Origin of the sequence: Bacillus sp. 37MA (genome assembly GCF_000372765.1) — a bacterium.
GTDB lineage: Bacteria > Bacillota > Bacilli > Bacillales > Domibacillaceae > Domibacillus > Domibacillus aminovorans.
In genome coordinates this window covers 1,484,463-1,599,805 of the sequence record NZ_KB889752.1, presented here as the reverse complement: position 1 = coordinate 1,599,805, position 115,343 = coordinate 1,484,463, and the positions used below count along the sequence as shown (strand labels likewise).

The window sequence follows — 115,343 nt, the reverse complement described above, 5'->3', positions numbered from 1 at the left end:
TTCCATCTTGAAGACGTTTTAGAACAGGGCTTGGCGTTACAGTGAAATCCCAGATAGAATCATCCACAATCACTTGAGATATTTCAAGCGTTTTGGGACCTGTATTGCTGACAGAAAGTTCAAATCCTGAGTTGGTCATTTTAATCCTTTCGATATTCAGCACTTCAATAGGAGCAGCAGGATCTTTTTCAATTCCTGCACCATTCTTCAACACCCATCCTAATACTCCAACCAATAGCAAGAGAGGAACAAGCGCTGAGATGATCCATTTCATTTTCATGTTGCTTTCCTCCTTTTTTATTCGACCTCAAATAAGCCCATCCAGCCTAACCTGGCAAATTCATTCACATGTGCGTGGAACATGTATCTTCTTTATTAAACACTTCAACCAGAACATATATCTTCCTTATTAAGCACTTCAATAGGAGCAGCAGGATCTTTTTCAATTCCTGCACCATTCTTCAACACCCATCCTAATACTCCAACCAATAGCAAGAGAGAAACAAGCACTGAAATGATCCATTTCATTTTCATGCTGTTTTCCTCCTTTTTATTCGACCTCAAATAAGCCCATCCAGCCTAACTCAGCAAATTCACTTACATGTGCGTGGAACATGTATCTTCCTTTGTATGGGAACCTTATTTCTAAAATGCCGCGTTCTCCCTGACACTGCATAATTGTATCGGTAAATTGAGATGGATTATCCATCCGCCCAGTCGGTAAATACGTAAAGTAATTCGCATGGAGATGAAACGAGTTTAATAAATCAAACTCAGTGAAATTGCTAAGATAAATGCGAACAAGCTGGTCTTTTTTTATTTTAATAGGGTGATTCATAAAGGCAAATGCATACCCGTTTATCGTATAAAATTCATTTTCAGCGTCTAAATCCAGGTCATAGCCATTCATAACCATATTCAGCTCAAGTGCCTTTTCCCTTGGTGTTTTAGGGTCAATAATAAAATTACCATACAGCCCTTTATGAATATGACGGGCTAACGGAAGGACATGGCAATGATACAATTGCAATCCATAAGGTTGCGCTTCGAATTCGTAAGTAAAACTTTGACCCGAAGGAATAGGTTCGAGCCCATCCATTTCAGGTGGGTGAATCCCATGAAAATGGATTGAATGGGGATGGCTTCCTTTGTTAGTGAAATGAAAACGAAGCAAATCCCCCTCCGTGCAGCGAAACGTTGGACCCGGAATAGTTCCGTTGTACGTCCATCCTGGAAATTTAATTCCTTTCGCGATTTCAATTTCTTTATCCATAGCGACAACAGTATATTCTCGTAATGTTTTCCCGTTTGGTAGAAGGCTGACTCTTCCATAATCAAACTCAGTTAACAGACGTTCCGCCATTTTATAACCAGCTGATTTAGTCGTATCGTTCATATTCACATGGTTGCCATGAGAAGTATGAGAGGCAGCATGAGCTACATCCTGCATTCCAGAAAATTTATTCAAATAATAACTGCCTGCCACTCCAAGTGCTCCAGCGGAGCCTATCTTTAGAATATCTCTACGAGATACTTTCCCATCAGACATAACTTTCCCTCCTTTTAAAAAGTTTTCCTAAGGAAACTTTTTAGCGCTTGGCAATACTGTACGGCACGGACGAGTATTTCGTCAATAATTTTTTGACTTTTTTGAAAAATATCTTGCGTCTTGAAAAAGAAAGGTTTTGTCAATCCGCTGTAGTAGTAAAGAGACCTTCTGAATAAAGTCCAGAAAGGCGAACTGTTGGGATAACGCCTGCAAGGAAAGTTTCTTCCGCCATTTTAAAACAGAAAGTTTTTCATTTTATTCTTTCCGCTCTTCAAAAGAAGTGCAGGACTGCGTCAAGCGATACATACGTTTCTATAACAACTAGCATTTTCAAAAAATAAGCAACCTGAGCCCATATGAATACCGGACTCAGGCTGCCTAAAGTATATCTTTTTACTTCCTGTCTACTTATCAGATGTCATACCAATGGCATGGGTATGTTTTTTTTCATTTTTATTGGTAAATAGATTATCTAGGTTAAAATACCTATCAAGACTGAAATGATACATATACGTTCTAAAAATGATTAACGTAAACGCACTTGTATAAAGGACAAGACTCATTAAATTTATATTTCCAGAAAGAATAAAGTTAATGTGCATGAAGAGACAGAGTAAAATAGAGGGTATAGTTATTAATCCCATTATAATTAATAGACCTAGAATAATCTGAACGATAGGAATGATATAGTTTAAAGTCATGACATATTCTAAAGCTACGTTTTCAATGAAAACTTTGTAAAACAATGGGACATTAGGTTTATCTAAAGAACTGATTAAATAGTCATTCAGAAATACTCCAGGTTCTATAAACCATAATTTTTCGTAAATTTTGGTTACTCCAGCTAATAGCCAACCAATTCCAAAGAGAACACGCATTAAGACCACAAGGGGTGGAAACACCCCTCTTTTTTTAATTCCTTTTAATTGAAGTTCCATTCTATTTCCTCCTCTTTTTGTTTTTCCTTATCCAAACTTTTTTGCCTTAGGTGAAAAATATGAACAAAAAAATTTATAACGATGTATATTTGATTATAGATTATGAATTATATGCATTTTAACCAAAAAGTTTACCTAACGCAACTTATTTTTATGAGTGAAACAAATGGAGGACTTTAATGGAAAAATTCTTTTGAGAGTGGGAAAGCTAAAAACCCCACAGAAGGTTATGGGAGAAGAAGAGTATATAGATATAAATACTTGTTCAAAACTAATTTTATATTTTTACGATGAACTGTATCAGAAGTATGAATAGAGTTATTGTCTTAACTCATACTAAATCTTTAAGCAGTGAAACATGTTCCAGGAAAATATTAAATAATTTTCAAAAAAACATATAAAAGAGTCGCATTGAATAATCCACCAGTAGCAATCGCTTTTTATTTGTAGTAACTGGATAGGATGATTAGAAATAATAATTCTGGTATTTCACATTGAATTAGTATGGATTGGGTGCTAATATCCTTATAGGAATATTTATATTTATATTTAATATAAAAGGGTACACGAAAAAATGTTGTAGTGTTTTTCGGTTATTTATTTCTGCTTTAGCTTTTGGATATAAGAAATTCAATCGATGAATGGGATATAGAAGAGTAGCTTCAATTCAGTAAAAACGTTCAATTAGAAATTCTATAACACATAAGGGGGAAAGAGCGGATGGCAAAGAATGACGTTTTATTGCAAGACATAAACAAAGCGTTAACGGATGATTACAATGATGTAGTTAGCTGGCGAAGATATATGCACGAAAATCCAGAATTATCTTTTAAAGAAGTGAAGACAGCTGAGTACATTAAAGAGAAGTTGCTCCGCTTTGGATTAGAAGTAAAAACAAATATTGGTGGTCACGGTTTGATTGGCATTTTAGAAGGTGATCAAGCAGGAAAGACGATCGCCTTAAGAGCAGATTTCGATGCTTTGCCCATTCATGACGAAAAAGAGGTATCTTATAAATCACAAAATCCAGGAGTCATGCATGCATGCGGTCATGATGGACATACAGCTGCTTTGTTAGGAACAGCCAAAGCATTAAGCCAGTTTCGCCATCGAATTAAAGGGAAAGTTATTTTTATTTTTCAACCAGGGGAAGAAACGCCGCCAGGTGGAGCAAAGTTTATGATTGAAGAGGGAGTCCTAGATGGGGTGGATTATGTTTTTGGCGCTCATTTAGATTCCCAAACACCGTTAGGAAAAATATCTGTAGGTGAAGGATATCAAATGGCTGCAGTGGACAAATTTTCGATTCATATTCAGGGAAAAGGCGGTCATGGCGCAAGACCTCAAGATGCCGTTGATTCTATCGTGATCGGCAGTGATATCGTTAGTTCATTACAAAAGATTGTCAGCCGCGGTGTTAATCCATTACAATCAGCCGTTGTAACGATTGGTGTTTTTCAATCAGGAAGCGCATTTAATGTTATTGCTGATAAAGCGACTTTAGAAGGAACAGTTCGTACATTTGACAATGATATTCGCAAACAGGTAGAAAAACAAATTTATAGTATTATAGAAGGGATTACATCCGCATTCGGTGCAACGTATACGATTGATTATTTAAATGGCTATCCCGCTTTGTATAATCATCCGGAAGAAACAGAAACCGTTCGAACATTGCTTATTGAACAATTTTCTGAACAGAATATTGTTGAAATAGAAACCTCTATGGGGGCGGAAGACTTTTCTTATTTTCTACTTGAAAAACCAGGCACCTATTTTAAAGTAGGCTCACAAAATGAAGATGAAGCAACCCACTATCCTCATCATCATCCGAAATTCGATTTTGATGAGCGAGCTTTATTAAATGTTGAAAAATCATTTGTGAAAATTGTATCTCATTATTTATTTTAAAAATTTCTTGAATGAACACTAAAGTCTGTTTTTGACATAAAAACCAACGTAGCGAGGGCACTGATCGAAGCAATAAAGGATTTTCCAAACATATGACAAGAAGCAGCTGATCACGCGATTGATATGAAGCGAGCTGCTTCTTTTTCGTATCGTGTATTCTCTACTCTACTCCTCATTCCACTGAGTAATGGTATACGTAGGGACAAGGGTGTCTATCTTGCTCTCTGTCATGAAACGTATGAGGTGTTCTCTATCCACCAATTTTACACCACTCTTTTTCGCAAGATCGCAGGCGTTTTTTGTAAATATACTGTTTGTTACAACCCATGCTTCATTGGCGCTGTAATACGTTTTGGCGGAAAAAACTTGCTGGACAGAAGCAACTCCGACTGTTTTGCTGTATCGTTTAGCTTGTACAGCAATATAGTTACTGTCTTTTTTTAGCAATAAATCTGCTCCATAATCACCAGAAGCGGGAGTAAGTTCCACTTCATAGCCCATCTCCTCGAATAATACACTTAAATAATTTTCAAAATCTACCCCTGACATCCTATCAATTTCTCTCATACTGGATTGAAGAACTCTTTTGCTCTTTAAATGGTACGCTATCGACCGAAGATAAGCGTATAAGGCAAAAGCAGAAATAATAATCGATACAACAGTGACTGCCGTCCATGGATATTGAAAAGCAAGCAGAAAGAGGATGGAGCCGAGAAGAACTTGATCGAAAAGTACGTTTGTTTTTCTTTTCCCTTTTTTATGAGCCATGTTATATGTCCTTTCTTTAAAGTACATCCTCCGCTACTTTACTCATCTTTATGAGGGATCATGATTCATTTTCTGTTTTATTGTTCAAAATGACACTTATAGCCAACAAAGTAATGGAATGTGTAAATGGAATAGGGGAGTAGGACTGACAAGGAGGGTAAAGGAAGAGGCGATAAAAATTTTATTCTTCTTATATGAAGAAGAGTTGAATAGGTTAAACATAACCACGTGTATTTCTGACAATCGGACGATTAGCGATTTTAGCGAAGCGATACAGAACAATTTAAAAATTAAAATAATTTAAGGATTCAACTGAATACGTTGATGAGGAGGGGATGAAATGAATCCAGATGGAAATGAACAGCAGTTAAAAGAGGTTCATGAGATGATGGAAAGTAGGTTGAGATCACTTGAAGAATCAGCAACATCTGAAAATATGTCTAATGATCAGTTGTTAGATAAGAGAGCGGTGAATCTTACATTTGCTATAAAGGAAACAATCGAAGAAGCGGCGGCGAAAGGAATTGTCGTGAAAAATGTGAAGATAGAACCGACAGAAAAGGGCATTACAGTAAAATTTATTTTATGAACAATAAAAAATGAAGGGGGTCCTATTGCCCGTTAATGCGGGATAAAAAAGAGCGGCTCCCTTGAATGTAGAGGGTGCTGCTCTTTTTCATTTACAAGAATGTTCGCTGCACTTTATGCCAGAACGAATTATTTTTCAGTTTTACGGTTTTAATGATTTTGCCAGACATTTCGACTTCGATGTTTTTCGTATTTTGCACGCTGAGTGCTTCGTTGTCGAGTCCAATGACAGGGTATTCGTTGCCATCTTGAACAATGTGAAGTGTCAGTTTCCGGCTGTCGCTTAAAATAAACGATGAACCGAGCGTGCGGAATTGATTGTTGTTAAGCGACGCCATTTCACTTACTTGTATACACGGAATGAGCGGATCGACAACAGCTCCGTTTAACGATCGGTTGTACGCTGTACTGCCGGTTGGTGTCGAGACAACGATCCCGTCACCGCGGAACGTTTCAAAATGCAAATCGTCAATGATGACATCGATCACAAATGTTTTAATAATCGATGAGCGCACGGACAACTCATTTAAGCAGTGAAAGTGAGTGTGACCATCTAAATGGACATCAATGACCGGATATCGGCGTACTTCTACATTGGCTGTTTGCATCGCTGCGATCATCGATTCCGTATCGTAAATATGAAAATCGCAATATAAGCTTGCTTCTTCTTCATCCGTCACGCCAACATACAAGCAGTCGTCACGGAAACCGGATTTCCGGACCGCCTGCAAAAATGCTCCATCTCCGCCAACAGCGACAATAATATTTGCCGCATCCTGATTCGTCACAATCTCAAATCCTTGTTCTTTCGCAATCGTCATTAACTGTTCAATATCAGGCAATTTCGCTGGATCTTTTTTATAAGAGAAAAAAATATTCCGTCTCGTTTCCATTGGGTGTGACTCCTTTAACATGCATGATACCGTTTATTTTAATGGATAAAGACGACGATAGCAAAGAACAGATTGTTGTAAAGGGACGTCTATCTTTTCATAGATAAAAGGACCAGCCGTAAGGTGCTTGCTGGTCCTTCTGGAATTTGTCGTCGTTCGGAATGAGTTCCATGGACGGAATGAACGTTTCATCTTGAAGATTAGATTTGTTTGAGGAATTAACGGAATGGATGTTACGCTTCCATCGCCTGTTCGTTTTCCTGGTCATTGCGCATCAAATAAAGCGTGAAGAGGTCTTTCGGTACTTCAAATAAATCAAATACAATCTCATTTTTGTTTAATTTGGCATATACGTCTGGGCGTGTTTCATTTGCCGGAACCGCATAAGGCAGTTTTTCTGCCGCTTTACGTGAGCGGATATTCACTTTACGAATCGCCATGTAAATAGATTCAATACCGTTCTCATAAAATAATTCTTTGAAAAATTCTTCCTTCGCCGGTTCATTGTACCCTTTGCCGTGGTAAGGCTTGCCGAGCCACGTGCCAAGATATCCGGCATTGTCTTCGATGTCATATAAGTTGATTGTGCCAATCGGGTTGCCCCATTCATCTAGAATGGTCCGCGTAATTAATTCGCCGCGTTCCTCCGATTCAATATTCTGCTTCGTGACAAACACAAACTCTTCATAAGATTTCACTTTATGACGCACGAAAGGGAAGACCTCCGGGTGCATCATCAAATCAAATAAAGCATGACTTTCATGAACATCGCGCTTCTTCAACATTGTAAATCCCTCCTTTTTCATATTGAGGGCACAGCGGTTCTAGAGTCCGATTCGCCCTCGAAATTTTTTATAGATGGTAAAACGAGACCGTCACAACATCAGCCTGTCCACAAAAAAATTCAAGGATGGGAATCGAACCCATTAGAACCGGTTGAAGAAACCGGTGGCGCACCATTTGCCTTCCCATACACAACATTCAATAAAACATATCTATACCTTCATAATATTAAATTTTTACCCATTTGGAAATAGTTTTTAAACATGAATTGAAAAAGTTTTCGACATTTTTTTCAAAGGAAAAAATTAGAAAAGATTTTCAATGCCGTATAATACAAATGATAATAATAATCATTTTTGAGGGGGAATTATACATGATGAAAAAATGGATGAAGGTGTCAACAATAGTGTTAGCAGCCGTATCACTCGCAGCATGCGGCAATGACGAAGCAGCAGAACCCATTGAAGTAGATACAGCACTTGATTTAACGAGCGTAACAGATGAATACCGTGACTATGCGATCGATGAAGTCGATTTATTCGTCACAGAAACAGAAAAATTTGCAGAAGCAGTCAAAGCAGGCGACATCGAACTGGCGAAAACATTGTAAGCACCGGCGCGCATGCACTATGAACGCGCAGAACCGATTACGGAAGTATTCGGTGATTTAGATCCGAAAATTGATGCGCGCGAAGGCGATGTGCCAGAAACGGAATGGGGCGGCTATCATCGCATCGAAAAAGGACTATGGATTGATGGTACGACAAAAAGCTACGAAGAATACGCTCAGCAGTTAATAGACGACACGAAACTGCTTCGAGCAAAAGTTGAAACGGTTGACGTGACACCAGATTTGCTTATAACCGGAGCAGTTGACTTGCTGAATGAAGTATCGACATCGAAAGTAACGGGAGAGGAAGATCGTTATTCGCACACTGACTTGTATGATTTTGTAGCGAATGTAGAAGGTGCTGAGAAAATTTTTATCTTGCTAGAAGATGAGCTTGAGAAAAAGGACGAAGCATTGTCTGCTGAAATTAACGAGAAATTCCAGAATGTGTATACTCTTTTAAACAAGCATAAAAACGGTGACGATTATAAACTATATATCGAGTTGACAGACGCTGAAATAAAAGAATTAAGCCAGTCTATTGACGCACTTGCAGAGCCGCTGTCACAGCTCGGTATTGTGACGGAGGCGTCATAATGAGGAGAACAACATTTTAAAGAAAGAAGTATCTCGGCGAAATGTGTTAAAAGCAGGCGGTATCGGTATGGCAGGTTTGTTCATTGGTGCGTCCGGCGCTGGAAGCTTGCTTTCAATGACCGCTTCAGCGGACAAAAAAAGCACCGGTACTGTATCATTTTATGGCAAATATCAGGCCGGCATTACGACCGATACACAAAATCATTTATATTTTGCGGCGCTTATGTTGATGACGACAGATGTGGCAGATGTAAAGAAGTTATTGAAAGAATGGACCGAATCTGCTGCATCAATGGCGGAAGGGAAATTGATCGGCAAACCTGCTGAAAATGTGTTGCTGCGGCCCGATGATACAGGCGAGGCAGCTGGTCTTGATGCCTCGAATTTGACGATGACATTTGGTGTTGGACCCGGCTTTTTTGAAAAATTAAATTTGTCTTCAAAAAAACCGAAAGAATTAGCGGCGCTGCTGGCTTTTTCATTTGACGCTCTTGAAGAAGAGTGGTCAGGCGGTGATTTGTGCATTCAGGCGTGTGCCGATGATCCGCAAGTCGCGTTTCATGCGGTGCGTAACTTAGTCCGGATTGCCCATGGAAAAGCTCAGCTCAAATGGACGCAAGCCGCATTCCAACGGACGAAACAGGCGAATACAGAAAGTGAAACACCTCGAAATTTGTTCGGATTTAAAGATGGAACCGGCAACCCGGATCATACGAACAATTCCCTCATGAAAGATCTTGTTTGGGTGAATGATGGATGGATGACGAGCGGCACGTATATGGTTGTGCGCCGCGTACAAATGTTTATTGAAGTATGGGATCGGGCAGCGATTGGCGAACAAGAAGCAACATTTGGCCGCTATCGTGATTCGGGTGCACCAATGGGCGGTAAAAAAGAATTCGATCCGGTTCAGATTGATAAAACCGATGAGAATGGAAATAAATTGATACCAGCCGACTCCCATACAGCACTTGCACATGGAGATGGCAAAATGAAATTGCTTCGCCGCTCCTATTCATATGCGGACGGACTGGATAAAAAAACAGGTAGCTTTGATGCAGGATTGTTATTTATCAGCTTCCAAAAAAGTGCATCTAATCAGTTTATTCCGATTCAAACAAGGCTTGCAAATAAGGATAAATTGAATGAATATACGATTCATCGTGGAAGTGCAGTTTTCGCTTGCCTGCCTGGTGTGAAAAAAGGGGGCTGGCTCGGTGAAACGTTATTTCGTTAATTTTTTTCTGCTGCTTTTTATTATATGCGGATGGATGAATCCTGGTGCACAGGCAGCAACAAATACAGATCTTTTATTTGTGCCGATAGGCGATGCGATTATGAAAGCGAAAGCCGGCGATTTTATAGCTGTTGAAGAAAACATGGCCGCATTTGATTTAGAATGGAAAACGTTACAAGGTGACTCTGCCGCTGTTGAAGAAGCTGTTCAAACTGGCCAGTAGTAGAAGGCGCCATCCAAGTGAAAGAAGCAAGTTTATATAGCGACATTGAAGTGCGTATTCCTGAAGCGGCAGGTATATTATCATCTGCCAATGGCGGTGCCGAAAAAGCCGCGGACATCATTGCGGATCTGTACGACAGGGTCATTCTGCTTACAGGTACATCATCTTATACGTGGTGGGATGCGGCGCTAGTATTGCTTCGAGAAGGACTGGAAGCGGTTGTCATCATTCGTTGCCTTTTTAGCGAAAACAGGCCAGACGGCTGCGGAAAAATGGATCTGGATTGGTGCCGCTGGAGGTGTCGGTGCAAGTATCGTCATGGCGCTTATTCTTAATTACCTCTTCAGTGGATTGAGTGGTGCTTCAGGACGCGAATATATGGAAGAATTTGCAGGTATTGCCGCTGTTGTTATGATGATTGGTGTCGGCATGTGGATGCACGGAAAATCGAATATGAAAAAATGGACGCGGTTCGTCGATCAGTCTATGGGGAAAGCTGCTGCATCTGGCAGCATCGTTTCTTTTGCCGTCATCAGCTTTTTATCTGTTTTTCGTGAAGGCGCTGAGACCATTATTTTTTATGCTGGCATGGCGCCAAATATGAGCGTCAGTGCTCTCGTAACAGGTATTGTGTCTGCGATCATCGTCGTTTCTGCAGCGGGCTTCCTTGTGATGAAATACAGCGTCAAAATTCCGCTTCGCCCCTTTTTCATCGGTGCAGCAATGTTCATTTATGTGCGAGCTTTTAAAATTTTAGGCAAAAGCATTCATTCACTTCAAGTGGCGGGTGCGATCGATACACATCAAGCGTCATACGTCCCGTTTATCGACATGATCGGCCTGTATCCGACAATAGAAACCGTCGTGCCACAAATTGTACTACTCATACTTATTGCAGCGATGGCCATTTGGATAAAAAAACAGGAATCACTTACTTGACAGAAAGATCAAACTAAGTTCATAATAAATACAACATTCGAATAATACCTTTCCGGGGCAGGGTGCAACTCCCGACCGGCGGTGATGGGGCCACATATGCCCCTCAGTCCGTGACCCGCAATCGTGCGGTGGATCTGGTGAAATTCCAGAGCCGACAGTGAAAGTCTGGATGGGAGGAAAGGATAAGACGCGTTTGCTAATTTTTGAAATTAGTATTGAAAACGCTTATTTATTGATGCTAAAATGGGGCCCCACATTGTTTTCAATGTAAGGGCCCCTTTATTTGTGTACTGGCGGATATTTTTAAAGAAGGGAGCGTACCCATGCAAGACAATTATTATATGAATATTGCATTGACTCTAGCTAAAGGTGCTGCGTATCAAACGTCACCGAATCCACCAGTTGGAGCTGTCGTTGTGAAAGACGGCCGGATTATCGGCATGGGTGCTCATTTAAAAGCCGGTGAAGCTCATGCGGAAGTGGCAGCGCTTGCCATGGCTGGCGATCATGCAAAAGGTGCCGACATTTACGTAACGCTTGAACCGTGTGCTCATTTTGGAAAAACACCACCGTGTGCAGATCTTATTATTGAAAAAGGCATTCGCCGCGTGTTTATCGCCGTTGTTGATCCGAATCCGCTCGTTGGAGGGAAAGGCATCGATAAAATCCGCGCAGCCGGTATTGATGTAACGACCGGTATTTGCGAAAAAGAAGCACACGCGTTACTCGCACCATTTTTTCATTTTATCCAAACGAAACGACCATATGTTACGATTAAAACCGCTGTCACCGCCGACGGCAAAACGGCTGCCCATACAGGACATAGCCGCTGGATTACAAACGATGCTGCCAGAGAAGATGTACACCTTCTAAGGTCGCAACACGATGCCATTTTAACCGGTATTGGAACCGTCTTACACGACAATCCACTCCTGACCTCCCGTTTGCCCCGCGGAGGAAAAAATCCCATTCGGGTGTTGCTGGATACGCATTTACGCGTCCCAGTTGATTTCCACATTATTCAAAACAAAGAAGCAAAAACGATTATTTTTTGTGCAAGCAATGCACAAACGAAAAAACAACGCGCGCTGGAAGATGCTGGCGTGACGATTATTCGCATGCCGAATATGTCTGTTGACGCTGTGCTTGATGAGCTCGGCAAAATGGACATTATGACGCTGTTTGTGGAAGCAGGTGCGGAAATAAACGCGTCCTTTTTAGACATCGGTTCATTTAATAAACTGATCATGTACGTCGCGCCAAAGCTGATTGGCGGAAAGTCTGCTCCGTCTTCATTCGGTGGTCTCGGCAGATCGGTCATGACTGAAGCGCTGCCGCTCGAATTTACATCGGTTGAGATGATCGGTCCGGATTTGAAAATTGTCGCTGAAAGAAGGGACCTTTAAATGTTTACGGGTATTATTGAAGAAGTTGGTAAAATTGAGCGCATTGTCCGAGGAGGCAAATCGCTTCAGTTAATGATTGCCGCAAAAAAAATTGTATCGGATGTTCAATTAGGAGATAGTATTTCAGTGAACGGTGTTTGTTTAACGGTTACAACGTTCACGAAAACACATTTTACAGCAGATGTTATGCCTGAAACGTTTACATCGACCTCCTTGTCTATGCTAACACCAGGATCGTCGGTCAACTTAGAACGTGCCATGGCTGCAAATGGCCGGTTTGGCGGTCATTTTGTCTCAGGGCACGTGGATGGTGTCGGGCATATTACGTCAAAAAAACTAGAAGAAAATGCGCTTTATATGACAATTTCGTATCCAATGCATCTCGGCCGGTATTTTTTATACAAAGGGTCGATTGCTCTTGACGGGACATCGCTCACATTATTCGGCGTGACTGATAACGACGTGACAATCTCCCTCATTCCGCATACACGTGATGAAACGGTGCTAGCCACAAAAGGAATTGGTGATCCGGTTAATATTGAATGCGATATGCTCGCGAAGTACGTCAGCAATATGTTGGAGAAAAAAGAAGGACCTCAAAAAGAAGGCGTTACAATGGATTTATTAAAAGAGAACGGCTATTTATAAGGAGGGAACGGGATGTTTGCAGATATTGAATCAGCGGTAGAGGATTTAAAGAATGGGAAAATGATTATCGTCGTTGATGATGAAGACCGTGAAAACGAAGGTGATTTACTCGGACTTGCTGAACTTGCGGACGGAGCAATGATTAATTTTATGGCAAAAGAAGGACGAGGCCTTATTTGCGTACCGATTGAAGAGAATATTGCGAACCGTCTCAATTTGCACGCGATGATTGACCATAATACAGACAGCCACGGAACCGCTTTTACAGTCAGCATCGATCATATATCCACAACGACTGGAATTAGTGCTTTTGAACGCGCCGATACTACTCGGGCGCTTGTTGATGAACAGTCTGTACCCGCTGATTTTAAGCGGCCAGGGCATGTTTTTCCATTGATCGCAAAAGCAGGTGGTGTACTGCGCCGGACCGGTCATACGGAAGCAGCAGTTGATTTTGCGAAACTGGCTGGAGCGAAGCCGGCTGGTGTTATTTGTGAAATTATGAATGAAGACGGTACGATGGCACGTCTGCCGGAGCTTGAAGTAATGGCTGAGAAGCACGGCTTGAAAATTGTGACGATTGAACAGCTTGTCGCTTACCGACGCGGCCATGAATCATTGATCCGCCGTGAAGCAGACATTCAACTGCCAACCGCTTTCGGTAAATTTCGCGCCGTCGGGTATGAGGAAGAATTAACGGGCCAGGATCACGTCGCGCTCGTGAAAGGTGACATTTCAGGTGAAGAACCGGTGCTTGTGCGCGTTCACTCGGAATGCTTAACAGGCGACATTTTCGGTTCACACAGGTGTGATTGCGGGCCGCAGCTTCATGCGGCACTCCATCAAATTGAGGAAGAAGGCCGTGGTGTTCTTCTCTACATGCGCCAGGAAGGTCGTGGTATCGGACTCATCAATAAGCTGAAAGCATATGAACTTCAGGAGCAAGGCTATGATACCGTGGAAGCGAACGTAAAGCTTGGTTTTAAAGATGATTTGCGCGATTACGGCATCGGTGCTCAAATTTTACAGGATCTTGGCATTTCGAAAATGAAATTGCTGACGAACAATCCTCGTAAAATAACTGGTTTAAAAGGGTACGGAATCGAAGTGACTGAACGCGTGCCGATTGAGATGATACCGAACGCGGACAACCGAAATTATTTGCAGACGAAAGTTTCAAAGCTCGGCCATATATTAAATTTAACAGAAGAGGGGATATAATCATGGGTAAAACATTCGAAGGTCATTTAATTGGAACAGATTTAAAAGTAGGAATCGTTGCAGGGCGTTTTAACGAATTTATTACAGGGAAACTTGTGAGCGGCGCAGAAGATGGATTCATTCGTCACGGGGTCGATGCGAATAATATTGATATTGCTTGGGTGCCAGGTGCATTTGAACTGCCAATCGTTGCAAAAAAAATGGCGGAAAGCGGTAACTACGACGCTGTCATTACACTTGGTGCGGTGATTCGAGGGGCGACAGCTCACTTTGATTATGTGTGCAATGAAGCAGCAAAAGGCATTTCACAGGCAGGGCTTCAAACGGGTGTACCGGTTATTTTTGGCTTATTAACGACAGATACGATTGAACAGTCGATTGAACGTGCGGGTACAAAAGCAGGAAATAAAGGCTGGGAAGCTGCTATTTCAGCCATTGAAATGGCGAACTTGCTTCGTTCGTTTGACGCGTAATCTAAATCCGATCCATTTGAATAAGATTGTCCATTAAGCTGTCCGGCTAGTCCGGCAGCTTTTTTGAACGAAGTTAGGAAAGATAGGAGCGAATCATTCTTTTTGACTGTTGCAATCTTTGTTATACTATAGAAAAAAGATGTGTTGAAAGAGGCGATGGACATGGAATTGCAGTTGATTAAAGGCCACGGGTCAGGGAACGATTTTTTACTCATTGATGAGTGGACACATGGATATACATTTACAGAAGCAAACCGGCGTGATTTGGCATTGGCGCTTTGCGACCGTGAAACAGGAATTGGTGCAGATGGTATTTTATTTGTCATGGAAAGCAGTCAGGCAGATGCCAAAATGCGTATTTTCAATTCGGACGGTTCAGAAGCATCTATGTGTGGAAATGGTCTTCGATTGCACGGACGATATGTGTGCGATAAATTAGGACGTAATGAGATTGTTGTCGAGACGAATAAAGCCAATTTGTATGTAAAACGTGATGGTGACATTTATGAAGGTGTGCCGGCGTACCGAGTAGAAATTTCACCGGTATTATTCGAATTGGAATCTTTACCAATGACGATCAGCAAAGACCGGCTTTTTGATGAAAAAGTAGAGGAATTGTCTGATTCGATTCGTTTCTCGGCGCTTGCCGTACCTAACCCGCATTTAATCGCGGTTGGAGATCGTGCATTCATCGCATCAGGTGAACAAAAACGCATTGCTGAAATGTTGAACGGTCCGAATGATATTTGCCCGGATGGTGTGAACGTCAGCTTCGTTTATCCGATCAAAGACAGTGCCATTTATGTCCGTACATTTGAACGCGGCGTCGGCTTTACCAATGCGTGCGGAACAGCCATGTCGGCTTCCACATTAACGACATGCCAGCTTGGTCTAAACCATTACGAAACGCCGGTTGACGTATACAATAATGGTGGGAAAGTACGTTGTGTTGTACACCAACACGAAGCGGGCCGCTATTCAATAGACCTTATTGGAAACGGTACGTATTTATTTGAAGCGGTTGCTCACTTAGAACTTGATAGCCCACGTCATTTTCAGTTGAAAGACCAGAAAGCTTATAAAGAGCAAGCCGCATATGATCAGTTGCGTGAAGAAGTAGAGTCCTATTTACATACAAACGTTTTTTAATCCAGGAATTGTTCCTGGATTTTTTTATCAAATAAAACAAAAAAATGCTCGATTCGTCTTAATTTGATAAAAAGATGAATCATTTGACATGCAAGATAAAACACGATAATTTGATAATGTAAGCGTTTTATATAATCGTTCCATCGTGTATGAACAATTTGATTAACGAAAGGGGAATGGAGATATGATTTACGCAAATCCAGGTCAAGAAGGTTCAAAAGTTACATTTAAAAAGAAATACGGAAACTATATTAACGGTCAGTGGACGGAACCTGTCGGCGGCCAATACTTTGAAAACGTTACGCCGGTGACAGGTGAAGTGTTTTGTGAAGTTGCCCGTTCACAGGCAGAAGACATCGAATTAGCACTTGATGCCGCCCATGCAGCGAAAGACGAGTGGGGGAAAACATCGCCAGCACACCGTGCGAATATATTAAATAAAATAGCGGATCGTATGGAAGAAAATTTAGAAACGCTTGCTGTTGCGGAAACGTGGGATAACGGGAAAGCGGTTCGTGAAACATTAAATGCTGATTTGCCTCTTGCTATTGATCATTTCCGTTATTTTGCGGGTGCGATCCGTGCGCAGGAAGGATCACTTAGTCAAATTGATGACGATACAGTGGCGTACCATTTTCACGAGCCGCTCGGTGTTGTCGGCCAGATCATTCCATGGAACTTCCCGATATTAATGGGCGTATGGAAACTAGCGCCGGCACTGGCCGCTGGAAACTGTGTCGTTTTGAAACCGGCTGAGCAGACACCCGCTTCGATCCTAGTCTTAATGGAACTGATCGGAGACTTGCTGCCACCAGGCGTTATTAACGTCGTAAACGGCTTTGGACTCGAAGCAGGAAAGCCGCTTGCATCAAATAAACGCATTGCAAAAATTGCCTTTACAGGTGAGACGACAACAGGCCGTCTTATTATGCAGTATGCATCACAAAACTTAATTCCGGTGACACTCGAACTAGGCGGGAAATCGCCGAACATTTTCTTCGATGACATTATGGAAGAAGACGATGCATTCCTAAATAAAGCGGTGGAAGGGTTTGTTATGTTCGCCCTAAATCAGGGTGAAGTATGTACATGTCCATCGCGTGCTCTTATTCATGAAAATATTTACGATAAATTTATGGAACGAGCGATTGAACGAGTGAAACAAATTAAAACAGGCCACCCGCTCGATACGGATACGATGATGGGCGCGCAAGCATCAAATGAACAAATGGAAAAAATTCTTTCCTATCTTGATATTGGGAAGCAAGAAGGTGCAGAATGTTTGACAGGCGGCGAAAAAAATATAATTGAGGGACTTGAAGGCGGTTACTACATTAAACCGACTGTTTTTAAAGGCCATAATAAAATGCGTATTTTCCAGGAAGAAATTTTCGGCCCCGTTTTATCCGTCACGACGTTTAAAGATGAAGCAGAAGCGCTTGAAATTGCGAATGATACGTTGTATGGACTCGGTGCCGGCGTCTGGTCACGCCATGCTAATCGCATGTATCGTTTTGGACGGGAGATTCAAGCAGGACGTGTCTGGACGAACTGTTACCATCAATATCCGGCACATGCTGCATTTGGCGGCTACAAAATGTCAGGTATTGGCCGTGAAAATCATTTAATGATGCTCAACCATTACCAACAGACGAAAAACTTGCTCGTTAGCTACTCAGAAGACGCACAAGGTTTCTTTTAAAAAATGAGGTGAAAAATGATGACAGAGCGTGTAACGGCGACTCCTGCTGCCATTGAATTGATTCATATGCTTAAGGAAAAGCACGGCCCGCTCATGTTTCACCAATCAGGCGGTTGTTGTGACGGAAGCGCGCCTATGTGCTATCCGGACGGCGAGTTTTTGATTGGAGACTCGGACAAGCTACTCGGTGAAATTGGTGGTAGTCCGTTTTACATTAGCGAGGCGCAATATGAATATTGGAAACATACACAGCTTATTATTGACGTCGTCGATGGGCACGGTGGCATGTTTTCACTTGAAGGGCCTCACGGGAAACGATTTTTAACACGTTCACGCATCTTTACCGATGAGGAGCGGCAAGAATTGGGTCAATAAACAGAAAAAGGACGTCCATGGTGGACAGTCCTTTTTCTTATGTCTCATAATAAAGAAAAAAAGAAAGTGTGATTGTCATGTGTTTAGTGAATATAGCTTTTCAAATTGTACCTGGTGTACCGCTTGTACTTGCCGCAAATAGAGATGAATTTTATAACCGGCCGACTGCACCGTCACACTGGTGGGAAGATGCACCTCACATTTTAGCGGGAAGGGATTTATCAAAAGGAGGGACGTGGCTTGGCGTGTCGAAATCAGGGCGCATTTGTGCATTAACGAACTACCGTGATCCATCCGAGTTTTCCGTGGAGAAAGAATCCCGTGGTCATATCGTTCGATCTTTTTTAGAAGGAGAAATGCATGCGCGTACGTTTTTAGAGGAACTGGATAGGGAAAAAGAACGCTATCCCGGTTTTAATGTTATCGCTGGAACGAAAGAAGCAATGTATTCATTCAGCAGCAAATCTGATAAACCGCCTTATGAGCTGCCGCCTGGTATTCATAGCGTCAGCAATGCATTTATGAATACACCGTGGCCGAAAACAATCAAAGCAAAGAAGAAACTAGCAGAATGGGCAGATAACTATGAACAGGCTGATTACAGCGGTTTATTTGCTCTTCTTGCAGACGAAACACGCGCGCTAGATGAACAGCTTCCTCAGACAGGTGTATCGCTTGAATGGGAAAGAATGCTGTCACCAGCGTTTATTAAAAGTGAAAACAACGACTATGGCACTCGCAGTTCAACGGTTGTTTTGATTAAGCAGGATAATTCAATCAATTGGATCGAACGAATATTTGAAGCAGGCGTATTTGAACGGGAACAATGTATTTCATTTTAAAAAACTAAATACATTGTATGCAAAATTCAAATCAAAAGGAGAAAAATATGCCATTAACTATTCATCATAACCCAAATGATAATGCCACATTGATTAACGCATATTTTGAAGAAAATGAGTCTTTAGCAAAAATGGTTGCCGAAACAGATCGGTTATTTTTTGAATCGGTTGCTAAGTGGGAACCTTCTCAACAGAAAGAATCGATTTTGACGAAAATCAAGTCAGTATGGTCAAAAACAAAAGAGCCGATGAAGATGCATCATACGATTGTGGGTAAAAATGGTGTGTATCCGGATTGGAAAGAAACACTTGATAAAGAATGGGACGTGTTACAGGAAAAAGCGAAAAAAGAAGTATATGTGGAAGCAGACAGCGATATTGAGACGGCTTTATCGGGCGGTGAACGGACCGTTTATATTCCGGAAGGCATATTTATTATTGATGAACTTCACGTGCCATCTTATACAATTGTAAAAGGAGCGGGGGCGGGGAAAACGGTATTGAAACTGCGTGACACTGCACCGAAAAGAAGCTTTGTGATGACAAATGAAAACCATGTGAAAGGTAACCACCATATTTTGATTGAAGGAATCACATTTGATTGGAACATAGAGCGACTTCAACTTGATGAAAAATCATCGAGCGGCAATAACCGTTCAAGCTGTTTAACATTCGCCAATGTCGAATATGGCTGGATCAAAAACTGTGATGCAAAAAATCCGGGTCTGCACTGTTATGATGTGTCGTCCACTTTGTATGATTATTCAGGAGACGGCCACCGGGCGCGAGGCGGCAGTCGATATGTTTGGGTTGATGGCTGCACAGGGTCGGGATTTGGCGATGATGGCGTGACGACGCACCATAGCGACTATATCCTCGTTTCGAACTGTTTCATGTGCGATCCATCTGGACGAAGCCATCAAAAAGGCTTTTCTAATTCAAATGGATTCGAAGCAGATGATGGTTCGCGGTATGTGTGGCTGATCAACAATGCATCAGCACGTTGCTTTGGAGGTGTGGAAGTGAAAGCCCATGCAACGAGTTCGGCGGCTGCGAACGTTCATATTACTGGTCACCTGTCTGTCAATGATAACCGTTCATACAATTTCCGTCATATCGGCCACCATAGTAAAACGGACCCCGATTCCAAAACAGCCTGCTTTATTACCGCGACGCGCATCGTATCTGTTCATCCAATCTACACAGATTTATATACAAGTTCAAAGCCGCGTGCGCTGACCATTTCTGCGTACAAACATGTTGTCATTAACGGTATGCGGGCGATCGGAAACGCTGATTATAATTATAAAGGCTTGCCTATAGCGGGGATTCAATACAAATCAAAGCATGTTCATGTGCAGAACGTTATCATGGAAGATTTTCAAACAACGGCCCCTGCGTTAAAAGTATTCGGTGGTGCACAAAAAGCAGAGGATGTATCCATTAAAGACGTCGTTTTCAAAAATTGCGGTCAAAAACCGTTCTATGTAGCGAAAGATGTGAACGTGGTACCGTCAAAAAATATAACAATTGCTTGAAAGCAGACAAACATTTCTTTAAGATAAGAAAAGACAGAAAAATTCTATTTTGCGAAAACATTAGGTTGTAAAAAGCAAAAAATACCGATATAATGTCTACTATGTAAAAACAAATGTACATCATACAAATACATAGTCGAGGTGACGTTTAGATGAAAGATAACGTAAAAGTGGGATTACTCGGTCTTGGAACGGTTGGAACGGGCGTCGTGAAGATCATTCAAAACCATCAGGAACAGCTCGTTCATCGCGTCGGCTGCCCGGTAGAAGTAACAAAAGTACTTGTGAAAAACGTGGACAAAAAGCGTGATGTAAATCTGTCGAAAGAGTCATTAACACTTGATCCATACGATGTCATTAACGATCCGGATATCGATGTGATCGTCGAAGTAATGGGCGGTATTAATGAAACGAAGCAATATTTGCTAGATGCATTGAATCAAAAGAAACATGTCGTCACTGCGAACAAAGACTTAGTTGCGCTATATGGCTCTGAGCTATTAAAAGCAGCATCTGAAAACGACTGCGATTTTTATTATGAAGCGAGTGTAGCCGGTGGTATCCCAATTATCCGTGGATTAGCAGATGGCCTAGCCTCTGATAAAATCCAAAAATTGATGGGGATCGTAAACGGAACAACAAACTTTATTTTGACAAAAATGCATAAAGAAGGCATGTCATATGAAGTGGCATTGAAAGAAGCGCAAGATCTTGGTTTTGCGGAAGCCGATCCGACTGCTGATGTGGAAGGTCTGGATGCAGCTCGTAAAATGGCGATTCTAGCTCGTCTTGCGTTCTCCATGAATATCGAGCTTGAAGACGTAGATGTGAGCGGCATTTCAACGGTTTCAGACAGCGATTTGAAACACGGTCAGACACTTGGCTACACGATGAAATTGATCGGCTATGCGGATCAGTCCGATGAACGCGTAGAAGCAAGTGTACAGCCGACATTCCTTGCAAATAATCACCCAATGGCATCAGTGAATAATGAATACAATGCGGTGTATGTATACGGGGAAGCGGTCGGTGAGACGATGTTTTATGGACCTGGTGCCGGTAGTATGCCAACAGCAACATCGATTGTGAGCGATCTTATTGCCGTTGTAACAAATATGCGCCTTGGCGTGAACGGCAAAAGCATTTCAGCGCCTCAATTTGAAAAAAAGCTGAAAAGCGCGGAAGAAAAATTCGCCAAATACTTTATCCGTCTTCATGTGCGTGATGAAGTCGGTGCGTTTTCAGAACTAACGAAACTATTTTCATCTAATTCAATTAGCTTTGAAAAAATTCTCCAGTTGCCGCTTGATAAAGAAGGAACGGCGGAAATTGTCATCGTGACACATAAAGCATCGATGGAAAACTACAGTCAAATGCTTGAACAAATTAAAGATCTAGCGGTTGTGCATTCAGTTGAAAGTTTCTACCGCGTTGAAGGAGAAGGAGCGAAATAATGGCTAAATGGGAAGGTTTACTACATCAATATAAAGAATTTTTACCGGTGAACGAAAACACACCGATGCTTTCATTAATGGAAGGAAATACACCGCTTATTCCACTCGTGAATATTTCGAAAAAATTGGGTGTGAACATTCATGTTAAAGTAGAAGGCGCGAATCCGACCGGTTCATTTAAAGACCGCGGGATGGTAATGGCTGTTGCGAAAGCGAAAGAAGAAGGCAGCAACACGGTTATTTGCGCATCAACAGGAAACACATCAGCTGCAGCTGCGGCATACGCTTCACGTGCTGGCATGAAAACAATTGTTGTTATTCCTGACGGTAAAATCGCAATGGGCAAACTGGCTCAGGCGATGATGTATGGTGCAGAAATCGTCGCAATCGAAGGGAACTTTGATGAAGCATTAGCAATGGTTCGCAACATTAGCGAAAAATCACCGATTACGCTCGTCAACTCGGTAAACCCATACCGTATCGAAGGTCAAAAAACAGCAGCATTTGAAGTGTGCGATCAGCTTGGCCAAGCACCAGATGTACTTGCAATTCCAGTCGGTAATGCTGGGAACATCACAGCTTACTGGAAAGGTTTTAAAGAATATAATGAAAAATTCGGTACAGGTCTTCCGCGCATGCATGGTTTCGAAGCAGAAGGTGCAGCAGCGATCGTACAAGGTGCGCCAATTGAGCAGCCGGAAACAGTCGCAACTGCCATCCGTATCGGAAACCCAGCTAGCTGGGCATTTGCTGAGGCAGCACGAGACGAGTCGAATGGGAAAATTGATTTTGTAACAGACGCTGAAATTTTAGAAGCGTATGAAATGATGACACGAGAAGAAGGTATTTTCGCAGAACCGGCTTCAAACGCGTCGATTGCGGGTATTATTAAACATGTCAAATCAGGTGAAATCGAGCAAGGGGCTAATATCGTCGCTGTCTTGACAGGGAATGGATTGAAAGATCCACAAACAGCAATTGCGCAAATTGAGAAAAAACCAACTGTTCTTCCAAACGATGAAGAAGCGGTATTTAATTTCATTAAAGGAGCTGTGCAGGCATGATGTCATCCGGCCTTTTAAAAGTGCCGGCAAGTACGGCTAATTTAGGGCCTGGATTTGATTCAATCGGCCTAGCATTTAGTCTTTATTTAACCGTAGAAGTAAAAAAAGCTGACCGGTGGGCATTTTCGCACCGCTCGGCTCTTTTAAACGGACTTCCAGAAGACGAGCAGCATTTAATTGCGGTTGTTGCAAAAAAAACAGCCGAACTTCGCAGCGTCGTTATGCCACCCATTGAAGCGATTTTAGAAAGTGATATTCCGCTTGCCCGCGGTCTCGGCAGCAGTGCCGCAGCGATTGCAGCAGGCATTGAAATTGCCGATAAATTTGCGGGTTTACAGCTGACTGATGCGGAAAAGCTCAATATTGGCGACCAGTTTGAAGGACACCCTGATAACATCGGTGCATCTCTTTTTGGGGGGATGGTATGCGGTGTATCACTCGGGGAAACGGCAGAGATGGTAAAGCTTCCGGCACCGGACATTGACTTAATAGCACTTATCCCGCCATATGAGTTGAAAACAGAAGACGCACGCAATGTATTGCCAGCGTCATTTTCCCGTAAAGACGCGGTGCTTGGCAGTGCTGTTTCAAACATGCTCGTCGCTGCATTTATGCAACACGACTACGAAACAGCCGGCCGCATGATGGAGCGTGATGTGTTCCACGAACCGTTCCGGACATCACTCATTAAAGAGTTTGTTCCCGCGCGCGAACTTGCAAGAAGCCATGGAGCTTATGCAACGGTCATCAGCGGAGCAGGATCAACTGTATTAACGGTTGCTCCACATGGAAAAGGACAAGGAATTGCGGGTCAATTTCGCGAGAAGTTCAATGATTGTGATGTGCTAGAGCTCAGTGTGGATTCTATAGGACCAGAATGGATTCAATCCGGCGAATAATTTCGCCGGATTTTTTTGAGAAAATATGTTGAATGAGAGTTGACAATTCATCAAATCTCGCTATAATTGAAATTGAGATTCATTCTCATAACCCCCTCTTTGGGACTGAATTTCACATCCGATATTGGACAGCGATCGTTGCTGTCTTTTTTTCTTGCTAAAATGGCCAATATCCTTTAATTTAAAAGCAGATCATAAAAAAATCAGTTACAAAGGGGAGACGTATTTTGAAAATGCGCGTATCAGCAGTACAGTATCATTTGCACACAATCCAATCATTCGATGAATTTGCGGAACAATGCGAACATTACATAAAAACCGCGATGGAGTTTGAAGCAGAGTTTATTCTATTTCCCGAATTTTTCACGACACAACTTCTCTCGATCGGCGACGAAGAAACAGGTGAAGCGTTAAAAATTACTGATTTGCCGTTGTTTACAGAGCGTTATGAGCAAACATTCTCTAAATTTGCACGTCACTATGATGTTCATATTATCGCTGGCACGCATGTGACAGCAGCAGGGGATGGCATTCAAAATACCGCTTATTTATTTTATCCAGATGGCTCGTATCAGATGCAGCCAAAGCTTCATATCACGCCAGCAGAAGTCGAAGGATGGAACATGCAGCAAGGCGATTCGTTCCGTATCTTTGAAACAGATAAAGGAACAATCGCAATTTTAACGTGTTATGATATTGAGTTTCCAGAAATCGTCCGGATGGCAAAAGCACGCGGGGCGGATGTGATTTTCTGTCCGTCGTGCACAGACGACCGACACGGTTTTCATCGCGTCCGCTATACGAGCCATGCACGTGCCGTTGAAAATCAAGTGTATGTAGTCGGAACAGGCACAGTCGGATCATTGCCAACAGTTGATTTAATGCGGGCAAATACGGGTCAGGCGGTTGTTATTGCACCGAATGACATTCCTTTCCCACCAGCCGGCATCGTGGCAGAAGGTATCATGAACGATGATATGATTATTACCGCGGATCTTGATCTTTCGCTTTTATATGATGTGCGTAAAAAAGGATCGGTTACAACGTGGCGCGACCGCCGGACAGACTTGTATCCGGACTGGGAAGCAGAATAATGTATAATCAGAAATATTTGGCGTTTTAAGACAAGAAGATTGTTAAAGCAATGATCCGCCAATAGATGAAATCTAATGATAGAATGAAAAAATCATTTTAAAAATAGTTGAAATTTTAAAATGATTGTATTATGATAATAATCAGTTAAATACATGAGCAATGAAGAAGAAGAGTAGCAATGAATAATGCTTTAGAGAGCCGGCGGTTGGTGCAAGCTGGTGCAGGACACATTGTGAATGGGCTTCTGAGCTTCCGGACCGAACAAGAAGATAAGTAGGCTCCGGCGTACGTCTTACGTTACAGAAGACAGGCAGAAATTCTGCTGTTAAAGTGGATCGCATACGTGCGGTCAATAAAGGTGGTACCACGGCTCCCCGTCCTTTTGAAGATGAGGGGGCCTTTTTGTATTTATCCATGAATGCAGTTTCACTATATAAACGAATACGATGATCGGAAAAAGTACAGTTGTTTTGCTCGTTACAGAGAGTCAGGGGATGGTGGAAACCCGGCACGCAGCAACAGCTCGAATGGGTCCGTGAGTGGCAGCTTGAACATTGAAAGTAGAGCGCCCGGCAGCCGTCCGTTAACCGGTTTTAAGGGGAAGCAATTTTGCTTCAACGAGAGGTGGCACCGCGGGAAACCGTCCTCCATAGATGATGAGATCATCTATGGAGTTTTTTTATGGAAAGAAAGGGGAACTGACGATGAAATTACAGGAAACGATTCAATACAGACGAAAAGAAATGGAAGGAGATATGGTTACACCAATCTCCATCTATCACATGCTGCGTGGAAAACAAAAGATGTTGTTTGAAAGCTCAGCGAAACATGAAGAAAGCGGACGCTATTCATTTATAGCGGTGGATCCGGTCGCGCAATTTATAGCTGATGGAAGCGGGTATACGCTAACCAAAAAAGAGGGTGAAACGGAATCTGGTTCAGAAAAGTTCATGGACAAATTAAAAGAGATTATGCCCGTGTATGGTGATAACGATTACCCATTTCCATTTTTCGGCGGCGCAGCCGGCTACATTGGTTATGATACGGTTTTCTTTGAAGAAAAAATCGGCGAACCGCTTCCGGATGAACTGGAAATGCCGGACGTACATCTGCTGTTTTACGATACGTTCGTCGTCTATGATCATTTAACACAACTCGTTTCGTTCGTTGCCGTTGATTTATTCGGAGACCGAGCGGAAGCTGAAATGGATGCAGCGATTGAAAGCTTATATCATGACATTCATACCGATCAAAAACCATTTGCAGGCAATGAAACAAATGTCCTTGCATTCACTTCAAAAACGGAACGTAAAACATTTTGTGAAATGGTTGAAAAAGCGAAAGAACACATCATTCGTGGTGATATATTCCAAGTTGTTCTTTCGCAGCGTCTTTCATCTCCATTTGAAGGAGATCCATTTACATTGTATCGCCGTCTTCGTACATCTAATCCGTCACCGTACATGTTTTACATTGATTTCGATGGCTATACGGTGTTAGGCACATCACCAGAAAGCCTTGTAAAAGTAAGCGGCACGACTGTCACAACAAATCCAATTGCCGGCACTCGCCCGCGCGGCACATCACCAGAAGAAGATGTGCGTCTTTCAGAAGAGCTGTTAGCGGATGAAAAAGAAATTGCTGAACACCGGATGCTTGTCGATCTTGGCCGCAACGATGTCGGGAAAATTTCAGAAATTGGCTCGGTTACATTGGATAAGTATATGAAAATTGAAAAATATAAACATGTGATGCATATCGTGTCGGAAGTATCAGGTGAATTAAGAGAAAATTATCATCCACTTGATGCACTGACAGCCTGTCTGCCAGCGGGTACGGTCTCGGGTGCACCGAAAATTCGGGCCATGCAAATTATTAATGAACTTGAACCAGTGAAGCGCGGCGTGTACTCTGGTGCAGTCGGATACTTGTCGGCAACGGGCAGCATGGACTTTGCGCTTGCGATCCGCACGATGGTCATTAAAGACAATATGGCGCACGTACAGGCAGGAGCCGGCATCGTCTATGACTCCGTGCCTGATACAGAATATGAAGAAACAATGCATAAAGCGAAAGCATTACTGGAGGTGCAAAAATGATTTTACTCATTGATAACTACGATTCATTCACATACAATCTATATCAACAAATCGGCCGCATTGGCAAAAACGTCCGCGTTGTCCGCAACGACGAAATTACGATCGATGAAATTGAAGCACTGGCACCGGAAGCGATTGTCATTTCTCCAGGACCAGGCACACCGGAAGAAGCGGGGATTTCGATTGAAGTAGTGCACGCCTTTTATCATCGGATTCCGATTCTTGGTATCTGTCTCGGCCATCAGGCGATTGCAGCGGCGTTTGGAACGGATATCATTCCAGCAAAAACGATTAAACATGGGAAATTGTCCATGGCTCGCCATGAAGGAAAAGGATTGTTTTCTGCGGTGCAAGGTCCAGTGCCTATCATGCGTTATCACTCTCTTGCTGTTGACCGTGAAACACTTAGTCAAAAGCTAGAAGTGATAGCAGAATCAACCGATGACAACGAAATTATGGCACTGCGTCATAAAGAATATCCTGTCTTTGGCCTTCAATTTCATCCAGAATCGATCGGGACAAAAGTGGGCGATAATTTAATTAGCGAATTTTTCCGTTCGTACCGGAAAGAAAAAAATATGAAAAAGTATTTAATGAAATTATCCGATGGAGAATCTCTTACAACAAAGGAAATGGAAGATGCTGTCACGGAGATTTTACAGGAAGATGTGACGGATAGTGAAATCGCTGCTTTTTTAATCGCACTAAAAGCAAAAGGGGAAACGGTAGAGGAAGTCGCTGCATTTGTCAATGTGCTCCATCAAAACGCGGTGGCGTCCCGTACAAACTGGAAGAACGTGATGGATAACTGTGGTACGGGCGGCGATGGTTCACAAAGCTTTAATATTAGCACAACGTCTGCTTTTGTGCTTGCGGGTGCTGGCGTAAAAGTAGCCAAACATGGCAACAGAAGTGTATCAAGTAAAACAGGCAGCGCCGATGTGCTTGAACATCTTGGGGTGTCACTTGACTTCCTGGCTGATGAAACAGACCGGCTTCTTGAAGAAAACAACATTACATTTTTGTTTGCGCCACACGTTCATCCGAAATTAAAACGCATTATGAAAGTGCGCCGTGATTTGAAAATTCCAACGATTTTTAATTTGATCGGGCCGCTGACGAATCCAGTAAAGCTCGAATCGCAGCTTTTAGGCACTTATCGCCGTGATTCGTTAGAGATGATGGCCGATGTGTTAAACCGTCTTGGCCGTAAACGCGCTGTTGTATTAAACGGGGCAGGCTATATGGATGAAGCGTCTCTTGCTGGTGAAAATCATTTGGTTTTGCTCGAAAATGGCAAAATAGAAAAAATGATTGTAACAGCCGAATCCGCTGGGCTGCCGGAATATCCACTTGAAGCGATTAAAGGCGGCGAAGCGATTGAAAACGCCGAAATTTTAAAGAGGATCTTAGAAGGGGAGCGCGGTGCACAGCGCGATACGGTTGTGCTTAATAGTGCGATCGGCTTATTCGCAAATGGCAAGGCAAAGTCTATTCGTGAAGGTGTGAAGATGGCGGAAGAAAGCATCGATTCAGGTGCTGCGCTGCAAAAATTAAATTATTTAGTTGAGTTTTCAAAAAGACGACAGAAGGCAGTGATAACAGGATGACAACAATTTTAGATAAAATTATCGATAAAAAACGCGAAGAAGTAGCGCTTTTAAAACAGTCGGCACTCACATACAAAACAGACCGGACACCTCTTTCCTTTTATGATCGGGTCGTAGCATCGAAAACGATAGCGTTGATTGCGGAAGTCAAGCGGGCCTCCCCATCAAAAGGAGATATAAATCTGGGTGTTGATCCGGTTGAACAAGCAACGATTTATGCAGACAACGGCGCTGATGCCGTGTCTGTTCTAACAGATACGCCTTTTTTCAAAGGTACGATGGACGACTTAAAAGCAGTGAAAGAAAATGTTGAGATCCCTCTCTTAAATAAAGATTTTATCATTGATGAAATTCAAATTGATCGGGCAAAAGCTTCAGGAGGCGATATCATTTTACTGATTGCCGCTGCGCTGAACGATGAAGAGATGCATAGATTGTACCGCCATTCAAAAGAGCATGGACTTGATGTGCTCGTTGAAGTGCATGACGAAGCGGAAATGGAACGGGCACTTGCACTAGAAGCCAATATTATTGGGATTAACAACCGCGATCTTCACTCATTTAAAACAAATCTTGCTGTAACGGAACGGCTTATGTCCCGTTATGGAAAAGAAAAGGCTATTTTTGTGTCGGAGAGCGGTATAAAAACACGGGAAGATGCGATTCGGTTAAAAGAAGCCGGCGCCCGGGCGCTTCTTGTCGGTGAAACATTAATGCTAGCTGGCGATGTGGCGGGAGCAGTCCGTTCGCTGAAAGTAGAATTGTAAAATGAACGTTAAAATTTGTGGAATTACATCGTTTGAAGCAGCGAGTTGGGCACGTGAGGCTGGTGCTGACATGATTGGATTTGTTTTTGCCAACAGTAGCCGGCGCATTTCAGCTGAATTGGCCCGCGAGATCGGCGAAGCTGTCGGCCCAAACGTAAAAAAAGTCGGCGTGTTCGTCAATGAAGAGTCCGGTGTAATTTGTGATATTGTGAAAACAGCCGGTCTTGATTATGTACAGCTTCACGGTGATGAAACAGCTGAATTTGCTGAAAATATGCCGGTTCCAGTTATAAAAGCTTTTTCAGTAAAAGAAAACATTCCGTACAAAGAAATGTTTGCCTACCCGGCCAAGTATATTTTAATCGACAGTCCACCGGCTCGCTTTCGTGGAGGCAGCGGCCAAGTATTTGACTGGTCACTTCTTGAAAATCCGGATGTTGATAAAAACCGTCTCATTTTGGCAGGAGGTCTCTCACCTGATAATATAGAAGAAGCTGTGCAGTCCGTTCAGCCATTTGCGGTGGATATTTCAAGCGGTGTCGAAACGGATGGTCGGAAAGATGAAACGAAAGTGTTTCAATTTGTACAGCGTGCGAAAGGAGCAAATTAAATTGAGTAATGTATATAACCAGCCGGATGCTAAAGGGCATTACGGTGAATACGGCGGCCGTTACGTGCCGGAAACACTTATGCGGGCCGTTAAAGAACTAGAAGAAGCATACGAGTCAGCGATGGTCGATGAATCATTTCTAGCTGAATTAAATCATTATTTAACCGATTATGTCGGTCGTGAAAATCCGCTTTACTTTGCAGAAAACTTAACAAAAGAAGCCGGTGGTGCGAAAATTTATTTAAAGCGCGAAGACTTGAATCATACAGGCGCTCATAAAATTAATAATACGATTGGACAAGCGCTTCTTACCGTTCGTATGGGCAAACGAAAAGTTGTGGCTGAAACAGGTGCTGGACAGCATGGTGTGGCTACAGCTACTGTCTGCGCATTGTTGAATCTGGACTGTGTTATTTTTATGGGGGAAGAAGATATTCGCCGCCAGGAATTAAATGTGTTCCGGATGGAGCTGCTTGGTGCGCGCGTTGAAAGTGTCTCGCAAGGAAGCGGCACACTAAAAGATGCGGTAAATGAAGCACTTCGCTACTGGGTAACAAATGTGGAAGATACTCATTATATTATGGGTTCGGTGCTTGGTCCGCATCCATTCCCGCAAATTGTCCGCGATTTTCAAGCAGTAATTGGCAATGAAACGAAACGGCAGCTGCAGGAAAAAGAAGGTCGTCTTCCTGATGCCGTTGTGGCATGTATTGGTGGAGGCAGCAACGCGATGGGGATGTTTTATCCATTTATTGAAGATGAATCGGTCAAAATGTACGGCGTAGAAGCATCCGGAAGCGGTGTAGATACAGATAAACATGCGGCCTCGATGACGATGGGCAGTGTTGGGGTACTGCACGGCAGTAAAATGTATTTGCTTCAGGACGAAGCAGGACAAATTCAAGAAGCGCATTCCATTTCTGCTGGTCTTGATTATCCAGGCGTTGGTCCAGAACATAGCTTTTTAAAAGACTCAGGTCGTGTCATTTATGAACATATTACGGATGAAGAAGCGCTTGAAGGCTTTAAAATGCTGACTAAAACAGAAGGTATTATACCAGCGCTTGAAAGCTCTCATGCAATCGCGTATGCGCTGAAACTCGCAAAAACGATGAAAGAAGACGAGATTATCGCGATTTGTCTGTCAGGGCGCGGTGATAAAGACGTTGCACAAATTAAAGAACGTTTTGAAAGAGAGGGCCAAAAATAATGACGAAGTATAAAATGGCCGCAACGTTTGCACGTGTAAAGGAAGAAGACAAAAAAGTATTTACGGCTTACATCATGGCTGGTGACGGCGGTCTTCATACGTTGAAAGAAACGATTTTATTGTTAGAAGACGCAGGTGTAACAGTCGTTGAACTCGGTATTCCATTTTCCGATCCCGTCGCTGATGGTCCGGTCATTCAAGAAGCTGGAAAACGGGCACTTGCTGAAAAAATAACATTACAAGGAGTACTTGCTGAACTCGCGTCGTTTAAAGACGACATTTCCATTCCAGTCGTCATTATGACATACGCAAACCCGGTATTTAAACTCGGTGCAGAAACCTTTGCTGATCAATGTGCAGCAGCTGGTGTGTCTGGCGTCATTATTCCCGATGTGCCAATAGAGGAAGAAACAGAGTTTAAAGAATCATTGACAAAACATGACATCGCGCTTATTCGCTTCGTCACACTCACAAGTTCTAATGAACGAATTGATGAAACCGTTGATGGAGCAGAAGGATTTATTTATGCGGTAACAGTAAACGGCATCACTGGCGCACGTGCAGGATTTGCTGGAGATCTGTCCGCTCACCTTGCCCGTATTACAGAAAAGAGCCCTGTACCGGTTCTCGCAGGATTCGGTGTATCCTCTAAAGAACAGGCTGAAACACTTGGTGCTGCATGTGACGGCGTGATTGTTGGCAGTAAAATCGTCTCGCTTCTTCATGAAGGACGGGGCCATGAGATTAAAGAGTTAGTGCCGGGTAAAATCGGCGTGAAATAATAGAAAAGCTGTCCGGAGCCTGTTCCCCGGACAGCTTTTCTATTTAGCAGACTATGATTTTTTCACTACTTGCAGCCAGCTCCGGCCGCCGCGCGACTCTACTTCAACCGGTAAACCAAAAGCATCGCTCAAAATATCATTCGTCAACACATCTTTTTTCGGTCCTGCTGCGATCATGATTCCATCTTTTATGACCGCAACATGTGTAATGGCTGGGATAATTTCTTCAATGTGATGCGTCACGTAAAGCAGTACCGTTTCATTTTTTAGCGCTTGTTCCTGCAGCGATTCAAGTAAATCTTCACGCGCCCGTACGTCGAGACCGGAACAAGGCTCATCCAAAATCATCGCGTCAGGCTGTGCCATAAACGCCCGGGCAATTAAGACACGGCGCTGTTCTCCTTGGGATAAAAATCGGTACGGCTGATCAGCTAGATACGTAATATGAAACTCTTTGAGCAGCTGTTCTGCTTTTTTCCAATCTTCGTCAGTCGTCTGCTCATAAATACCGATTGAATTAAATTTGCCGCTGACAATAATTTCGTGTGCCGTTTCCTGATCCAGTGTAGACAAAAAACGATTCAACGTATTCCCGACAAAACCAAGCCGTTTCTTTATGTATTCCCAGTTATATTTCCCATATTGGTGCCCAAATACATGGATCGTGCCGCTCGTCGGAAATTCATAGCCGCCCATCATATTTAACATTGTTGATTTCCCTGAACCGTTCAATCCAAGCACAGCCCAATGTTCACCCGCATTCACAATCCAGTTCACATCATCTAAAATGACTCGTTCTTCCCGCAAAAAACGTACATGTTCATATGAAATTATTTTAGACAAACTTATCACTCCTTTATTTAATAGTATCAGAAAAAAACGCGAAAAATACAATATAGGATATTCAACGATGTATATATTCCACAAGATATAGTTCCTTATGGTTTAGAAAAGTGTACGTGAGCGGAATAGAGAAAAAGCGAAATTCAAGATAGCCAAAAATTACACGTTTACTTTTGGTGGTGTGAAAAAGATAATATTATAGGGGAAATAGAATAAGAGGAGGGATAATATGTACGGGGAAGTTGAAACATTTTTACGCCCAGTGGAAGTACAAGAAGGAATGAAGACGGTAATTTATTACTGGGAAATTAAGGTTGCTGAGGTGGATAGAAAAATTTATGTATCAGCAACAGAACAAACGTCTAAACAATCTATACCTTGGCAGCTAAGCAGTAAATATTCGATTGAAGAGGCAGTGATTGAGTTAGCTGAAGTTTGTGATCAAAAGATTTAATTACCAGCAGATTACATGTAAGCATCCTTTAAAGGGATGCTTTTTTAAATAAAATCTAAAAATGAAAAAGCTTATCACTTACTGGTTTACATAAGGCTTTACTAATAGAAAAGGTTCATTCTATAACGACAATATGTCTCTTTTTAGGGTCGAAAAACCGCATAACAGCGGGATTTTAAGCAATTTGAAAAAAGATAAAAGTTAATTAAAGAAATTTATAAAAAAGCATTGGTTTTTAGATGGAACAGTAGTAAGATGATACTTGAAAAAGGCAACATCCAGGATGCTGGATGGTCTATTCAAGTAAAAAGGCCTTTTTCTTTCTCAAGACGTTTTTCCATGTTAGACTTATGGTGTAAGCGTTTTAGGATTTATCTGTACATATTTATACGAAGAAAGTATAAAAAATAACGAAAAAGAAAATCAAATGGGCGAAACAGTTGGAGGTTTTTCAGAATGAACATGCAGAATGGCCAGGGAAATCCATGGAAAGATTTTTCCGGACCGAACCTAGGATACGTAATGGAAGTGTATGAACATTACTTAACTGATCCTGACGCAGTGGATCAAGAATTGAGACAGTTGTTTGATCAATGGGGAGCACCTGTATCTCTGGCTGGCAGTGCATCGCCATCCGCAGCAGCAACATCACCGGGTGATCTTGATAAGTTGTATGGAGCCATAAAGCTAGCTGATGGTATTCGTATTCACGGACACCTTGCAGCGGATATTAATCCGCTTGATGACAGCCGTAAAGATACGCACCGGATTGATCTTGAGACATATGGGTTAACAGAAGCGGATCTACGTGCTATTCCGGTTCAATACATTTGCAAAGGTGCACCATCTCATATACAAGACGGATATGAGGCGATTATGCATTTGAAGAAAGTATACACGGATAAAGTGGCCTTTGAATTCGCACAAGTACATGATCTCGAAGAAAAACAATGGCTTCGTCAGCAAATTGAATCAACCGATTATTATCCGACATTTTCAGATGATCATAAAAAAGCGCTTTTGAAACGACTAACGGAAGTAGAAGGATTTGAAAAATTCATTCATAAAACATTTGTTGGTCAAAAACGCTTTTCAATCGAAGGATTAGATGCGATGGTTCTACTTCTCGATGAACTCGTTCATCACTCTGCTGTAAAAGGTGCACAAACGATTAACATCGGTATGGCCCATCGTGGACGTCTGAACGTTCTCGCGCACATTCTCGGCAAACCATATGAAATGATTTTCGCTGAATTCGCACATGCACCGAATAAAAAAATGCTTCCACTTGGTTCAATGAAAATGAATTACTACGGCTGGACAGGGGATGTAAAATATCATCTCGGTGCGGACCGCAGCTATAAAGAAGAAGATACATCAACAGCACGCATTACGCTTGCTAATAACCCGAGTCATCTTGAAGTTGTCAGTCCCATTGTAGCTGGATACACAAGAGCGGCGCAGGAAGACCGGACAAATAAAGGAAAACCGGACCTTGATGTGTCAAAAGCAATGTCGATTATTATCCACGGTGACGCTGCATTCCCAGGTCAGGGAATTGTCGGTGAAACATTTAACATGAGTCAGATTAACGGTTACAAAACAGGTGGATCCATTCACATCATTTCAAATAACATGATTGGGTTTACGACTGAATCGCATGATTCCCGCTCAACACGTTATGCATCAGACGTGGCGAAAGGCTTCGAAGTGCCGATCGTTCATGTGAATGCAGATGATCCAGAAGCATGTGTGGCAGCTGCTTTTATGGCAGTTGATTATCGCTCACGTTTTGCTAAAGATTTTGTGATTGATTTAATCGGCTACCGTCGCTTCGGTCATAATGAAACAGACGAACCGATGACAACGAATCCAAAAATGTACCAGATGATTCGTAATCATAAAACCGTTCGTGAATTGTATGCGAATAAACTTGTCGATCGTGGTGTCATTGATGCAGGTTATGCAGAGAAAGTATATAGTGAAAATGAACAAAAGCTGAAAGATTTGTTTGAAACCGTTCCGAAAACAGACGACAATCCAGATATCGTGATGAATCCGCCGAAAGTCGTTGAACAGGATTTACCTTGCAACAAAACAGGCGTGAGTGAAGACGACCTAAAAATCATTAATCAGGAACTTTTGACGTGGCCGGAAGGATTTCAGCCATTCAAAAAGCTTGAACGTATTTTGAAACGTCGCGAGCATCTATTTGAAGAAGATGGTCATATTGATTGGGGACACGCCGAAACACTCGCGTTTGCATCAATTTTAAAAGAAGGCACCCCAATCAGACTGACTGGTCAGGATTCACAGCGTGGTACATTTGCGCATAGAAACCTCGTGTTGCATGATGAAAACAGCGGGGCAGAATACTTACCGCTTCATGGGTTAAGCAACACGAATGCGTCATTTGATGTCATTAACTCGCCGCTTACAGAAACAGCTGTTGTCGGTTTTGAATATGGCTATAACGTATTTTCTCCTGAAACACTTGTTCTTTGGGAAGCACAGTTCGGTGACTTTGCGAATATGGCACAAGTAATGTTTGACCAGTTCGTCGCATCTGGACGAGCGAAATGGGGTCAAAAGTCAGGTCTTGTTATGCTTCTGCCGCATGGTTATGAAGGCCAAGGACCGGAGCATTCAAGTGCTCGGATGGAGCGATTCTTGCAGTTAGCAGGAGAAAATAACTGGACGGTGGCAAACTTATCATCAACAGCGCAATATTTTCATATTTTGCGCCGTCAAGCTTCAATTCTACAAAAAGAAGAAGTACGTCCGCTCGTCATCATGACGCCGAAAAGCTTGCTTCGTCATCCGCTTGCAGCATCAAAAGCATCGGAATTCTCTGATGGTATATTTAAACTTATTGTAGAAGAACCGAGAACAGGAAGCAATCCTAAGAAAGTTGAACGTCTCGTTCTTTGCAGCGGTAAAGTGTCAATCGACCTTGCCGAGCAAATTGACAAGACAGAGGACAATTTAGACTGGCTTCATGTCTTGCGTGTAGAGGAATTGTATCCATTCCCGAAAAATGAGATTGTTGGTATTTTAGAACAACTCCCAAATGTTAATGAAATCATCTGGCTGCAGGAAGAACCACAAAACATGGGTGCATGGACATATATGGATCCAAGACTGCGTGATGTAGCTCCTGGTGGCACGTCTGTCCGTTACGTGGGCCGCCGCCGCCGTTCAAGCTCTTCTGAAGGGGATGCCATTGTCCACAAAAAAGAACAGGCACGTCTGTTGCGTGCTGCCATGACGAAAGAACAGTAACAACAAAAATCCCGCAGCCGGTTTAAGCCCGGCTGCAGCTAGTACATAATAAGAAAATGATCATGAATGACGACAAGGAGGATTTTTAACGTGGCAGAAATTAGAGTTCCTGAACTGGCAGAATCAATTACAGAAGGTACGATTGCACAGTGGTTAAAGCAACCCGGTGATTATGTGGAAAAAGGCGAATACATCGTTGAACTCGAAACAGATAAAGTAAACGTCGAAGTGATTTCAGAAGAAGCGGGAACGATCAAAGAACTACAGGCGGCAGAAGGCGATACGGTTAAAGTAGGTCAAGTCATTGCTATTGTAGAAGCGGGCGCAGCAAGTACTGCACAGGCTCAAAAGGCTCCAGCAGCGGAAGCAGCGCCGAAAGCAGAAGAGAAAGAAGTACAGCCGGAACCGGCTAAAGAAGATCCGAATAACCGGACGGTTGCTTCACCAGCAGCACGTAAATTAGCACGTGAAAAGGGAATTGACTTATCTGCAGTTAAACCAGTTGATCCGCTAGGACGCGTCCGTGTTCAAGATGTAGAGACACATCAAGATGTACCTTCGTCTCCAGCCGCAGCCCCACAAAAAGCACCTGTAGCAGCGGCACCTGCGAAAAAACAGGATGATGGGAAACCGATTGAGCGCGAGCGTATGAGCCGCCGCCGTCAAACGATTGCTAAACGTCTTGTCGAGGTACAGCAAACAGCTGCGATGCTGACAACGTTTAACGAAATTGACATGACGAACATTATGGATCTTCGCAAACGTAAAAAAGATAAATTCTTTGATGACCATGATGTGCGTCTTGGTTTCATGTCATTCTTCACAAAAGCGGTTGTGGCAGGATTGAAAAAATATCCGTATGTCAACGCTGAAATCGATGGCAATGAAGTCCTGTTGAAAAAGTTCTATGATATCGGTATTGCCGTATCAACAGATGATGGTCTTGTCGTACCGGTTGTCCGTGATTGCGACCGCAAAAACTTCTCTGAAATCGAAGGATCTATTATGGAGATGGCTTTAAAAGCACGTGATAATAAACTGGCGCTTGCTGATTTGCAAGGCGGTACGTTTACGATCACAAACGGCGGTGTTTTCGGATCTCTTCTATCAACACCCATTTTGAACGGTTCACAGGTCGGTATTCTCGGCATGCATACGATTCAAAAGCGTCCGGTTGCGATTGGCGATTCCATTGAAATTCGTCCGATGATGTACGTGGCTCTTTCTTATGACCACCGCATCATTGATGGAAAAGAAGCAGTCAGCTTTTTGAAAATGGTGAAAGAATTAATTGAAAATCCTGAAGATCTTCTTCTAGAAGGATAAGTAACACAAAAATCCCGCAGCTATTAGCAGCCGCGGGATTTTTTATTATTTTTCATTTTTAGGCGATAATCCGCGTTTTCTCACTTCAATTTTTAATGCATTGATCCATTCCTTGTCATCTCGATTGTTCAATGCATCCCGATAAGCAGCCACCAACAGTTCATTGCTCATAATCTTCATTCGTTTATGACCTCCTCTGAGTGGTATTAAAATAAAGATATATATCTTTATTTTCTGATTATTATACTAGCAATCAATCAATCTAAATGCAAACAATAAACAAAAATCTAATAAAAACGATATAATATTCCCAATTTATATTATCTTTTTTAAAAAAATTGTAATAAAATCATGAAAAAGGGGGGCTATTTGTTGTATATTTATAAGAGCAGTGAGATAAAAAAGGCTGACAGATGTGCAGAAGAACAGGGGATGACGGCTTTTACGTTGATGGAGCTTTCAGGAATTGGCCTTTTCAACGCTATAAAACAGGATTTGAATATACATAAACATCATTTTACCATTATAGCAGGCAAAGGAAACAATGGAGGAGATGGCATTGTGCTTGCCCGTTATCTTCAAATAGCTGGTGTGCCATGTAGCCTTTTCTTTCCGTTGGGACTTCCGGTATCCGCAGCATCAAAAGCTCACTTTGACTATTATTCGTCACTTGGTTTTTCAGCATCGACAAATTTACCGGATCAATCAGGTTCGATTCTCGTTGACAGTTTATTCGGTATAGGGATTAAGCTCCCGCTTCGGGAAAATATTCAACGTGTGACGGACTGGATGAATAGACAGACAGCGATGAAGGTGGCGATTGATTTACCAACGGGTGCAGCATCAGATGATGGCGATTGTGACAAACATGCGTTTAAAGCAGATCGGACGTATTCACTGCATGGATATAAGCCATCCCGTTTTTTGTATCCAGCCGCTTCTTTATATGGTGATACGGAAGTGGTCGAGATCGGGTTGCCACATACATCGAACTGGAAAGTGAGAAGCGTACAGGAAGTGGCTAAATCACTCACATATAGCGGCCAGAATGCTCATAAAGGAACGTTTGGACACGGACTATTAATCGCAGGTACGAAAGATATGCCAGGCAGTGCATCGCTTGCTGCATCTGGCGCGGTCGCATGTGGTGCTGGAAAATTGACGGTACAGACAGAAAAAGAAGCTATCCCGATTATTGCTTCCCATGTACCGGAAGCGATGTATCAGTTTAACCCGCACATCGAATTAGACCATTCATTTGATGCCATTGCAGCAGGATGCGGTCGACCATCAGATGACAAGATGGAAATATTGATCGAGGAACTTTTAGCACAAAAAAAGCCTGTGATTCTTGATGCAGGTGCGTTGCATCCACGCTCATATGCAAAGAAAAAATGTCCGGTCATCGTTACACCACATCCAGGAGAGTTTTCCCGGATGACAGGCAAAGAGACCGTTTATGTTCAGCGTACGCGTATAGCGGCCGCTTCTGCATATGCCGTTGAACACAATGTCACGGTCGTATTAAAAGGGGAGTATACCGTGACGGCTTTTGCAGATGGCGGCGGCTATGTGAATGTGACAGGCAACGATGGTTTGTCAAAAGGCGGCAGTGGAGATGTGCTGACAGGTCTTATTCTCGCATTGGTGCTCCGAAACAAAAATATAAAAGAAGCAGTGGCCGACGCGGTCTATCTTCATGGTCATTGTGCGGATAAGTGGAAGGAAGCCTATCCGGCACAGACAATGCGTCCATCTTATATTTCGCAATTAATCGCTGAAACTGCAAATGAAATTATAAAGGAGACATGAAAATGATACATGCAAAATGGCATGAAAAAGAAACGATTAAACAAGTAATATGTGTGCATACAAAAGCAGAAAAGTACATGGTTGAAAATGTATTGACAGAAGGCAATGTGTACGATTTGAAAAATGAAACAGATGAATTTTATTTTATTGTTGATAACAAAGGCCGCGTATCCGGGTTTTATAAAGATTATTTTCAAGATGTAAACTAAGTGAACGATCGATTTGTAGGGGGAGAACAAAGTGTTTGATGAACGAATTGCGTTAAAAATTAGACTAGATCAGTTGGCAGATGCGGAAGTTCGGGTGATGCAGGAGTTTAAAAAAGAGAGGGAAGTTATTTTTTCCCGTTTACAGGAGCTTGACAGTGTGGATGAGTCAGATGCTCGTTCGGTCGCTGCAATTACAACAATCGGGCTTCCGCCAAGAGCCCGCCGGGGCCGCCGCAGTGAAAGTTTAACTGAACTTCGTAAAACAGCAGTCGTCGTCCTGAAGGAGCAAAATACACCCATTCGGGGCATTGAATTGCAGCGTTTTGTGGAAGAGCGGACAGGCAAAAAAATTGCGAATATGACGACATTTATGAATGGCCTTGAACGTGAAAATGAACGTGTCCGAAAGCTTGGTCGAGGACTGTATATGTACGAATACGATATGTGAACTTATTTTTATTTAAATTTTTATAAATAATGTTTACAGCCCTTTTTATTAAGAAAAAGGGCTGTTTTTGTATTTTGACCATGAAACTTTGTTATGCATGGAATTCATGAAATGGAATTTGTGAATTAAAATGGTTAGATAAGGCACAATACCCTTAGAAAGGGGCGATTGTCATCTATAATACAGGAGATTGGGTTTTTAATAAAAATAATCAAACACGAGGTTTTATCGTAGCATCAACGCATTACGCATCCGTTGTTACTTATGTACGAAATGGGCACTTCTTCGTTACCTCGAATTCGAGTACTCACAATCTTGAGAAATTGGACGAACAACTCAAACCGGATGAATTAATGGAATTAATGGATATGGCACTTGAACTGCGGGATCGAGAATGGTTCCGTGAGCTTGCCGTGCAAATTGGAAAAGCGAAGGAGTGTGCGGAATGAAAGTGGAAATAAAGTCAGTCCTATAAGGGTTCATTAAGATTCTATTTTTGATATGAAAATAAAACAGAACCTAAAAAGGGCTGTGATTTCGAAAAATCATGCCCTTTTTTCAGTGCTCTCTTTTTGTTACTTAATGAGGGATGGCAATCAATCCAATTTTTTCATCAGGTACAACAATGGCCGCAGAAAGGCCAAAAAAGACGGCTCCAACAATTAATGGAATACCAAGAATAGTTCCCCATAAAATCCCTTTTCTTCCTTTCTCTACGGTTTTACAAGACAAGGCCATTTGGAAAGCCACTTGTGCCAACATAATGTTAACGAGAAATAGGGCAAACCAAGCGAGAATAGGAAAACATTTCTGGTCTGACTTCGGCAAACTGCCTTAGTCCATCAATTCCAGGATTATTAAAAACAGCAATAAACCCTACAGCCAGCAGGACGTAAAACATATTTGTTGAGTAAAAATGTGCTTAATAACATAACAATCATTGAATAACGAATGTTATGTTATTATTAATCTAAAAATGAAGGTGATTTAAATGAAGGCTATATATCCAGGAAGCTTTGATCCGATTACAAATGGACATATTGATATTGTCAATAGAGCAAGTCACTTCTTTGATGAGATTATAGTAGCTGTATTGGTAAATTCTAAGAAACAATCTTTGTTTTCAATTGGAGAGCGAAGTATATTAATTGAAAATGAATTTACTTGTAATGAAAAAGTTAAAGTTGTTACATTTCAAGGGTTGCTTGTTGACTATATGAAAGAAAACAATATCAAAGCAATTATTAAAGGGCTAAGAACTGTTACTGATTATGGATATGAAGCTCAAATGGCATTGATAAATAAACAATTATACAGGGAGGCTGAAACATTTTTTATACATTCAAGTGAAAAATATTCATTTCTAAGTTCCAGTATAGTGAAGAATATCTATTCTCATGATGGTAGTGTATCTGATTATGTACCAAACCACGTTGAAAAGGCATTGAAAGAAAAATTAAAGCAACAATCTTGAATGAAAATATTGGGCTGTTTTATAGGATTACGTGAGACATCAATGTGAATAATGTAGTTTGTTTTCTCTTGTTCAATTAAAGGACCCTTTAGTTGAACAAGTCACTTCAATTTCCAAAACAGCAGTTTTTTCTTTTGTTCTGGTCGTTCAGATAGAGCTTTAAAGAGCATACTGTTTGTTCTTCGGACCTCGTGTATGATTACATTAATATGATCCGTATTACGCTTAACCTCTTGTTTTAATTCTGCATTTTCTTTTTTCATAGCGGTAAATTCGTCCATGATGGTAGCCAATAGTTCATTCGATGCGACGTTTTTTTGTACCTCGACGTCAGACATTTCACTTGGAAGTGCCGGTGCCAAGGGTGTAGTGCCCATCATTTCAGCTATATCGTTAAGTGGCAATTTTGATGAGGTTCTCAATTCTTTCATACGCATTAGAGTGGCAACGTCTTGCTCAACAAATTGACGGGATCTTTTTGGCTTAGCGATGACGTATCCATGTTTCTCAAGCGCGATACTGTAATTTCGCACAGTACTTTGGGATACACCTAATATCGCAGCCACTTCACTAGTCATATAGGATTTTACAAATTCTTCATCCATAGCAGGAACACCCCGAAAACGTAGATTATTAACTGTCTAATTGCGGTAATTAAACGATCGGATAAATAAAAAGGAAAAAGGACTCAAGCGTGAAAAACACCTGCTCAAGTCCTTTGTATAAACGATCTTGTCCATATAATTTTATCTTATTTATGCGGCTTTTTCAAGCGGATTTAAAAAAGGACATCACTCGAGGCCACCGCAATGAAAGAAGGAAAAGAAACGTAGGCACACTATTTGAATTAGGTCAAAGTAGAAACGGAATTGTAAAGCTTCATCTATTCCGGCCAAGGTTTACGTTATTCTCGCCTCACCTTTTTTAAATAGGACAGGATCACTGTTTTTAAAGAAGCATAGGATCCAACTGCCGCATAACCATAAAACCAACCCATAAAAAGCCCGGCAACGAGGTGTCCTCTGTGGCTTACAAAAACAGATAATAAAAGACCTATGGCGAGCGCTACAGTCGGAACGTATGATTTAGGGACTTTAAAAAAGATTTTTATTAACTGTGTTAGTACCATTATCACAGGAACTGCAATAAAGGCGTCCCAAAAATTTGTATGTATTGTAGGGAAATCCATGCTCATCCCACCTTAGCATTTTTCAATTTGAATGATTTTTACCGTAGTATCGTCTGTTTTTTAAAAGTTATCCATGTATGCTTAAAGAACGCCGAGAAAAGGATGCTGCGCCTTGAAAAAATGGAAACAATTGTACAGGAGAAAGGAGGGCTTTTAAAAGCCGGCTTTTTTGCTTTTATCGCTGAATCAAGTGTATGATGATACTCGTGCAACGACATTGGAAAGGACGAATATTGTGTATATTTCAACATTACCAGAAAAAATTGAACAAATCATAAAAGAACGGAAGCAGCAATTTCAGCAAGATCTTACAGACAATGCGACGAATCAATATGTAGCGCAAGATGCACATTTGTTAACCGACACGGTCATTACATTGGCACTCTGTAAAAATATTTTATTAAAAGGGCCAACAGGTTCTGGTAAGACAAAACTGTCAGAATCACTTGCTGCTTATTTTGGCCAGCCTGTTCACAGTATTAACTGTTCTGTTGATCTCGATGCAGAAGCGATGCTCGGCTTTAAAACGATTATAGAAATTAATGGGAAAAGCCGTATTGATTTTGTGGAAGGGCCGGTTATTCAAGCGATGAAAAAAGGACATTTATTATATATAGATGAAATTAATATGGCAAAACCGGAAACATTGCCGATTTTAAATGGCGTTCTTGATTACCGCCGTCAAATTACGAATCCGTTTACAGGAGAAGTCGTTAAAGCCAAACCGACATTTAGTGTGATTGCAGCTGTCAATGAAGGCTATGCTGGAACGGCGCCTCTTAATGAAGCACTTAAAAACCGATTTGTGACATTTAAGATTCCGTATATTTCTGGTGATGCATTATTCAGCGTATTAAAGCAGGAATCCATTTTGCAGGACGAGCGCTTGATCCAGCAATTTGTGTCACTGTCTGCTGATTTAACAAAGCTTGTTGAGAGCGGCCGTCTGCCGGAAGAAGCGTCATCTATCCGTGCGCTGGTAGATGCATGTGATCTTGCGCTGTATATTCCACCGATGCGTGCCATCGAAAGTGCGATTGCCGGGAAGCTTGATGATGAGCGAGAACAGGCAGCTGTTAGAAACGTAGCGGAAACGTGGTTCGCATAACGTGGAGCGGTTTATTCAATTTAACGATGAAACGGTCAATTCGGCCTTCTGGATGGAACTGTCGGATCTTGCTGCAGCCATAGCAAATGACACAAATATGAAAGTGGAGTTCGGCCCGCTTGCGTATCTACAATATGAGCCGGCCATTTTGTACGTGAGCCATTTTTGGCAGCATCGCGTTAAACAGGAAGAGATAGATGGTATGAAGTCAGACGTCTATTTACGTGCGCTCGGAACGAAGTCGTTTACAAATGCAGAAGACATACAGCCTTTTATAGAAAAAAAACAATCATCTTTTGCCCGCCAGTTGTTCGCACTCGCAGAAGATGTACGGATCGAACCGCTCTGCGTTCAATCAAGGCCTGGAACGAAAAGGGCGTTTGAGACGCGGAAGAGCGTCATGAGGCGCTATCATAATGGGCAACTGACCGTTAATATAGCTAAAGGCTTTTATACAGATGCGGTATATAATGCGCTCTATTTGCTTTGGCAGGCGGATTCTCCCTTTGAATGGCCGCAGATCAGCCCAATCATTGATGGCGCGATTCCGTTTATCGATCGGACAGCTCGCTTATTGTTTGACGCGCAGTCAACTGCCGATGTCATTCGTCTTGTCACCGATATTTCAGACGTAATAAATGATCTAGATGTACGTGATATGGTAAATGAATACAGCCACTTGCCGGAATATCAACAAGAAGAGTCAGATACCGCTGTTGATCCAGGTAGACGGCGTGACCCGCTTGCAAATGATGATAAGCAAGATGAAAAAGAAAATGAGCAGTTTGATGAACCATTTTCAACGTGGCACCGTGAATCGGAAGAGACGCGCGGCACGTTTATGCAGTTTGATCTAGAACAGGGCGCAAAAACGCCGATGATGGGGAATATGGTGCGTGAAGGCGATGAAGGGGACGCAGCGCTTGCATCCGTGCAAGGACAGTCTAAAAAAGCATCACGTGAACAGTACAACCGATTACTAGTGGAACGCCGTGCGGCAGCGGAACAGTCTGACGATACCCGGTACGGAAAAGAGAATAAAGGAGCAAAGGCGCTTTTCGAATCTCCACGCGTCCCATCTTATGAAGAGCGCGAACAGTACCGACTGTTAAAAGAAGAGACAGCACCGGCTGTTCGTAAGTTAAAACGGATGATTGAAAAATCGATTGAAAAGAAAAAAACAAGCCCACGTACAAATTTATTGACAGGGCGTCTTGACCGCCATTTAATTCGCTTTTATACAGACAATAATCCGCGGCTTTTTTATAAAAAACAGGAGCCGTCACGTGAGATTGACGCCGCTTTTTTCTTGTTGATTGACAGTTCTGCTTCTATGTATGACAAAATGGACGAAGTGAAAAAAAGTACGGTACTCTTTCATGAGACATTAAAATCACTTCGCGTTCCACATGAAATCACGGGTTTTTGGGAAGACACAGCAACATTGTCTGCTGCTGTGAAACCGAATTATTTTTTAACGGTGGTTCCATTTGAACGTTCCTATCAATCAGAATCAGGTCCACAAATATGTCAACTTCGATCGGAAGAAGACAACCGGGATGGCTTTGCATTGCGGATCGCGATTGAAAAAATGGAGCGCCGCAGTGAACAGCGGAAGTTTTTAATCGTCTTTTCCGATGGAGAGCCATCCGCTGCCGATTATGATAAAAATGGTGTGCTTGACACACATGAAGCTGTTTTGCTTGCCCGAAAAAAAGGACTGACCGTTTTTAATTTATTTATCGGTGACGAAGCGTTGGACGAAGCTCGTCAGCAAACGATGAAAACAATTTATGGAAACGGCTCGATCATAGTACCTGATGTGTCAGAACTACCCGCTGTCTTAACACCTATTTTGAAAAAATTACTGTTTGAAAGCATTTAGCATGAAAGAAGCCGTTCCAGGAAAAATTCTGGAACGGCTTCTCTATTATTTCAACCGAAGCAGGCGCTGTTTTAAATCGTCTTCCATGACGATCAATTCTTCTTCCGCTGCTTTTCGTTTCGCCCGGCCGTCCTGCTGAATGCGGATCGTTTCTTCGAGCGTTGTAATTAAATTATCCTGCGTTTTTTTCAATGTTTCGATGTCAACGAATCCACGTTCATTTTCTTTCGCGGTTTCAATGGAGTTCACTTTGAGCATTTCTGAGTTTTTCAGAAGCAGTTCATTTGTCGTTTTTGACACTTGTTTTTGCGCTTCAACGGCCTTTTGCTGGCGGACGAGCGTCAATGCAATAGCGATTTGGTTTTTCCAGAGTGGCACGGCAGTCAAGATCGATGACTGAATTTTTTCCGCGAGCGCCTGGTTCGTATTTTGAATGAGACGAATTTGCGGTGCGCTTTGAATCGTAATCTGGCGGCTTAATTTTAAATCATGGAGCCGTTTTTCAAGACGATCAGCAAATTGAATCATATCGTTTACATCTTGAAAATCCATTTGATCACCGGTCCGCTCCGCTTTTTGTCGAAGCTCGGGTATCGTTTTTGTTTCAATTTCTTCGAGCTTTAACTCGCCGGCCGCGATATATATATTAAGTGCTTGAAAATATTCTTTATTTTTATCATATAATTGCTCAAGCATGCGTATATCCTCAACAAGTCCACGTTTTGAATGTTCTAATTTCACACCAATCCGGTCAATTTGTGAGCCAACTTTCTGATAGCGTGTCATCACTTCTTGTACGGAATCAGATACTTTACCGAACATGCGAGAAAAAATATTTTTCTTTTCGTCACGCAGTTCATCCGGATCAACATTTTTTAAGTTTTTCATGAGTTCATTTAAAATATCGCCGATTGGGCCGATATCTTTCCGCTGTACGTGATCGAGCATGTGATGAGAGAAATCAGATAGTTTCGTTTGAGCGGCTGTTCCGAATGAAAAGACGGCTTGCTGGTTGCCGACATCAATTTGAGCCGCAAGCTGCTCTGCTTTTTGCCGGTGTTCAGCAGGAATTACGTCAACAAGCCGTTTTGATTGTGCAGACGGCGTCGCAGTTGTTTCCGGTGCTGCAATCATATCACCGAACGGATCGGCTAGTAAATCATCTAATAAATCATCTTTTTTTGCGTCCATAGCGGGTGCCGGTTGTGGTTGAAATTCGTTGTTCATTTTCAGGTGCTCCTTCCTTATCTTGTTCAAATGGAGTTTCTTGTTTTTTTACTCTTCTTTGAGCAACATCAAGTTCAATGGTCAAATGTTCAATATCACGGGCGAGTACCTGTCTAAGGTCTCCTTCAAGCGTTTTAGATAAATCACCTAATGTTTCTTTCGTTTCAATCAATGATTGTTTTAAGTCCAGTCCTTTTACTTTTTTGCTTGATAAAAGAGCTGATTTTTCTGCTAATTCGACGACTGAATCAAGATGTGAATAAAAGAATGACTCAATTTCATAAAAGCGTTTCGGCTCTTTTTTGACGACTGAATAAATACGCTTGACGAGGCTGTTTAATTCAATCATTTGCCGGAGTGAGCTTAAACTGCGCACTTTTAAAAATAAATGCTGCAGCCTAGAAAGCTTCAATTTCGCATCTTGCAATTGATCCCGTATATAATAATATTCTTTCCGATTTAATCCGTATTTTTTCTGGATCCGCATATTGCTCAGGTTCGTGTACAACACGAATACAATGGCAAACGAAAGGGCAAACGCGCCGTATGCTAAAAATCCGTCAAACGGACTTGCTGCGAGCAGTGCAGCAATAAGAGAAGCAAGCGAACGCCGGAACCAATAAAAAGAATACCGCATCGTACATCCACTCCATATGTTCATTTCGCTCTAGTGTGAGCGTTTCTATCTATTCTATACGGTTATTTGGAACAAATAGTTTCACTTTTTCTATGAAAAAAGTACTTTCATTTACTGTACAAAAAAATAGGTTTTTATACAACAAAAAGACGCCTTGATTACGCAAGGCATCCCAGGTCGTTACTTTGTTGCATTTTCAACGGGTGGGTGTGTTTGGTAATATTTACGTCCGAGCCATGATTGGAAGATTAAAATTAATCCACTAACCGCCCAGTAAATAGGCAATGCGGCGGGAGCGGAAACGGAAAAAATTAAAATCATGACTGGCGATAGCAAACCGATGAATTTCATTTGTTGCTGCTGTTCAGCAGGCATTGTCTGCATGGAAACTCTAAATTGAACATAATATATAATTCCAGCAATAATGGCCATCGCAATATCCGGATTTCCGAGGCGGAACCATAAAAATTCATGAGATCGAATATCTGGTGAAATAGTAATGCCATAATACAGCCCCATCCAGATAGGTGTTTGAAGAAGCATAGGCAAGCACCCCATCGCCATCGGGTTAATATCGTGCTCTTTGTACAGCCCCATCATTTCCATTTGAATTTTACGCTGTTCTTCCGGATTTTTTTCTGCTTTCAAGCGGTCTTGAATGGCTGTCATTTTCGGTTTTACGACTTCCATTTTTTGACGCATCACCGCTTGCTTTTTCATTGAATTTAGCATGAGCGGCATTAAAATCAATCGAACGATAATCGTAATCACAATAATAGCTAAACCGTAACTGCCGAGCATTTCGCCAAGGGCGTGAATGAGTTTGACGAATGGATTGACTAAATAGTCATGAAAAAAATGACCTTCCGTCTGCGCACTTTGACAGCCCGATAACACGATAGCTGATAATAAAGTGAGCGCGAGTAATAATTGTTTTTTCAAATTGATTTTCCTCCTGCGCCTGAAATCAGGCAAGTTGCTTTAGACAAAAAAAGTATACTCTATTTTATCAATGAAAACAATGAACTAGCAAAACGATTATTGTTAACTTAATTTATATTTTGGTTGACAATAAAGATTCTTTTCCTTTAATCTGGCAGTAGAAGAAAAGGAGTGAGGAAGATGTCGAAATGGAGTAGTTTGGCGGAAAAGGTGTTAACTGGGGGTGAATGTTCAAATGAGGAAGCGATGTCAATTTTAAAGTGCCCAGATGAAGAATTATTGCTTCTATTGGATGGTGCATATAAAATTCGCCGTCATTACTATGGGAACAAAGTGAAGCTAAACATGATCATCAATACGAAATCGGGACTTTGCCCAGAAGACTGCGGCTATTGTTCGCAATCGGTCCGTTCAAGTGCGCCAATTGAAAAGTATCGGATGATGGAAAAAGAGCAGATTGTCTCAGCCGCTGAAAAAGCCTATTCACTTGGTGCTGGCACTTATTGCATTGTTGCGAGCGGACGCGGACCATCGAAAAAAGAAATCGAAACGGTTGTTGGTGCAGTGGAAGAAATAAAAGAAAAATACCCGATGCGTATTTGTGCATGTTTAGGGCTGTTAAAGCCAGATCAGGCAAATCAGCTAAAAGCAGCAGGAGTAGACCGGTACAATCATAATATTAATACATCAAAAGATCATCATGCGGCGATCACCACGACTCATACATATGATGATCGGACAGAAACAGTCGAATATGTGAAAGAGAGCGGTATGTCTCCATGTTCCGGTGTCATTATCGGCATGGGAGAAACAAAGGAAGACGTCGTGACGATGGCAAAAAGTTTGCGCGCGCTCGATGCGGATTCGATTCCAGTCAATTTTTTGCATGCGATTCCAGGCACAATTCTTGAAAATGCAGCACCGTTAACACCTGCGTATTGTTTAAAAGTGCTCGCTTTATTCCGTTTTATTAATCCATCTAAAGAAATTCGTATTTCTGGCGGGCGCGAAGTGAATTTACGTTCGTTGCAGCCGCTCGGTTTATATGCAGCCAACTCGATTTTTCTCGGCAATTATTTGACAACAGAAGGACAATCGACAACGGCTGACCATAAAATGATCGAAGAAATGGGCTTTGTTGTTGAAACGGCACAAGAACAGACACCTGTGTGATAGGATAATAGAAGTGATCCCTCTGCTGGGATCACTTCTGCGTTTTTTATGGTACCATTTTAAAAAGAGAATGGAGAATGAAGATGACGAAGGAAAAGACGGAGCTCTATCGCTACACACACAGGATTGAAGAAAAGCAAGTGCAGGCATTTAAAGAAGCGATTCATCTAAACGATTCCAATAGTGAGATTCCACCGACATATGCGACGGTCATCGATTTTCAAGGGGGCATGTCATTTGAAAAGTTGACAGATTTGCTTACATTTGATCCGTCCTGTGTACTGCATGGCAGTCAGCAATACGAATACAAAAAACCGATATACATAGGTGACAGCATTGAAGCGGTCGTTTTTTTAATCGGGAAAACGACGAAAAGAGGTATGACATTTGCGAAGCTTGAAACGGAATACAAGCGGGACGGCGAAACAGTGATCATTTCCCGATCGACGATTATTGAGCAGAAAGGAGCAACACATGTTTAACCCTATATATATGACGATTACACGTGAACAAATAAAAAAATATGCAGTCGCTTCAGGTGACTTTAATCCAATTCATACCGATCCTGAAGCCGCTAAAAAAGCCGGTTTACCAGAGTGTATTGCTCATGGAATGCTTGTTATGGCCCTTGGGAGCCGTGCTTTAAGCGAATGGGGTATATCTTCATTAGCCACATACGACGCCCGTTTTTTATCGATGACTTATCCGGATGAGCCGCTTGTTTTTAAAGGGAGTTGGGTCGATGAGAAATTAAGAAAAGGCGGATTGACTGTTGAAAATGCAGCGGGTGAAGTGAAAATGAAAGGCACTTTTATTGTAGGTTAAAATGAGGAAAAGCCGTCAGTGATGACGGCTTTTTGTTATCCAATTAAAATGCGTTCTTTCGGATAATGGTAGGATTCTTTTATTTCTTTTCCGCGAATAAGGAAAAGAAGTGAAAACAATCCGATACGGCCGATAAACATGAGCACAATTAAAATGATTTTAGCAGGTGTGTCTAAATGGCTGGTAATGCCAAGAGAAGATCCGGTCGTTCCAAAAGCAGATGACACTTCATAAAGAAGCGGCAGCAGTGAAATGTCAGGTTCTAAGTAAGACATAAACATAATGGATAAGCCCCATATAAACGTTCCCATAACCACAACAACGAATGAACGGTGAACATCGATTGGATGAACTTCGCGATTGAAGATTTTAATCGTATTTTTCCCGCGCGCAAATGTAAACACACTAAGTACGGCAATCGCCACTGTCGTCGTTCGAAGCCCGCCGCCGACACTTGAAGGGGAGGCACCGATAAACATTAAAACGGACAATAAAATGAGCGTTGGCGATGAAAATTCATTTAAATCCAACGTAGTCAATCCGCCGCTTCGTGACGCAATCGATTGAAACGAAGCATAAAAGAACGATTCATGCCACATTTTATCGAGGAAAAAATGACGGCGTTCAAAGAAAAAGATGCCTGCCGTCCCAATGATGACTAAAATCGAGTGCATCGTTACCGTTATTTTTAAAAATAAACTAAATTGATATTTACGTGGACTACGGTATGTGATAAAGTCTTTTATTTCAATTAATACAGGGAAGCCGATCGCTCCAAGAACAATTAAAATGGCATTGACAAACTGAACGAAATAATCATTTGCAAATGGAATGAGTGACGCACCCGTAATATCGAACCCGCCATTTGTCGTAGCACTGATTGATCCAAATAGTCCATGTAAAAAGGATTCAGACAATGTCGGATAATATTGTGTGAAATAAATGCCAAGAATGATCGCACCGATCACTTCAATCGTTAAAATGAGCAAAAAGATCTCCCTCATTAATTTCACTAGGCCGTTTAAGTCAATCCGGTTTTGGTCAGCCATAATGAGCTGCCGCTCCCGTATGCCGATTCGTTTTCCAAATAAAATCCATATCATCGAGCTGAATGTCATAATGCCAACGCCGCCGACTTGCAAAATGAGCATGATGAAAAAATAACCAGTCGTACTAAACGTATCGGCCACGCTGACCGGTGATAATCCAGTAACGCTCAGTGCGCTGACGGCAACGAAAACGGCATTGACAAACGTAATGTCGACACCCGGTTTATGTGCGACTGGCAACAGCAGCAAAATACTTGAAAAAATCGCGCCGGTTAAATAGAGAAGAACAATAAGTTGGAATGGGGAAAGCTTGAGTGCCTTTTTTGTTTTCATTTTTATTATCATGATTTTACTCCACAGATCATGTTTGTTTGATCACTTTTTTTAATTGATGGACAGCCTTCTCTAAAACAGATACCGGCTGAACGAGTGCAATGCGGACATATCCAATGCCGCCCGTTCCGAATGTGCTGCCCGGAATCATCACGACACCTGACCGGTCGATTACATCAAAAACGAAGGCTCGGTCATCGGTACCATAGGGGATTTTCGCCCATAAGAACATACCACCATCGGGTTTTGATACGCTCCAGCCGATCTCATGTAATCCATTGACAAGTACGTCACGGCGCGCTGTAAACTCAGCACGGAGCCGGTTTGTTATCTCTTCTGCATGATCGAGTGCCGTTGCGGCCGCTTCCTGAATAGGCGCGAATACACCATAATCAAGATTAGTTTTTAACTGTTTTAATACTGCAATCATGTCCGGATTGCCGACAATATAGGCAATGCGCGCACCGGCAAGACTAAAGCTTTTAGACAAAGAATTAATTTCCATTCCAACGTCCATTGCACCTGGAACGGATAAAAAGCTAAATGGTTTTGTACCGGTAAAATAAAATTCCGAATATGCCGCATCATGCAGCACAGCAATATGATATCGACGGGCGACCGCGATGATCTGTTCAAAAAAAGCTTGATTCGGCATAGCTGGAACAGGATTACCTGGTAAATTTATAATCATAAGCTTTGCCTTTTTAAGAATGTCTTCTGGAACGATCGAAATATCAGGTAAAAATCCGTTTTCTTCTAATAACGGCATATAATAAGGAACTGCACCGGCAAGTGTAATGCCCGACTCATAGGCAACATAGGCGGGGTTTGTAGTTAGAACGATATCGCCTAGATTACAAAACGCCAGCGGCAAATGCACAAGTCCTTCCTGAGACCCCATTGTCTGCACAATATCTGTTTCTGGATTTAGTTTAACGCCGGATCGGCGGTTGTAATAATTAGCGACTGATTCATGAAAGCGTTTCGTCCCACCGAGCGTGTATCCGTACGAAGAAATCGCTGCGCTTTTTTTGGCAAGAACATTTCTGATTTTTTCATCGGGCGGTAAATCTGGGCTGCCTAAGCTGAGATCAATTAAATCAACGCCTTCTCGCTTTTTTATCTCTGTATAATTCTTTAAATCGCTGAAAATCGATGGCTGAAACGATGCCATTTTGATAGAAGGTTCAATAATCAAAAGGAGCACTCCTTATGTGTCAATATGTATGCATAGGCACTATTTTATCATATTTGAAGCAGGAAAACCGCTCATTCTAAATCAGTAAAAAGTGCCGTATACAAAGTTGTCAAGAACTTCTATCGCAAAGCAAGACAAATCGTATTAACAACGTGTAAAGTTATGATAAAATGAACATATATGCTCAATGAAAAAGAGCACGGATGATATGTGATCTTTCAAGTGAAATAAATAAAGGTGGGAAAATGATTTTGGAAAAAAAAGAATACAGAGTGTTGCTCTACTATAATTATGTCACAATTGATAATCCCGAAGAGTTTGCACAAGAGCATTTAAGCTTTTGCAAAGAACTCGGATTAAAGGGGCGTATTTTAGTTGCACAGGAAGGGATCAATGGAACTGTTTCTGGAACAATTGAGCAGACAGATGCCTATATAAAAGCAATGAAGAGCGATTCTCGCTTTGAAGACATGGAGTTTAAAATAGATGAAGCGGATGAGCATGCGTTTAAAAAAATGCACGTCCGTCCCCGCAAAGAATTAGTGACGCTGCGGCTGGAGGATGACATTAACCCGAGACAAACGACAGGGAAGCATCTTGATCCTAAAACCTTTTTTGAACAAATGCAGTCGGAAGATACAGTCGTCATCGATGCCAGAAATGACTATGAGTATGAATTAGGTCATTTCAGAGGTGCAATTAAGCCAGATATTGAAACATTCCGTGATTTACCCGAATGGATCCGTCAAAATAAAGAACAGTTTGCAGATAAAAAAATCTTAACGTATTGCACAGGTGGCATCCGCTGCGAAAAATTTTCAGGATGGTTGTTAAAAGAAGGCTTTGAAGATGTCGCACAGCTTCACGGCGGAATTGTCACATACGGAAAAGATCCGGAAGTAAAGGGCCAGTTGTGGGACGGACAGTGCTACGTATTTGATGAGCGAATCGGTGTGCCGATCAATCAGGTGGAGCATGTGATCGTTGGAAGAGATTACTTTACAAATGAACCGTGTGAACGCTATGTAAATTGTGCGAATCCAGAATGCAACAAGCAAATCCTTTGCTCAGAAGAAAATGAACATCTCTATATGAGAAGCTGTTCGAGCGAATGCCGGACACATCCTCGAAATCGTTATATCGCTGAACATGGACTGACGGATGAAGAGGTAGCGGAAAGATTAAAAGCACCTGTTTCATAAAACAAGTAGACATCAGGTTTTTTTATGAAGCTGCTTTTAAAAAAAGATTGATCAAAACGAGGGAAAGATACTCGTTTTTGATCAATCTTTTTTTCATTCAATCATTCGTTTGTATCGTTAAGAATTTTTATCTTTTCCTTTTTCGGTTCCTCTTCGTCATCTATAATGCCTTTTGTTGATTTTTTAAATTCTGATAATGTTTTTCCAACGGCTCCACCGATTTCTGGCAATTTTTTCGGACCAAAAAGAATTAAGACAATCACAAGAATAACAATTAACCCAGGTACTCCGATTCCAGAAAGCCCCATTTTAGTTCACCTCCTTTTTAAACGAGCGACCCGCCGTTTTTACTGTATTTAATGATACCTTCCGCACAGCGGTAGGCGAGTGCACCAACTGTGCCTGTCGGATTGTAGCCGCCGTTATGGGCAAAGTTTCCTGCTCCGACAGCGAAAAGATTCTCCGCGTCCCAGTGCTGAAGATACGTGTTCACCACACTGTTTTCAGGGTTTGTTCCCATAATTGTTCCACCGGTATTATGTGTCGTCTGGTAAGGAACAATATCATAATCTGTCAATGGACTACCTGGTACGACGATTTTTGCGCCCATCTTTTTCATGATTTCTTCGGATTTTTTTGTAAGATACGTATGCAATGCCCGATCCTGCTCCGTAAAGTTATACGTCAGCTGCAATAAAGGAACACCGTATGCATCTTTATAGGTACTGTCAAGAGACATATAATTTTCTTTATACGGCATCGATGCGCCCTGCCCACCCACACTTAGCATCCGTGTATAGTTGTGAATGGATGCTTTTTTGAAATCTGATCCCCACGTTGGGGTATCTGGCGGAACAGGATTCACTTGAATAGGCCGTGCACCTGTCTGAGTCATCGAAATACTCGCGCCGTGGATGAAATCTACATCGCTATGATCGAAGTTGTCGCCATTCCAGTCGTCGATACTCATACCGAGTGATCCCGCACCCATGAATACATTCATCTGTTCATCGAAAAATCCGGTCGCTCCCGGAAGGATTTGATAACAATAGTTTTTCCCAAGTGTGCCGCGTCCGGTTGCCGGATCATACTGTTCACCGATTTTTGACACCATTAACAGCTTCGCATTGTTCATAACATAACTCGTCAACACAACGACTTCTGCCGGCTGGATAAATTCTTCACCTGACACTCGGTCGACATATTTGACGCCTGTCACTTTATTGCCTTCTTTTAAGATCTCGACAACATTGGCATGAAAGCGAATATCAAAATTGCCTGTTTTTCTTGCCGTCGGTACGACCGTTATTTCCGCAGAAGTCTTTGCACCATATTCACATCCAAACCGCTCACAAAAACCGCAATACTGGCACGCATTAATCTGTTCGCCGTCCGGATTTTTATACGGTTCAGAAAGGTTCGCAGATGGCAGCATAAATGGCGAGTAGCCTAAATCAGTCGTTGCTTTTTCAAATTTTTGAAGGAGGGGCGTTTTTTTCATCGCAGGTGTTGGGTACTTATCTGAACGCTTTCCTTGGAAAGGGTTTTTCCCATCTCCTGAAATACCGGCCGTTTTTTCGAATTTATCGAAATAAGGCTCCAGTTCGTCATACGTAATGCCCCAGTCCTGCAACAAATAATCGGCTGATAATTTATTTTTCCCATACTTTTTATCGGTTATTGACTTAATTTCAAAATCATAAGGCAGGAAACGCCATGTGTGTCCATTCCAGTGTGTACCTGATCCACCTAAATTTTCACCGAGCAAAAAGGAGCCCATCTGCCGCATCGGAAGTGCTTCTTGTTTTCGGTTGTTACGAAATGTAATCGTTTCTTTTGATAAATCTTGCATGAGTTCATAGCGGATGGCGTAGCGGAATTCATCATGAACTTGTGCGAAGTCGGCAGTACTGCGTTCTTTACCTCGTTCAAGCCCGATTACTTTTAACCCTGCTTTTGCACATTCAGCCGCAATAATACCACCTGTCCAACCGACACCTACTGTGACAACATCTACTTTCTCCAATGTTTTGGCCATTCTTCTCCTCCTACTAAAAAACGTAATGATTCATTGGTCATTCATATAAAAAAGGGCTGCTGTTTATTTTTAATGCTGCATATTCTGCATACTGGACAGTGATTTCGGTTCGATTTTTTGGAACGCCTCTTTATCAATCACTTGCGCATATGAACCTTGATGACCAGGGAAGTTTTTCATGCGCCATCCATCCATATTATTGTTTCCACCGTACAACGGATCCGCATATGCTCCTTCGAGAGTGGCCTGTCTAAGAAGCTTAAAGAAAAAGGCAGAGGAAACAGCCGTCATCGGCACTTCATCTTTTTGGAAAGCTGTTAAAATTTCATCCATCTGATTGTTCTCTAAGTCAGAAAAACCTTTTTTAAAACGACTTTGCGATTCTGATTCTATTTTCGCAATTCCCTGCTGAAAAATTTCTGCACGCGTCAGTCGGCTCTGGTATCCTTGGGTAGACTGTCCTGCTTTAAACGGTCCTTGCATATACTCTTTCGAATTGTTACCGTAGTTTCCGGCCAGCTGGTGATCGATAAAATAAGGCACGTCAAGCTCGATGGCGCCTGGACCAAGGTCATCCTTTGGAAAGATCCGTTCCGTCGCTGCTGATAAAATCATAAAGTCCTTGTCGTTCGTAAAGAACATACGCGCTCTGCTGCTTGGGGCTTCGTGCTGCTCACCACTTGTCATTACGTTACTTATTTGCTTATTATCTTTCGTGTTGTAGCCGACAAGCCCGCCGATCAGACCGCCGCCAACAAGTGCACCGGCAGCAATTCCCGTTGTTTTTAGAAAGCCGCGTCTTGACAATCCTTTTTCATTATCCGGCATGATAAACCTCCTAAAATTCACATTTACTAATTTATCTTAGAGTGCCACGTAGTCTTATAGTTCCATCCGTTTGGCTAGACTGACTAACAGTATGGCGTGATCTACCCCTATATAATTCTCCATTAAATCCATTGTTTATACTCTTAAAGAAATATTTAGGTAAAAATAGCTCTATTATTGCAGAGTAATAAGCAGTAAAACACCCAGTTCAGGATTGAGAGAAATCGATGGATGAAGGGTAAATAGGGGATAGCTGGCTCGACTGCCCAGGTATTGCCGCAGAACGTGGTGCTTTTACCTGAGTTCCTTTTAATTCAGTGGAGAGAGCGTGAAGATTAAAAACGCCTATTTATTAAATAAGCAGACATCTGGTTGTTGTATGAAACTGCTATTTAAAAAAAAGATTGATCAAAACGAGTGGAATGATACCCGTTTTTGATCAATCTTTTTTCATTCAATCATTCATTTGTCTCGTTAAGAATGTGTATATGTTCTGATTTGGCACGACGACGTTCAATAAACGTGACAATATAAATACTGATCTCGTACAATAAAATCATAGGGAACATAACAAGAAGTTGACTGATAAAGTCTGGTGGTGTAATGGCGGCCGATAAAACAGCGATGATCAAGTAGGACCATTTCCGAACTTTTCGCATTGTTTCAGCAGTCAGAATCCCGATGGCTGCAAGAAATAGGGCAATAATCGGCATTTCGAAAAGTAACCCGAGCGGCACAGTCGACATCAGCAAAAAACGGATGTATTCTTGTGCCGATACCATGACATTAAAATTCAACGAGCCCATTGAAATCAAAAATTGATAACTGAGCGGATTCACGACAAAATAGCCAAATGCAACACCAGCTATGAAAAGTAAAAGCATCGCGGGGGAATAGAAGCCGATAAAACGGCTCTCTTTTTCGTTTAGCCCCGGTTTTACGAACTGCCATAAAAAATGGCTAACAAATGGCAGCGACAGTCCCAATGATAATGCAAGGGAAATAGACATATAAAACTTAATGACTTCAAGTGGTCCGAGAATAATAAGTTCATGGCCTCTCGTCACATATGGGAACCAAAAGTTGATTGAAGAGAAGACAATGATAAAAAAGAACAGGAAGACAACCGTGCTTTTGATTAATTGCTTCCGCAAATCGGTTAGATGCTCCACTAAAGACGCGCCTAGTTCTGAGAGCTCATTTGGACGATCAGTAACGGCTGACTCTTGAACCTGGCTTACTGCTACTTCTTCCATTGACACTTTATCCAGCGGACTTAAAACTTTTCTATTATGATCTCCATATGGATCCAATTCATCACCTGCTTACAATCCATCTATTTTTTTCTCTACATTTTTAGAATCTTCTTCCTCATCCATAATGCCTTTTGTTGATTTTTTAAATTCTGATAATGTTTTTCCGACGGCTCCCCCAACTTCCGGTAACTTTTTCGGACCAAAAAGGATTAGGACGATCACAAGGATAATGATTAAACCGGGTACGCCAATTTGAGCAAGTCCCATTCTATTTTCCTCCTTTAACAATTCAACAACATTGACACGAAAGCGGGTATCGTAAATGCCTATTTTTCTTGCTGTTTAAAACCTTTACGACTCTGGTTCTAATTTAGCTATATTCTGCTGATAAAATCTTAACCTCTTTGTCGTTCGTAAAAAACATTGGAGCTTTATTACTTGCAGCTTCATGCTGTTCACTGATCTATATAAATGAACAGCATGCGCAATCTACTCTTCAATTTTTGCCATTAAGCTCATTATTTATACGAATAATAAGGATGACCTTTTGTTAACTAAAATAAAAATGGGTTGACAACAAAAACAAATCTCGATTACACTGAAAAAAACAATGTAATGGAGGAACTACAAAATGCAAACAATTCATTGGGTTCAAGCTGCCATGTTTGCGGCGATCATGGCGGTACTGGGCTTTTTACCACCCATTCCACTTTCATTTACACCAGTACCGATTTCGATTCAAACGCTCGGTGTGATGATTGCAGGCGGTGTGCTTGGCGCGAGGCTCGGTGCTGTCAGCCAAATCATTTTCTTGTTAACCGTTGCAGCAGGTGCACCGCTTCTTGCGGGGGGACGTGGGGGTCTAGCCGTATTTGTTGGGCCAAGTGCAGGGTTTTTAATCTCCTGGATCGCCGGTGCATTTGTCATTGGATTATTCACACAACGTGCCGCTAAGTTAACGGTACGCCGCACATTCGCTGCGAACGTGATCGGCGGCATCATTGTATTATACGCAATTGGCATTCCAGTGCAATCGTTTGTTACAGGTGTTGGACTGCGTGAGGTAACCGTTGCAAGCATGGCATTCATTCCAGGTGATTTGATTAAATCAGTTGCGGCAGCCGTCCTCGTACCCAAACTGAGAAACGCATTGCAGGCGGTACCATCGTTTCGACGCGCTGCGTAAATTTTGATAAGATGGGGTGGGGGGAGTGAATGATGAATATAACGTCCACATATCCGCTCCGGGCACAAACGTGTCCGGAGCCGTTTTTTGTTAAGACAAAAGAGCAGACATTTACATATAAAGAGTGGGAAGACATGACGAAAAGAGCAGCGGGATGGCTTTTATCCGTAGGTCATCCGGGTGAAACGATTGCTCTGACCGCTTTGAACAGGTGGGAAGTCTTAGTGATTTTTTGCGGAGCGGCCCGCGCCGGCTGGACATTTATGCCGCTCGATCCACGTATGACAAAGGCGGAAAGAGAAGAGCGGCTTCGTCTGGCGGCTCCAAAGCTATTTATCGGAAAAGATTCACTTGCCAAGATAGGTCAACTGATTATGAACACGGAACCGACGGACTTTTGCAGCGATGACGAAGAAGCGATTTTTTATTCAGGCTTTACGTCTGGGTCAAGCGGCGTACCGAAACAGTTTGGCCGCAGTCATCGTTCCTGGATCAAAAGTTTTGAAGCAGGTCTAACCGATTTTCTATTAACTGGGGAAGAAACAGCGATTATTGCAGGCCCGATCCATCATTCACTTTTCTTATACGGTGCTGCCTTTGCACTGTATACAGGGCAAAGACTCATTCTTCATGAAAAATTTTGGCCGCATCACATCACTCAAACATTGAAAGAAACGCCATCATTCGTTATGTATGCTGTGCCAACGATGCTTGAATCATTAATGAAGACAAATGATATAGAGGGAAAAGGGTTCGTTTTTCTATCAGGAGCAGGGTGGACTGCAGAACGAAAGCAGCAATGGGTAACACAATATCCAAACGCGGCGCTATATGAGTTTTATGGTGCATCTGAGTTAAGCTTTGTATCGTATATGACGCCAAAGGACTACAATCACAAGCCGTCATCCTCGGGCAAGCTGAGCACAGGTGTTGAGATTGAGATTCGTCATGGCAGTCAAGTGCTTCCAGCAGGTGAAACAGGCACGGTCTATGTGAAGAGTTCGATGCTGTTTAGCGGGTATGCAAAGGATGATTCGTATGAAATGAATATCGAAGAAGATGGGTTTTATACGGTCGGTGATGCTGGATATATGGATGAAGACGGCTATTTACATATCATCGGGCGGGAACAGTTTATGATGATTAGCGGCGGTGTGAATGTCTATCCGGAAGAAGTGGAACGTGTCATATTGAAATATGCGGGTGTGAAAGAAGCAGCTGTGACATCCATTCACGATATACATCTAGGAGAACGCATTGTTTGCCTGTACACTGGAAGGATTGATCCAATCAGGCTAAAAGCCTATACGAAAGCTTACCTGTCCATTGAAAAAATGCCGCGTAAATGGGCCCGTGTTGATTCACTGCCGCACACAACGAACGGGAAAATCGCCCGCAATGAGCTGAAAAAAATGGCATTGGAAGTGTTTATGTGAGTGTATACATAACAGAAGCGTATAGAACACCTGTTGGTATTAAAGATGGCATCATGAAAAATGTAAGCGCAGCAGAACTAGCATCACCGGTTATTAAAAAACTTTTTAACGGCCTTTCATCAACGCCAGACGAAGTGATTTTGGGCAATGTCACAGGGCCCGGAGGAAATATTGCGAGACTTTCTTCCTTAATGGCTGGTCTGCCTGTTACTGTTCCCGGATTAACAATAGATCGACAGTGTTCTTCTGGCTTAGAAGCGATCCGTCTCGGTGCAGCGCTCATTCAATCAGGCGAAGCAGACACTGTCATTGCAGGGGGATGTGAAAGTTCAAGTACATCACCACGTCCTCAGAAAGCTATTTTTTCTCCAGATCATATTGGAGATCCGGAGATGGGGATGGCAGCAGAATGGCTTGCAGAACGAGAGCATATTTCACGTGCAGAACAGGATGAATACGCAATTCGCAGTTACCGCCACTATTATGAATCCGTTGAACATGGGTTATTTCATCGAGAAATCGTGCCGATACGTGACATCCATGAAGATGAAGCGAGTATGAAAAAGCGCTCTATTGAAAAGCTGGCATCGCGCGCTAAAACGTCTTTCAAGTCAGGCGGAACAGTGACCGCCATCAATTCTTCCTCTTTTAATGATGCCGCGTGTGCCGTCACGCTTACTTCCAGCGCAGCAAACGGATTAAAATTGGTGGGCAGCGCGGTTGCTGGAGCGGATCCGAATTTTCCGGCGGCGACACCGGTACCAGCGATACAGAGGCTGTTAAAGCGACATGGTTTAACGGTAGGGGACATTGATTTATGGGAAATCAATGAAGCGTTTGCGGTCAAAATTTTATACACTGCACGTGAATTAAACATTCCGATTAATAAAATAAACATCTACGGCGGCGGACTCGCCCTTGGTCATCCCTACGGCGCGTCCGGTGCTATGCTGGCTCTCCGCCTTTTTTATGGAATGCCTGAGCAAAAAGCGAAATATGGCGTTGCGGCAGTCGGCAGTGCCGGTGGAATTGGCGTCGCTGTGCTGTTTGAACACGTTTAAAGCAATCACACCTGGTTTAGTTCTCTTCTGCACGAGGGTATGGTAAAAGAAACATAGTCAAAAGGGGAAACAAGGTATGAAAAGAAGACTAGGGAAAATGGGGAAATGGCGACTATTCGCCATTATTTTTTTGTCCATTTACGTTGTTGTGATGCTGTACAACGTATACAAACCGTTGCCTGACAATATTTCGTATGAAAGCAGTGAATATTTTATAAGGGGAGAAGACGTCGATTTCTTTTATAACCTTACTGGTGAAAAAGAGGGCAAGAAATTTTTCAAAGAAGAAATATTCACCCGAACATTGGAGATTATTGAAGAGGCAGAAGACTTTATCGTAATCGATTATTTTTTGTTCAATTCGTACCATGAAAAAGAGAAGGAATATCCCGAAAACGTAAAAAAAATCACAAATGCACTCGTAGCAAAAAAAAGAGAAGATCCGGCTATGCCAATTATTTTTATTTCTGATGAAGTGAACTCCTCCTATAATTCTCATGATGTACCTGAATTTGAGCAAATGAAAGAAGCCGGCATTGATGTCGTCATGACAAATATGGACCCGCTTAGGGACTCTACACCTGCTTATAGCGGATTTTACCGGATGCTTTTTACATGGTTTGGCGACAGCCATAACGGTTGGTTGCCTAATGCGTTTGAGGAGACGGCACCAGATATGACTATTCGCTCGTATTTAACACTCTTTAATGTGAAAGCGAACCACAGGAAAACAGTGACAACTGAAAAAACAACGTTAATCAGTTCTGCCAATCCGCATGATGCGAGTGCTTATTTTGCCAATGTCGCATTCGAAGTAAGAGGCGCCCTAGTCAATGATATGTTAACAAGCGAAAAAGCGGCAGCGGATACACGTCGTGCAACGGATTTTCCAGAAGCAATGCCAGTGCATAAAGATGCAGGCGATATTCATGTGCAACTCGTAACAGAGGAAAGGATACAGGATGCTATTCAAAATGAAATTGCAGCAGCGAAGAGAGGTGATGAAATCTGGCTCGCCATGTTTTATTTAGGAGATCGGACGATTATCGAAGGGTTGACTGATGCAGCGAACCGTAATGTCGATGTCAAACTCGTTCTTGATACGAACAAAAACTCATTTGGCCGTAAAAAAACGGGGCTGCCGAATATTCCAATGGCTGCAGAATTGATTGAAGATACGGAAGGAAAAGTCGGTGTCCGCTGGTTTGCGCAAGCACCGGAACAATTTCATCCGAAAATGATGTATGTAAAACATGAAAATGAAGCAGTAGTCATTAGTGGATCAGCCAATCATACTTCACGTAATTTAAATAACTTTAATCTGGAGACCGATGTGAAAATTTCAGCGGCGAATGACAGTGAAATTATGAAAGAAGTGGACAGTTATTTTCATATGTTATGGGAAAATGACGGAGCGGTTTACAGCGCTGATTATGATAAACACGATGACGAAATGGCATTTTTTAAACGAATGATGTATACGATTCAAAAATTTTTTCACTTTACAACGTTTTAACGAAAAGCGGCTTCGGCCGTTTTTTTGTGCATAAAAATGGTCGTTTGTTCCATTCTAATGAATAAAAAGGATGATTGGATCATGACATGGACATTCAAAACAAAACCGGTCATTATCGCAGCTTCTTCTGTCGGTGGTCCGTTTGAAGCAAAAGGACCACTCGCGTCTACATTTGATCAATTTTTTGAAAAACTGGACGGCGGCGAGAAAAGTTTTGAAAAAGCACAGAGGCGCTTAATGGAAGATGCGTCGATTCATGCGCTAAAAAAAGCCGAACTGACCAATGAGAAAGTCGACGTTTTTTTAGCAGGGGATTTAATTAATCAAATGACACCGACGAACTTTGCAGCACGGACGTTATCGATTCCGTTTATTGGTTTGTATAATGCGTGTGCGACGTCAATGGCGGGTTTTATGACAGGTGCCGTACTGATTGATGGCGGATATGCAACAAATGTGCTAACGGCTGCGGCAAGTCATAATGCAGCGGTGGAAAAACAATTCCGCTACCCGACAGAATACGGTGGCCAAAAACCGCCTATTTCTCAGTGGACAGCGACAGCGTGTGGTGCAGCGGTTCTATCAAGCAGCGGCACAGGTCCATATATTCATTCTGCTACGCCAGGACGGGTTTTAGACTATGGAGTAACGGATCCATTTAATATGGGGACTGCTATGGCACCGGCTGCTGCGGATACGATTATTCGACATGTGAAAAATCCTGAAGAGTATGACTGTATCATTACGGGGGATCTTGGAAAAACAGGGAAACAAATTTTTGTGAAATTATTGAAAGACAGCGGCATGAACTTGTCACAGACGTCTATGCTGGACTGCGGTGAACTGCTATATGGATCAGAGCCGCAAGTCTTTTCGGGCGGCTCTGGTGCCGGTTGTTCAGCTGCTGTGACGTGCGGATATATATATGAAAAAATGATCACAAAAGAATGGACACGTGTATTAATCGCTGCAACAGGTGCATTATTGTCACCATTATCAGTCCTGCAAAAAGATTCCATCCCATGCATCGCTCATGCTGTCGAACTGCGAATGGGCGAAGCTTAATGGATATATATCATGTCATGTGGCGCTCGATCGTCCTTGTCCTGTTGTTGTTTGCTGTGACGAAATTAACCGGTAAACGGCAAATCGCTCAGTTGTCATTCTTTGAATACGTGACGGGTATTACAATTGGCGGTATCGCCGCTGAAATGTCGACGGGGCTCGAAAAAAGCTTCTGGCATGGAGCAACGGCGATCTTTATATGGGGCATAATCCCACTTTTAGCTGGTATAGCTACTTTAAAAAGTCGGAAAATACGTGAGTGGATTGAAGGGAAACCGACTGTCGTTATTCAAAACGGCCATATTATCGAGCAAAACTTGGCGAAAGAAAAATACTCAACTGATGAACTGCTCGAGTTGCTTCGAATGAAGGGGATTTTTCAGTTGAGCGATGTCGAATATGCATTAATTGAAACAAATGGGGCATTAAATGCGTTGTTAAAAAAAGGGAAACGTCCAATTAGATACGATGGCGACGAAACCGAAAAAGAACCACATGTTGTCATTTTAGAAGGGAACATTCAGTTTGAAGCGCTTGCAAAAGCGAAACAAACTCCTTCTTGGCTTCAAACGGAACTGCAAAAACGAAAAGTGAAAATCGAACAAGTTTTTATTGCACAAGCGGATTCAGAAAAAAATTTAACGATCGAATTATATAAAAAATGATAATACATTATGTGCAAAATTCAAATTTATCAATTTAAACACACGTCTATAATAAAATATGGTAAAATAGAAAAAATAGTATAGACGAGGATGTGATCATAATGCCTAGAGGAGAAGGTAAATTTTTAATTAAGCAACGGGCTTTTTTAAAGTTATATATGATTCGATTTGTCGAAGAACATAAAATGTATGGCATGCAGGCAATGGATGAACTAAAAACGTCATTTAAACCGTTAGGATACGAGCCGAATCATTCTGAAATTTACCGGTCACTGCATGATTTGATTGACGATGGCATTTTAATGCGGACGAAAAAAGTTCAAGAAGGGGCTAAATATAAAGAGATTGTCGTTTATCAATTTGCGGATTATGAAAAAGCAAAACTATATAAAAAGCAAGTAAAAACAGACCTTGATCGTAGCATGTCTCTTCTTAGAAAAGCGTTGGAAGATGTGTATTAAATAACCGTATAAAAATGGATATGTGCAATGTTCTTTCGCTTACTGCTATATTGACACGATTCTATGCCATTGATGTATAATATATAGGCTAATGATTTGTATAGATTCTAAGTTGAGAAAGAGAGTGTTCATTATGGGCCGTAAGTGGAACAATATTAAAGAAAAAAAAGCGTCAAAAGATGCAAATACGAGTCGTATATATGCAAAGTTCGGACGTGAAATTTATGTAGCGGCTAAGCAAGGGGAACCAGACCCAGAATCAAATCAGGCGTTAAGATTCGTACTCGAGCGTGCAAAAACGTACAGTGTACCGAAAACAATTATTGACCGTGCAATTGAAAAAGCAAAGGGTGGTTCAGAAGAAAACTTTGATGAACTTCGTTACGAAGGATTCGGACCAAATGGATCTATGATCATCGTAGATGCCCTAACAAATAACGTGAACCGTACGGCATCAGATGTACGTGCTGCATTTGGTAAAAACGGTGGTAATATGGGCGTAAGTGGATCTGTCGCCTATATGTTTGATAAGACGGCTGTCATTGGTCTCGAAGGGAAAACAGCAGATGAAGTACTGGAAATATTAATGGAAGCAGATGTAGACGTGCGTGACATTTTAGAAGAAGAGGAAGCGGTTATCGTTTATGCCGAACCTGACCAGTTTCATGCTGTGCAAGAAGCATTTAAAAATGTCGGCATAACTGAATTTACCGTTGCAGAACTAACAATGCTTGCACAAAATGATCTAACACTTCCAGCAGACGCACAAGAACAATTTGAAAAATTAATTGATGCATTAGAAGATTTAGAAGATGTCGGGCAAGTGTACCATAATGTGGATTATGGTGAATAATATATGAAAGCAGACCTTTGTGATATAACGAAAGGTCTGCTCATTTAGATTGGATCGTTTTTTCTAATCAAGATTTGCAAAATCATATCCGAAGCCGAGAATAATCATGAACGAAGTCATGAATGTTCTCGGTTATTCTATTTTAATTCGAAAAAAATCCATTTTGGATTCAAAGTTGGATTTTTTTATGTGTCTGGCAGTAAACCGAGGACAGCAAAAAAGTGAAAAATGCTGCCGGCAAGAACAAACAAATGCCAGATCATATGATGATATTTAAATCCGCGCCACACATAAAAAATGGCACCGACAGTATATAAAAGACCCCCTATTATAAGAAATGCAAATTCTGCCGGTGACAGTGCAGCAACGAGAGGGCCCCAAGCAAAGACAATCAACCAGCCCATCACAACGTAAAGCACCGTAGAGAAGAGGATAAATCTTTTCACAAAGAAGCATTTAAATATGGTACCAATTAGAGCGATCCCCCAGACAATGCTGAACAACCACCAACCGAGTGCACCCTTCACTGCAATAAGTAAAAATGGTGTATACGTACCGGCAATAAAAAAGTAAATAGACGCATGATCAAAAATTTCAAATAAGTCTTTTACTTTTCCTTGTGGGAAGCTATGAACAAGTGTAGAAGACGTATACAGCATAAACATTGTGACACCAAACACTGTAAACCCCGCTAAATGCCAGCCGTCCCCGTACAGTGCAGAGAAGACTATAAGTAAGACAAGCGCTGCGATGCTGAGTAATGCACCGATGCCATGCGTAATTGAATTGGCGATTTCTTCTCCTTTTGAAAAAACATGTGTTGTCGAAGAATCATTCATCACGACAACTCCTTTCCAAGCGATCAAATAATGACTTTATTGTATCATATTCATCCCGTATTATTCCTGTACGGAATATGTAAATGGGTTTAAACACTTGTGCGTAAATGGGTATACTAATATAGAAGGCTATTTGAAAGGGGTTTTATAAAAATGGAAACGATTCAACATAAAGAGGGTATGTTTTATATAGAAAAAGAAGGTAAGCGTGTAGCGGAAATTACCTATGTTCCTGCAGGTGAGGGGAAAATTAATGCCAATCATACGTATGTATCAGAAGAATTGCGTGGCGGCGGTGTAGCAGGACAGCTTCTTGATGCACTCGTTACCTATGCGCGTGAAAATAACTTGAAAATTATTCCAACCTGTTCATACGTAATGGCTAAATTTTCTCATGGCAGCCAATATAATGACATGTTGGTACTAAAATAATGCGCTACGTTATTATTGGAGGGGACGCAGCTGGCATGAGCGCTGCCATGCAAATCGTTCGCAATGATCAACAAGCCGAGATTACTGTTCTTGAAAAAGGACCTATTTATTCATATGGTCAGTGCGGGCTGCCATATGTCATCGGCGGTCTCATTGAATCAACTGAAAAGCTCATTGCGAGAAGTGTTGATACATTCCGCTCAAAATACGGCATAGATGCTCGTATTTTACATGAAGCATCCTCTATCAATCTTAAACAAAAAAACGTATCCGGTACAAACCATGAAAATGGGCAGTCGTTTACGATTCCATACGATCGATTACTGATTGCGACCGGTGCAAGCCCAACTGTTCCAAAATGGGAAGGAGCAACGGCGGATAACGTGCATGTCGTAAAGACGATACCTGATACGGAGCGGCTTATCCAAAGTCTTGATGATAGTGTTCAAGACGTGGCTATTATTGGGGCAGGGTATATTGGTCTTGAACTGGCTGAAAATATTCACCGGCTACATAAACGGATTCGGATTATACAACGAAGCAGCCACATTGCGAAAATGTTTGATGCGGATATGTCTAAACATCTTCATTTAGAAGCAGAACGTCATGAGGTTGTGCTCACATTAAATGAACAAATACAAGCTATTGAAGACGGACAGATCAAAACAGATCTTAATACGCACAAAGCCGATCTTATTATTGCATCTGTCGGCATTCGCCCGAATACAGACTTTTTAAAAGATACTGGTATGAATATGCTTGATAATGGAGCTATTATTGTCAACGATAAAATGGAGACATCCATTCCTGGCATTTATGCTGCTGGCGACTGTGCGACTCATTTTCATATCGTCAAACAAACACCGGACTATATTCCACTCGGCACGACGGCAAACAAGCAGGGACGGATTGCAGGATTGAATATGTCAGGAAAAACACGATTATTTCCCGGCATTACCGGCACGTCCGTCATGAAATTTTTTGATTTAATCGCCGCGTCTACTGGTATAACTGAAAATGACGCAAAAAAACTCGAGATTCCGTATAAAACATCGAGCATTCAAACACGAGATATAGCGGGCTATTATCCTGGAGCATTGCCGCTTCACATCAAGCTTTTATATCATCCGGATACAGGCCTGCTTCTCGGTGGTCAAGCAATCGGTATTAATGGAGCTGATAAGAGAATTGACGTGCTTGCAACAGCTCTTTTTAACAAAATGACCATTGAAGAATTGGAAGATCTCGACCTAAGCTATTCTCCTCCTGTCAACGGTGTATGGGACCCAATTCAGCAGGTAGCACGCCGAGCGAAATAAAGGTGGGAAGAAATTTTATGTATAAACATATTCTCTTAGCCGCAGATGGATCTGATCATTCATACCGGGCGGCAAAACAAGCAGGGAACCTTGCAAAAATGTCGTCTGACTGTATAATTACGATGCTCTATATTATTAATTATGATGATTCAAAAAAAGCCGTGCTTCATCAAGATAGTCTTGTCGCTGCGCAAAGAGAACGGCGCGACAAGCTGAAGCGCCATGAATTATTGTTTAAACAGAAAGGGATCCGCTATTCCGTCATGTTGAAGCACGGTGAACCAGGCCCAACGATTGTAAAATATGCGAATGAAGAAAAAGTGGACCTTGTTATTCTCGGCAGCCGCGGTCTTAATAACTTGCAGCAGTTTGTTCTAGGTAGTGTCAGCCATAAAGTCGTCAAGCGAGTGAATTGTCCAGTCATGATTGTAAAATAAAACAGTTAAAACCGCCAACATGGAGGGAGAATTTATGGAAAAAGCTTATTCAGTAGAACGTTCAAAAACCGTTCAGACAAAATTGGTCCTTCCGCCAGACACTAATCATTTACAAACAATCTTTGGTGGAAAGGTTCTATCTTATATTGATGAAATTGCTGCTTTGTCAGCTATGAAGCACTGCAACAATGTAGTTGTGACAGCTTCTATTGATTCTGTGGACTTTTTATCGTCTGCCACTGTTGGAAATGCTCTTAGTTTAGAAGCTTTTGTTACGTCAACGGGACGTACTTCTATGGAAGTCTATGTAAAAGTTCACTCTACTGATTTATTATCAGATAAGAAAACTTTAACGACGGAGTCCTTCCTTACAATGGTAGCCGTTGATCAAAATGGTAAACCTATACCTGTTCCAAAAGTAATACCTCATACACAAGAAGAAAAAAGACTGTTCGAAACGGCTCCTGCTCGTAAGGAGCATAGAAAAAATAGATCCATGATTCGGTAATGTAAGTGTACTTAAATTTATATTATTTTTGTATGTGAACGATGAGAAAATAACCCAGGTAATTCTTCAGTTCAATAATATGCATCCCTCAAGAGTTATATCAGGTCGTCAGCAAAGATTTGAGGCGGGTTTGTCTTTTTACAAATTTTCCGCTCATAGTCTTTAGACAATGGAGTAGAAGTAAGGTCGAACGAAGCGTGTCTCTTAGCACGTCAATCGTTCGCCTTTTTTGTTTTTAACTTAAAAAAATCAAGCGAAAGGACAATGCTTTCAGCGGCCTTACTTTGGTACTCGCGAATGTGACGTTCACGGAACAAGCAGACGAAGCAATTGACCTGACTGAAGATCTAGGGCCGATGTTATTTGATTTGAAGTTTCCGAAAGACAATGTAAAACTTTAACCAATATACCGCATAAAGCATCTTTTTTTGAATCTGTTATTGGTTTGAAACTGACCTAAAGGTCTTACTTCATAGCAAGTTGATGGAACAACTGTTTGTTCTGTACATAAGCATTTTTATAAAGCTCGTATATTTCGTTGTAAAATCCGGCAACTGTTGGATCTGGACGAACAGGTTCAGGGTTAATTCTAATAATAGTTTCACAAGCACTTTGAATGGAATCATATTTTCCAATACCAACCCCCGCTGTAATAGCAGCACCAGTACAGGCTTGTTCTAACTGGTTTACTTTGTAAATTTCTTTATTTAAAACATTAGCTTGAATTTTCAGCCATACATCGCTTCTTGCTCCTCCACCTGAAGCAATAAATGTGTCCATTTTTATATTTAAAGAATGAAAAATTTCTATGGAATCCTTTAAAGCAAAAACGACACCTTCCATAACAGAACGAATAAGGTGTGCTCTGCTATGCTGTAAAGTCAAGCCTAAAAAAGTTCCTCTTGCTAAATCATCCATGTGAGGAGTTCTTTCTCCAGATAAGTAAGGGAGAAACAGTAACCCTTCACTACCGGGTGTAACTTGCTTGGCCAATTCATTTATTTCTGAGTAAGAAAGGTTATTTAATATTTTTTTATTAAGCCAGCTGAGCGACAAACCGGCAGCTAAATTCGCTCCCATGATACTCCATGTCTGGGGCACTGCATTGCAAAATGTGTGAGTTCTCATTTCAGTCTCATAAATAGGTTCTGGAATAATAGAAAATGTTTGACCACCAGTTCCAATCGTCAAAGATACTTGGCCGGGTTTCACAATGCCGTTGCCGATGGATTGCATGGACTGATCACCGCCACCATAAACAACAGGCGTCCCAGCCGCCAACCCTGTTTCTTCAGCGGCTTTTACTGTAACTTGGCCGGCAATATCAATCGATTCATGTACCTCAGGAAAAAAATCGGGATTCAACCCTACTTTTTTGATTAATTCAAAAGCCCATTTTCTATTTTGAATATCAAATGCTAGTGTAGCTGAAGCATCTGTAAAATCGGTACCACATTCTCCTGTCAGCTTTAAACGGATATAATCTTTCGGCAATAGCACTTTATTTATTTTTTCATAAACAAATGGCTCATTCTTTTTAATCCATAACAACGATGGCGTTTGAAAGCCCGTGAATATAGAATTCATTAATAGTTTTTTGACTGTTTCTCTTCCAACTATCGAATAGATTTCCGCTACTTCTTTTCTAGAACGCTGATCCGACCAAATAATTGCTGGACGTATAGGAAGGAGATTTCGGTCTATCATTACCAACCCATGCATTTGACCTGAAAAACCGATTCCTTTAATTTTTTTAGAATGTATACCCGTTTTATTCAAGACATGTTTAATCGTCAATACAACCGCTTTCCACCAGACGTTAGGATCTTGTTCAGCATAACCGCTCTTTTCAATAATAATTTCATAGCTTTGTTGAGCTGTCCCTTTTATGGAGCCGTTCTCGTCCATAATAACAGTTTTCACACTTGATGTACCTAAATCAATGCCCATTAAATAACTCATTTCCCATCCCTCCAACCAATTAAAAAAGGGGCTCAGACACCGCCCTGTTACCTCTTTAAAACCTATTCATATCATTATATTATTGCCGGACAAAGACTTTAAATACTTCAAGCTTTCTTGCAAATCCTCATTCGGATATTAATCGAGGTCGCTGAAACAACTTTTGATTGCTTAAACGATAATTATCCTTTATAGCTAATTTTTCCTGTCTCAACTAATTCCCTAAGTCCCATAAACATTAAATTCCAACCATGTTCAGATCCATCGTGATACTCTCCAAGAGCTTTTTCGATATCAGGTTTTGTCCAATTTTCTTCATGAGGAACAGTTATGAAGCTTATAAGAATTTATTAACTATAACAGAAAAAGAAGTAGACTGGGCATATGAAGTTTGGGATCAATTATTACAAGACCTAAACAATCGTGATAATCATAAAAGATCACGTGCAGCACAATTTCTTTCTAATTTAGCAATAAGTGATCCAGAGAAAAGAATGCTTAATGATTTTCCAGCATTATGGGAAGTAACGAGAGATCCTAAGTTTGTCACTGCAAGACATAGTTTGCAATCCATCTGGAGAGTAGGTTTAGCTGGAGATGAACAACAAGAATTGTTAATTAATCACTTTACTTATCGTTTTACACACTGCGTAGAGGAAAAAAATTATACTTTGATTCGATATGATATTATTCAAGGTCTTAGAAACTTATATGATGAAGTAAAGAGAGGAGAAATAAAACAAAAAGCCCTTGATTTAATAGCAACAGAAGAAGATAGTAAATATCAAAAGAAATATGCAACTGTATGGCGAAGTACATAATAATGTTATTATTTATAATATAACAATTTAACCAAAAATGTGGAAGTACCAATGGACTCTCCATATTATAAAGCATCCGTATTCTTAACGCTGGTACAGGGGTCATCTTTATTATTTTAACGATCGTGTTATTCATTCACATTATGTTAGTCGTGTTAGGTAAAGAAAAACGCCGATTCTACTTCGATGAAGCATCTGATTTATATACAACTTGAAAAAAATAATGTAAAAAACCGTCATCTATCCAATAGAAGTCGGTTTTTTTATAGATTTAAGCTTGCTGTAAGGTTGGCATAAAAATGCTGTAAGGATGAGCATTTATAGTATATGTATCAGCAAAACTAACGAGGTGAAACAAATGGAACCATTATTAAAAGTAGAAAATATTAAAAAAACATATGGTAAATCAAGCGCTGCTTACACAGCGTTAGAAAAAGTATCTTTTGACATTCATGAAGGAGAATTTGTAGGTATTATGGGGCCTTCTGGAGCGGGGAAATCGACTTTGCTTAATATGTTAGCAACAATTGATTCACCAACTGAAGGGAAAATTTATATGAATGATACGAGTATTCACGATATGAAGGAAGCTGCTTTAGCAGATTTCAGACGTGACAATCTCGGTTTCATCTTCCAAGATTACAATTTGCTCGACTCATTGACTGTGAAGGAAAATATATTATTGCCGCTGGCGATTGCAAAAATTCCAGCGAAAGAAATCACTATCTTAGTGACTCGTATTGCTAAAGTATTTGGTATTGAAGATTTACTAGCAAAATATCCATACCAAATTTCAGGTGGCCAAAAGCAAAGAACAGCTGCAGCAAGAGCGCTTGTGACAGAACCCGCACTGATTCTAGCTGATGAACCAACAGGTGCACTTGACTCAAAATCAGCGACAGATCTACTTGAAAGCTTGAGTAATTTAAATGAAAATAATAATTCTACCATCATGATGGTGACACATGATGCATATGCCGCAAGCTTCTGCCGTCGTATTATTTTCATCAAGGATGGTACACTTTCAACAGAAATTTATCGCCGTGACCAAACGCGTAAAGCTTTCTTCCAAGAGATTTTAGATATCCTTGCAACAATTGGGGGTGAGATAGATGACGTTATTTAGTCTAGCGAGAAAAAATATTGCGCGAAACTTCTCCCAATATTTTTTATACATCGCATCTATGGTTTTTAGTATTGTCATCTACTTCACATTTGTGACATTAAAATATAGCGATACGATTGCAGAAAAAACGGCTTCATCACAAAAATTAGATTCACTAATGAGTGGTGCGGCAGTCATTCTAATATTCTTCGTTGCCATATTTATTGCATATTCGAATTCATTCTTTATGAAAAAACGTAAAAAAGAAGTGGCATTGTATGCATTACTAGGCGTGCGTAATCGTCAAATTGGCTTTATGCTCTTTTTTGAAAACTTATTATTAGGTTTGGTTTCATTAGTAGTGGGGATTGTACTAGGATTCCTTTGTTCAAAAGGATTTATGACGATTTTGATTCATTTAATGGGCTATGATGTCATAGCACCATTTACATTTTCGGGATCGGCAGCTTTGAACACAGCTATCGTATTTCTTATTATTTTCTTAGTGACATCATTCCAAGGCTATCGTTTAATTTATCAATTTAAACTAATTGATTTATTCCATGCATCGAAAAAAGGGGAAGCAGCTCCGAAGTCATCTATGATTGTAGCCATTCTTGGAGTATTTCTAATTGTCATCGGTTATTGGTTGGCGATGCAAGATCTTTTTACTTCTAAAGTGTGGGAAAAAGTCGGCTTTTTAATGACAGCACTGATTATTTTAACAATAGTTATTGTCGGTACGTTTTTATTGTTCCACAGTGTGACAGGCTTTGTGTTAGCAGTGATTAAGAAAAGTGAAAAATGGCTATGGAAAGGTCTTCATTTAATGACGATTTCACAACTGCTATATCGTGTTCGAGGTAATGCACGTACATTGACCGTGATTGCGGTATTAAGTGCTACGACAGTAACAGCAGGTGGTGCGGTGTACAGTCTTTATTACAACACAAATGACTTGGTGAAGACCACTAATCCGAATACCTTTATGTATCAGCAAACAGATGCAAAAAGCGATAAACAAGTTAGCACTGTACTGTCAGATACAAAATACGATGAAAATATCGAAGCACTATCTGTCACATTTAATACCAAAGAATTAAACTCAGCATCGGCATACGATAGCTCAGATAAAAGAATTTATACTGTTATCAATGAAAAAACATATAACAAATTAGCAGCAGTACAACACAAGGAAAAACTACATGTTAATAATGACAATGCTGTTATTTTAGATATAGGATATGACAAAAGATTCTCACCTAAATACAAAGGCAAAATCATCACAACAGAAAACAACAATGCAATCACATTCCAAAGTTTTAAAACACAAACAGTTTTAAATGCAGGCACCGCAGGCATTACAGTGGTAGTATCAAATGATCAATTTAAAGCATTACGTAAAGATGGAGAAGCACTAAAATATCGTGTCATTGGTATGGATCAAGCTTCTACAGATCTATCTAAAAAAATTGCAAAACAATTACCTGAAGAAGCGCTATTTTCTAGTGCTCCTCAAGACTTTCAAACAAGCATTGAAGGCGTAGGCTCACTGCTCTTTATCGGAAGTTTCCTTGGTCTAGTATTTTTAGCTGCAACAGGTAGTATCATTTACTTTAAAGTTTTAACTGAAGCAGAGGAAGATAAACCACAATATAATATGCTTCATAAAATGGGTGTTAGCGCAAAAGAAATGCGAAAATCCATTGCATCACAAGTATTCGTCATCTTCTTCGTACCACTAGTAGTAGGGTTATTACACAGTGCTGTTGCTTTAAAAGCCTTCTCTAGCTTACTGATGCTGGATCTAGCAAAACCTGTGTTGACCTGGATGATTGCTTATACAGTTATTTACGGTCTGTATTATATCTTAACGGTAGCTTCTTACAATCGTATTATTTCACAAAATAATAAAACAGAAGGATGATCGAGATGAAGAAATTTCTAATTGTAGTTGGTATTTTGTTTGTACTAGGAGTAGTAGGAGTCTTCGCGCTTACTAATATTGACTTCAATCGCATGAATGCCAACAATTATTATTTACAAATTACAGAGGATGGGGTACCACATGAAGATAAACTAGATGATGGTTCAGTTATGACCTACTATTCTTATAAACTAGACGCCACAAATGCTGATGGTGAAACAATTCCGCTTGAATTCACAGCACAAAAAAATCTCCGTAAAGATGCCTACCTGAAAATGTACGTGAAAAATGGTAATGAAGTATCGTCATATGATGAAGTAAAATTTGAGAATATTCCGAAAAAGGCACAAAAAATTAAAATATTAAAGAAGGGCTGTCTCCAATAAGTAAGTGGGGAACAGCCCTTTTCTCTGCCTATTAAGAAGAATATGATTAGTGTTATAAAAGTATAGTAATGGTGGTCCCCTTATTTTCAACGCTAGTCAAATCGAGTTTCCCGTTATGAGCTAAAATAATATCTCTTGCAATTGCCATTCCTAAACCAGTACCATGTGTACTGGTAGTATTTGTACCGCGATAGTAGCGTTCAAAAACCTGTTCTAAATCTTTAGAGGGAATACCGCGACCATTATCGGCAATAGTAATTTGGGTATGAAATTCTGGAGCAGTAGATATGTTGCTTGATTTTTGCTCTTGTTCACATTGCGGGTAAATGTTATCAATTCGAATATTCACGACAACATTTTCATTGTTATGCACAAGTGCGTTGTAAATAAAGTTAAAAATCGCTCGTTTTAGTAATTTTTTATCCACTTTATGCACTGCTTTGTCCATATTTGTCTCAAATTCAACCTGTCGATCACCAAATGGTGAATCATTTAAAAGCTCAATCGTCATTTCACGTATAAACCCAACGATATTCACATCTTCAAATTGCAATGGGAGCTGTTGATTGCGCAAACGCATAGTTAAATTGAGGTCATCTAACAAATCTTTCATATACATCGAATTTCTATTAATAATCGATGTATAATCATGCAATTCCTGTAGTGTTAAATCTGTGGCACTATCTTTCATCAATTCTGCATAACCATGGATAGAGGCGAGTGGTGTTTTCATGTCATGCGAAACATTGCTAATCCATTCTTCACGCATTTGGTCGAGATGATTACGTTCTTTCTCATGCTGATCTAATTTCACCGATAGTTCATTCATATTGCGAAATACATCTTCATAAACGCCTTTTGGTACGGACATCTTTTTAAATCGTCTTTCCCGAAGCTGCTGAATTCCTTCTATTAATGTGTTGAGTGGTGTAGTTAATCTTTTACCAAATAAAAATCCAATAACTATTGCAATAAAAATATCAACGATTAAAAATACTAAAAGTAAGATATTAATGTATTTAAAAACTTTAGCATAATCATAGGTCATTACATAGCGATCTATTCTCTGATCTTTAACCCCTAAAAAATAGCTAAAATTTTGGGCTTCGCCGACAAAAACAGTCGTATCCGCATCTACTTCTTTATATTTATACGTTTGTACAATTTCAACAGGGGAATACTCTGTTTGCAAATTTTTAGGTGTATAAAATGCTGCCACTTGCTCACCCTTATTATTCAAAAATTGTATCCAGGCATTCATGTCTTGTAGTTTTTCTAAGCCTTCTTCATTTACCATGGGTTTTTCATTTTGTAGTTCTACATATTGTGAAAAAATTCGGCTAAAGTTTTCCGCAGACCCTTCTTCTGTGCCGAATATATTATACATTGATTGTAAAATGAGTAAGCAGAAGAGTAAAATTGTATTTACAATCCCTACAATCACAACAATTGTCACAACGGATCCTAAAAAGCGCCGTGTCAATTTCCACTTCATCTTGCCTCACCCCTTGGTATGTAATTTATAACCAAGCCCTTTAACAGTTATTAAAAACGAAGGTTTTGAAGGATCTACCTCAATTTTTTCGCGTAAACGGCGAATATGTACCATCACCGTATTATCGGAGCCAAAGAATTCATCGCCCCACACATGTTCAAACAAAGTTTCCTTGCTCAAAATCTGATTCGAATGATGCATAAAACAGCCCATCAGCCCAATTTCTTTAGCTGTGAGCTCAATCGTTTTGCCATCCTTTTTCAATTCTGTTTCATTGGCACTAAGCTCAAAAGGACCAACATGCAAACTTTTCGAAGTCGATTTTTCCTCTGAAAAGCCAGCACGTCTCAGCTGTGCCTTCACCCGATAAGCAACTTCTTTCGGACTAAAAGGTTTGGTAATATAATCATCTCCACCTATAGCCAGCCCTAAGAGCTTATCAATTTCCTCATCCTTCGCCGACATAAATAAAATTGGCACATTTGACAATTCACGAATTTGCTTGCATAAATCATAGCCTTCGCCATCAGGCAGCATAATATCAAGCAATACAAGTGCAGGATTAAACTCCTGAAACTTAGCCCAACCATCCGCAACCGTCCCCGCTGTTACAACATTTTTAAAACCTTCTTTATGTAAAACTGTCTCCATCAGACGTGCCAAATCTTCCTCATCGTCAATAATTAAAATCCACTGATCACTAGCCATTCTTCTACCTCCCAAACAACAATCTTTACCTACAGTATAGAATAACCCGTAATTCTTTCGCAAAAAATATAGAAGAAACATGACAAAATTAAGCTGTTTTTTATGCTAATTCGCACCATCCTTTTCAACCTTTTTATAAAAGAATGCCCTTGTAAAATACAATAAGAGCATGTTTTGATTAATCCTTTTTCAAAACACGCTCTTTTCTTTTGTTCACTTATTAATGATTGTTGTATCTTTAAAACAAAGTTTAACCATATGTAATAAAGTTGCACCGTTTATAAAAAAGATGAACTGTTTATATGTAGCTTTTGGATAAAGAATGATCAATTATAAAAGTTTGATCGAATATCCTATTGTGGTAATGTAGGATTTTTTCTTATTCAACAATCGGGCCAGATTGTTGAAGATTATTCCTTAAAAATATGAGCAGGATAGCTAAAGCAAGAGAAAAGGATATTCTAACTAAATTTGCCTCTTAATTAAAATTAAAGTAGAAAAACCAATGTGTTATTCTACTAATAATCACCTGTGAAGCCTAAATCAGAGAGCAACTGAAAGGAAGGAGAAAGAAACAAGGATTTGATTTCCCCCTCTTTTAAACCGGTAAGTTTTGTTCGATATTGCTCAAGTAATCGCCAGTCGCCTAACTTTCCTCGTTCTGCCAAAACCAGAATACGAGCAGCACTTAACGCTTCCATATCCCGATGAATCGTTCGCTCGGTCACTTCCAATTCTTGCACCAATGCTTTTGTTGTTAACTTTTCGTTGTTCTGCAGCAACAATAATATGCTGATGAGTCGGTCTGCTCGCATGGATTTCTTCTAAAAAAAAGAATTTTTATTATGACATAAGATGTCAACTTTAAAGATTATACTAAAGATAGTACAAAATAAGGGGAAGATGCAAATGCGGTCTTTAAAAGGAAAAGTAGCTTTGGTAGCAGGAGGCACAAGAGGAGCGGGACGTGGAATTGCAATGGAATTAGGAGCCGCCGGAGCTACTGTTTATATTACGGGACGTACAACAAGAACCGAGGTTTCTGAATACGGGCGTCCAGAAACGATTGAAGAAACAGCAGAACTCGTCAACAATCTTGGTGGAGTGGGAATTCCTGTACAAGTAGACCATCTTGTACCTGAACAAGTGAAATCTTTATTAGAAAGAATTGAAAACGAACAGGGAAGATTAGATATCCTTGTTAATGACATTTGGGGAGGGGAGTATTTGATCGAATGGAATACACCTGTCTGGAGGCACTCTCTTGAAAAAGGATTACGGATGCTGCGTTTGGCGATTGATACACATCTCATAACAAGTCATTACGCACTGCCTTTATTAATCAAAAATGAGAGTGGATTAGTAGTTGAAGTAACGGACGGTACAGAAGAGTACAACAACAAAAATTACCGACTCTCTATGTTTTATGATCTAGCGAAAAGCTCAGTAAATCGTATGGCTAAGGCGTTGGGGCATGAACTTTCTCCATATGGATGCACAGCAGTTTCTATGACACCTGGCTGGATGCGATCGGAAATTATGCTTGAGACATTTGGGGTGACTGAGGAAAATTGGAGAGAGGCAACAAAGAAAGAACCTCATTTCGTAATCTCGGAAACACCGCGTTATATAGGACGGGCCGTTGCTGCAATAGCAAAGGATTCTGATCACCATCGTTTAAACGGGCAATCCCTCTCAAGTGGTGAACTCGCGAAGATGTATGACTTCTATGATGTTGATGGATCTCAGCCGGATTGCTGGAGATACTTAGTGGAAGTTCAGGAGGCTGGAAAACCTGCTAATGCAGAAGGGTATAGATAAGTGAATTGCTTTTTAAATAGCAACGATAAGTCCATTACTTAAAAGTTATAGGTAACGGGGCTGCATTAGTTTAAGATTATTGAGTGATTTTGGGACTGTGTCCATATTTTAGTTCTTCCACTAAAGGGCGCTTTAATGGAAGAAGAATCTCAGAAATGATCAAACTTTTTTATAAAAGAAGGATTCAATTGAATATATTAAAAGAGTGTTTTGATCAATCTTTTTTCAAAACATGCTCTTACTATTTGCTCTTGTCTCAAGGGTTTATAGAGTTAATTTAATCAAACTTTAGTTCAAAGCTACATTATTCTTCTATGAAGAGGGAGAAGCTCATCTCTATGAGCAACTGAATCTTGTATATGAGCATTACAATGCTGTACCGGCATTTTATGGAATAGCCATTCATCATTATGACAGTTGGATAGCTCTTCCCTGAGCCATTTAAAGTAACCCCCGGCATGAAAGCCGGGGGTTACTTTTATTTTAATGGGCGGATCTAGCTATTATTGACGCATGTGTCAATATGTCTATATAATTACACTGGAAGCGGGGGCTATGAATATGAACATGACGACTAAAATGAAGATTTCACTTGGATTTGTGGTATTATTTGTCGTAATATCTATAATAATAGGCTATCAAATTTTCTTTTCGAATAGCGATGCAAATGATAACACCCATCAACCTCAAGATGTGGGCGTCCGCTATATAAGTAAGACTGATCAAGATTCTCTCTATGTTTACGATGGGGATAAATGGAATGAAATGTTTATTCAAGGTGTAAATATTGGAGCGGGCAAGCCTGGTGCTTTTCCCGGAGAACTTGCGATTACATATGATGAGTATTACAGATGGTTCACTTATATATCCGAGATGCATGCTAATACAATCAGGGTCTACACGACGCTGCGTCCACAATTTTACAATGCGTTATTTGATTTTAACCAAGCTGCAGAACAAGCGGGCAAAGATCCGATTTATGTCATTCATGGAGTTTGGGTCAATGAGAACGATATTATGACCATTGAGGATGCATTTGGGGAAGACAGCAAAATTATGAAGGATGTCATCAAAAGTGGGCAAGATATTGTTGACATCATACATGGAGATAGCTATCTACCTGTTAATAAAGGTAATGCGGATGGTACATATACAACAGATATATCACAGTATGTGATTGGATGGATATTAGGTATAGAGTGGGATCCGGCCTTTGTCGTAGGGACGGATGATAATAATGCCGAACGCAATAAATACGATGGGAAGTTTCTATATACGGTAGATGCGTCCCCCTTTGAAGCTTTCCTAGCGGAAGTCGGAGACAAGATCATCGATTATGAAATGACTAACTATAATATGCAAAGGCCGGTTGCCTTTTCGAATTGGGTAACGACAGATCCGCTAGAGCACCCTAACGAACCGTATGTAAACGAAGATCTTGTGGAAGTGAATGTAGAGCATGTGAAATGGTATGACGATTATAAACCGGGTATGTTTGTCTCATACCACGTCTATCCATACTATCCTGATTCCTTTAGCTTCCAAACCAACTATATCTCATACAAAGGTCCAGACGGAGAACCAGATCCTTATTTAGCTTATCTAGAAGACTTAAAGACGGTACATTCGATGCCCATCGTCATATCAGAGTTCGGAATCCCGGCTTCAAGAGGGAAGGCGCATGAGAACAGAGTAACAGGATTTAATCAAGGCTTTATCGATGAAGAGACACAAGGTGAGATGTTGGTGGACATGCTTAATGACATTCATAGTGCAAATCTCGCTGGAGGCATTTCCTTTTCATGGCAGGATGAATGGTTTAAGAGGACGTGGAATAACAGTGACCTTGATGTGATAGATTCTAGGCCGTATTGGTCGAATACACAGACGAACGAGCAGCATTTTGGTCTATTAGCCTTTGATCCTGGCAGCCCTGAAAGCATTACTTATGTTGATGGTCAGATAAAAGATTGGGCGAACGACTCTCCATTCTATGAAGATGAGGACAAGAAGTTGTATGTGAAGAGCGACGAGGCGTACCTCTATTTAAGAGTAGATTCTGCCAATTATAATTTCAACAAGGATACCTTACTAATACCGATTGATACCATAGATGAACAGGGGAATCAAAAATTCCCTGAGTATGATACAACGTTTAGCAAGAGTGCCGATTTCGTGCTTAAAATCCATGGACAAGCTGACTCCCACTTGCTAGTTGATGCCTATTATGATAATTATTATTTCCGCTATGCGGTTTTGTCCGATCTCATTGAGAAGAATGACGCATTTCATTCGAAAAACTCAGGTATATTCAATCCTATTAGACTAGCACTTAATAAGAAAGTGATCGTTCCTCCAGAAAACAAAGTTATTCCGTTTACTGGATATGAGACAGGATTGCTTCTATATGGGATATCCAATCCCGATCGTACGGAGTACAATTCATTAAGCGATTTTTATTACGAAGATGGGCATCTAGAAATCAGAATTCCATGGCAATTATTAAATGTGATGGACCCATCGAAGAAGGTTGTCATTGATGATATGCACGCTCGCGGCAAAATATCGCCACTACAAGTAAACAGCTTTGATATTGGAATTGAATTGATCAAAGATGGTTCTGCCAAGGGCGCTCAGGAACTAACTATGAAGGAATACAATTGGAATAAATGGGATCAACCTACATATCACGAGAGACTGAAGAAATCCTACTATATTGTACAACAAGGGTTTAAGGAACTATTAGATGCAAATAAGGAATGAACAGAGGATTAGACAAATGATAAAAAAAAGAATTAAATTTCGTTATTTGGTTTTGTTATTTCTATTCATTGTTCTAGTGATACCCTTTGGTTGGTGGTTCATTACACCAAGCAAGGATCTCGATATCGTTGTGCTTAATAAAACATTTCCTGCCGAGAGGAATGCATCTGGAGAAGTGAGTAAGCTAGATTACAGCAAGCAGCGTGGCTTGTACTGGCTAATGGGTTACCTTGGGATCAGAAATCCGGAGACAAACAAATCGTATGATGTTAGTAGAGATTATTACGGCAACTTTCTTGTTGGGGGGAAATTTGTTAGCAAGCCGTTTCAAAAGCTAACCCATGTGCCTGATGTAATCTTCTTGTCAGATATGTATGGAACCGGTAAGTCGAAGATCAATGGTGAAGAACTCGATGGTGTTTCTGGCTTAACGAAAGACGAAGTTGGTCTTATTTCAACGTATTATGCTAAAGGAACGACTGTCTTTGGCGAATATAACATTGCGGGGGATCCGACAAATTCAAGCGTATCAAAGGAACTAGAAGAGATTTTCGGTGTGAATTTTACGGGGTTAGCAGGCAAGTTCTTCTCGGACTTGTCTTCTAGTGTTGATGTGCCAAATTGGATTAGAGACATCTACGAACAACAGTACGGTAAAAAATGGAATCTTACAGGTGGCGGAATTGTGGTTGCAGGAAATAACAGAATTGTTGTGCTGCAGCGCGATATTGGTTTTACAGGAAATTCAATTCAGATAGCCATGACTAAGGATAACGTCAACCATTATGGTACGGAAACAGTTGATTATTACAATTGGTTTGAAATTGTTAAGCCATCCGAAGAAGCAACGGTTATTGCCTGGTATAACTTGAATCTTACAGATGAGGGGAAAAATCAGTTAAAGCCATTTGGTCTTGATGATCAATTTCCTGCCATTATTGCGAATCAACATTCTTACTACATGGCTGGAGATTTCACGGATTATAGAGGGCCTGATAAAATCAAACAATTTTTGGGAGCTACAACATTATATAAGTATTTTAGCGTGAATAGTGAGGGTGATTTATCCTATTTCTACTGGCATTTCTACGTACCTTTTATGTCCAAGGTATTAAAGGAGATGGAGCCACTGAACCAGGAGGTCTTCAAGGCTGTGAATGAAGTAGCCGATGATGGTTCTCGGCTTGTGTCTAAGATTGTCGATAAACAGTTTGCTGTATACCAGAACGGCGTTTGGAAGCCCATGTATATTAATGGCGTCAATATAGGATCAACAGTACCCGGAAATGCTGAAGGCACTTTACCTAATGATCCAGCCTTTTATACGGACTGGTTTGAACAAATTGCTAACATGAATGCAAATACGATCAGAGTCTATACACGGATGCCTTCCGTTTTTTATCGTGCGTTGGATACTTACAATTATAGTCATCCTGATCAATTGCTTTATTTATTACAGAATATATCGGTGGATCATGAGCCTGCGTCGGGGAATTATCTGGATGAAGCGTATCAATTAGCCTTTGAACAAGAATTAGAAAATACGGTTAATGCCATTCATGGAAACGCGAATATTAAAAAAGCGGATGGAGAGGATTCCGATCTTTACGTTAATGACGTATCGGGTTACTTACTTGGATATTTGGTTGCTCCAGACTTAAGTACAAACAATGTGTCTCTAACTGATGCAGGCAATTCAACGTATCAATTCAATGGTGAATATGCATCTGCTTCAGCTGATGCAACACCAACTGAAGCATGGCTAACATCGATTATTAATAAAACTTATCTATATGAACAAACAAACTACAACATGCAACATCCAACATCGATTGTCAGCATTCCCGAACTGGATACCGTATATCAGGAGAAGTACAATCCTATTGAACAACTGAACAACATATCGCTTGATATTATGAATCACATAGTTATCACCAACAAGGTTACGAGTGGATTCTTCGGAGCGTATGACATCTTTCCCGATCAACCGGGCTTAATGAATAGTGATACGATGGAAGATCAGCCGTCCTTCACAGGATATAAGGAATACCTGAACAATTTGATGACGTCCCAGAGCAAATATCCAGTTCTAATCAGCGAGTTTGGTCTTTCGACAAGTGGGAGTACGACGGAAGATCAGCAAGGCGAAGGGCTTGTATCTTTAATAAAGATAATTAAAGATAGCGGAGCGATGGGAGGGCTTATATATGAGTGGGCTGATGAATGGGGACAAAGCAGTGAGTTCACATCCCCTTTAATGATCCCCTATAAGCACGGGATCTTGTGGCACAATACCGTTGACCCCGTACAAAATTATGGCATTGTGGCTCTGGAGCCACCTATCCCTGCAGACTATTCAATGAATCTTCGAGGTTCAGACTTATTGGATACGTTATCTCTTACTACAGATGAATCGTACTTTTATATCACAGCTGTAATGAATGACTTACCAGATTTTAATAAGCAAAAAATCATGATCTATCTGGATACGATAGACAGAAAAAGTGGGGAATACATGTTAGCCCCAGATGTGAATGAAAACTGGTCTGGCGTTGAGTTCAATATTGACATTGAAAGTCAAGACAAGGCTGATTTATTGGTTATACCTAACTACAATGCAAGTCGAGGAACGTATTATACATCCGTTTCCACCGCGGGGGTGTTCGAAAGAATGATGAGGCAGTTGACGCCTGAATATGTAACGAAGTCTGGTGTAAAGATTGCTGCCACATTTGAGGATGGATCGACATTAATCCCAGGCCGTTTCGAGAATAGCGACAGTCATTTTTATTTCGATGGTAACACGTTGAATGTAAGAATTCCTTGGGCAAGACTGAACTTTACCGATCCATCACGCTTGCTTGTATTGAATGATGAGAAGAATAAGGGTTTACTCATGAATACGAAAGATACTCTTTCAGTTAGAATGACCGATGGCATCGTTACATCCTTGGTTATCATGAATAAAGTGACTAATCAGATTGATTATCAGTTCCCTGAGAGTGTCACTTCATCGGGTTACAGAACGTTTGCGTGGAACACCTGGGATGTGCCCCAAGTCGTATCACGCAACAAGACGAGCTATGACAGGATTAAAGAAGCTTTTGAGTATGACAATATGGATAATAACGAGGGAGTACAATGACCAGTCAAGCGTATACCTTACTTTGGATTTCGGGCAGTCTAATTTCGAGCTTCTTTATAGCCATTGTAGTTACTTGGTCATATGGCTATATCAGCATGTTAATTTACCAGAAAATAAATAAGACGTTGGAAGGCATGCTCTCCTCCTTCTTTCATACAGAAATGGAGGAGCAGCAACAAGTCATTCAAAAGCTAAATCAATATGTGAGGCATAGCAGTTTAAGAAGGGAGCTTTTGATTAACTGCATCATTCAAAAGGGCGAAGCTTTTATTGAAGATCATCATAAGCAATTAATGAATTTATACGAAGCGACGGGAATTAAGACGTTCTTAATCAAGCGGCTTTCGTCAAAAAGAGATTACACCAAAGCTTTAGCTTGTCGACAGCTGGGAGATTTAAGGGTACATTCTACGGAACCCTATATTTGCAATCTGATCAGCAGCAAAAACAATAATGTTACCTATAATGTTTTACTTGCTCTAGCGAAACTGGGGGATTTAAATAATCTAGCTCAGATTCTAATTTCTAACTCTAACAACATTCATTTTTCCTTTAGAGCAGTTATTGAAGTTATAGCGGAGTTTAAGGGGCCCAAAGAGTCTAAGGAAGCTTTATTTAAAGAAACCATTGAATCCAGTGATGATTATATGAAAGGGATTTTAATTAAAGCAGCAACTGACGGTCAATATGAAGGTTTGGACGATTACTATGTAAAATATTTGAGCAGTAATAATATGAACCTAAAAATCGCATGCCTTCGGGCGTTAAGTGAACTGAATAATTCCGACTATGAACAATTTGTGATTGGCATGCTTGAATCTGAAGCGTGGGAAGTCAGAGCGGCCGCAGCTAAAGGTCTTGGGAAATTTGGAACGAGTCATAGCTTTGAACCACTTGTAAAGATGACAAGTGACAAGGAATGGTGGGTAAGACATAATGCTGCCAATGCCCTTATCTCCATTCCGGGAGGCAAGGAGTATGCGCAACATATTATTAATGGCGAGGATCGATATGCTCGTGAAGCCGTTATTGCTGGAATGGAAATGTCAGATTAATAGGAACCTCCAGGAAAGTTGGTAGGCATCATGTATTATTTTATGAATTTCATACTTTACTTTAGCGAGTTTTGCATGATTTACACGATTGCGATCAATCTGTTTTACAATGGTCAGATGCTGATTGCCGTCTTTGATCTATTCGGATACTTTAAGAGGATGAAATCATCTGATTACCAGAGATATGTAGACTCTAAGAACATGATTCCGATCTCCATCATTGTTCCCGCCTATAACGAAGAAAAAACCATCGTGGACAATATTAAGTCTTTGCTTGCGCTAAATTACTATGAATATGAAATTATTATTGTAAACGATGGCTCTAAAGATTCAACGAGAGATAAAATTATTGAAGAGTTCGAATTAATCAAAGTAAATCAGCCAATCAAGGTCAGCATACAGACGAATGAAGTTTTAGGTGTTTATCGTAATCCTAAATATGAACGATTAATATTTATCGATAAATTAAATGGGGGCAAAGCTGATGCGCTTAATGCCGGCATTAACCTATCAACGTATCCTATATTTGCAAGTATAGATGCTGACTCCGTACTAGAGAATGATGCACTGATTAAGTTAACGATGATGTTTGTTGAAAATCCTGAAACAATTGCAGTTGGTGGGATTGTAAGAGTATCGAATGATTCGGTGATTCAAGATGGCAAATTAGTCGACATGAATATTCCCAAAAGTAAGGTTGCTCTTTTTCAAATTGTAGAATACTTGCGAGCGTTTCTAACTGGACGTACGAGCTTAAGTAAACTGAACTCTATTCTTATTATTTCAGGTGCTTTTGGGGCTTTTAATAAAAGTGTAGTGATTGAGTGCGGCGGATATAAGGTAAATACGATCGGTGAAGATATGGACATTATTATGAAGCTTCACAAAAAAATGAGGGATGAGAAGAGAAAGTATAAGATTAAGTTCCTAGCAGATCCCATTTGCTGGACCCAGGTTCCGGAATCCCTCAAGGATCTGAGAGTACAACGCAGAAGATGGCAGATCGGATTGTTTGACAGCCTGTTAAATTATAAATCTATGATTTTTAACCCGAAATATGGTAGCGTTGGAATGATGGTTTTGCCCTATTACTGGTTGTTTGAGTTGATCGGTCCGGTCGTTGAGTTTTTTGGTTATGTGTTCATACCACTAGCCTATTTGTTCGGATTACTAGAATTTAATAGCTTTCTTATTTATTTTTTAATTGCATTTTTGCTGGGTACCACATTATCGATGGGCAGTATTTTACTAGAGCAAATCTCTTTCCGTAAATACACAACATTTCGGAGCACGATGCAATTAGTATTATTTGCTTTTATTGAGAATTTAGGCTATCGACAGCTTACCGTTCTTTTCCGAGTTGAAGGTATTTTCAAGATCAGAAGTGGGCGGCATTCCTGGGGAACGATTAAAAGAAAAGAATTTGCAGCAAGTGAAGATCATACTGACTAACGTCAACCAGCGGATCTGTAAATTACAAATGTGATATGATCTATAAAGAGGGTCTTTTTGTTGTCCGGCTAAAACGAGTGATTATTAGACAGAGTTGATGGGCATGATGTCCAGATATTATGGCAAGGAGAACCCTTTGAAATGTGTATAAATGAGGTTCGGCTAATAGGGGTAGCGTCACATGCCCATCAAGCTAATATTTTAAATTGCTAAACATGAAATGATACTTGCCTAACAACTAGCGAATGTACGAAAAATAGGTATGCCAAATAAGCCTCTTAAAAAGGCATTTTTCTGCTAGGTTGCTCGGCTTTGATACACCGTCGTTTCACACACGACACCGAGAATATCAAAGACCGTCATCTTTTTATACCTATGGCATTTACGTCTATTTTTCTTAAGCAAAAGAAGCAACACCATTAAACGGAATGAAAAGTATGGAGAATGGAAGAGAATTTTGCTTTATTCGATTTTGAGCTGACGGCAGAAGAAATGATAGAAATCACTCAATTAGACCGCAACCGGCGCAACGGGTCTCATCCAAATGAATTGAACAAAAGGTAATAAATACTAGGTAGAAGAACCTTGAATGGCTTCAGGGTTCTTTTTTATTTGTCTGCTTGTTTTTCTTTTAGTGGCCTAAAATCATCTTTTTATTGTAAAACATATGAAAAATTTATATTTCTAATCCGGCAATTCCGAAGGCGCCGGGGCCACAGTGGGTAGAAATGACGGCGCCAGCTTCAATCCATGTTACGTGTTTGAAACCGGCTTCTTCAGCGATTTCATCCACCTGCTTCTTAATGCTTTCATCCAGTCCGATTGAATAAAGGAAATACAGCTGTCCTTTATCAATATTGTACTCATTTAAATAATCGCGTATCATTTTCTCTATGACGCGGCTCATTTTTCCGCGATATTTTTTTGTCGATACAAGCCTGCCATTAACTAATTCAATGAGCGGCTTAATTTTCAGCAAAGATCCGCCGAGATAAGCGGCATTTGAGACACGGCCGCCTGCTCTTAAAAAATCGAGGCTGCCGGGAACGAACGCGAGTCGAGACTGAGGAACCTGTGATTCGATTTTTTCGATTAAACGGGCAGGGTCAATAGAAGGCTCCGCTTTCAGCAGGGAAACAGCATACATAACAATCGCCATCAGTCCGCCTGACACGTTCAAGGCGTCAATAAGAAAAATATCGTCAAATTCTTTCGCTGCAATGGTCGCGTTCTGAAAAGAAGAAGAGGCACGCGACGTGTAGCCGATGTGAATAATGATGCAACCGGGAAAGTCCGCTTTGATCTTCGTGAAAAAATCATGATATTCATTGGAATTGGTAGATGTGGTAGAAGGTATTTTTTTCGTGCGTTCATAGTAGTCATAAATATCGGCAACGGGTATGAAGCCGTCCAAATAATCCTGTCCGTCCATGATGACATGCATCGGGACGACCTGGACACCATATTTTTGAGCTAAATCGCCTCGTAAATCTGCTCCGCTCTCGGTCGAAAAAATAATTTCCCGCATCGTATCTCCTCCTTGTTTGTTTTGCCTTACCCGGTTTCTTCATAAAGACTTGAATGTTCCTTCATTAGAACCCGAGGAAACATGTTCTAATAAGGTGCAGCATTTTTTTATATGATATTCGATATATTGCCGACAGAATGATAGCAGGATCCTGGACTGACTGAAAGAACGAGTTCCTATCCATAAGTATACAGGAAAGGGAGTAATTTTAAAATTTGTCTATTGAAGCAATTATCAAAGCAGCAATGCCAAGTGACACAAGCGTTAAGCAGTAAAAATAAAGGAGGGTTATTTGGATATTTGATTTTAAAAGAAGTATGAGTAAAACAAGACTGATTTGATTTACACTATTGAGATTGTGAAGGATTATATTTAACTAATGTAAGCAGAATCGTTGAAAGATGGTATAATTTATTCCAACAACAAAAGAATTTCCAAAAAACACCTAAAAGAAATGAGGGAAAGAAAATGATTAATCAAGTTGGTCAAATTATGTTATATGTAAATAACCAAGATGAGTCATTGAAATTTTGGTCAGAAAAAGTAGGATTTAGCATAGTTTCTGAGGAAGATAACGGGCAAGGATTGAGATGGATTGAAATTGCTCCAACAAAGGCAACAGAAACAAGTATTATACTCCACAATAAGAAACTAATTGCAAAAATGCAGCCTGAATTAAACCTTAATACACCTTCGTTAATGTTTTTCTCGGAAAATCTTGATAATTTGTATAAAGACTTTTCGGAAAAAAATATCACAGTCGGAAAAATTGTAAGTGTGCCTTCCGGAAGAGTATTTAACTTTGCTGATAATGAGGGAAATTACTTTTCTATAATGGAAAAAAAGTGAGTCTAAATAAAAGAGATAAATATCAAAAAGACTAGCAATTATTTTAGTCGCTAACAAGACAAATTAAAAAACCGATTCCATTATAGGAATCGGTTTTTTATAGGTAAGAATATTCTATCTTATTGTTCGTTTCATTCAATTATTGTGTTTTTTTCATTAACAATGAAAGGATAACATTGATGATGGCTAAAATTAAACTTATGTTAAACACAAGTGATGAACCAGATGCAGCAGCTACAGGTAGCGTAGTTCCATCTGCTAAAGAACTTGCTTGTTGTGCAGAGAAAATCGATACCATTACGGCAATCCCAATTGCTCCTGCAACTTGTTGAGATGTTTGAGAAATGGCAATGCCATCTGGATAGTACTGTTTTGGTAATGCATTTAATGTGTTCGTCTGAACAGATGCAAGGACCATACCGATACCAAGCATCATGACAATATGCGTAATTACCATAATCCATAAGGCTGTTTCGGTTCCATATTGTGCATATAAGGCATAACCAATCACAACTAAAATTGTTCCCGGTGTAATGACGGCACGAGGACCAAATTTATCAAATAATCGGCCAATCGTCGGGGCAAGTATACAGTTTAATACACTACCTGGCAACAGAATAAGCCCTGTTGTAAATGCAGAAACTAATAACGCCATTTGCATATACATTGGTAAGACAACGAGCATGGAAAGCATATTTAAAAATGTAATCATATTCATCGCAAGCCCAAGTACGAATTGAGGGTGCTTAAATGCCTTTAAATTTAACATTGGCGTATCCATCTTTGTTTGACGAATCGCAAATAAAATAAGCGCGATGAATCCAACAATGACTGTGCTTAGGACAGTCGTGCTTGTCCATCCAAATTCTCCACCGACACTCACGCCATAAACAACGCCACCAAATCCAATCGTCGATAAAATGACTGATAAAATATCAATGGATACTTTTCTTATTTCATTGACATTCGGAATATAAATGTAACCGAAAATGAGTGAGAATACTAAGAATGGAATCGTAAACCAGAAAATCCAATGCCACGATAATGTATCTAAAATAAGACCAGCTAATGTTGGACCAAATGCTGGACCAGCTAAAATGACTAATCCCATGATCCCCATTGCGCCACCACGTTTATTCGGTGGGAAGATGGTGAAAATAACATTTTGCGTTAACGGCAAAATAATCGCAAGCCCTGCTGCTTGAATGACACGTGCTGTTAATAGCACGCTAAATACGGGTGCCAGTGCAGCCACGATTGTTCCAATAATGGATAATGCTACCGATGTAATAAACATTTGGCGTGTCGTAAATTTTTGCATTAAAATCCCCGTTACGGGCACTAAAATCCCTAGCGTTAAAAAATAACCCGTTGCCAGCCACTGGATCGTGGTCGCATCTACACTAAAAATGTTGCTTAGTTCGCCTAAGGCAATATTTAAGGCTGTTTCACTGAACAGCCCGACAAAACCTGCTACTAACAGGGCAGTCATAATAGGCCCTGTTTTAATTTCTTTATTCATGTGTTAAAACTCCTTCAATAAATTGGGTAATATTTTCGATAAGGTTCTTAAAGGATCTGTTGATTTTTGCGTTAAACAAAGCATCATCGCACCTTCGATAGAAGCTGTCATGAATAATGAAACAGAGGAAGCTGATTCAATTGAAAAGCCATCTATTAATAGTTTATTACGGTAGATGTCCTGAATTTTTTCATAAAGTGCTCCACAAGCATTTCTTACAGGTTCACTTAATGATGCCATTTCGCTCACAATACTACTAAACGTATAGCCTGTAATCGTACCGTCTGTTTCCAAGTTTGTAATTAACTTTTCAATCATTGCATGTGTTGCTTCTTGTGTTGACAGATGTTGTTGGAAAATCGATTCAATATCCGTCGTAATCGCTTCATTTAAAGATTGTAGACAAGCAATTAATAATTCTTCTTTTCCATTCGGAAAATGATGATAGAGAGCACCTTTTGTAATATTACAAGCTTTCAATAGTTCATTTAGCCCAACACCTTTATATCCTTTTTGCTGAAAGAGCTTTGTCGCTATGTCGACCATTAGCGATTTTGTATCCATTTTTAATTATTCCCCCTAACATACCGACCGGTCTGTTTATTACTATAACAAAGTTATTTCCTATGATGTAAGTGTTTTTTATTCCCTTGTACAAGATGAGTTCACAATTTAGACATAAAAAGGGCGCGTTTGTTATATATTCGGCTTCCGAAATATCTCTTGAAATCAAGTATCATTAAAAGTGCACTGCCCATTTTTACTGATGTTTTTTTATTTGTTCAATTTTAGATTGTACATTTGCCTTCTCTGTTCCAAAACTCATAGAAGCTGCACGAACGAGCTTAGTAATAAGACGTAAATAATGATGAAACCCAGCTAATCTTCTTTTAGGAAGTTGGCTGGGTTTTATGTTTAAGTGTGCAAAATAGCACTTAAAATTTATTTGGAAAAACCGGAGTTTGTTTAATAGGAAAATGAAAGAAGTTGTATTAAGTTAATTTTTGAAGATTACTTGTATCATTAAAATGAAAGGCTATGTTCTTAAAGATTGTTGCTATAAATATTAAAAAGAGAGGACTTCACGAGGAAGTCCTCTTTCTGCGTTTGTTCTTCTGTTAAAGCCCCCGTTAATGAAATATCATTCAGAAGGAATGGAGATTGCCTACTAGTGCTGAAAAACGAAAAAACGATAATAAAAAAAGGATAATTAGCCTTTGAGAATAAAAGTTAAATACCCTAATCTTTAAATACTATTTGTTTTTATTTTTTTATTTCGCGCAATCCAAAAGTCATTAAGAAAGTAATCAGCAAAAGAAGGATTTTCGGTACTACTGTTTCCTAAGTAGGATATAACCCAATCCCTTCGATGAAAGAAAACTTGATCACCTTAGTTTCGGTTTCGCAAGATGAACTAGGATTAGAAGGGAAAGGTAAAGGGGATTAGATAAAAGAAGGACTAGTAATTTCATCCATAATTTTAATTTTGTCACAACCAAACTTAGGAATCAAGATGAAGAACCAACCGTTATTACACAATGAGGTATATTTTCACAGTGAAATAATAGTTCTTGTTCAATATAATATTAATAGGCATATTTTAATTAAAATAACATATCAGTATTGGTTAATCAACCTTAATAGGAGTACATAAATGAATAAAAAAGCCGATGATTGTTTTATTGATACACTGCTGATTTCCCTCCAAGACGAAAGAATCATTGAAAAGATAAATGAAATAATAGAAGCCGACACATTTAATCAACCGAGGGAAACCAAGAAGTTATTGAAAGAAAAAGAAGAAGAAATTGCAAGGTTCCAACAAGAGCTTGACTCAAAAGAGAGGGAAATCATTGACTATAAAATCAAGATCAACGAGCTAAATCAAAAGATCGATTCTTATCTTTATGAATTGCAAAAAAGAAGGGCAGACTATCAAGAAGCAGAAGAACTTTACAATTCTATTCAGCACTTATCGGAAGAAACAAGAAACTCATTAAAAAGAATTTTTAAAGGTACAACGGTGCAAGATTTTATTTTTTGTGGTGTGCAATACGAAAATATCTCATCTTTATGGGATTTCATTAAAAATGAGGCAATGGAAGGTCGGGGACACGAAAGAGAAACCTTGATTGCTATTTTTCGGTATTTCTTTCAAGCTTACAGTAAAACGTTTGATACCCCTTTATATAAAACGCAGGAAGTGCAAATTAATGATGTCTTTAGAGAAGATCTACATATAAGGGCCAGCGATAGCAAAATATCTGGAAACATCACGGAAATACTACTACCAGGGTACATAAGCATTAATGGTAAAATCATAAAAAAATCAATTGTAAAGATATAACGGATAATAAATAGAAGAACAAAGAAGGAGAAATTGGGATGACGTCGATTATAATTCCTGAACTTGAGAAAGGTATTGAAGAAGTTTTACTTGTGCAATGGTACAAACAGCCTGGCGACTATATTGCAATGGGCGACTATTTAGCAGAAATTAGCAACGAGGAGATCCGTCTTGATCTCTTTTCAGAAAGAGAAGGCATCCTTAAAGAATTATATGTAGCTGAAGGAGCTTTAGTTAGGATTGGTGATGTAGTAGGTAATATGGAATCCGATGCTTCTACATTAGTAGAATCCTTAATGAAAGTGGAAGAAAAAAAAGCAATAACTGTTGAAAAACCCCTTGATAGAGTAACAGGTTTGGATGAAAAAAATCCGGGAGGGAGTTCTATTCATTTAATGGATAACAATGAGATGCAGATTCAATATTCACCTGACATACAAACAATTCCAGTTTCATCCATTTCAATGACCTATAAAGAAATGAGATCCTTAATTAGCCATTTATATCGGAGAGCGGAAGAAACTTTTTGTACAGACGAATCGGGCTTTTTTCAAGATATCAAAAAGATTCTTAGCTCTAGATGGGTTTATATGAGCAATGTAAACGTTGTCTATGACCATAGCATTGCAGCCTTATTTCCATATAGAGCTCAATATAAGTTAATGGACGAGGATTTTGACTACAAAAAGTACCTGGACTTTTCAGGCTTTGAAGGCGACGCTATGACATATGAAGAAGTCACGAAAAGTTTTGATACAAGAGATCATCCTATATTTAAGGATATATTAGCCTTACACGATTCCTACATGAGTAAAAACCCTTCCGTTTCAAGGCTCTTTACAAATGCAACAACGAATTCAGATAAATCAATTGCATTCAAATTTAACGAGTACGACATTAAAAGTTTTGATGTAGTGAATCAAAAAACCGAATCATTGGGGAAAGGGTTTTTTATTCCTATTTTCCGCCTAAACGGAAAAAACAGCTCTGAGATCAGTGACAAAATGGCTCTGCATCTATGGTTGGAAAACGGATTAGTACCGAGTGAATTAAGTGGAGAACATCAAGAGGCTTATGATTATTTGCTAGCATTATATCGATTAAAGGACTTAGATCATGATGACTTTCATGAAGAACTTTCATCAACCCGTATCGATTCCAAGTCATATCTTGAGAAACTTTTAAACTCTGAAAAGGTAAGGGCTGACATCGATCGGTATGATGAAAAGATGTTAACAGATCCAAACCGAGGACATTGGGATTTGTGGCCATACCTTACTGAAGAGAAACCCTTAACTATAAAACTGAACGATGAAATAATGGCAAGAAACCCTAAGATGGACATTAAAGATGGCGGCCTCATAGGAATTGATTTTGGTACAAAAAGTACAGTTGTAGTTCATCAAGAAGAAAATGATTTCACCATTCCTATGCGTGTTGGTGTTGGTTACTTTAACGATGAAGTAAAAGATTGGCATTATGAAAACCCTACAGTGATTGAATTTATTGATTTAGTAAGTTTTTTTGAGCTTTATCAAGAAAAAGCAGGAAGACCAGACACGGTGTGGCAGGATGTCACCGTTTCCCATACCGCTTTTAATAGCTTAATGAATGGCAAAAGTGACCATTATTATTCAATACTGAATGATTTAAAGCAATGGGCCGGAGACAAGAAGAAACATCTTAGATTAAAAGACAAGGTGGGATATGATATCATACTGCCATCTTTTTTGAACTTAACAGATCAGGAAATCAACCCCATTGAGTTATATGCCTACTATCTCGGTTTATATATCAACAATCAGCATAATGGGATTTACCTGGACTACACATTATCTTTCCCTGTCACGTATGAAAGAGAGGTAAGAGAAAAAATTCTTCAAAGTTTTGAGCGTGGGTTAAAAAAGACGCTTCCTATTCCGATCCAGCAAGACGAAGAAATTATGAAAAAATTTCGTGTAACGGGCGGTGCAAGTGAACCCGCCGCATACGCCATTTGTGCTTTACAAGAATATGGATTTGAACCAGAAGAGGATGAAAAAACTTTTTACGGCGTGTTTGATTTTGGTGGGGGGACAACGGATTTTGATTTTGGTATTTGGCGTGAAGCTGGCCTTAAGGAAAGAAGATATGACTATGTAATTGAACATTTCGCAGCGGATGGAGACCGTTACTTAGGCGGAGAAAATATATTAGAACTTTTAGCATTCGAAGTGTTTAAAAAGAACCAAAATACGATGCGCGAGCTTAACATATCCTTTATCCTCCCGTTAGAATGCACGAAATTTCCTGGAAGTGAAATATTGATTAACGAGTCACAAGAATCAAAATTAAATACAAAACAACTGGTAGAAGAATTAAGGCCTCTCTGGGAAAGGCATGAAGGGTATGAAGAACATTTTGAAAAAGGAATGATTCGAGTAGACCTATTTGACAAAGCCGGCCAATCGAAACCGAATGTAGAACTTCTGGTCGATAAAGAGGAAATGGAACAAGTTATCATGAAAAGAATTGAAAAGGGGATCAAAAATTTCTTTGACTCCTTACGCCGCGCTTTTGATCGATCGGAGACCAGCAAAATCAATAAAGTAAATATTCTGCTTGCGGGCAATTCAAGTAAATCTCCTGTCGTCATTGATTTGTTTAACAGATTCATAGAAGAAGAAGCACAGAACATCCATAAGTTGAATGAGTTGTCTGATAATCTTTTTGAAATCTTTCCACCACTAGGGACAGATGCCGCTTATCTCAAACAAGAGGAAAAAGGCATATCTGTTGACAGACATGTCCTAGCGAGCCCGACTGGAAAGACGGGGGTTGCCTTTGGGCTGGTACAGAGCAGAAAAGGTGGAAGGATAAAAGTTATTGATCACAACACTGTGAATGATGAAGCGAAATTCAAGTATTTTCTCGGTATGGGTAAAAAGGGAAAATTTAAAACGATTATTGACCGAGAAGAAAGTTATAACAAATGGCATTTATTCATTGATGCGTCGGAAGAGGATTTTGAAATTTACTATACGAGCCTGCCGGAAGCCAGCACAAATCAGCTTGGTATTAAGCAAACCCAGCGGAAAAAGCTCCGAATTGAGTATGTAGATGATTCGGCTTTTGTTTACATTCGAAGAGTAAGTCCAACTGTTCTTGAATATGTCGTCGCGTATGAAGACTCGATTTTAAACGAGGCCTATTTAAGTGAAATAACCAAAGTGGAGTTGAACTGATGGTTCGGTCAAGGATCCATGCAACTTTTCATTTTTAAAAATTTCCAGAAGCTACAACAGCTGGTAAACGGGTTGCTGGCGGACCAACAATCAAAAGCAGACTTTTAGGTTCTGGTGCAAAAACTTCAAGACAGTTGCACCAGAACCGAGAAACTTATGTCAGGTGTTCGTTTTACTTTTTATTGTCAGGCTACGGGAATTACAAGAATGACTGAATATGATTCAGTTCAAGAGGTGGAAACCTCGATAAGTTTATCAGCCGTGCGATCCATGCGTATGAAGAAAAGGAAAAGCTGAAACATCCGCAGAATTTGAACCTGTTCATTAGAGAGCATGAAGTCATTGTAACGGGTGTGCCATATGTTCAAAATGAATCAGACAATGAATTGCAGGAAAATCTCTTGTTGTCCTCTATCCTTGAAGAAGTGATTGAGGAAGAACTTTCAGAGAAGCCAGGCAAAGCGGAGATTGAGTTTCAAACGCTTTTAAAATGATAAAAAAGGAGATCCCCATGGGATTTCCTTTTTTTATACAAGTATAACATTTTGCAAAATTCAAAAATGCTTTATAAAAAAATCACTCGTTAGGATGTATCATGAAAAAGAATGGAGGAATTGAAACGGATAATTTTGGACATACAATTGTTGTATAAAAAAGTTGGTTGATTATAATTGAGAAATAAGATATATTAAAAAAATTATTATGAAAATGAAGTGCCTATTATTTTTAAACAACGAGGCAATCTGAGTGAGATGCCTTTTTTATTTTTGATAAATTTATATAGAGTTTTAGAGAGGGTGAGTCGATTGACTAAAAACATAAGGCAATTGAAAAACGTTTCAGTGTTCCAGACGCTTCTAAGTTAGAAAAAAATTTAGAAGCGAGGAATCTTTATATGAACAATCAAAAAATTTTTAATAAATCATTTCTTTTTGTATTTATCAGCAACTTTTTAGTTTTTATTGGGTTTGAAATGTTGCTTCCTATTTTGCCAGCCTATTTGTTAAGTCTTAATGCTTCTTCCATTCAAGTGGGTTTAGTGACAACGTTATTTACTATAGGCGCAGTATTAATCAGACCTTTGGTAGGATACTATTTAATTGATAACCAACGGAAAAGTCTAGCCATTGGTGCAAGTGCAATTTTAATGATGATTACACTTATTTATCCTTTTCTCAATATCGTATGGCTGTTTCTATTGTTACGATTTTTTCATGGCATTGCGTGGGGCGTATCAACAACAGCCAATAGTACAATAGCAGTCGATTTAATTCCTAAGACACGATTAGGAGAAGGAATGGGGTATTTCTCTATTTCAACAACAGTAGGGGCTATCATAGCACCGAGTTTAGGTATCTTTATATATGACTCTTTTTCCTTTGACATTTTAATTTGGTCATCCGTAATACTCAGTCTATCTGCAGTCATTGTACTTCAATTCGTACATTCGCCTGCTCCTGTAAAGAGAGAGAAACAACTATTTCGATTTTTTGATATGATTTTTGAAAAAGACGCATGGTTTCCAGCATTACTAGCGGTCATTACAACACTTGGTTTTGGAGCGATTATTACTTTCTTAGTTCTTTTTGGAAAACAAAAGGGCTTAGAACATATTTTTCTATTCTTCCTTATCAATGCGACGGTCGCAACTTTATTACGTCCGTTTACCGGAAAATGGTATGATAAAAAAGGGCCTTGGTCTATTATCATCGTGTCAGCTATGTTAGGATTTTTGTCACTTGTTATGCTGTCTTATGCAACAAACGATTTTCATCTTATTATTGCGGCGATTTTATTTGGAGCAGGTTATGGAACTGTTATGCCATGTTTACAAACATGGGCGGTTCAAAAGGTAAGTGAAGAAAAAAGTGGCGCAGCTAATGCAACCTTTTATTCCAGTTTTGACGTTGGTGTCGGAATTAGCGCATTTGTATTAGGTATTATAGCTGAATGGATCAGTTTAGAGATGATCTTTCGGGTTATTAGTCTAAGTTTTATTGTTGTTGCTGTTTTAGTCTATAAGGATTATTTAAATGAAAAGAAAAGATATAAAAATATATAAATCGATCTAAAAACAAATCCACTTCTATGTTAATAGAGGTGGATTTGTTTGCAAAAAAAGTCGATTATGAAACTACAGGTGCTTGGCTTTAAGAAGAGCTTGCTGCTGAATGTGAGCAAGTTTATTACAGTGAAGGTGGTCAAAAATTAAGAGTTACGGAACAGATTCTTATTCAACTCCCATGTAAGAACTCATTTCACTTACGATTTACCTTTTTATCTTGTTGGCTTAACATTACCGTAATTGCTGAAGATACTACGATACCAGTAATTAAACATTTGTACATGTCTTTATAGATTAAACCAAACGCTACACCAATAATCACACCTAACCCTATGATTGAAACTCGTTCTCTTTGACTCATACTTAATCCTCCATCTTTTTTAACAATACATTGACTTTATGAAGAGCAAAGTTTAAATCTAGTTGCTCTTCATCACTTAATTTAGTTACATTTTGGCTAAGCTTTTGATAAATCTTAGTCCACTTTTTTTCTTGAATGTCCCTGCCTGCAGGTGTTAATGATACCAAGACGGCACGTTTATCCTTTGTATCAGGCCCTTTAACCAAATAGCCACCAGCTTCTAAATCACTAATGATATTCGTTAGTTGTTGCTTTGCTATATCCAAACCAGAGCTGATTTCTTTAAGATTCAAAGCCCTTTGTTGCATATACATGAACTCAATTACATGATTCTGCATATGTGATAATTCTACTGAACCCTTGTTCAGTTCATTAAAACTACCAAACAGATTGGGTATCAAAGCAATGTATTCTTTAGCAATATTTTCAATCATTCATAATCATCCTTCACTTTAGTAAATATTTTATTACTAATATAAAATTAAATCAATCTTTATTCTTGTTTATAGTAAATTTTTATTTACTAAATAAAAATGGCTCCTTGATATTTTTCAATTCAAGGGGCCTTTTATTTTTTATCATCAATTGATGGATCATAGCGCTCAGGAAGTCATTTTTTTCTTAACTCATTGTGTCTACGGATATATTTTTGATTTCTTTCTTCCATTGATTCATGTTCTGAATCGAACGAGAGAGACGGGACAAAGCAATCAAGGCTATTGGTATCGATTTGATCATACTTTATTTCAAAGCTACATCAACAGGCAATCCTACAATTACCCTAGTTCCTTCATCCGGTTTACTATGAACCTCAATCGTTCCTTTGTGAGCCTCTATGATCCATTTACATAAAGACAATCCCAATCCAGTCCCCCCTTGACTTCTTGTACGTGAATCGTCCACACGATAGAATCGATGAAAAATAAAAGGTAAATGTTCTTCAGGAATCCCGATCCCGTGATCAATGACTTCAATATGAACGAACGTTCCTTTACTGTATGCCTTGATTTCCACTGTTCCGCCTTCAGGCGTATACTTAATAGCATTTTCGATTAGATTGATAAATAATCTTCGCAAGAGATCTTCATCCCCATATAGGATAAATGGATCCGGTATGTGAAAATATAATTCAATCTGTTTTTTCTTAATTAAAGATAATAAATGCTTCCTAACATATTGCAATAAGAGAGTTCCGTCTATTATTTTTCGCTCTATCTGACCTGGATTAGAGGTATTTTTCGATAAATATAAGAATTTTTCCGCCATATCAGACAAATAAATAACCTCTTCCAAAACAGTATGAAGCACACGTCTATATTCCTCTTCTGATCTGTTTCTATGTAATGCGACATCCAATTCTCCCCGAATAATCGTTAAGGATGTTCGAAGTTCATGAGAAACATCGGAAGTAAACTGCTGAATTTCGGTGAAAGAGCTTTCTAATCGGTTAATCATGTCATTAAGAGTTTTAGCTAAGATCTGCAATTCGTCTTCTGGTCCTTCAATTGGCAACCTGTCATGCAAATTCGTGGCCGTAATTTTATTCGTAGCGGTAATGATTTTCTGAATCGGCTGAAGTGTTTTTCTTGAAATAAGCCGTCCCATCACGATTGAAATTCCAACAGATCCGAAATTGCAGATGATAATAATGTTCCACAACTGATCGATGGCAAAATGCCGTATCCTGTCATATGTAGCAACCGTAATTGTGTATGTCAATTTATTTTGTGATATCTGTGGTAGGGACATCGCACGAAGCGGTATTCCATTCAGCTCGGGATCCCAGCTGAAGATATTTTCGTCAATCTTCTTCAAAGTTCCTGATACGTTGATACGTTGACCCTGCAGATTTTGTGAGGCTGCGATGACTTTGCCCTGGTCGTTTTCGATTTGCCAGTATAGCTCTTCTTTTTTAACACCTACTGAAACAGGCAACCCATTCATATAATTTTCGATTTCGGAAGACGGATATCCCTGCTCAATAGAATAGGCAATCATGCCTCCCTCTCTGGCCAGCATCGAATCAATTTTGTTGGTTAACATATCAGTAAATGTAATAAATAAGAATACGCTAAATAGGAATAAAATGAACATAAACATAAACGAATGCCAAATCGTAATTCTCCATCCGATACTATTTAAAAACTTCATGATGGTTTATTCTTCTCCTTTAATCATATAACCTATAGTATAAACCGTTTGTATTATTATTAACTCGAAATTTTTGTCGATTTTATTCCTTAAATGATTAATATAAACATTTATAATAAAGACTAATAATTTGTAATAAAGTTTGATCAAAATCCTGTAGTGAAAATGCAGGATTTTTCTTTTCACTAACAGTGATGATTTATGAAAGCTACACATTAAAACGATGCTTGAATATGCTAGGTAATAATGTAAATTAATACACGAACTTGAAAAGAGGTATATTATGATTCAACTATCGGGGATGCCCTTTCAACAAAGTGACATGTGGCCGTCTGGTAGCATTGAAAGTATAATCATTCAATAGATGAATGAAGATACAGCCGTTTACTCGTATCAGTCTATAGATGAATTATCGTTTGAGCTTAAGTTGCGAAAAAATATCATATTAAGTGCAAGAGCCATGAATCAAAGCAATGTGCGGTTTGCAGTATTTGCAAAATCCCGTTGTAATCCTCAATATTGGCATTTGACGCGTACTGGCGGATTCCTCCTGCTGGATGGTGTAACACCATCAGACGCGATTCAAGATATCTACAGGAACAGTTCACAATATGCGTTTGAATGTGCAACGGCAATGGTCATTATCTATTACCATGCGGTCCTAAACCTTATAGGCGAATCCTTATTTAATCAATTATTTCAAAACATCTATTTATACAGCTGGCATGCTGATCCTGATCTCGGATTAACATCAAATTATACAGGCCATTTTTTGCCTGGAGATGTTGTCTATTTTAAAAATCCGGACTTCGATCCACAAACCCCTCAGTGGAGAGGAGAAAATGCCGTTATTCTAGGAGATGGTACGTATTTTGGACATGGGGTAGGAATAAAGACAGCTGAACAAATAATCCAAGCGCTGAATCGAAGGAGAAAGCCGGGGAAAAAGCAATCAGCCTATCTGACAAATGTAGTTACAAGACCATCTTTTAAACATTTGGCGAAACTTTCGATGTCACAAGGAGTCTATTCGAATCATAAATATCAACATATCGTCGTCCAACATAGTGAAAGTTCGATTTCATTTGATCAATATGTGTTCTACTTGTAATCGCCAACCCAAAAGTGTTGGTTTAAAATAAAATTCGATTAAGGTGCTGCTGAAAACGTTGATTTATCGATAAATAAAAGAACCTGTTTTTGAAAAAAGATTGATCATTTTCTGTGAAAGTTATTCAATGAAAGTACTTGTTTTAGGTAGATTTAGAAAGTCTACATATTCTTACTGAAATATTGGATACCGGGGTCATTTGGATTCTGGTGCAAAAACTTCAAGACAGTTGAAATTACTCTTTAAATTTTAATAAACCGATGAACTTGTTCCACTATGTTATTGAGAAAGTTCACTTGCCTTATTTGGATGCCTAATGACCTCTTTTTTCTTTTCTCAATTCTTCAACTGCTATAGGGTAAGTCCGATTCTTATCGACTGTCACGACACGAGGCTCAGAATGATGAAAAGAATGTATATATTGATTTATACGTTGTACTACCTTAAAATAGAGTAAAGATTCCCTTTTTAGGGTGTAGAATCCTTCCAACTTTAGCGAGGAGTGAAAGGATTCAATGAAAGGCATTGTCAAAGCAGCTTCCTTTATGGGACTGCTAATGGCAATGCCTTTTTCTTTAGATAAAATCCTAAATAGGCATAGGACGTATATACAGAACCTTGATCGCTGTGTAAGAGAACTTTAGTTGTTTCGCGCTTTTGAACAGTCTCATTTAGCGTATTTAATACAAGTGAAGTCAGCCAGTAGAAGAAGTAATTGTTGAGAAAGAGTCAGTCACCTAACAACCTGCTAAATCAAAACAAAAGAAAAAACATTTCGAATAAAATGAATTAATGCTTCAGATATTTCTTTGAATAGTTTGAAACAAGGTAATTACGATGAACTAGGAGGAACGATAAGATGGAGTTTGATACAAGTGTAAGTCCATTAGTTAACATTAAAGTAATCGGTGTTGGTGGCGGAGGAAACAACGCCGTTAATCGTATGATCGAGCACGGAGTTCAAGGCGTAGAGTTTATTGCTGTTAATACAGATGCACAAGCTCTTAATTTATCAAAAGCAGAGATCAAGATACAAATCGGTGCAACATTGACAAGAGGTTTAGGAGCAGGTGCAAATCCAGAAGTAGGTAAATACGCAGTTAAAGAAAGCAAAGAGAGGCTCCAAAAAGCATTAAAAGGCGCAGACATGGTAATCGTTACAGCCGGAATGGGCGGCGGTACGGGAACGGGGGCAGCCTCTGCTATTGCTCAAATTGCCCGTGAGCTTGGTGCATTAACCATTGGTGTTGTAACACGTCCGTTCACGTTTGAAGGCCGTAAGCGTGCAACACAAGCGGCGGGCGGAATTGCCTCAATGAAGAAAGCGGTGGACACATTAATTGTTATTCCAAATGATCGCTTATTGGAGATTATCGATAAACATGTACCCATGCTTGAAGCATTCCGTGAAGCAGATCATATCCTTCGCCAAGGCATACAAGGTATTTCGGATTTAATTACCGTACCAGGTTTAATCAACATTGATTTTGCTGACGTGAAAACGATTATGTCCAATAAAGGAACTGCTTTAATAGGTATTGGTAGGGCAACAGGTAAAGACCGCGCTGTTGAAGCTGCAAAAAGAGCCATTTCCAGTCCGTTGCTTAACACATCCATCGATGGAGCTCAAGGTGTACTAATGAAACTCACAGGCGGCACCAATTTAAGTCTATATGAAGTACAAGAGGCAGCAAATGTTATTGCTTCTGCTTCAGACTACGAGTTAAACATGATTTTCGGTTCTGTCGTTAACGAAAACTTAAACGATGAAATTATAGTAACCGTTATTGCTACTGGCTTCAATGATCAAGAGATGCCATCATTAAAACCGTCGTCTTCCCGTCCTTCAACGTCAGGAATGTCAAAGCCACAGCCACAAGCCTAAATAGACGGTTTTATATGAATAAAATGTTTGTGGGAGAAAGTGATTCCTCTATGCAATGGAGTAGGTCTCGACCCATTTTATTACATAGAGGCCACCAAGTGATAGTGTGCTAGAAGTGTAAGCAACTGAAAAAAGAATCATCAATTAGAATCCAGGCGCTTAAAAAACAAGAAATCATTTCATCTTTTAGCCGCAAAGGCTGTCCGTACGATGTGTTCAAGTTATGGGCTCAAGTCCAATGAGTTATTGAATCTTTCCAATTCAGTTTGGTGATAGAATTCGAACGTTAGCTTTACTATAATTCTCTGCTACATTTAAAGGTATTGAGCGATCTGTCACGATAAGATCAATATTTTTTAATGCACAGATTTGGCCCAATTGGAAGCAAGAATAAAAATAAGAAATAGGTGATAAATAATGAATCATTCGTATAAAAGCCACGAAGGCACTGAATTATGGAGTAAAGTAAATCAAATTATAGAAGATTTAATTGGAAATCAAGATATTGAAGAGACAGCCACTAGAGAACATATAGTTGGATATATTTGCGAAAATCTTGTGAATGAATTTAAAAAAGCATGATCTCTACTATAAAGAAACATGCATATGAAACTTATTTTGAGCTTAATAAACCAAAAATGAAACATAGACAATAAATGAGGAAGTTCTGTGGAAAGAAATTTCTACAGAACTTTTTGGTTCTGGTGCAAAAACTTAGGGACAGTTGCAAATCATCTTTAAATCTTGGACATACTGATTATAAAAAAGTTGCACCGTTTCATCCTCTTTAGATATGATGATCCAAAGGGAGTGAAACGGTGCAAAGGAAAGGAACACCTAACAGGAAAAAATGGATTATTAGTGGAGAATTAATAATTATAGTAGAGTGCTAATAATAATTTCATTAGAAAGGGTTGAAATAATATCGAATTACGACATTTAGAATATTTTTTAATGGTTAGTAAAGAACTTCATTTTACAAAAGCTGCTGAAAAATTAGGTATCTCCCAACCAACCTTAAGCCATCAAATTAAAATGCTTGAACAAAAGGTAGGATATGCACTTTTTAACCGTATAGGTAAGAAGATTGAACTTACGAAGGTGGGAGAAATTGTACAACAAGAAGCATTAAATATTCAAAGTTCCCTACAAAGTATATCCTCTCAAATTGAGGCATTTATGAAAGTGGAAATTGGAGAATTGAAAATTGCTGTGTTACCAGGAGAAATAACTGATTTGGTATCTACTTTGTGTATTCAGTTTAATCAATTATATCCTAACATTAAAGTATTCGTTCAAAGTACCGATCAAGTGGAAAAGACTGTCTTAGAGAATCAAGCTGATTTCGGTATTGGTTTTCAATTCAATCGATATGATATATTACAGGTGACGAAATTGTATGATGAAGAATTTTATCTGATTAGTAATCAAAGTAATGGAGAGCAGAGGATCTCATTTTCTTCTGTTTTAGATGGCCCTCTTATTTTATTTCCCGGTATGCATCAATGTAGAAAAATACTTGATAAAACGAGCCATGAGATTGGCAGGCAATTAGAGCCCATTGTAGAAACGTCTAGTATTGAATCTATCTTGAAACTAGTTCGAAGCGGGATTGGCCGTAGTATTGTTTCGCGTACATTGTATGAATTTTATGATACAGAGGATTTATTTTTTCAATATATTGAAAATCCAGTTTTGACTAAAGAAGTTTATCTTGTGTTGAAAAAGAATTGCTTTATCAATTATGCGGCACGTAAGTATATTGAGTTATTAGTACGTGAAATCGAAAAGCTTCGTTTTCACACAGAGGAAGATGCCATAGCTTCTTTACAAAATTCCATATTATAGTTTTTTTCTATCATTACTATAGAAATAATTGAATAGGAAAATAATAAAACCATCTTTACAATGAAGACAAGCTCATGAAGATGAGTACTATCAAATTGTAAAGGGGATGTTCAAATATGATTCAAGAAATAGCAGGTATTAAAATTCCGGATTCTCAATTGGCGAAAGATGCAGCAGATATTTTGAGAGAGCATGGGGACGATTTGTTGTGGAATCATTCAAATCGTGTATTTTTATTTGGTGCAACCAACGGAAAAAAAGCGAAGCTGAATTATGATTTAGAGTTGCTATATGTCAGTGCATTATTCCATGATTTAGGCTTGACCAAAAAGTACAGTAGTCCAGATTTACGGTTTGAAGTAGACGGTGCAAATGCAGCGAGAAGTTTTTTACAGCAGTATCAAGTTCCAGCTGAGTCGATTCGTCTTGTATGGGATACTATCGCATTACATACCACAATTGGTATCGCAGAACATAAAGAGTCTGAAGTGGCACTACTCTATTCAGGCGTTGGTTTAGATGTCATGGGGGACGGTTTTGAACAATTTCCAGTCGCCTTGCGTGAAGAAATTGTAAAAGCTTTCCCACGTAACAATTTCAAACAAGAAATTATTCCAGCATTTTATGAGGGTTTTAAGCATAAGCCGGAAACTACTTTTGGCAATATTAAATCAGACGTATGTGAGTTCTTTATACCAAACTACAAACGAAAGAATTTCTGTGATTGTATCTTACATTCACCATGGTCAGAATAAGAAACAGAAATGACAACGTAACGAGGTAGAAGGTTTGACCATTTATAAAAAGTCTGATAACCCTATATTCATTTATACAGGGTTATTTTTTGGATTCTTAAACGTTGTAAATCCGTATTTTACTGACGCTACCCCAACATTAAAGTTGTTTTAACCTTGCTGTATCAACGTTTTTAACAATGAGCCAAATTGTCCTTATGCAAATTCTATACGTTAGCGGTTCTATTGTTTTTTTGGGCCTGTTTTATCTTCAACCGGTACAGTTTTTTGCATAAACGCAGGCTTTTTTTGTGAATGGAATATGCAAAAAAAAAACCAATGAAGTCGGATGGCGGAACATCTATGTTTTACACTACTTACACCGTGGTAGTAACGAAATTATATTATTATACAAGGAGTAGCTATGAATAATTGATGCACATCACAGATAAAGACTTAATAGAGGCATATAATAGAGCCTTTGAGCTCAATGTAAATAAAGAGTTTATTTCTCTCCTAAAAACAGAAATTCAAAAGAGAAATCTTTCTATTTCTAAAAAACTATAGCAAAAGGACTTCCTTTTTTTCAATGTTTCGCGTACATAAGTCGACTTCCTTTTATCACTTTGTTAATCAAAAAAGAAGTCTCATCATGCTTGCTCCTTTTTTAATCGCTGGTATTGTTCGGAAATAATGAATTCATCCTCTAGTAAACCATAAGGGTGAGTCTCCAACAAAAGTGTTTGGAGATAGTCTGGCATTTTCTCTCCATCGTACGCACAAATTAATGGAAATGACAGTAGCATTACAGCTTCGTCTATTATTTTTTCAAGTTCTTTTATTAGATGTAGCGGCTCAGTCATAGTAGCCCACTCCACGTGTGACCATGCCTGGAAAGAGAGTTTATTTTCTAGGTATGGTTGTACCGTTTTATTAAAGCAATCAACGATCGTGGAAGGATGATAACTGCGGGTTGAATAATAGAGTAAAGACGTTCATTTTCAACAAAAATAACGTAATCTCCCGCGATCACCCCATCTTTGATATAACTCACAGCCTGTTCAATGTATGTATCCATCCCTTTATAGGTATACACTACATGAACACTCTTTTGATCCTCAAACAACTGGTTTATTTTGCTTTTCAAATGATCACCCCAACTTATACCAAATCATTTCTATGAATATTTTTCATCAGTTGTGCGAAGATTATATATCTGTACCTAAGCATAGATATTCTTGAAAGGGTGATGTCATCGATGTTGAAAATCGTTATCCTTGTAGTAATTTTCGCTGGAATCGTTTATTTTGAAGTTCCAAAGCTGGTACGAGCTAACGCGCGGGCAGAACTTTGGGCATTTTCGATCATATTGCTCATTGGATTCGGACTTTCCGTGACATTGGCTTTAGGATTCGTTTTCCCTATACCTCCATTGCCTCAACTATGAAGAACCTAAGATTCATCTAGCTTCCTTATTACTGATACTACCCAGACAAAAGGTATCAATAAGCTCAAGGGTAGTATCACATATGGATTCTTTAGAGTATCCACTTTAAGGACCTCGATCACATTGGATGGTACGGTCGCCAATGCGATGATGACAATGGTCATTGGAATAATCAATGGCTTGTAATCCTTCAGATTTAACCATTGGGCCAATCCAACAACGGGGGGATAAAAGAAAACCTGCAGTGCCAAATAGGCGGTCGATAACCATAAGGTCATAAATATAGCTTCGAATCCTGCAAATGTGTTTGCGATTTGAATATAGCTAGATATATAAAATACAGGATATAGCTGTTTAGGCGTCAAGTCAATTCCGGCAAAGGCAATATTCACAGCCACTAGAGCAGTAAGAAGTATCCCAGAAATCAACATACCAATAAGCAAGGCCTTTGTCGCTTTTTTTCCGTCATTTAAACAAGGGAGCCAGATTGCCATAAATAGGATGGTCTCAGCCGCATAGGGAACTTGTGTCCGCAATCCTTTAATAACAGGCATCACGCCGTTTTCCATGACAGGAGCCAAGTTTGTCCATTCTAGATCCGGCAAAATGAAAAGTATGAGGATTACGATGAGAACAATCATCGTGATTGAAAAGAATTCAGCGGTCCTGGAAAAAACCTCAAAGCCCTTTTTCATTACATACACCATTAAAATGGACATAAGTATGCTAATATAAATGGAGGGCGTTTCTGGCAAAAAAAACTTCATCAACTCAAGCGCTACTCGCAAGATATGCGCGGTCATCACCCAAAAAGCGATAATATAGAACAATCCTGCGATTTTTCCAGGGATTTTCCCTATGACGATCGGAAGGTACTGAACAAACGTTTTATCGGGAAATCTCTTCCCCAACTGAATCAATGTAAGGCCGATGAGAGCCGCAATACCATACGCCAATAGGACCGAAATCCAACCATCTCTTCCGGCATCTTTAATAGCAGGTACAGCTATAACGACAAAAATGTTTCCCACACCACCTGCCAAAACTAACATCAGAGCTTGATTAGCGGATATTTTCTCCTTATACAAGGCGATCCCCTTCTTTCAAAGTGCTTAGATAGGTTCAATAAGCATGCCAGTGTTTCTGATTTTTATTTTCACGTTAACCTCTACATCCATCTCAGGAAAATAATCATCCCAATGCCCCTCAATTTTTTCCCATTCTTTTGGGTATTTACTGTGGATGGCTTCCCCGAAACCGAAGATGTCAGTTTTTAATGTTTTTTGCGCTTGTTTAAGACAGTTTTCAATTTCATTTTTGACTTCAGTGGATATATTTTTTTCTAAATTACCAATAACTTTCTGAGAATTTACTGCTACGTTTCCTTTCAGTTCTTCGATATTTCCTTCCCCTTTCACTTCGAGAGTCATGATCATTTTTCCATCCTTTAATTTAGGTTTCAATTCGGTATGTGACTTGATCATTTTTAAAATAATGTTTTTATTGTTCATTTCGGGGTATCCGGTCTCAATGATCCCAGTACCAAATTCATTATTGATCCATTGCATCCCTTTGCTTTCCTCCAAGTTCAACCAACCTACTAATTTATCCTTTTTAAAAGCTGCTGTCTCAGTAACTTTAACTTCTTCTTTTCCGCTCTCCTCATTTTTTCGAATTTCAATACCTGAAGTATAAGGTGAGGTTGTTTTACCCGAAATCTTAAGCATAAATTCATGAATATTCTCCGTCGAGGTCACTGAAAAGATATCCTTTCCATGTACTAAGCTCTCGATGTAATCAGCTGGAATCTTTTTCACATCACTTTGCCAACGAAGAATTTCGCTTGCATTTCCTTTGGAAACTAAAATAACAGATCGTTCCGGACCTTCCCTCGTTCGCATAAAAAAGTTCAAATAAGGAGTAACTCCTTCTTTAGCCGCTTGTTCGCCAATAACGAGTATGCGATTATGCTGGAAATAAGGTTTCTTCATTAATTCAAATTTTATGTATTGGAGTGTTTCATAAACGGTACTCCCTTTGGCAGAAACAATCTGTACGGCTGCATTTTCCCCGCCTCCTTTATTTGTAGCTGTGTCAATTTTTTCAGGTACGATGACTTGTAACGTAGTCACCATTTTCCCACTTTCTTGATCCTTATCAATCCCAGTGGCAATAATGAACGCACGATCGTTTAATTCAACTCGATCCCAGCATCCTGTCACGACGAGGAATGACATTATGAGTAACAAAATAAAAGCCATCCTCCTGATCATCATTTATTGTCACCTACAGTCTTTTTTGAGGGTGGTTCAGGCTTTAGATCTTCTTCCTCCCTTAGGGAATTTCTCCAGCTGATTGCTTGGGGTCTTGTCTTCATTAGCCACCAGGGGACTCTTATAAAGGCATCCTTGAGATCCTTTAAAGTCAACGGCATGAGCGGCGACATGTATGGCGAACCAAAAGAACGAAGTGAAACAAGGTGAATGACAATAAAGATGTAACTCCATATGATACCGAATAACCCGAATGTAGAAGCTAAAATGAGAATTGGAAATTTTAACAACGTAACCGGATCGGTAAGCGGCAGTATAAGAAAACCCATAATCGCAGTTAACGCAACAACGATAATCATAAAAGGGCTAACTACCCCGGCGTTAACCGCTACATCACCTAATATCAAGGCTCCAACGATACTAACAGCTTGCCCTACGGCTAATGGCATACGAATTCCGGCTTCTCTGATTACTTCAAACATAATCATCAGCATAAATGCTTCTACGAAAGCAGGAAAGGGGATATTCTCACGAGTTGTTAATATTGTGAGCAATAGCGGTTTAGGAATAATATTGGGATGAAAGGTGGTCAATGCAACGTAAATCCCAGGTAAAAATACGCTGACATGTAATGCCAAAAATCGAAGCAATCGGGATTGCGATGAAAGAAAAGAACCGGAATAATAGTCCTCTGCGGTTTGAAAACATTCAACAAACAGGAAAGGTACTGTTAAAGCTGTTGGGGTACCATCGACCAAGATGCCGACTCTACCCTCTAATATTTTAGCAGAGAATTTATCGGGTACCTCTGTGTTCCCGATTGTCGGAAAGATAGAAAGTGGCGCATCCTCAATAAACTCTTCAATGTAGCCTGATTCCAGGATCGCATCGGTGTCGATTGATTTTAAGCGTCGCTTTACTTCTTCCACTATTTTATCGTTCGCAAGATTATGGATATAAATAATCCCTATAGTGGTTCGGGTACGCCGACCGATCTTCATCTGCTCTATCTTCAAATTTGGGTCTTTAATTCTTCTTCTAATAAGTGACGTATTGACACGTATGGATTCTGTAAAGGCTTCGTGAGAGCCTCTTACGACTCTCTCAGAAGCCGATTGTTCAACATTTCTGTGTTCCCATGCACTTGTTCCAATTTGGAGGGCCATGTTTTCCTCATCCAAAAAAAGGACAGTATCGCCGTTTAATATACTTTCAATGGCCTCTTCCATATAACTTATTTTTGATACATCATTCATGTTTAAAGCGCCGTCTTTAATACTGTCTATACTGAGTTCTTTGTCATCAAACGACTTCCCTACATCCCTTATTAATGCACCCAATATGTTTTCATTAATAGCGCTCGCTGCACTCATTCCATCAATGTTGATAATAAACGCTTCGGTTTTATTTTTACCAAAGGTAAACTTACAAATAATAAGATCAGCATTAGAGCTTAAAATATTTTGAATGTGATGGAGATTATCCTGCAAATTTTTCGAAATCGAGATGGACTGAGGACCTTTTTCATCTTTAGGCTCCGAACTCTTTTTATCCTTCATCATTTTTTGAAATTTGATTTTTTTTATCAATTTTTGCAATATCATAGTCCAGCACCTTATGTATGTTTATTTTTCCTATTTTTTGCTGAACTGCGATATTTTATTCAATAAATGTTGTATCACATCAACAAGATGTTCATTTACCTCTTTTTATCATGTGTTTGCGATTTATGATAGTGACGCTGGTATTAGCCCCATCTGGACTCCACGATGTTTGAACACTTCCTAACCTTTCCAAATTTGATCATGGTTAAACCTTATATCCAGACTGAATGCAAAAAAGTGTTCAAAAAAGTGTTCAAAAAAAGTGTTCAATTGTTCAGCGAAAATGTGTTCAATTGAACAATTTTGATAAAGAATTTAATAAATTTATAATACAAATAAAATGTTGATTTACGATTTTCTAATAAATAAAATAAATTTTTTTATGGTGTGAGATAGAAAAAAACTTCTCTAAGTCACTAATTAAATAATAGTACTCTTCATAATCCTAAAAAAGATTAAATAGTTTGTCGGTTTGGCACGATAATTGCATATTAAAAGACAAGGGCGATAATTCATTATAGGAGGTTGACCTATCCCTTGTGATTTAAAAGATGTCGTCCGACAGATGATTGATTATGTTGTGAGAAAAACAAGAAGTAATTGTCGCGAGGCTTACGGGCTTTCAAACGTTGCTCCACTTCATAGTCCAAAAAGATTGAATAGTTTGTCGGTTTGGCACGATAATTGCATAATAAAAGACAAGGGCGATAATTCATTATAGGAGGTTGGCCTATCCCTTGTGGTTTAAAAGATGTCGTCCGACAGATGATTGATTAGGTTGTGAGAAAAACAAGAAGTAATTGTCGCGAGGCTTACGAGCTTTTAAACGCTGCTTCACCAGGATAAGATTGATAGCGCATACAATCCAATGGGATAAAATTGATAGCGCATACAATCCAACAAGAGCTGGAGTAGAGTAACGGGATACTTACAGCAGACGTCCCGATGGAAGATGACAAGAAGTAATTGGCGCGAGGCTTACGAGCTTTTAACGCTGCTTCACCAGGATAAGATTGATAGCGCATACAATCCAATGGGATAAAATTGATAGCGCATACAATCCAACAAGAGCTGGAGTAGAGTAACGGGATACTTACAGCAGACGTCCCGATGGAAGATGACAAGAAGTAATTGACCATCTAAGATTCATCTTCATCGGGTGGCAGCGAAAGGAGATAGAACATGCAGGAGGGTATGTTGGAACTCGCTATTAAGGTTGACCAGAATGAAAAAAGTTACGTTTCCCGGATGAATTACA

Annotated in this window: 109 protein-coding genes, 4 pseudogenes, 1 riboswitch and 2 other annotated features (1 of these 116 only partly in view); of the genes and pseudogenes, 73 read left to right on the top strand and 40 right to left on the bottom strand. The window is 40.0% G+C overall.

The annotated features are described in order from the left end of the window. The 3 genes from A3M5_RS0109025 to A3M5_RS0109015 form a co-directional block, all read right to left on the bottom strand. Positions 1–280, bottom strand: the 5' portion of a protein-coding gene (locus A3M5_RS0109025) for a ZIP family metal transporter (RefSeq protein ID WP_018393437.1). It extends 887 nt beyond the left edge of the window; the window shows 280 of its 1,167 coding nt (coding positions 1–280); it begins with the start codon at positions 278–280; the stop codon falls past the left edge of the window. A 104-nt stretch (positions 281–384) separates the two neighbouring features. Next, entirely contained in the window at positions 385–534 is a 150-nt protein-coding gene (locus A3M5_RS25355) for a hypothetical protein (RefSeq protein ID WP_018393436.1), read from the bottom strand. A gap of 16 nt (positions 535–550) precedes the next feature. Continuing rightward, complete coding sequence (locus A3M5_RS0109015; RefSeq protein WP_018393435.1) at positions 551–1,549, bottom strand: multicopper oxidase domain-containing protein; 999 nt, start codon at positions 1,547–1,549, stop codon at positions 551–553. A 172-nt stretch (positions 1,550–1,721) separates the two neighbouring features. On the opposite strand from A3M5_RS0109015, the gene A3M5_RS26630 reads away from it, so the two are divergent. Beyond that, positions 1,722–1,874: an integrase core domain-containing protein gene (locus tag A3M5_RS26630; RefSeq protein ID WP_081898134.1), complete on the top strand. Its 153-nt coding sequence runs from the start codon at positions 1,722–1,724 to the stop codon at positions 1,872–1,874. Between the two features lie 79 nt (positions 1,875–1,953). Here the strand turns inward: A3M5_RS26630 and A3M5_RS0109010 are convergent, their stop codons facing one another. Then, a complete protein-coding gene (locus A3M5_RS0109010; RefSeq protein WP_018393434.1) occupies positions 1,954–2,487 on the bottom strand; it encodes a hypothetical protein in 534 nt (177 codons plus the stop codon). Positions 2,488–3,207: 720 nt separating this feature from the next. Between A3M5_RS0109010 and A3M5_RS0109000 the strand changes: the two genes are divergently transcribed. After that, positions 3,208–4,398 carry a M20 family metallopeptidase gene (locus tag A3M5_RS0109000; protein ID WP_018393432.1) on the top strand — a complete coding sequence of 397 codons (1,191 nt, stop codon included), beginning with the start codon at positions 3,208–3,210 and terminating at the stop codon, positions 4,396–4,398. Positions 4,399–4,563: 165 nt separating this feature from the next. On the opposite strand, the gene A3M5_RS22710 is transcribed toward A3M5_RS0109000, so the two are convergent. After that, positions 4,564–5,166, bottom strand: a complete 603-nt coding sequence (locus tag A3M5_RS22710; protein ID WP_063975663.1) for a restriction endonuclease — start codon at positions 5,164–5,166, stop codon at positions 4,564–4,566. A gap of 340 nt (positions 5,167–5,506) precedes the next feature. Between A3M5_RS22710 and A3M5_RS0108990 the strand changes: the two genes are divergently transcribed. Then, entirely contained in the window at positions 5,507–5,755 is a 249-nt protein-coding gene (locus tag A3M5_RS0108990) for a nuclear hormone receptor family protein (protein WP_018393430.1), read from the top strand. Positions 5,756–5,846: 91 nt separating this feature from the next. Here A3M5_RS0108990 and A3M5_RS0108985 read toward each other — a convergent pair whose 3' ends face one another. Further along, positions 5,847–6,647, bottom strand: a complete 801-nt coding sequence (locus A3M5_RS0108985) for an NAD kinase (protein ID WP_018393429.1) — start codon at positions 6,645–6,647, stop codon at positions 5,847–5,849. A gap of 233 nt (positions 6,648–6,880) precedes the next feature. After that, positions 6,881–7,432, bottom strand: a complete 552-nt coding sequence (locus A3M5_RS0108980) for a GNAT family N-acetyltransferase (RefSeq protein ID WP_018393428.1) — start codon at positions 7,430–7,432, stop codon at positions 6,881–6,883. A gap of 374 nt (positions 7,433–7,806) precedes the next feature. Between A3M5_RS0108980 and efeO the strand changes: the two are divergent. The 24 genes and pseudogenes from efeO (at position 7,807) to trpA (ending at position 31,980) form a co-directional block, all read left to right on the top strand. Continuing rightward, positions 7,807–8,637 (top strand): annotated as a pseudogene (gene efeO / locus A3M5_RS22705) (iron uptake system protein EfeO). 67 nt (positions 8,638–8,704) lie between these two features. Continuing rightward, positions 8,705–9,874 carry an iron uptake transporter deferrochelatase/peroxidase subunit gene (gene efeB, locus A3M5_RS0108965; protein WP_018393424.1) on the top strand — a complete coding sequence of 390 codons (1,170 nt, stop codon included), beginning with the start codon at positions 8,705–8,707 and terminating at the stop codon, positions 9,872–9,874. Next, positions 9,855–10,097: a hypothetical protein gene (locus A3M5_RS0108960; RefSeq protein ID WP_018393423.1), complete on the top strand. Its 243-nt coding sequence runs from the start codon at positions 9,855–9,857 to the stop codon at positions 10,095–10,097. Before efeB ends, A3M5_RS0108960 begins: the two co-directional genes overlap by 20 nt. Before the next feature lie 17 nt (positions 10,098–10,114). Further along, the gene (locus A3M5_RS25785; RefSeq protein WP_196803557.1) at positions 10,115–10,432 is read left to right on the top strand and encodes a hypothetical protein; all 318 of its coding nucleotides are present in this window, start codon (positions 10,115–10,117) and stop codon (positions 10,430–10,432) included. Further along, positions 10,317–11,036 (top strand): FTR1 family iron permease, encoded by a 720-nt coding sequence (locus A3M5_RS22700; RefSeq protein WP_018393422.1) that lies wholly within the window; start codon positions 10,317–10,319, stop codon positions 11,034–11,036. The genes A3M5_RS25785 and A3M5_RS22700 overlap by 116 nt, the downstream gene beginning before the upstream one ends. Before the next feature lie 44 nt (positions 11,037–11,080). Next, positions 11,081–11,221: riboswitch (FMN riboswitch) on the top strand. Between the two features lie 138 nt (positions 11,222–11,359). Beyond that, positions 11,360–12,442: a bifunctional diaminohydroxyphosphoribosylaminopyrimidine deaminase/5-amino-6-(5-phosphoribosylamino)uracil reductase RibD gene (gene ribD, locus A3M5_RS25350; RefSeq protein ID WP_018393421.1), complete on the top strand. Its 1,083-nt coding sequence runs from the start codon at positions 11,360–11,362 to the stop codon at positions 12,440–12,442. Continuing rightward, entirely contained in the window at positions 12,443–13,090 is a 648-nt protein-coding gene (gene ribE, locus A3M5_RS25345; RefSeq protein WP_018393420.1) for a riboflavin synthase, read from the top strand. 12 nt (positions 13,091–13,102) lie between these two features. Beyond that, entirely contained in the window at positions 13,103–14,311 is a 1,209-nt protein-coding gene (locus tag A3M5_RS0108940) for a bifunctional 3,4-dihydroxy-2-butanone-4-phosphate synthase/GTP cyclohydrolase II (protein WP_018393419.1), read from the top strand. 2 nt (positions 14,312–14,313) lie between these two features. Continuing rightward, positions 14,314–14,784 (top strand): 6,7-dimethyl-8-ribityllumazine synthase, encoded by a 471-nt coding sequence (ribH, locus tag A3M5_RS0108935; RefSeq protein WP_018393418.1) that lies wholly within the window; start codon positions 14,314–14,316, stop codon positions 14,782–14,784. A 162-nt stretch (positions 14,785–14,946) separates the two neighbouring features. Continuing rightward, positions 14,947–15,933, top strand: coding sequence for a diaminopimelate epimerase (gene dapF, locus A3M5_RS0108930; protein WP_018393417.1), 987 nt, complete (start codon positions 14,947–14,949; stop codon positions 15,931–15,933). Positions 15,934–16,117: 184 nt separating this feature from the next. After that, a complete protein-coding gene (gene adh / locus A3M5_RS0108925) occupies positions 16,118–17,635 on the top strand; it encodes an aldehyde dehydrogenase (RefSeq protein ID WP_018393416.1) in 1,518 nt (505 codons plus the stop codon). Between the two features lie 18 nt (positions 17,636–17,653). Then, positions 17,654–18,010 (top strand): DUF779 domain-containing protein, encoded by a 357-nt coding sequence (locus A3M5_RS0108920; protein WP_018393415.1) that lies wholly within the window; start codon positions 17,654–17,656, stop codon positions 18,008–18,010. Between the two features lie 77 nt (positions 18,011–18,087). Then, positions 18,088–18,852 (top strand): NRDE family protein, encoded by a 765-nt coding sequence (locus A3M5_RS0108915; protein ID WP_018393414.1) that lies wholly within the window; start codon positions 18,088–18,090, stop codon positions 18,850–18,852. A 47-nt stretch (positions 18,853–18,899) separates the two neighbouring features. Further along, positions 18,900–20,390: a glycosyl hydrolase family 28-related protein gene (locus tag A3M5_RS0108910; RefSeq protein WP_018393413.1), complete on the top strand. Its 1,491-nt coding sequence runs from the start codon at positions 18,900–18,902 to the stop codon at positions 20,388–20,390. Between the two features lie 152 nt (positions 20,391–20,542). After that, positions 20,543–21,844 carry a homoserine dehydrogenase gene (locus tag A3M5_RS0108905; protein ID WP_018393412.1) on the top strand — a complete coding sequence of 434 codons (1,302 nt, stop codon included), beginning with the start codon at positions 20,543–20,545 and terminating at the stop codon, positions 21,842–21,844. Continuing rightward, positions 21,844–22,908 carry a threonine synthase gene (thrC, locus tag A3M5_RS0108900; RefSeq protein ID WP_018393411.1) on the top strand — a complete coding sequence of 355 codons (1,065 nt, stop codon included), beginning with the start codon at positions 21,844–21,846 and terminating at the stop codon, positions 22,906–22,908. The genes A3M5_RS0108905 and thrC overlap by 1 nt, the downstream gene beginning before the upstream one ends. Then, entirely contained in the window at positions 22,905–23,807 is a 903-nt protein-coding gene (gene thrB / locus A3M5_RS0108895; RefSeq protein WP_018393410.1) for a homoserine kinase, read from the top strand. The genes thrC and thrB overlap by 4 nt, the downstream gene beginning before the upstream one ends. A gap of 227 nt (positions 23,808–24,034) precedes the next feature. Then, positions 24,035–24,901 (top strand): carbon-nitrogen hydrolase family protein, encoded by an 867-nt coding sequence (locus A3M5_RS0108890; protein ID WP_018393409.1) that lies wholly within the window; start codon positions 24,035–24,037, stop codon positions 24,899–24,901. Between the two features lie 151 nt (positions 24,902–25,052). Then, positions 25,053–25,287: a binding site (T-box leader), on the top strand. 52 nt (positions 25,288–25,339) lie between these two features. Next, positions 25,340–25,553 (top strand) — a binding site (T-box leader). A gap of 53 nt (positions 25,554–25,606) precedes the next feature. Further along, on the top strand, positions 25,607–27,001 hold the full coding sequence (trpE, locus tag A3M5_RS0108880; protein WP_196803556.1) for an anthranilate synthase component I: 1,395 nt from the start codon (positions 25,607–25,609) through the stop codon (positions 26,999–27,001). After that, positions 26,998–28,611, top strand: coding sequence for a bifunctional anthranilate synthase component II/anthranilate phosphoribosyltransferase (locus tag A3M5_RS24660; protein ID WP_018393406.1), 1,614 nt, complete (start codon positions 26,998–27,000; stop codon positions 28,609–28,611). The genes trpE and A3M5_RS24660 overlap by 4 nt, the downstream gene beginning before the upstream one ends. Beyond that, positions 28,608–29,378, top strand: coding sequence for an indole-3-glycerol phosphate synthase TrpC (trpC, locus tag A3M5_RS0108870; RefSeq protein WP_018393405.1), 771 nt, complete (start codon positions 28,608–28,610; stop codon positions 29,376–29,378). Before A3M5_RS24660 ends, trpC begins: the two co-directional genes overlap by 4 nt. Before the next feature lies 1 nt (position 29,379). Beyond that, positions 29,380–29,988 carry a phosphoribosylanthranilate isomerase gene (locus A3M5_RS0108865; RefSeq protein ID WP_018393404.1) on the top strand — a complete coding sequence of 203 codons (609 nt, stop codon included), beginning with the start codon at positions 29,380–29,382 and terminating at the stop codon, positions 29,986–29,988. 1 nt (position 29,989) lies between these two features. Next, positions 29,990–31,198 carry a tryptophan synthase subunit beta gene (gene trpB / locus A3M5_RS0108860; protein ID WP_018393403.1) on the top strand — a complete coding sequence of 403 codons (1,209 nt, stop codon included), beginning with the start codon at positions 29,990–29,992 and terminating at the stop codon, positions 31,196–31,198. After that, on the top strand, positions 31,198–31,980 hold the full coding sequence (gene trpA, locus A3M5_RS0108855; protein ID WP_018393402.1) for a tryptophan synthase subunit alpha: 783 nt from the start codon (positions 31,198–31,200) through the stop codon (positions 31,978–31,980). Before trpB ends, trpA begins: the two co-directional genes overlap by 1 nt. Before the next feature lie 51 nt (positions 31,981–32,031). Here trpA and A3M5_RS0108850 read toward each other — a convergent pair whose 3' ends face one another. Continuing rightward, the gene (locus A3M5_RS0108850; RefSeq protein ID WP_502685417.1) at positions 32,032–32,832 is read right to left on the bottom strand and encodes an ABC transporter ATP-binding protein; all 801 of its coding nucleotides are present in this window, start codon (positions 32,830–32,832) and stop codon (positions 32,032–32,034) included. A gap of 220 nt (positions 32,833–33,052) precedes the next feature. On the opposite strand from A3M5_RS0108850, the gene A3M5_RS0108845 reads away from it, so the two are divergent. The 3 genes from A3M5_RS0108845 to odhB all read left to right on the top strand — a co-directional run bounded on the left by A3M5_RS0108845 (position 33,053) and on the right by odhB (position 37,885). Continuing rightward, a complete protein-coding gene (locus tag A3M5_RS0108845; RefSeq protein ID WP_018393400.1) occupies positions 33,053–33,277 on the top strand; it encodes a hypothetical protein in 225 nt (74 codons plus the stop codon). A 456-nt stretch (positions 33,278–33,733) separates the two neighbouring features. Beyond that, complete coding sequence (locus A3M5_RS0108840) at positions 33,734–36,559, top strand: 2-oxoglutarate dehydrogenase E1 component (RefSeq protein WP_018393399.1); 2,826 nt, start codon at positions 33,734–33,736, stop codon at positions 36,557–36,559. A gap of 90 nt (positions 36,560–36,649) precedes the next feature. Then, the gene (gene odhB / locus A3M5_RS0108835) at positions 36,650–37,885 is read left to right on the top strand and encodes a 2-oxoglutarate dehydrogenase complex dihydrolipoyllysine-residue succinyltransferase (protein WP_018393398.1); all 1,236 of its coding nucleotides are present in this window, start codon (positions 36,650–36,652) and stop codon (positions 37,883–37,885) included. Positions 37,886–37,930: 45 nt separating this feature from the next. On the opposite strand, the gene sda is transcribed toward odhB, so the two are convergent. Next, the gene (gene sda, locus A3M5_RS0108830; RefSeq protein ID WP_018393397.1) at positions 37,931–38,065 is read right to left on the bottom strand and encodes a sporulation histidine kinase inhibitor Sda; all 135 of its coding nucleotides are present in this window, start codon (positions 38,063–38,065) and stop codon (positions 37,931–37,933) included. A gap of 192 nt (positions 38,066–38,257) precedes the next feature. Between sda and A3M5_RS0108825 the strand changes: the two genes are divergently transcribed. The 4 genes from A3M5_RS0108825 to A3M5_RS25340 all read left to right on the top strand — a co-directional run bounded on the left by A3M5_RS0108825 (position 38,258) and on the right by A3M5_RS25340 (position 40,803). Further along, complete coding sequence (locus A3M5_RS0108825; protein WP_018393396.1) at positions 38,258–39,697, top strand: bifunctional ADP-dependent NAD(P)H-hydrate dehydratase/NAD(P)H-hydrate epimerase; 1,440 nt, start codon at positions 38,258–38,260, stop codon at positions 39,695–39,697. 2 nt (positions 39,698–39,699) lie between these two features. Then, entirely contained in the window at positions 39,700–39,906 is a 207-nt protein-coding gene (locus A3M5_RS0108820; RefSeq protein ID WP_018393395.1) for a DUF6501 family protein, read from the top strand. A 31-nt stretch (positions 39,907–39,937) separates the two neighbouring features. Next, complete coding sequence (locus tag A3M5_RS22690; protein ID WP_018393394.1) at positions 39,938–40,354, top strand: Rok-like winged helix domain-containing protein; 417 nt, start codon at positions 39,938–39,940, stop codon at positions 40,352–40,354. Between the two features lie 323 nt (positions 40,355–40,677). Next, the gene (locus A3M5_RS25340; protein ID WP_152333498.1) at positions 40,678–40,803 is read left to right on the top strand and encodes an IDEAL domain-containing protein; all 126 of its coding nucleotides are present in this window, start codon (positions 40,678–40,680) and stop codon (positions 40,801–40,803) included. Between the two features lie 130 nt (positions 40,804–40,933). On the opposite strand, the gene A3M5_RS25335 is transcribed toward A3M5_RS25340, so the two are convergent. Further along, positions 40,934–41,092 (bottom strand): hypothetical protein, encoded by a 159-nt coding sequence (locus A3M5_RS25335; protein WP_018393392.1) that lies wholly within the window; start codon positions 41,090–41,092, stop codon positions 40,934–40,936. A gap of 253 nt (positions 41,093–41,345) precedes the next feature. Here A3M5_RS25335 and coaD point away from each other — a divergent pair, with 253 nt between their 5' ends. Further along, positions 41,346–41,828, top strand: a complete 483-nt coding sequence (gene coaD / locus A3M5_RS0108800; protein ID WP_018393391.1) for a pantetheine-phosphate adenylyltransferase — start codon at positions 41,346–41,348, stop codon at positions 41,826–41,828. 101 nt (positions 41,829–41,929) lie between these two features. Here the strand turns inward: coaD and A3M5_RS0108795 are convergent, their stop codons facing one another. Together A3M5_RS0108795 and A3M5_RS0108790 are read right to left on the bottom strand one after the other, a co-directional pair. Further along, entirely contained in the window at positions 41,930–42,433 is a 504-nt protein-coding gene (locus tag A3M5_RS0108795) for a MerR family transcriptional regulator (RefSeq protein WP_018393390.1), read from the bottom strand. A gap of 299 nt (positions 42,434–42,732) precedes the next feature. Next, entirely contained in the window at positions 42,733–43,017 is a 285-nt protein-coding gene (locus tag A3M5_RS0108790) for a hypothetical protein (RefSeq protein ID WP_018393389.1), read from the bottom strand. Between the two features lie 241 nt (positions 43,018–43,258). On the opposite strand from A3M5_RS0108790, the gene A3M5_RS0108780 reads away from it, so the two are divergent. Beyond that, the gene (locus tag A3M5_RS0108780; RefSeq protein ID WP_082193961.1) at positions 43,259–44,125 is read left to right on the top strand and encodes an ATP-binding protein; all 867 of its coding nucleotides are present in this window, start codon (positions 43,259–43,261) and stop codon (positions 44,123–44,125) included. 1 nt (position 44,126) lies between these two features. Further along, positions 44,127–46,010 carry a vWA domain-containing protein gene (locus A3M5_RS0108775; RefSeq protein WP_018393387.1) on the top strand — a complete coding sequence of 628 codons (1,884 nt, stop codon included), beginning with the start codon at positions 44,127–44,129 and terminating at the stop codon, positions 46,008–46,010. Between the two features lie 45 nt (positions 46,011–46,055). On the opposite strand, the gene A3M5_RS0108770 is transcribed toward A3M5_RS0108775, so the two are convergent. The 3 genes from A3M5_RS0108770 to yidC form a co-directional block, all read right to left on the bottom strand. Beyond that, positions 46,056–47,237, bottom strand: a complete 1,182-nt coding sequence (locus A3M5_RS0108770) for a toxic anion resistance protein (RefSeq protein WP_018393386.1) — start codon at positions 47,235–47,237, stop codon at positions 46,056–46,058. Further along, complete coding sequence (locus A3M5_RS22685; protein ID WP_018393385.1) at positions 47,182–47,874, bottom strand: 5-bromo-4-chloroindolyl phosphate hydrolysis family protein; 693 nt, start codon at positions 47,872–47,874, stop codon at positions 47,182–47,184. Before A3M5_RS22685 ends, A3M5_RS0108770 begins: the two co-directional genes overlap by 56 nt. A gap of 180 nt (positions 47,875–48,054) precedes the next feature. Continuing rightward, positions 48,055–48,816: a membrane protein insertase YidC gene (gene yidC, locus A3M5_RS0108760; RefSeq protein WP_018393384.1), complete on the bottom strand. Its 762-nt coding sequence runs from the start codon at positions 48,814–48,816 to the stop codon at positions 48,055–48,057. A 180-nt stretch (positions 48,817–48,996) separates the two neighbouring features. Here yidC and bioB point away from each other — a divergent pair, with 180 nt between their 5' ends. The 3 genes from bioB (at position 48,997) to A3M5_RS0108745 (ending at position 50,814) form a co-directional block, all read left to right on the top strand. Then, positions 48,997–49,989 (top strand): biotin synthase BioB, encoded by a 993-nt coding sequence (gene bioB / locus A3M5_RS0108755; RefSeq protein ID WP_018393383.1) that lies wholly within the window; start codon positions 48,997–48,999, stop codon positions 49,987–49,989. Positions 49,990–50,066: 77 nt separating this feature from the next. Continuing rightward, complete coding sequence (locus A3M5_RS22680; protein ID WP_063975635.1) at positions 50,067–50,471, top strand: MaoC family dehydratase; 405 nt, start codon at positions 50,067–50,069, stop codon at positions 50,469–50,471. After that, a complete protein-coding gene (locus A3M5_RS0108745) occupies positions 50,464–50,814 on the top strand; it encodes a MaoC family dehydratase (protein ID WP_018393381.1) in 351 nt (116 codons plus the stop codon). The genes A3M5_RS22680 and A3M5_RS0108745 overlap by 8 nt, the downstream gene beginning before the upstream one ends. A 35-nt stretch (positions 50,815–50,849) precedes the next feature. Here A3M5_RS0108745 and A3M5_RS0108740 read toward each other — a convergent pair whose 3' ends face one another. Together A3M5_RS0108740 and A3M5_RS0108735 are read right to left on the bottom strand one after the other, a co-directional pair. Beyond that, positions 50,850–52,208, bottom strand: coding sequence for a TrkH family potassium uptake protein (locus A3M5_RS0108740; RefSeq protein ID WP_018393380.1), 1,359 nt, complete (start codon positions 52,206–52,208; stop codon positions 50,850–50,852). Positions 52,209–52,224: 16 nt separating this feature from the next. Continuing rightward, a complete protein-coding gene (locus A3M5_RS0108735; RefSeq protein WP_018393379.1) occupies positions 52,225–53,394 on the bottom strand; it encodes an aminotransferase class I/II-fold pyridoxal phosphate-dependent enzyme in 1,170 nt (389 codons plus the stop codon). A 245-nt stretch (positions 53,395–53,639) separates the two neighbouring features. Here A3M5_RS0108735 and trhO point away from each other — a divergent pair, with 245 nt between their 5' ends. Next, a complete protein-coding gene (gene trhO, locus A3M5_RS0108730) occupies positions 53,640–54,596 on the top strand; it encodes an oxygen-dependent tRNA uridine(34) hydroxylase TrhO (RefSeq protein ID WP_018393378.1) in 957 nt (318 codons plus the stop codon). A gap of 101 nt (positions 54,597–54,697) precedes the next feature. On the opposite strand, the gene tatA (A3M5_RS0108725) is transcribed toward trhO, so the two are convergent. The 5 genes from tatA (A3M5_RS0108725) to tatA (A3M5_RS0108705) form a co-directional block, all read right to left on the bottom strand. After that, positions 54,698–54,904 (bottom strand): twin-arginine translocase TatA/TatE family subunit, encoded by a 207-nt coding sequence (gene tatA / locus A3M5_RS0108725; RefSeq protein WP_018393377.1) that lies wholly within the window; start codon positions 54,902–54,904, stop codon positions 54,698–54,700. 17 nt (positions 54,905–54,921) lie between these two features. Next, positions 54,922–56,634, bottom strand: a complete 1,713-nt coding sequence (locus A3M5_RS0108720; protein ID WP_018393376.1) for a GMC family oxidoreductase — start codon at positions 56,632–56,634, stop codon at positions 54,922–54,924. Between the two features lie 69 nt (positions 56,635–56,703). After that, positions 56,704–57,462, bottom strand: a complete 759-nt coding sequence (locus A3M5_RS0108715; protein ID WP_018393375.1) for a gluconate 2-dehydrogenase subunit 3 family protein — start codon at positions 57,460–57,462, stop codon at positions 56,704–56,706. A gap of 458 nt (positions 57,463–57,920) precedes the next feature. Further along, on the bottom strand, positions 57,921–58,775 hold the full coding sequence (tatC, locus tag A3M5_RS22675; RefSeq protein ID WP_018393374.1) for a twin-arginine translocase subunit TatC: 855 nt from the start codon (positions 58,773–58,775) through the stop codon (positions 57,921–57,923). A 12-nt stretch (positions 58,776–58,787) separates the two neighbouring features. Next, the gene (tatA, locus tag A3M5_RS0108705; protein WP_018393373.1) at positions 58,788–58,985 is read right to left on the bottom strand and encodes a twin-arginine translocase TatA/TatE family subunit; all 198 of its coding nucleotides are present in this window, start codon (positions 58,983–58,985) and stop codon (positions 58,788–58,790) included. A gap of 364 nt (positions 58,986–59,349) precedes the next feature. Here tatA (A3M5_RS0108705) and A3M5_RS0108700 point away from each other — a divergent pair, with 364 nt between their 5' ends. The 8 genes from A3M5_RS0108700 to A3M5_RS0108665 all read left to right on the top strand — a co-directional run bounded on the left by A3M5_RS0108700 (position 59,350) and on the right by A3M5_RS0108665 (position 66,961). Beyond that, on the top strand, positions 59,350–59,904 hold the full coding sequence (locus A3M5_RS0108700) for a biotin transporter BioY (RefSeq protein ID WP_018393372.1): 555 nt from the start codon (positions 59,350–59,352) through the stop codon (positions 59,902–59,904). A gap of 29 nt (positions 59,905–59,933) precedes the next feature. Continuing rightward, positions 59,934–61,340 (top strand): AMP-binding protein, encoded by a 1,407-nt coding sequence (locus A3M5_RS0108695; protein ID WP_018393371.1) that lies wholly within the window; start codon positions 59,934–59,936, stop codon positions 61,338–61,340. Continuing rightward, positions 61,337–62,401: an acetyl-CoA C-acyltransferase gene (locus tag A3M5_RS0108690; protein ID WP_018393370.1), complete on the top strand. Its 1,065-nt coding sequence runs from the start codon at positions 61,337–61,339 to the stop codon at positions 62,399–62,401. Before A3M5_RS0108695 ends, A3M5_RS0108690 begins: the two co-directional genes overlap by 4 nt. Before the next feature lie 76 nt (positions 62,402–62,477). Further along, positions 62,478–63,917 carry a phospholipase D family protein gene (locus A3M5_RS0108685; RefSeq protein ID WP_018393369.1) on the top strand — a complete coding sequence of 480 codons (1,440 nt, stop codon included), beginning with the start codon at positions 62,478–62,480 and terminating at the stop codon, positions 63,915–63,917. Positions 63,918–63,998: 81 nt separating this feature from the next. Then, a complete protein-coding gene (gene spoVAD, locus A3M5_RS0108680; protein ID WP_018393368.1) occupies positions 63,999–64,982 on the top strand; it encodes a stage V sporulation protein AD in 984 nt (327 codons plus the stop codon). Then, complete coding sequence (locus tag A3M5_RS22670) at positions 64,982–65,647, top strand: DUF421 domain-containing protein (RefSeq protein WP_018393367.1); 666 nt, start codon at positions 64,982–64,984, stop codon at positions 65,645–65,647. Before spoVAD ends, A3M5_RS22670 begins: the two co-directional genes overlap by 1 nt. Positions 65,648–65,748: 101 nt before the next feature. After that, positions 65,749–66,108 carry a replication termination protein gene (locus A3M5_RS0108670; RefSeq protein ID WP_018393366.1) on the top strand — a complete coding sequence of 120 codons (360 nt, stop codon included), beginning with the start codon at positions 65,749–65,751 and terminating at the stop codon, positions 66,106–66,108. Between the two features lie 133 nt (positions 66,109–66,241). After that, on the top strand, positions 66,242–66,961 hold the full coding sequence (locus A3M5_RS0108665; RefSeq protein WP_018393365.1) for a YebC/PmpR family DNA-binding transcriptional regulator: 720 nt from the start codon (positions 66,242–66,244) through the stop codon (positions 66,959–66,961). A gap of 185 nt (positions 66,962–67,146) precedes the next feature. Here the strand turns inward: A3M5_RS0108665 and trhA are convergent, their stop codons facing one another. Next, positions 67,147–67,800 (bottom strand): PAQR family membrane homeostasis protein TrhA, encoded by a 654-nt coding sequence (gene trhA, locus A3M5_RS0108660; protein WP_018393364.1) that lies wholly within the window; start codon positions 67,798–67,800, stop codon positions 67,147–67,149. 153 nt (positions 67,801–67,953) lie between these two features. On the opposite strand from trhA, the gene A3M5_RS0108655 reads away from it, so the two are divergent. The 4 genes from A3M5_RS0108655 to A3M5_RS0108640 are packed head-to-tail and all read left to right on the top strand — an operon-like array spanning position 67,954 to position 70,496. After that, positions 67,954–68,232 carry a GNAT family N-acetyltransferase gene (locus tag A3M5_RS0108655; protein WP_018393363.1) on the top strand — a complete coding sequence of 93 codons (279 nt, stop codon included), beginning with the start codon at positions 67,954–67,956 and terminating at the stop codon, positions 68,230–68,232. Further along, on the top strand, positions 68,232–69,551 hold the full coding sequence (locus A3M5_RS0108650) for an FAD-dependent oxidoreductase (RefSeq protein ID WP_018393362.1): 1,320 nt from the start codon (positions 68,232–68,234) through the stop codon (positions 69,549–69,551). Before A3M5_RS0108655 ends, A3M5_RS0108650 begins: the two co-directional genes overlap by 1 nt. Before the next feature lie 17 nt (positions 69,552–69,568). Continuing rightward, entirely contained in the window at positions 69,569–69,988 is a 420-nt protein-coding gene (locus A3M5_RS0108645; protein WP_018393361.1) for a universal stress protein, read from the top strand. Between the two features lie 34 nt (positions 69,989–70,022). Continuing rightward, the gene (locus A3M5_RS0108640) at positions 70,023–70,496 is read left to right on the top strand and encodes an acyl-CoA thioesterase (protein ID WP_018393360.1); all 474 of its coding nucleotides are present in this window, start codon (positions 70,023–70,025) and stop codon (positions 70,494–70,496) included. A gap of 465 nt (positions 70,497–70,961) precedes the next feature. Here the strand turns inward: A3M5_RS0108640 and xylB are convergent, their stop codons facing one another. Together xylB and A3M5_RS26625 are read right to left on the bottom strand one after the other, a co-directional pair. Next, entirely contained in the window at positions 70,962–72,458 is a 1,497-nt protein-coding gene (gene xylB / locus A3M5_RS0108630) for a xylulokinase (RefSeq protein ID WP_018393358.1), read from the bottom strand. Positions 72,459–72,640: 182 nt separating this feature from the next. Further along, positions 72,641–72,790, bottom strand: a pseudogene (locus A3M5_RS26625) (SRPBCC family protein); the annotation flags it as partial. Here A3M5_RS26625 and A3M5_RS0108625 point away from each other — a divergent pair. From A3M5_RS0108625 to A3M5_RS0108610, 4 genes are all read left to right on the top strand, one after another. Continuing rightward, positions 72,776–73,279 (top strand): hypothetical protein, encoded by a 504-nt coding sequence (locus A3M5_RS0108625; protein ID WP_018393357.1) that lies wholly within the window; start codon positions 72,776–72,778, stop codon positions 73,277–73,279. The pseudogene A3M5_RS26625 and the gene A3M5_RS0108625 overlap by 15 nt on opposite strands. A 358-nt stretch (positions 73,280–73,637) precedes the next feature. Then, the gene (locus tag A3M5_RS0108620; RefSeq protein ID WP_018393356.1) at positions 73,638–74,405 is read left to right on the top strand and encodes an ABC transporter ATP-binding protein; all 768 of its coding nucleotides are present in this window, start codon (positions 73,638–73,640) and stop codon (positions 74,403–74,405) included. After that, positions 74,392–76,311 (top strand): ABC transporter permease, encoded by a 1,920-nt coding sequence (locus A3M5_RS0108615; protein ID WP_018393355.1) that lies wholly within the window; start codon positions 74,392–74,394, stop codon positions 76,309–76,311. The genes A3M5_RS0108620 and A3M5_RS0108615 overlap by 14 nt, the downstream gene beginning before the upstream one ends. A gap of 5 nt (positions 76,312–76,316) precedes the next feature. Continuing rightward, complete coding sequence (locus tag A3M5_RS0108610) at positions 76,317–76,697, top strand: YxeA family protein (RefSeq protein ID WP_018393354.1); 381 nt, start codon at positions 76,317–76,319, stop codon at positions 76,695–76,697. 52 nt (positions 76,698–76,749) lie between these two features. Here A3M5_RS0108610 and A3M5_RS0108605 read toward each other — a convergent pair whose 3' ends face one another. The 3 genes from A3M5_RS0108605 to A3M5_RS0108595 all read right to left on the bottom strand — a co-directional run bounded on the left by A3M5_RS0108605 (position 76,750) and on the right by A3M5_RS0108595 (position 79,715). Next, positions 76,750–78,192 (bottom strand): sensor histidine kinase, encoded by a 1,443-nt coding sequence (locus A3M5_RS0108605; protein WP_018393353.1) that lies wholly within the window; start codon positions 78,190–78,192, stop codon positions 76,750–76,752. A gap of 6 nt (positions 78,193–78,198) precedes the next feature. Further along, positions 78,199–78,900 (bottom strand): response regulator transcription factor, encoded by a 702-nt coding sequence (locus A3M5_RS0108600; RefSeq protein ID WP_018393352.1) that lies wholly within the window; start codon positions 78,898–78,900, stop codon positions 78,199–78,201. A 518-nt stretch (positions 78,901–79,418) separates the two neighbouring features. After that, complete coding sequence (locus tag A3M5_RS0108595) at positions 79,419–79,715, bottom strand: helix-turn-helix transcriptional regulator (RefSeq protein ID WP_018393351.1); 297 nt, start codon at positions 79,713–79,715, stop codon at positions 79,419–79,421. 94 nt (positions 79,716–79,809) lie between these two features. Between A3M5_RS0108595 and A3M5_RS0108590 the strand changes: the two genes are divergently transcribed. The 5 genes from A3M5_RS0108590 (at position 79,810) to A3M5_RS0108570 (ending at position 89,136) form a co-directional block, all read left to right on the top strand. Next, positions 79,810–80,721, top strand: a complete 912-nt coding sequence (locus A3M5_RS0108590; protein ID WP_018393350.1) for an SDR family oxidoreductase — start codon at positions 79,810–79,812, stop codon at positions 80,719–80,721. Positions 80,722–81,282: 561 nt separating this feature from the next. Further along, positions 81,283–83,484, top strand: coding sequence for a hypothetical protein (locus A3M5_RS0108585; protein ID WP_018393349.1), 2,202 nt, complete (start codon positions 81,283–81,285; stop codon positions 83,482–83,484). 16 nt (positions 83,485–83,500) lie between these two features. Continuing rightward, on the top strand, positions 83,501–86,629 hold the full coding sequence (locus A3M5_RS0108580) for a hypothetical protein (protein WP_155894689.1): 3,129 nt from the start codon (positions 83,501–83,503) through the stop codon (positions 86,627–86,629). Next, positions 86,626–87,684, top strand: a complete 1,059-nt coding sequence (locus A3M5_RS0108575) for a HEAT repeat domain-containing protein (RefSeq protein ID WP_018393347.1) — start codon at positions 86,626–86,628, stop codon at positions 87,682–87,684. Before A3M5_RS0108580 ends, A3M5_RS0108575 begins: the two co-directional genes overlap by 4 nt. Before the next feature lie 75 nt (positions 87,685–87,759). After that, positions 87,760–89,136: a glycosyltransferase family 2 protein gene (locus tag A3M5_RS0108570; RefSeq protein ID WP_196803555.1), complete on the top strand. Its 1,377-nt coding sequence runs from the start codon at positions 87,760–87,762 to the stop codon at positions 89,134–89,136. A 676-nt stretch (positions 89,137–89,812) separates the two neighbouring features. Here the strand turns inward: A3M5_RS0108570 and A3M5_RS0108560 are convergent. Continuing rightward, positions 89,813–90,664, bottom strand: a complete 852-nt coding sequence (locus A3M5_RS0108560) for a DegV family protein (RefSeq protein WP_018393344.1) — start codon at positions 90,662–90,664, stop codon at positions 89,813–89,815. Between the two features lie 468 nt (positions 90,665–91,132). On the opposite strand from A3M5_RS0108560, the gene A3M5_RS0108555 reads away from it, so the two are divergent. Further along, positions 91,133–91,513, top strand: coding sequence for a VOC family protein (locus A3M5_RS0108555; RefSeq protein WP_018393343.1), 381 nt, complete (start codon positions 91,133–91,135; stop codon positions 91,511–91,513). A gap of 139 nt (positions 91,514–91,652) precedes the next feature. On the opposite strand, the gene A3M5_RS0108550 is transcribed toward A3M5_RS0108555, so the two are convergent. After that, positions 91,653–93,035, bottom strand: coding sequence for a DHA2 family efflux MFS transporter permease subunit (locus A3M5_RS0108550; RefSeq protein WP_018393342.1), 1,383 nt, complete (start codon positions 93,033–93,035; stop codon positions 91,653–91,655). 3 nt (positions 93,036–93,038) lie between these two features. Then, positions 93,039–93,599, bottom strand: coding sequence for a TetR/AcrR family transcriptional regulator (locus tag A3M5_RS0108545; protein WP_018393341.1), 561 nt, complete (start codon positions 93,597–93,599; stop codon positions 93,039–93,041). 1,090 nt (positions 93,600–94,689) lie between these two features. Between A3M5_RS0108545 and A3M5_RS0108540 the strand changes: the two genes are divergently transcribed. The 4 genes from A3M5_RS0108540 (at position 94,690) to A3M5_RS0108525 (ending at position 100,668) form a co-directional block, all read left to right on the top strand. Next, entirely contained in the window at positions 94,690–95,382 is a 693-nt protein-coding gene (locus A3M5_RS0108540; protein WP_018393340.1) for a hypothetical protein, read from the top strand. A 38-nt stretch (positions 95,383–95,420) separates the two neighbouring features. Further along, a complete protein-coding gene (locus A3M5_RS22665) occupies positions 95,421–98,606 on the top strand; it encodes a biotin/lipoyl-containing protein (RefSeq protein ID WP_018393339.1) in 3,186 nt (1,061 codons plus the stop codon). 311 nt (positions 98,607–98,917) lie between these two features. After that, positions 98,918–99,100 carry a hypothetical protein gene (locus A3M5_RS0108530; protein ID WP_018393338.1) on the top strand — a complete coding sequence of 61 codons (183 nt, stop codon included), beginning with the start codon at positions 98,918–98,920 and terminating at the stop codon, positions 99,098–99,100. A gap of 401 nt (positions 99,101–99,501) precedes the next feature. After that, on the top strand, positions 99,502–100,668 hold the full coding sequence (locus tag A3M5_RS0108525; protein WP_018393337.1) for an MFS transporter: 1,167 nt from the start codon (positions 99,502–99,504) through the stop codon (positions 100,666–100,668). Between the two features lie 196 nt (positions 100,669–100,864). Here A3M5_RS0108525 and A3M5_RS25780 read toward each other — a convergent pair whose 3' ends face one another. The 3 genes from A3M5_RS25780 to A3M5_RS23720 form a co-directional block, all read right to left on the bottom strand. Continuing rightward, positions 100,865–101,032 (bottom strand): hypothetical protein, encoded by a 168-nt coding sequence (locus A3M5_RS25780; protein WP_018393335.1) that lies wholly within the window; start codon positions 101,030–101,032, stop codon positions 100,865–100,867. Between the two features lie 2 nt (positions 101,033–101,034). Continuing rightward, on the bottom strand, positions 101,035–101,466 hold the full coding sequence (locus A3M5_RS0108510) for a MarR family winged helix-turn-helix transcriptional regulator (protein WP_018393334.1): 432 nt from the start codon (positions 101,464–101,466) through the stop codon (positions 101,035–101,037). Positions 101,467–101,773: 307 nt separating this feature from the next. Then, positions 101,774–103,183 (bottom strand): sensor histidine kinase, encoded by a 1,410-nt coding sequence (locus A3M5_RS23720; RefSeq protein WP_018393333.1) that lies wholly within the window; start codon positions 103,181–103,183, stop codon positions 101,774–101,776. Between the two features lie 283 nt (positions 103,184–103,466). Between A3M5_RS23720 and A3M5_RS22655 the strand changes: the two are divergent. Next, positions 103,467–104,294, top strand: a pseudogene (locus A3M5_RS22655) (protein-glutamine gamma-glutamyltransferase). Positions 104,295–104,542: 248 nt separating this feature from the next. On the opposite strand, the pseudogene A3M5_RS26115 reads toward A3M5_RS22655, so the two are convergent. Then, positions 104,543–104,712, bottom strand: a pseudogene (locus A3M5_RS26115) (IS6 family transposase); the annotation flags it as partial. 441 nt (positions 104,713–105,153) lie between these two features. Between A3M5_RS26115 and ftsZ the strand changes: the two are divergent. The 5 genes from ftsZ (at position 105,154) to A3M5_RS24645 (ending at position 109,328) form a co-directional block, all read left to right on the top strand. Then, positions 105,154–106,179 (top strand): cell division protein FtsZ, encoded by a 1,026-nt coding sequence (ftsZ, locus tag A3M5_RS22650; RefSeq protein ID WP_018393329.1) that lies wholly within the window; start codon positions 105,154–105,156, stop codon positions 106,177–106,179. A gap of 417 nt (positions 106,180–106,596) precedes the next feature. After that, positions 106,597–106,761 (top strand): hypothetical protein, encoded by a 165-nt coding sequence (locus A3M5_RS25775; RefSeq protein WP_018393328.1) that lies wholly within the window; start codon positions 106,597–106,599, stop codon positions 106,759–106,761. Positions 106,762–107,103: 342 nt separating this feature from the next. After that, entirely contained in the window at positions 107,104–108,027 is a 924-nt protein-coding gene (locus tag A3M5_RS0108475) for a LysR family transcriptional regulator (protein WP_034298530.1), read from the top strand. 116 nt (positions 108,028–108,143) lie between these two features. Beyond that, complete coding sequence (locus tag A3M5_RS0108470) at positions 108,144–108,782, top strand: HD domain-containing protein (protein ID WP_018393326.1); 639 nt, start codon at positions 108,144–108,146, stop codon at positions 108,780–108,782. Positions 108,783–109,196: 414 nt separating this feature from the next. Beyond that, the gene (locus A3M5_RS24645) at positions 109,197–109,328 is read left to right on the top strand and encodes a sporulation histidine kinase inhibitor Sda (RefSeq protein ID WP_231373276.1); all 132 of its coding nucleotides are present in this window, start codon (positions 109,197–109,199) and stop codon (positions 109,326–109,328) included. Between the two features lie 83 nt (positions 109,329–109,411). Here the strand turns inward: A3M5_RS24645 and A3M5_RS26110 are convergent, their stop codons facing one another. The 5 genes from A3M5_RS26110 to A3M5_RS0108440 all read right to left on the bottom strand — a co-directional run bounded on the left by A3M5_RS26110 (position 109,412) and on the right by A3M5_RS0108440 (position 114,085). Beyond that, complete coding sequence (locus A3M5_RS26110; RefSeq protein ID WP_227431880.1) at positions 109,412–109,624, bottom strand: hypothetical protein; 213 nt, start codon at positions 109,622–109,624, stop codon at positions 109,412–109,414. Between the two features lie 47 nt (positions 109,625–109,671). Next, positions 109,672–109,908, bottom strand: a complete 237-nt coding sequence (locus A3M5_RS26105) for a DEAD/DEAH box helicase family protein (protein ID WP_231373230.1) — start codon at positions 109,906–109,908, stop codon at positions 109,672–109,674. Between the two features lie 305 nt (positions 109,909–110,213). Continuing rightward, the gene (locus A3M5_RS0108450) at positions 110,214–111,296 is read right to left on the bottom strand and encodes a GerAB/ArcD/ProY family transporter (protein ID WP_018393323.1); all 1,083 of its coding nucleotides are present in this window, start codon (positions 111,294–111,296) and stop codon (positions 110,214–110,216) included. A 24-nt stretch (positions 111,297–111,320) separates the two neighbouring features. Next, on the bottom strand, positions 111,321–112,469 hold the full coding sequence (locus A3M5_RS0108445; protein ID WP_018393322.1) for a Ger(x)C family spore germination protein: 1,149 nt from the start codon (positions 112,467–112,469) through the stop codon (positions 111,321–111,323). 11 nt (positions 112,470–112,480) lie between these two features. Beyond that, the gene (locus A3M5_RS0108440) at positions 112,481–114,085 is read right to left on the bottom strand and encodes a spore germination protein (RefSeq protein WP_018393321.1); all 1,605 of its coding nucleotides are present in this window, start codon (positions 114,083–114,085) and stop codon (positions 112,481–112,483) included. Positions 114,086–115,343: the final 1,258 nt, after the last annotated feature.

What these genes read in the sequence shown, in the direction of transcription:
- trpE (WP_196803556.1), top strand. Translation starts at nt 25,607, where the DNA reads ATGAAATTACAGGAAACGATTCAATACAGACGAAAAGAAATGGAAGGA.
- A3M5_RS0108655 (WP_018393363.1), top strand. Translation starts at nt 67,954, where the DNA reads ATGGAAACGATTCAACATAAAGAGGGTATGTTTTATATAGAAAAAGAA.
- A3M5_RS0108670 (WP_018393366.1), top strand. Translation starts at nt 65,749, where the DNA reads ATGCCTAGAGGAGAAGGTAAATTTTTAATTAAGCAACGGGCTTTTTTA.
- A3M5_RS0108770 (WP_018393386.1), bottom strand. Translation starts at nt 47,237, where the DNA reads ATGAACAACGAATTTCAACCACAACCGGCACCCGCTATGGACGCAAAA.
- A3M5_RS0108545 (WP_018393341.1), bottom strand. Translation starts at nt 93,599, where the DNA reads ATGGATACAAAATCGCTAATGGTCGACATAGCGACAAAGCTCTTTCAG.
- A3M5_RS0108560 (WP_018393344.1), bottom strand. Translation starts at nt 90,664, where the DNA reads ATGCGGGAAATTATTTTTTCGACCGAGAGCGGAGCAGATTTACGAGGC.
- A3M5_RS0108525 (WP_018393337.1), top strand. Translation starts at nt 99,502, where the DNA reads ATGAACAATCAAAAAATTTTTAATAAATCATTTCTTTTTGTATTTATC.
- A3M5_RS0108570 (WP_196803555.1), top strand. Translation starts at nt 87,760, where the DNA reads ATGATTTACACGATTGCGATCAATCTGTTTTACAATGGTCAGATGCTG.
- A3M5_RS0108595 (WP_018393351.1), bottom strand. Translation starts at nt 79,715, where the DNA reads ATGCGAGCAGACCGACTCATCAGCATATTATTGTTGCTGCAGAACAAC.
- coaD (WP_018393391.1), top strand. Translation starts at nt 41,346, where the DNA reads ATGAAGGCTATATATCCAGGAAGCTTTGATCCGATTACAAATGGACAT.
- A3M5_RS0108575 (WP_018393347.1), top strand. Translation starts at nt 86,626, where the DNA reads ATGACCAGTCAAGCGTATACCTTACTTTGGATTTCGGGCAGTCTAATT.
- adh (WP_018393416.1), top strand. Translation starts at nt 16,118, where the DNA reads ATGATTTACGCAAATCCAGGTCAAGAAGGTTCAAAAGTTACATTTAAA.
- A3M5_RS0108650 (WP_018393362.1), top strand. Translation starts at nt 68,232, where the DNA reads ATGCGCTACGTTATTATTGGAGGGGACGCAGCTGGCATGAGCGCTGCC.
- A3M5_RS0108910 (WP_018393413.1), top strand. Translation starts at nt 18,900, where the DNA reads ATGCCATTAACTATTCATCATAACCCAAATGATAATGCCACATTGATT.
- A3M5_RS0108625 (WP_018393357.1), top strand. Translation starts at nt 72,776, where the DNA reads ATGAGGAACAGTTATGAAGCTTATAAGAATTTATTAACTATAACAGAA.
- A3M5_RS0108795 (WP_018393390.1), bottom strand. Translation starts at nt 42,433, where the DNA reads ATGGATGAAGAATTTGTAAAATCCTATATGACTAGTGAAGTGGCTGCG.
- trhO (WP_018393378.1), top strand. Translation starts at nt 53,640, where the DNA reads ATGATTTTGGAAAAAAAAGAATACAGAGTGTTGCTCTACTATAATTAT.
- A3M5_RS0108445 (WP_018393322.1), bottom strand. Translation starts at nt 112,469, where the DNA reads ATGGCTTTTATTTTGTTACTCATAATGTCATTCCTCGTCGTGACAGGA.
- A3M5_RS0108665 (WP_018393365.1), top strand. Translation starts at nt 66,242, where the DNA reads ATGGGCCGTAAGTGGAACAATATTAAAGAAAAAAAAGCGTCAAAAGAT.
- efeB (WP_018393424.1), top strand. Translation starts at nt 8,705, where the DNA reads ATGGCAGGTTTGTTCATTGGTGCGTCCGGCGCTGGAAGCTTGCTTTCA.
- A3M5_RS0108840 (WP_018393399.1), top strand. Translation starts at nt 33,734, where the DNA reads ATGAACATGCAGAATGGCCAGGGAAATCCATGGAAAGATTTTTCCGGA.
- A3M5_RS0108555 (WP_018393343.1), top strand. Translation starts at nt 91,133, where the DNA reads ATGATTAATCAAGTTGGTCAAATTATGTTATATGTAAATAACCAAGAT.
- dapF (WP_018393417.1), top strand. Translation starts at nt 14,947, where the DNA reads ATGGAATTGCAGTTGATTAAAGGCCACGGGTCAGGGAACGATTTTTTA.
- A3M5_RS23720 (WP_018393333.1), bottom strand. Translation starts at nt 103,183, where the DNA reads ATGAAGTTTTTAAATAGTATCGGATGGAGAATTACGATTTGGCATTCG.
- A3M5_RS0109015 (WP_018393435.1), bottom strand. Translation starts at nt 1,549, where the DNA reads ATGTCTGATGGGAAAGTATCTCGTAGAGATATTCTAAAGATAGGCTCC.
- sda (WP_018393397.1), bottom strand. Translation starts at nt 38,065, where the DNA reads ATGAAGATTATGAGCAATGAACTGTTGGTGGCTGCTTATCGGGATGCA.
- A3M5_RS0108915 (WP_018393414.1), top strand. Translation starts at nt 18,088, where the DNA reads ATGTGTTTAGTGAATATAGCTTTTCAAATTGTACCTGGTGTACCGCTT.
- A3M5_RS0108820 (WP_018393395.1), top strand. Translation starts at nt 39,700, where the DNA reads ATGATACATGCAAAATGGCATGAAAAAGAAACGATTAAACAAGTAATA.
- A3M5_RS0108605 (WP_018393353.1), bottom strand. Translation starts at nt 78,192, where the DNA reads ATGAAGTGGAAATTGACACGGCGCTTTTTAGGATCCGTTGTGACAATT.
- tatA (WP_018393373.1), bottom strand. Translation starts at nt 58,985, where the DNA reads ATGGGACTTGCTCAAATTGGCGTACCCGGTTTAATCATTATCCTTGTG.
- A3M5_RS0108905 (WP_018393412.1), top strand. Translation starts at nt 20,543, where the DNA reads ATGAAAGATAACGTAAAAGTGGGATTACTCGGTCTTGGAACGGTTGGA.
- A3M5_RS0108985 (WP_018393429.1), bottom strand. Translation starts at nt 6,647, where the DNA reads ATGGAAACGAGACGGAATATTTTTTTCTCTTATAAAAAAGATCCAGCG.
- ribH (WP_018393418.1), top strand. Translation starts at nt 14,314, where the DNA reads ATGGGTAAAACATTCGAAGGTCATTTAATTGGAACAGATTTAAAAGTA.
- A3M5_RS0108790 (WP_018393389.1), bottom strand. Translation starts at nt 43,017, where the DNA reads ATGGATTTCCCTACAATACATACAAATTTTTGGGACGCCTTTATTGCA.
- A3M5_RS0108920 (WP_018393415.1), top strand. Translation starts at nt 17,654, where the DNA reads ATGACAGAGCGTGTAACGGCGACTCCTGCTGCCATTGAATTGATTCAT.
- A3M5_RS0108510 (WP_018393334.1), bottom strand. Translation starts at nt 101,466, where the DNA reads ATGATTGAAAATATTGCTAAAGAATACATTGCTTTGATACCCAATCTG.
- ftsZ (WP_018393329.1), top strand. Translation starts at nt 105,154, where the DNA reads ATGGAGTTTGATACAAGTGTAAGTCCATTAGTTAACATTAAAGTAATC.
- A3M5_RS0108940 (WP_018393419.1), top strand. Translation starts at nt 13,103, where the DNA reads ATGTTTGCAGATATTGAATCAGCGGTAGAGGATTTAAAGAATGGGAAA.
- A3M5_RS22685 (WP_018393385.1), bottom strand. Translation starts at nt 47,874, where the DNA reads ATGCGGTATTCTTTTTATTGGTTCCGGCGTTCGCTTGCTTCTCTTATT.
- ribD (WP_018393421.1), top strand. Translation starts at nt 11,360, where the DNA reads ATGCAAGACAATTATTATATGAATATTGCATTGACTCTAGCTAAAGGT.
- A3M5_RS22680 (WP_063975635.1), top strand. Translation starts at nt 50,067, where the DNA reads ATGAAGATGACGAAGGAAAAGACGGAGCTCTATCGCTACACACACAGG.
- A3M5_RS0108980 (WP_018393428.1), bottom strand. Translation starts at nt 7,432, where the DNA reads ATGTTGAAGAAGCGCGATGTTCATGAAAGTCATGCTTTATTTGATTTG.
- A3M5_RS0108540 (WP_018393340.1), top strand. Translation starts at nt 94,690, where the DNA reads ATGAATAAAAAAGCCGATGATTGTTTTATTGATACACTGCTGATTTCC.
- A3M5_RS0108590 (WP_018393350.1), top strand. Translation starts at nt 79,810, where the DNA reads ATGCGGTCTTTAAAAGGAAAAGTAGCTTTGGTAGCAGGAGGCACAAGA.
- A3M5_RS25780 (WP_018393335.1), bottom strand. Translation starts at nt 101,032, where the DNA reads ATGAGTCAAAGAGAACGAGTTTCAATCATAGGGTTAGGTGTGATTATT.
- trpC (WP_018393405.1), top strand. Translation starts at nt 28,608, where the DNA reads ATGACAACAATTTTAGATAAAATTATCGATAAAAAACGCGAAGAAGTA.
- A3M5_RS0108615 (WP_018393355.1), top strand. Translation starts at nt 74,392, where the DNA reads ATGACGTTATTTAGTCTAGCGAGAAAAAATATTGCGCGAAACTTCTCC.
- tatA (WP_018393377.1), bottom strand. Translation starts at nt 54,904, where the DNA reads ATGGGGCTTTCTGGAATCGGAGTACCTGGGTTAATTGTTATTCTTGTG.
- A3M5_RS0108865 (WP_018393404.1), top strand. Translation starts at nt 29,380, where the DNA reads ATGAACGTTAAAATTTGTGGAATTACATCGTTTGAAGCAGCGAGTTGG.
- trhA (WP_018393364.1), bottom strand. Translation starts at nt 67,800, where the DNA reads ATGAATGATTCTTCGACAACACATGTTTTTTCAAAAGGAGAAGAAATC.
- A3M5_RS0108610 (WP_018393354.1), top strand. Translation starts at nt 76,317, where the DNA reads ATGAAGAAATTTCTAATTGTAGTTGGTATTTTGTTTGTACTAGGAGTA.
- A3M5_RS0109010 (WP_018393434.1), bottom strand. Translation starts at nt 2,487, where the DNA reads ATGGAACTTCAATTAAAAGGAATTAAAAAAAGAGGGGTGTTTCCACCC.
- A3M5_RS22710 (WP_063975663.1), bottom strand. Translation starts at nt 5,166, where the DNA reads ATGGCTCATAAAAAAGGGAAAAGAAAAACAAACGTACTTTTCGATCAA.
- A3M5_RS0108715 (WP_018393375.1), bottom strand. Translation starts at nt 57,462, where the DNA reads ATGCCGGATAATGAAAAAGGATTGTCAAGACGCGGCTTTCTAAAAACA.
- spoVAD (WP_018393368.1), top strand. Translation starts at nt 63,999, where the DNA reads ATGACATGGACATTCAAAACAAAACCGGTCATTATCGCAGCTTCTTCT.
- A3M5_RS0108695 (WP_018393371.1), top strand. Translation starts at nt 59,934, where the DNA reads ATGATGAATATAACGTCCACATATCCGCTCCGGGCACAAACGTGTCCG.
- A3M5_RS24660 (WP_018393406.1), top strand. Translation starts at nt 26,998, where the DNA reads ATGATTTTACTCATTGATAACTACGATTCATTCACATACAATCTATAT.
- A3M5_RS25335 (WP_018393392.1), bottom strand. Translation starts at nt 41,092, where the DNA reads ATGGCCTTGTCTTGTAAAACCGTAGAGAAAGGAAGAAAAGGGATTTTA.
- A3M5_RS0108580 (WP_155894689.1), top strand. Translation starts at nt 83,501, where the DNA reads ATGATAAAAAAAAGAATTAAATTTCGTTATTTGGTTTTGTTATTTCTA.
- A3M5_RS25355 (WP_018393436.1), bottom strand. Translation starts at nt 534, where the DNA reads ATGAAAATGAAATGGATCATTTCAGTGCTTGTTTCTCTCTTGCTATTG.
- thrB (WP_018393410.1), top strand. Translation starts at nt 22,905, where the DNA reads ATGATGTCATCCGGCCTTTTAAAAGTGCCGGCAAGTACGGCTAATTTA.
- A3M5_RS0108990 (WP_018393430.1), top strand. Translation starts at nt 5,507, where the DNA reads ATGAATCCAGATGGAAATGAACAGCAGTTAAAAGAGGTTCATGAGATG.
- A3M5_RS0109000 (WP_018393432.1), top strand. Translation starts at nt 3,208, where the DNA reads ATGGCAAAGAATGACGTTTTATTGCAAGACATAAACAAAGCGTTAACG.
- A3M5_RS25775 (WP_018393328.1), top strand. Translation starts at nt 106,597, where the DNA reads ATGAATCATTCGTATAAAAGCCACGAAGGCACTGAATTATGGAGTAAA.
- A3M5_RS0108700 (WP_018393372.1), top strand. Translation starts at nt 59,350, where the DNA reads ATGCAAACAATTCATTGGGTTCAAGCTGCCATGTTTGCGGCGATCATG.
- A3M5_RS0108645 (WP_018393361.1), top strand. Translation starts at nt 69,569, where the DNA reads ATGTATAAACATATTCTCTTAGCCGCAGATGGATCTGATCATTCATAC.
- A3M5_RS0108845 (WP_018393400.1), top strand. Translation starts at nt 33,053, where the DNA reads ATGTACGGGGAAGTTGAAACATTTTTACGCCCAGTGGAAGTACAAGAA.
- thrC (WP_018393411.1), top strand. Translation starts at nt 21,844, where the DNA reads ATGGCTAAATGGGAAGGTTTACTACATCAATATAAAGAATTTTTACCG.
- A3M5_RS26110 (WP_227431880.1), bottom strand. Translation starts at nt 109,624, where the DNA reads ATGACTGAGCCGCTACATCTAATAAAAGAACTTGAAAAAATAATAGAC.
- trpA (WP_018393402.1), top strand. Translation starts at nt 31,198, where the DNA reads ATGACGAAGTATAAAATGGCCGCAACGTTTGCACGTGTAAAGGAAGAA.
- A3M5_RS22665 (WP_018393339.1), top strand. Translation starts at nt 95,421, where the DNA reads ATGACGTCGATTATAATTCCTGAACTTGAGAAAGGTATTGAAGAAGTT.
- xylB (WP_018393358.1), bottom strand. Translation starts at nt 72,458, where the DNA reads ATGAGTTATTTAATGGGCATTGATTTAGGTACATCAAGTGTGAAAACT.
- A3M5_RS0108600 (WP_018393352.1), bottom strand. Translation starts at nt 78,900, where the DNA reads ATGGCTAGTGATCAGTGGATTTTAATTATTGACGATGAGGAAGATTTG.
- A3M5_RS0108740 (WP_018393380.1), bottom strand. Translation starts at nt 52,208, where the DNA reads ATGATAATAAAAATGAAAACAAAAAAGGCACTCAAGCTTTCCCCATTC.
- ribE (WP_018393420.1), top strand. Translation starts at nt 12,443, where the DNA reads ATGTTTACGGGTATTATTGAAGAAGTTGGTAAAATTGAGCGCATTGTC.
- A3M5_RS0108470 (WP_018393326.1), top strand. Translation starts at nt 108,144, where the DNA reads ATGATTCAAGAAATAGCAGGTATTAAAATTCCGGATTCTCAATTGGCG.
- A3M5_RS22670 (WP_018393367.1), top strand. Translation starts at nt 64,982, where the DNA reads ATGGATATATATCATGTCATGTGGCGCTCGATCGTCCTTGTCCTGTTG.
- bioB (WP_018393383.1), top strand. Translation starts at nt 48,997, where the DNA reads ATGTCGAAATGGAGTAGTTTGGCGGAAAAGGTGTTAACTGGGGGTGAA.
- A3M5_RS0108550 (WP_018393342.1), bottom strand. Translation starts at nt 93,035, where the DNA reads ATGAATAAAGAAATTAAAACAGGGCCTATTATGACTGCCCTGTTAGTA.
- A3M5_RS0108620 (WP_018393356.1), top strand. Translation starts at nt 73,638, where the DNA reads ATGGAACCATTATTAAAAGTAGAAAATATTAAAAAAACATATGGTAAA.
- A3M5_RS0108720 (WP_018393376.1), bottom strand. Translation starts at nt 56,634, where the DNA reads ATGGCCAAAACATTGGAGAAAGTAGATGTTGTCACAGTAGGTGTCGGT.
- A3M5_RS0108745 (WP_018393381.1), top strand. Translation starts at nt 50,464, where the DNA reads ATGTTTAACCCTATATATATGACGATTACACGTGAACAAATAAAAAAA.
- A3M5_RS0108640 (WP_018393360.1), top strand. Translation starts at nt 70,023, where the DNA reads ATGGAAAAAGCTTATTCAGTAGAACGTTCAAAAACCGTTCAGACAAAA.
- A3M5_RS0108685 (WP_018393369.1), top strand. Translation starts at nt 62,478, where the DNA reads ATGAAAAGAAGACTAGGGAAAATGGGGAAATGGCGACTATTCGCCATT.
- A3M5_RS24645 (WP_231373276.1), top strand. Translation starts at nt 109,197, where the DNA reads ATGCACATCACAGATAAAGACTTAATAGAGGCATATAATAGAGCCTTT.
- A3M5_RS0108440 (WP_018393321.1), bottom strand. Translation starts at nt 114,085, where the DNA reads ATGATATTGCAAAAATTGATAAAAAAAATCAAATTTCAAAAAATGATG.
- A3M5_RS0108585 (WP_018393349.1), top strand. Translation starts at nt 81,283, where the DNA reads ATGAACATGACGACTAAAATGAAGATTTCACTTGGATTTGTGGTATTA.